The organism is Sphingomonas albertensis (assembly GCF_014358075.1).
GTDB lineage: Bacteria > Pseudomonadota > Alphaproteobacteria > Sphingomonadales > Sphingomonadaceae > Sphingomonas > Sphingomonas albertensis.
This window is the reverse complement of record NZ_JACONT010000006.1, coordinates 1-114875: the sequence shown is the minus strand read 5'-3', so window position 1 is coordinate 114875 and position 114875 is coordinate 1. Positions and strand designations below refer to the sequence as shown.

The window sequence follows — 114875 nt, the reverse complement described above, 5'->3', positions numbered from 1 at the left end:
ACGGGTTTGGCCGCATCGAGAAGAACGGAATTGGGATACATAGCGCGATCCTAATCCGGGCATGTGTTCGGTATGTTTCTGCGCCCGATGCCCGCCGGTGCCCGTAGGCAGCGATGCTATGCGTCCTGGGCGAGCGTGAAAAGCGCGAAGCAGCCATGGCCGGGCTTGGCGCGCATCGTCTTCACGAGGCGCGGGGCCGCGTCGCCGGGTTACCCGTCGAGCGTGGTCGTCGACGGATGATGCTTGTCGAGGTGGCGCTTGATGATCCGCAGGTTCCGCGTGTTCGAGCGAAAGAAGAAATCGGGCACCGCGCCGACGAACGGGATCATGCCCAGCGCCCAGTCGACGCCGACATTGCCGAACATCCGCGCCATCTGGAGCTTCGACATGCCGATGTTGCGCGCTTCCCAGACCATCCACCCGCCGACCGCCGCAGCAATCGTGCTGCCGGCGAACGGGATCAGGTCGAGCACGACGTCCATGCCGACCTTGCGATTGGTACCGGGGATGACGAACAGCCCCTCCATCACGCGCTCCATCGCCTCGACGCGGCGGCGGACGGACAGCGCGTCCTTGCCCATCGGCAGGGTTTCCAGGATCGAGCCGGGAGTGATGCGGGTGACGCGTGGGTTCATGGCCATTAGTTGGTATCGGCGCGCAGCCGGTTCAACGGGTGCCACGCGCGCGGGTTCGCCTGCCATTGCCGCAGCCGTGGCGACACCAGCGACCAGCGCAGCGGACGGGCGAGGGGGATGAAGGCGACGTCCTCGTTCAGCGCCGCATCCGCCGCGGCAATCCGCGCCCCGCGCTCGACCAGCGTGGGAGCCTCGCGCGCTGCTTCAAGGGCGGCCTGCGCCACGTCGCCGCACACCACGCACGCGGTCGCCAGATACCAGCGCGCGCTGTCATAGGGCGCGACCGCATCGACCAGCTTCAGGTCCGCGGCATCGCGCATGCCGACGCGTATCGGCGTGATCCCGACCGCGATCAGCGATGCAGCGACCTGCGCATAGAGGAGCGTGGCGCCGGGTCCCGCCGGCAGCGCAATCCGCAGCGCAATCGGTCCACCAGTCCAGGCCGCGACCCTTTGCCGGGCTGCGGCACGGCGTTCGTCCTGCGTCAGCAGCGTCCAGGCGGGCACCTGTGGCAGCGCGGCGGAATCGAGGATGTCGGGCAGGATCCTATCGGCAGGATCCCAAGCGGGCGCGATTGCCGCGGTCAGTGCCGTGCGATCGATCGCCTCGGCCACCGCGGCGCGGTTGGCAGGGTCGGCAAGGAACCCGTCGCGGCGGACGATCGCGAGTCCGAACAGGCCGACCGCGGGGTCGACGCGAACGTTGCCCGCGGCAATGTCTGTCGTCGCCAGCAGCGGCCAGTCGACGAAACTGCCACCACTGACCAGATCGGAATCGCGATTGGCAAACCGCGCGATCGCGCGCGCCGCACGTTCGCCGATCAGCCGGACGTCTTCCTCGGGCTTGGCCTCGCGCTGGTCGTCGGGGTCGGCCTGGTTCGGATCGAAGGCCGGACGCAACAACGGTGCACGGCCACGGCGCAGCACGCGAAACGGACCGCTCCCGCCCGAGGGGCGCAGGCGGAGCAATGCGAGCTCGGGTTGCGCGAACAGCTTCAGCAGGTCGGGACGGGGGCGGGACAGCCGGACCTCGATCACCTGCGGCGTCATCACGACGATCTCGTCGATCGCGGTCAGGAACGGTGCGAGCGGATTGCGCGAGTTCGGCGCGATCTGGCGCTCCAGCATCGCCACCACCTGTTCCGCGGTGACCGGCGTACCGTCGCCCCAGTCGCCCTCGCGCAGGCGGAAGATGTAGCTCATGCCGCCGTCGATCACGATCCAGCGCTCGGCAAGACCCGGCTCGATCTGCCCGGCGGCATCGAACCGCACGAGCCCTTGCGCGGTGGAGTCCATCATCAGCCGCGAGGGGGTGTCGAGCACGACGCGGCTGGCATCGGCGACGCGGGGCGGGGCTCCGATCGCGCTGGCGACGACCACCCCGGTATCGGGCCGGCGATCGCACCCGCTCAGCGCGGCGGCGGACACCGCGATTCCGCCAGCCAGCAGGACAGCCCGAATGGTGCGGACGGCGGGACTCGAACCCGCACTCCTAGGGAGGGAGATTTTAAGTCTCCTGCGTCTACCGGTTTCGCCACGTCCGCACACACCGCCAACAAGACGAGGTCGCTCGCCGGGTCAACCCATGTCGGGCATATTAACGCCCGTTGAGCATGATCCTCTGGCGTGATCGGGGGCCTCGAACACCGAAGCCCCTACGCCGCGCTCAGACGTTGAGGCGGGCGCGCATTTCCTTGCCGGGCTTGAAATACGGTACGCGCTTCGCCTCGACGTCGACGACTTCGCCGGTGCGAGGGTTGCGGCCGGTGCGGGCATCGCGTGCGCGCGTCGAGAAGGCGCCGAAACCGCGCAGTTCGACCCGGCCGTCGGCGGCCAGTCGCTTGGAAATCTCGTCGAAGAACGTGCTGACGATCAGCTCGACTTCGTTCGGTTGGAGGTCCGGATGCGCCTCGGCGATCTTCAGGACCAGTTCAGATCGGATCATTCGAGCCCCCGCCCATTCTAAGAGCTTGAAAGTTGATACAAGTCAATCTGCGAGTCATTAGCACCAATTGAGGGACAGTCAAAAACCAAAGTGGCCCAGACAAGAAAAAGCCCGGCATGTCGCGACATGCCGGGCCAAATCTTCGCTAAGCCGTTGAGCTTACTTCTTCTCGGCGTCCGTGCGGGCCTTGAGAGCCTCGCCCAGGATGTTGCCGAGGGTCGCGCCCGAGTCCGACGAACCATACTGAGCGACAGCCTGCTTCTCTTCCGAGATCTGCATGGCCTTGATCGAGAAGGTCGGCTTCTTCGAACGATCGAAGCCGGTGACCATCGCGTCGAACTTCTGGCCGACCTGGAAACGCTCCGGACGCTGCTCGTCGCGATCGCGACCCAGATCCGTGCGCTTGATGAAGCCGGTCGCGCCATCGTCGCCCTGCTGCACTTCGAGGCCCGCGTCGCGGACTTCGAGGACAGTCACGGTAACGATCGCGTTCTTGTTCAGCTTGTCGCCTGCTGCCGCGATGCCGCCAGCCGATGGCCCGCCACGCTCGAGCTGCTTCATGCCGAGCGAGATACGCTCCTTCTCGGCGTCGATGTCGAGCACGACGGCTTCGACGGTCTCACCCTTGCGATGCAGGTTGAGCGCGTCCTCGCCCGAAACACCCCATGCGATGTCGGACATGTGGACCATGCCGTCGACGTCGTTGTCGAGGCCGATGAACAGACCGAACTCGGTCGCGTTCTTGACTTCGCCTTCGACGGTCGAACCGATCGGATGAGCGGCAGCGAATGCCTCCCAGGGATTGGCCTGAGCCTGCTTGAGGCCGAGCGAGATGCGACGCTTCTCGGAATCGACTTCGAGGACCATGACGTCGACTTCCTGCGAGGTCGACACGATCTTACCCGGATGGACGTTCTTCTTGGTCCAGGACATTTCCGACACGTGGACGAGACCTTCGATGCCCGCTTCCAGTTCGACGAACGCACCATATTCGGTGATGTTCGTGACGCGGCCGGTGAGCTTCGCGCCGACCGGGTACTTGACCATCGCGCCATCCCAGGGATCGCTCTCCAGCTGCTTCATGCCGAGGCTGATGCGCTGGGTGTCCTTGTTGATGCGGATGATCTGCACCTTGACGGTGTCGCCGATGTTCAGGACTTCGCTCGGGTGACCGACGCGCTTGTAGCTGAGATCGGTGACGTGCAGCAGGCCATCGATGCCGCCGAGATCAACGAACGCACCGTAATCGGTGATGTTCTTGACGACGCCGTCGATGATCTGGCCCTCGGCCAGGCTGAGGATCAGACCCGAACGCTGCTCGGCGCGCGTCTCTTCGAGAACGGCGCGACGCGACACGACGATGTTGCCGCGCTTGCGGTCCATCTTCAGGATCTGGAACGGCTGGGGGATGTCCATCAGCGGGGTGACGTCGCGCACCGGGCGGATATCGACCTGCGAACCGGGCAGGAATGCGACGGCGCCGTTCAGGTCGACGGTGAAGCCACCCTTCACGCGGCCGAAGATGACGCCTTCGACGCGGGTCGTCTTCGAGAATTCGGTTTCCAGCTTGTCCCATGCGGCTTCGCGACGGGCGCGATCGCGGCTGAGCATCGCTTCGCCGTGGACGTTCTCGACGCGGTCGACATAGACTTCGACTTCGTCGCCGACCTTGAGGTCAGCCTTCTGGCCCGGCGCTGCGAATTCGCGAAGCGGCACGCGGCCTTCCGACTTCAGACCGACGTCGATGACGGCCATGTCGTTCTCGATGCCGGTCACGGTGCCATGCACCACGCGGCCCTCGAAGCTGTCGGCGTCGCCGAGCGTTTCGTTCAGCATCGCCGCGAAATCGTCGCGGGTCGGCATTACCTGGGTTGCCATAGAATTCAGTAATCCTAGTCTGTTTCCGGCCAAGCGGTTGGGTCCGCTGGTCTTGGCCTTCGTTGCCGCGACGACCGAACGCCGGCGCGGCATCCGGACGGCACGAGGCGCAGAGGACGTAGACGCTGAATGCGAAAACGGCGCGTGAGACTCGTGGGTCTCCGCGCCTTCCTCCACGAGGATCGCTCGCCGGACGTCGCTGTATAGCCGAAACCGCGTCTCGGAGCAAGTTCGGCCCGGCTTCGTTGGGGGCTGCTCACAACAGGAGCGAAGATTTGAACGAACGCGGCATTCTCGTGCTGGGCTGGGTCGCCACCGTGACGGCGATCGTGATGTACCTGTCGTACATTGACCAGATCATGCTGAACCTTGCCGGGCAGAAGGGATCGGTGGTCCAGCCGTTCACGACGATGGTGAATTGCGCGCTGTGGGTGGGGTATGGGTTTCTGAAGGACAAGCGGGACTGGCCGATCGTCGTGGCGAATTTTCCGGGGGTAGTGTTCGGGGCGGTTGCGCTGTTTACTGCGCTTTAGGGGAGGGCGGGTGGCGGCGCAGCAGGTGGCGGGGAATATAACGGGCGGCAGCACCTGCTTCCTTGTTCTCCCGCGAAGGCGGGAGCCCAGTCTGGGTCCCCGCCTTCGCGGGGAAACAATATTGGGTTGCGGTAGCTCCCCCCAACAGAGCAACCACCCCGTCGAAGGCCGGGGCCCAATTGGGGGACGTTGCTGAGGGAGGGCCGCGCTTCGTTACTGCGGACGTTCCAATTGGGCCCCGGCCTTCGCCGGGGTGGTCGGGAAGAGTAGGTGTGGCCTAAACCGAAACCTTCTTCGCCCGCTGCGCCTCCACCAACGCAACAGCCCGCTGCACCGAAGCCTCAATCGACAAAAAGCTAGTATCCAGCAAAGCAGCATCCGCCGCCATCACCAGCGGCGCAGTAGACCGCCCGCTATCCCGAGCATCCCGAGCCCGGATATCTGCCAGCACCCGATCCTTACTCGCCGTCCCCCCCCGAGCCTGCAACTCCGCATGCCGACGCTGCGCCCGAATATTCGGCGTAGCCTTCACGAACAGCTTCGCATCCGCATCCGGCGCGATCACGGTCCCGATGTCACGCCCGTCGAGGATCGCGCCACCCTCCTGCGCCGCAAACCGCTTCTGCCGGTGCAGCAACGCCGCCCGCACCAGCGGATGCGCCGACACCACCGACGCCAGCGCGCCGATCTCGTCGTCGCGCAACGCCGGATCGCTCAGCAGTGCATCGCTGAAATCGCAGGCCGCGACCGCGTCGGCTTCGGTTTCCGGATCGAGCCCCATCCGCGCCACACTCAACGCGACCGCTCGGTAGAGTAGCCCGGTATCGAGATACGGCAGGCCGTAATGCTTGGCCAAGGCGCGCGCGATCGTGCCCTTGCCCGATGCCGCCGGACCGTCGACTGCGATGATCATTCTTATTCCCCCCGTCCGGTCAGCGCATCGAGCGACCGGAAGAACACGGGATAGCTCGTCGCCACCGGCGATACATCATCGATCGTGACGGACTGAACGGCGCCAAGTCCAGCCACCACCATGCTCATTGCGATGCGGTGGTCGAGTTTCGAGGCCACCCGAGCGCCACCGCGAATCGCCGCGCCGCCAGACCCGGTGATCGCCATGCCGTCTTCGAACTCCTCGCAAACAACCCCGCAGGCTTCGAGCGCGATCCGCATCGTCGTGATGCGGTCCGATTCCTTCACCCGCAGCTCGTGAGCGCCGCGCGCGACGGTCGTCCCGGTCGCGAAGGCTGCGGCGACGAACAGCACCGGATATTCGTCGATCATGCTCGGCGCGAGATCGGCCGGGACCTCGATCGCGGTCAGCGGCGCATGACGGACCCGCAAATCTGCGACGGGCTCACCGCCGACGGTGCGCGGGTCGAGCTCGGTAATATCTGCGCCCATCATCCGCAGAGCCGTGACGATCCCGATCCGCGTCGGGTTCAGCCCGACATTGCGCACTACGATATCCGACCCCGGCACGATCGACGCCGCCACCAGCCAGAACGCCGATGACGACGGATCGCCCGGCACCACAATATCCTGCGGCTTCAACTCCGCTTCGCCGGTGATCGAGATGATCCGCCCGGCCTCGGTTTCCTCGACGGTCAGCTTCGCGCCAAACCCGGTCAGCATCCGTTCGCTATGATCGCGCGTCGCGACCGGCTCGATGACCCGCGTGATCCCCGGCGTGTTGAGCCCCGCCAGCAGGATCGCCGACTTCACCTGTGCCGACGCGACCGGCAGCGTGTATTCGATCGGCACCGCCGGGCAGATCCCGCGCACCATCAACGGAAGCCGCCCGCCCGGCGAGGACGTGATGTCCGCTCCCATCTGCGACAGCGGCTCGATCACCCGCCCCATCGGTCGCCCCGACAGCGACGCGTCGCCGGTAAAGGTGCAGGTGATCGGATGGCTCGACACCAGCCCCATCAGCAACCGCGTCGACGTCCCCGAATTGCCCATCTCCAGTGCGGTCTCGGGCTGGAGCAATCCGCCCACGCCGACACCGTCGACCGTCCAGATGCCGTCCTCGCCACGCTCGATCGTAGCCCCCATCGCCCGCATTGCCGCCGCGGTGGCGAGCACGTCCTCGCCCTCCAGCAGCCCTTCGATCCGGCTGGTGCCGACCGCGAGGCTCGCAAACATCAAGGCGCGGTGGCTGATCGACTTGTCGCCGGGGACCGCGATCGAACCGGTCAGAGGACCGCGTGCGACGACGTCCATCGAAGTGGGAAGGGGGTGTGCCATGGGGCCGGGCTTTTGACAGTGGCCTTGCGCTATGGCAAGGCGCGCCCACTTTGCGAGGGTATCCCCCCGCAATCCATTCATCCGAAAGGTTCTATCGGCATGATCAAGCCGGAATGGGGCACGAAGCGTTCGTGCCCGAAATGCGCGACGCGTTTCTACGACCTCGAAAAAGCCGACCCCGTGACCTGCATCGAATGTGGGTATGCGTGGGAGCCCGAGCCCATCCTGAAGTCGAAGCAGCCGCTGCCGTTCGAGGTCGCCAAGCCCGACACCAAGAAGCCGGACGCGGATCTCGAGGATGACGAGGAAGAGGACATCGCCTCGATCACCGGCGAGGACGAAGAGCCGTCGGCGGACGACGAAGTCGATCTCGGTGGCGACGACGACCTCGGCGTCGAGACGCCGCAGGACGAGCACGAGCGCTAATTAGAATAAATTTGGCAGGCGGCATTTACGCCGCTTGCCAACCCGGGCGGGTCCGGTTAGTGACCCGCCTCCCAACGGGAATGGGGCCGTAGCTCAGCTGGGAGAGCGTTCGCATGGCATGCGAAAGGTCAGGGGTTCGATCCCCCTCGGCTCCACCATTTCCGTTGATGACCGGCACGCCGGGACAGCTTTTCAGATAGTTTCAGATGATACCGTCGGCGCCGATATGCGCCGCGTGCAGGTCGCTGAAAGTCTCCTCGATCGCCGCAACCATGACGCTTCCTGCGATCCGCGAGGCGGAATCGTTCGCCACCAGCAGGCCGACGCGGCGCGTGGGGTCGAAGCCGGTCAGCGGGATCATCGCGATGCCCTCGCTCGCAAAGCTCAGCGGCATGACCGTCATCCCAAGCCCGGCGCGGACATAGGTCAGCGCGCGGTCGTCGCTGACGGTGCGGGCGGCCATGAACGGGCGCACGCCGCGGGCGGTAAAGAAGCGGCTGGTCTCGGCCAGTGCTTCGCAGTGGCGGCGGACGATCATCGTTTCCTCCGCGACGTCGGCGACCGCGAGCGTGGCGCGTCCTGCGAGGCGGTGGTCTTTCGCTACCGCGACCGCGAAACCCTCCTCGAACAGCACGCGTCCCCGCGCATCGTCACCGATCGCGCCGAGCATCACGTCGATCCGCCCGCGGTCGAGCAACGCGACGAGTTCGCTGCTGCGTCCTTCGACCACTTCGAGGCGTTCGGTGGTGGAGGCGCGTCGCGCTCGGCCCAGCGAGGCTGCGATCCAGGACGGCGGCAGCGTCGTCGCGATCCCGAGCCGCACCAGTTTGGTCGGAACACTGTCCTGCAAATCCCGCTCGGCGGCGGCGAATTCGGCTTCGATCCGGCGCGCATGCACCGCGAACCGCGTGCCCGAGGGGGTAAGTTCGATCCTCCGATTGGTCCGCAGGAACAGCGTCTGGCCGAGCGCAGCCTCCAGCTTGGCGATGCCGACCGACAGCGTCGGCTGCGAAATCCGGCACTGGGCGGCGGCACGCGTGAAATTGCCCTGGTCGACGACTGCCAGGAAATAGCGCAACACATACCGTTCGATCATGGACGTTCCATCATGGACGTTCGATCATAGCAGGGCGACCATAGACACGATCTATCGCATATGTTCGGTCGTATCAATTTCTCTTGGGGCCCGCGACCGCGTATCATGGTCGCAACACAAGGTCTGGAGAGGCTGCATGATACCCGATTTCGATTTCGCACTCGGCGAATCCGCGGACATGATCCGCGAGAGCACGCACCGCTTCGCCACCGACAAGATCGCGCCCTTGGCCGCGAAGATCGACGCCGACGACTGGTTCCCGCGCGAACTGTGGCCGGCGATGGGCGAACTCGGGCTGCACGGTATCACCGTCGAGGAGGAGTTTGGCGGCCTCGGCCTCGGCTATCTCGAACACGTCGTCGCGGTTGAGGAAGTCAGCCGCGCGTCCGCCTCGATCGGACTCAGCTACGGCGCGCATTCGAACCTGTGCGTCAACCAGATCCGCCGCTGGGGCAACCCCGAGCAGAAGGCGAAATACCTCCCCAAGCTCGTGTCGGGCGAGCATGTCGGCAGCCTCGCCATGTCCGAAGCCGGCGCGGGCTCCGACGTCGTCTCGATGAAGCTCAAGGCCGTCAAGACCGACGCCGGCTACGTCCTCAACGGCACGAAGTTCTGGATCACCAACGCGACCTACGCCGATACCCTGGTCGTCTATGCGAAGACCGGCGAGGGCTCGCGCGGGATCACCGCCTTCCTGATCGAGAAGGACATGCCGGGCTTCTCGATCGGTCAGAAGATCGACAAGATGGGGATGCGCGGGTCGCCTACGGCGGAACTCGTGTTCAGCGATTGCCTGGTTCCGGTCGAGAACGTCATGGGTCCTGAAAATGGCGGCGTCGGCGTGCTGATGTCGGGTCTCGACTATGAGCGCGCGGTGCTCGCCGGGATCCAGCTCGGCATCATGCAGGCGTGCCTCGACGTCGTGATCCCCTATGTGCGCGAGCGGAAGCAGTTCGGGACGGCGATCGGCCAGTTCCAGCTGATTCAGGCCAAGGTCGCCGACATGTACGTCGCGCTGAGTTCGGCGCGCGCGTACGTCTATGCGGTGGCGAAGTCGTGCGATGCGGGCAAGACGACGCGGTTCGACGCGGCGGGCGCGATCCTGCTGGCGAGCGAGAGCGCGGTGAAGGTGTCGCTCGAGTCGATCCAGGCGCTGGGTGGGGCAGGGTACACGAAGGACTGGCCGGTCGAGCGGTTCATGCGGGATGCGAAGTTGCTCGACATCGGCGCCGGGACGAACGAGATTCGCCGGATGCTGATCGGGCGTGAATTGATAGGTGCCGCCCCGAAGGTGGCGCAGTGATGCGCCTACTGCTCCCCTCCCGCTTGCGGGAGGGGTCGGGGGAGGGCCTGCCACAAGCGTCCTTCCTGGCCGCATTCCCTCCCCTAACCCCTCCCGTGAGCGGGAGGGGAATCAAGTGACCGCGCCCGTCCTGACCTCCGCGCTGTCCCCCGACAGCGAAACCTTCCGCGCGAATGCGACCCACAACCGCGCGCTTGCCGAAGTCCTCCGCGAAGACGTCGCCCGAACCGCGCTAGGCGGCAACGCCAAGTCCCGCGAGCGGCACACGTCCCGCGGCAAGCTCCTCCCCCGCGACCGCGTCGAACGCCTGCTCGACCCCGGCTCGCCCTTCCTCGAAATCGGCCAGCTCGTCGCGAACGGCCTCTACGATAACGAAGTCCCCGGCGCCGGCCTGATTGTCGGCATCGGCCGCGTGTCCGGTCGCCAGTGCATGATCGTCTGCAACGACGCGACGGTGAAGGGCGGCACCTACTACCCGCTCACCGTCAAGAAACACCTCCGCGCGCAGGAAATCGCGCAGGAGAACCGGCTCCCCTGCATCTACCTCGTCGACAGCGGTGGCGCCAACCTGCCGCATCAGGCTGAGGTCTTTCCCGACCGCGATCACTTCGGTCGCATCTTCTTCAACCAGGCGCAGATGTCCGCGCTCGGCATCCCGCAGATCGCCTGCGTCATGGGAAGCTGCACCGCCGGCGGCGCGTACGTCCCCGCAATGTCCGACGAGACGATCATCGTCCGCGGGCAGGGGACGATCTTTCTCGCCGGCCCACCTCTGGTGAAAGCCGCGACCGGCGAGGTCATTTCGGCCGAGGAACTGGGCGGTGCCGACACGCATGGCCGCCGCTCGGGCGTGGTCGATCACGTCGCCGAGAACGACGAACACGCGCTGACGATCGTCCGCGACATCGTCTCGACGCTGCAACCGCAGGCGCAGACCGCGGTGAACCTCCAGCAGCCCAGGCCGCCGAAGTTCGCGCCCGAAGAGCTGTACGGCATCGTCCCGAGCGACGTCCGCGCGCCCTACGACGTCCACGAAGTCATCGCGCGGCTGGTCGACGGCAGTGAGTTCCACGAGTTCAAGGCGCTCTACGGCACCTCGCTCGTCTGCGGGTTCGCGCATATCTGGGGCATCCCGGTCGCGATCCTCGCCAACAACGGCGTGCTCTTCAGCGAAAGCGCACAGAAGGGCGCGCATTTCATCGAACTCGCCTGCCAGCGGAAGATCCCGCTACTGTTCCTCCAGAACATCTCCGGCTTCATGGTCGGCGGCAAGTACGAGGCGGAGGGCATCGCCAAGCACGGCGCCAAGCTCGTCACGGCCGTCGCCACCGCGACCGTCCCGAAGATCACGGTGCTGATCGGCGGCAGCTTTGGCGCTGGCAATTACGGGATGTGCGGCCGCGCTTATTCCCCACGCTTCCTCTTCACCTGGCCCAACAGCCGGATCAGCGTGATGGGCGGCGAGCAGGCGGCCTCCGTCCTCGCCACCGTCCACCGCGACGCGGAAAGCTGGACGCCCGAACAGGCCGAAGCCTTCAAGGCGCCGGTCCGCCAGAAATACGAGGACGAGGGCAACCCCTGGTACGCGACCGCGCGGCTGTGGGACGACGGCATCATCGATCCCGCGCAGACCCGTGATGTGCTCGGCCTGGCCTTTGCCGCGACGCTCAACGCTCCCATCCCCGAACGCCCCGCGTTCGGCGTGTTCAGGATGTAACCCGATGATCCTGCTGTCACTTCTTCTCGCCGCCGGACAGATCACGCCGGTCCAGCCGATCGTCAAAGGCACCGGCCTGCCGCCCGCCGTCGCTACCGAAGAGGCCGGCGTCATGGTCCCGATCGACGCGCTCTTCGCTGCGCTGGCCGCGCGCGACGGGCAGGCCATCCTCGCCCAGGTCCGCGCCGACGGCGGCGCCACCGTCGCCGAGGAAAAGCCCGACGGCACGCGGAGCATCCGCCGCATGGCCTGGCCGGCGTTCGCCGCCATGATCAAGCCCGGCCCCGAACGCTACGCCGAACGCCTCACCGATCCCGCGGTCGACATCGACGGCGACATCGCGATGGTCTGGTCGCCCTACGTCTTCACGATCGACGGCAAGGTCGCGCATTGCGGCACCGATCATTTCGACATGGTGCGGGAGGCGGGCCGCTGGAAGATCGCCAACATCACTTGGTCTTCGCGGACCACTGGCTGCGCTGTGCAATGATCACATCCCTCCTGATCGCCAACCGCGGCGAGATCGCCTGCCGTATCATCCGCACCGCAAGGGCGCTCGGCATCCGCACGATCGCGGTCTATTCGGACGCCGACGCCAACGCGCTCCATCTCCGTCAAGCCGACGAAGCCGTGCACATCGGCGCGTCCCCAGCGCGCGAAAGCTACCTAGTCGGCGAGCGCATCATCGCCGCGGCGAAGCAGACCGGTGCCGAAGCGATCCACCCCGGCTACGGTTTCCTCTCGGAGAATGCCGACTTCGCCCAAGCCGTGCTCGACGCCGGGCTGATCTGGGTCGGCCCCAACCCCGACAGCATCCGCGCGATGGGCCTCAAGGACGCCGCGAAACAGCGCATGATCGCCGCCGACGTACCCGTCACGCCCGGCTATCTCGGCGAGGACCAGTCTCCCGAACGTCTGAAGGTGGAGGCCGACGCGATCGGCTACCCGGTCCTCATCAAAGCGGTCGCCGGCGGTGGCGGCAAGGGCATGCGCCGCGTCGATACCGCCGCCGACTTCGCCGACGCGCTTGTCTCGTGCCAGCGCGAGGCTGCCTCGTCGTTCGGCAATACCGACGTCCTGATCGAGAAATACATCCTCTCGCCGCGCCATATCGAGGTGCAGGTCTTCGGCGACAGCCACGGCAACGTCGTCCATTTGTTCGAGCGCGACTGCTCGCTCCAGCGCCGCCACCAGAAGGTGATCGAGGAAGCCCCCGCACCGGGCATGGACGCCGCCACCCGCGAAGCGATCTGTGCCGCCGCGGTTAAGGCCGCCAAGGCGGTCGACTACGTTGGCGCCGGTACGATCGAGTTCATCGCCGACGCCAGCGAAGGCCTCCGCGCCGACCGCATCTGGTTCATGGAAATGAACACGCGGCTCCAGGTCGAGCATCCGGTCACCGAAGAGATCACCGGGCAGGATCTGGTCGAATGGCAACTCCGCGTTGCGAGCGGCGAGCCTTTGCCGAAACGTCAGGATGAGCTGGCGATCGACGGCTGGGCGATGGAAGCACGGCTCTATGCCGAGGATCCCGCCAAGGGTTTCCTGCCCTCCATCGGCACGCTCGAACGCTTCGATCTCGGCACCACCGCCCGCGTCGATACCGGGGTCGAGCAGGGCGCGGAAATCTCGCCTTTCTACGACCCGATGATCGCCAAGGTGATCGCCTGGGGCGAGGACCGCGAGACCGCGCGCGAAGCCTTGGCGGACGCGCTCGACGGCGCAGTCGTCTGGCCGGTACGCTCTAACGCCGGGTTCCTCGTCGAGGCGCTCGACCATCCCGACTTCGTTACGGGCACGCTCGACACCGGCCTGATCGCCCGCGAAGGCGACGCGCTCATGCCGCCGACGCACCCGACCGAAGAGGCTCTCACCGAGGCCGCCGGCGCGCTGGTATCCGCCGATCCGATCGCGGGCTTCCGCCTCAACGCCGCCGCCCGCCGCAGCGCGACGTTCCTGCTCGACGGCGAACCAGTCGAGGTCGAACTCGACGGACACGCCGGGAAGATGCCCGCGTTCGAAGACGTGCTGATCTCCGAAGCCGGCCAGACCTGGCAGCTGAAGCCGTGGCGTGCATCGGGCGTGGCGGCGGGCGGGGCAGCGGACGGCGCGATCCTGTCGCCTATGCCCGGGCGCATCATCGCGGTCGACGTCGCGGCGGGCGATACGGTCACCAAGGGCCAGAAGCTCGTCACGCTGGAGGCGATGAAGATGGAGCACTCCCTCACCGCACCGTTCGACGGCATTGTTGCGGACCTCAACGCAATCGAGGGCGGGCAGGTGACCGAGGGCACCATGCTCGTCCGCATCGAAAAGGACGCCTGATGGCAGGCCGCTATTACGACGACTGGAGCATCGGCGACCGGATCGAGCACGAGATCCGCCGCACGGTGACCGAGACGGACAACCTCCTGTTCTCGACCATGACCCACAACCCGCAACCGCTCCACCTCGACATCGAGGCGGCGAAGGCGAGCGAGTTCGGCCAAATCCTCGTCAACGGCACCTTCACCTTCGCGCTGATGGTCGGTTTGTCGGTCGGCGAGACGACGCTTGGCACGCTCGTCGCCAATCTCGGCTACGACAAGCTGGTGCATCCGAAACCCGTGTTCATCGGCGACACGATGCGCTGCCAGACCGAGGTGACCGACCTCAAGCCCAGCAAGTCGCGCCCGAACGCAGGCATCGTCACCTTCACGCACCGGCTGATCAACCAGCGCGACGAGATCGTTTGCCAATGCCTGCGCACCGCCCTGATCGAGCGGCGCGCTGGCGTGCCTCAGTGATTGTCGCGCGGTAGGCCCATCGTCTGCGCGATCCGCTGATACTTCTCGGCGCCCTCCAGGATCGCACCCGTTTCCATCTGACCGACAGTCGCGCGCTGAATTTCCTGCCACGGCGTCTGCGAGCGCGGGAAGGCATAGCCACCGTCTGCGGTCAGCGCACGGCGGCGCTCGGCGAGCTCCTCGTCGGAGATCAGCACGTTGGCGCTGCCCTTGGCGAGATCGATGCGAACCCGGTCGCCGGTCCGGATCAGCGCAAGCCCACCCATCGCCGCCGCCTCAGGCGAGGCGTTGAGGATCGACGGCGACCCCGACGTCCCCGACTGACGACCGTCACCGATGCAGGGGAGAGCATGGACCCCCTCCCGGATCAGATACGCCGGCGGCCGCATATTCACGACCTCGGCCGCACCCGGATAGCCGATCGGGCCGGCGCCACGCATGAACAGCAACGTGTCGGTCGTGATCCCGAGCGAGGGATCGTCGATCCGATGGTGATAATCCTCCGGCCCGTCGAACACGACCGCGGGGCCCTCGAATGCCTCGAGATCGTCCGGGTTGCTCAAATACCGGTCACGGAACTCGGGCGAAATCACGCTGGTCTTCATGATCGCCGAGTCGAACAGATTGCCGCGCAGCACGATGAAGCCGGCATCCTCCAGCAACGGCGTCGCGAACGGGCGGATGACGCGCTCGTCCTCGATCGTCGCGGTCCGGCAATTGTCGCCGATCGACTTGCCGTTGGCGGTCATCGCGTCCTCGTGGATCAGGCCCTGCTTCATCAGCTCGGCAACCACCGCGGGGACGCCGCCGGCATGATAATAATCCTCGCCAAGATATTCGCCCGCTGGCTGAAGGTTGACCATCAGCGGCACCTTGTGGCCGTGCGTCTGCCAGTCGTCGATCGGCAGGTCGACGCCGATGTGACGCGCAATCGCGGCCAAGTGGATCGGTGCGTTGGTCGAGCCGCCGATCGCCGAATTGACGACGATCGCGTTGTGGAACGCCTCCTTGGTCAGGATGTCCGAAGGCTTCAGGTCCTCGGCGACCATGTCGACGATGCGCTTGCCGGTCTTGTACGCGACCTCCTGGCGGTCACGATACGGCGCGGGGATCGCGGCCGAGCCGGGCAGCTGCATGCCGAGCGCTTCGGCAAGGCTGTTCATCGTCGTCGCGGTGCCCATCGTGTTGCAATAGCCGGTCGAGGGCGCGGACGACGCGACGAGCTTGATGAAGCCCTCGTCGTCGATCGCGCCGGTCGCGAGCAGCTCGCGCGCCTTCCACACGATCGTCCCCGACCCGGTCCGCTCGCCCTTGTGCCAGCCGTTGAGCATCGGCCCCACCGACAACGCGATCGCCGGGATGTTGACGGTCGCCGCCGCCATCAGGCACGCGGGCGTGGTCTTGTCGCAGCCGATCGTCAGGACCACGCCGTCGAGCGGATAGCCGTAGAGCACCTCGACCAGTGCCAGATAGGCGAGGTTGCGGTCGAGCCCGGCGGTCGGGCGCTTGCCGGTTTCCTGGATCGGGTGGACGGGGAATTCGAGCGCGATCCCGCCGGCTTCACGGATGCCTTCGCGCAGGCGTTCGGCCAGCACGAGATGGTGGCGGTTGCACGGGCTCAGGTCGCTGCCGGTCTGCGCGATGCCGATGATCGGCTTGCCCGAGCGCAATTCCTCCAGGCTCAGCCCGAAGTTCAGATACCGCTCGAGATAGAGCGCGGTCATGTCGATATTCTCGGGGTTGTCGAACCACGCGCGGCTGCGGAGCTTGCTGGAAGCGGGGGGCATGTCGGTCATCGGGTCGGTCATCGGGAGGCTTTCTGGAAGATCGGGATCGGTAGGATCAACGCGCGACGGAGACGCGGTAGATCATGCGATGATGATAGGGCTTGCCGGGATCGACGCGCGCAGAGCCGAACGCGGGCTGGTTGGGCGTGTCCGGAAACTTCTGCGGTTCGAGCGCCAGGCCGTCGCCCATCCGGTAGACATGGCCCGACTTGCCGATCAACGACCCGTCGAGGAAATTGCCCGAATAGAACTGTACGCCGGGCTCGGTGGTCAGCACTTCGAGCACGCGGCCCGACGCTGGATCTTCCACGCGGGCGGCGAGGCCGGGCTCGGGCGTCGCGCCCTTGTCGAGCACGAAGTTGTGATCCCAGCCATGGCCGATCACGATCTGCGGATCGCGGCCGTCGCGAATGCCGTCGGACAGAGCGCGACCCTTGGTGAAGTCGAACACCGTGCCCGCAACGGGCTTCATCTCGCCGGTCGGAATCAGCGTGGCGTTCACTGGGGTGTAGCGCCGCGCCGGGATCGTCAGCCGCTGGCCGTAGATCCCGGTCGCCGAGCCTTCGCCGGCCAGATCGAACAGCGCGTGGTTGGTCATGTTGACGATCGTCGGCGCATCGGTGGTCGCGTCGAAATCGATCGTCAGCGCGCCCTTGTCGTCGAGCGAATAGGTGACCTTGGCCATCAACGTGCCGGGATAGCCCTGGTCGCCCGCCGGGCTGGTCATCGTCATCACGACCTTTGCCTGCGCGCCGTTGGTGACCGAGACGATTTTCCACACCAGCTTGTCGAACCCGACGGTGCCGCCGTGCAGCGTGTTGGTCTTGTCGTTGAGCGGCAATTGATACGCTTTGCCGTCGAGCGTGAAGCGGCCGCCGGCGATGCGGTTGGCATAGCGGCCGATCGTCTGGCCCCAGAAATTGGGCGCGCTGGCGTAGCTCGCGGCATCGTCATAGCCGAGCGTGATGTCCGCCACCTTGCCGTTGCGGTCGGGCGCGTTCAACGACTGGAGCGTCGCGCCGAGGGTCATGATTCGCGCGCTCACACCATTGGTGCCGGTCAGCGTGACGGCTTCGATTGCGGTGCCGTCGGGCAATTTGCCGAACGACTCGCGCTTGGCCGACGCGGCCGACGCAGCCTGCGTCGATACCGCCGTCAGCACGGCCGCCATGATGATCCCCGTTTTTCCGATTGCGCGCATTTCGGTTCCCGTCCTTAATCGCTCGACGCCGTTGACGCGCCTTGTGAGGCTATATAGTCGGACAATATATTTCTGAGCAAGCCATGCGGGAAAAGACTGTCGTTCAGTCGCCGACATGGCACGGAGGGTGAGCGATTATGGCGATGCCGATACAGATGCAACGACCCGTCGAGGGCGCAGCGACACAGGGTCCGCCGGGGGGCAGTCCCAGTTACCGCTCCGCGCTGACCCTGCTCGCCAGCCTGTTCTTCATGTGGGGCTTCATCACGGTCATCAACAACACCTTGCTGCCGCATCTGCGCAGCGTGTTCGACCTGAGTTACACGCAGACCACGCTGATCGAGAGCGTCTGGTTCATCGCCTATTTCTTCGCGTCGATCCCGTCCGCCAAGCTGATCGAGCGGGTCGGCTATCAGCGCGCGATGGTGTTCGGGCTCGGCCTGATGGCGGTCGGCGCGCTGATGATGGTGCCCGCCGCGCGACTGCCCAGCTACGGCGTCACGCTGGTCGCGCTGTTCGTGATCGCGAGCGGCATCACGCTGCTCCAGGTCGCGGCCAATCCGTACGTCGCCGTCGTCGGTCCGCCCGAGACCGCGTCGTCGCGATTGAACCTGGTCCAGGCGTTCAACTCGGCCGGCGCGACGCTGGCGCCGTTGTTCGGCGGCTATCTGATCCTCGGCCGCTCGACCTCGGGCACCGCCGTCGCCGGGTCGACCGCGGTGCTGACCCCGGCCGAGCGGCTTGCCGACGCACAGTCGGTGGTGCTGCCGTATCTGATCGTCGCGGGCGTGCTGGTGGTGCTCGCGATCGTCATCGCGCGCTTCCCGCTGCCGGCGATGGGCGCAGCCACTCAGCGCTCGGCCAAGGCGGATCGGAAGGGGCTGTCGCTCTGGTCGCACCGCAACCTGGTGCTCGGCATCCCGGCGATCTTCATTTATCTGATAGCCGAGATCGGTGTCGCCAATCTGTTTATCAACTTCGTCAGCCAGCCGCAGATCGGCAATCTGACGCACGAACAGGCCTCGCATTATCTGTTCATCCTGTGGGGCGGGATGATGGTCGGCCGGCTGGTCGGCAGCGTCGTGATGCGGACGATCCCCGCCGAGCGCGTGCTGGCGGTGGCGAGCATCGGCGCATTCGTCGTCATGCTGATCGCGACTTTCACCACCGGCCATGTCGCGATGTGGGCGCTGATCTCGGTCGGGCTGTTCCACTCGATCATGTTCCCGACGATCTTCACGCTCGGCATCCGCGGCCTCGGTCCGCTGACCGAGGAAGGGTCGGGGCTGCTGATCATGGCGATCGCGGGCGGTGCGCTGGTGATCGTTCAGGGTTGGCTCGCCGATACCTACGGGTTGCAGATCTCGTTCCTGCTGACCGCGGCGTGCGAACTCTACATCCTGTTCTACGCGGTCTGGGGCTCGCGCGTGACCGACGCGCTGCCAGATCCTGTCGCCGTTTCCTGAAGTGCGGCGCCCCTTGACCGGGGCGCCGATTTAGCGCTGATTTAGCGGGCAGCGACGAAACGGCGGTGGCGTGCGATCAGCGCGCCATCGCCAGTTTCGTATCCTCCAGCGCCAGGTCGACCAGCGTCCGCATCGCCGCGCTGGCGCCGTTCGCATCGCCCGCGGCGATCGCGTCATAGACCAGCATGTGATCGGGAATCGGATTGCGGGGCAGGGCACGGGCGCGCTGCTTGAACTGCGTCGTCCAGTTGACCGCCGCACCGATGCTCGCACTCAGCACGATCAGCGCATCGTTGCCCGTCGCGGTCAGCACCGCGTCGTGAAACTCGCGATCCGCGGCGCGCCCCGCTTCGGTAGCCAGCGTATGTCGCCGCATTGCCGCCAGCGCATCCTTCATGATCTTTAGGTCGGTTCGTTCGCGCCGTTCCGCGGCAAGCGCCGCCGCCGCCGGCTCGACGATCGCGCGCAATTCGAACAACCCCCGGACGAAGGTGATGTCGGGCTCGCCCGCAAACGCCCAGGCGAGCACGTCGGGATCGAGCAGGTTCCACCGACTGCGCGGCAGGACGCGCGTACCGATCTTCGGTCGACTTTCGACCAGTCCCTTGGCGGTCAGGACCTGGACCGCCTCGCGGTAGGCGCTGCGCGACACGTCGAGCGTTTTCGAGAACTCGACCTCGCCGGACAGCGTGTCGCCGGGTGCATACTCCCCCGACAATATCGCGGTGCCCAGCTTGTGCGCCACCGCACCGTGAAGGCGCCGACCCGTGCCGCGCGGAACGCGGGCGACCGGCGTTTCGTCTCCACTGCCAACCTCCACGGGATCCTCGATATGATCCCCGATATGATCCCCAATATGATCGGTGTCCGTCATAACGCTTGCTCCCTGAACACGGCGTAACAGTCCCTGCGCGATCAAGGAACGACAAAGATTGCCAAAGCCCGGCGCCGCTTATATGTCGGAGTATAGGGAGTGGATACTATGTCAGACACAAGCACGAGCCAGACCGAGCGTTCGGCGTTTCGATCCATCGATGCCGCCACCGGACTTGCGGTGGGTAATCCGATCGCGGTCCATGGTCCAGCCGACGTCGAGGCCGCCTGCGTTGCCGCCGACGCCGCCTTCGATGCGTATCGCGCGACCGGCAACGACGCGCGGGCCGATTTCCTCGAGCGGATTGGCGACGAGATCGTCGCGCTCGGTGACGACCTGATCGTCACCGCGATGCGCGAAAGCGGCCTGCCGCGCGCGCGGCTCGAGGGCGAGCGCGGTCGTACCGTCGGCCAGTTGAAGCTGTTCGCGGGCGTCGTCCGTCGCGGCGGCTGGATGGGGCTGCGGATCGAGCCCGCGCTCCCCGATCGCGCACCGCTGCCGCGTCCCGATCTGCGGCTGCGGATGATCCCGCTCGGCCCGGTCGCGGTGTTCGGCGCGAGCAATTTCCCGCTCGCCTTCTCGACCGCCGGCGGCGACACCGCGTCGGCGCTGGCGGCCGGTTGCCCGGTCGTCGTCAAGGGTCACCCGGCGCATCCCGCGACCGGCGCGATGGTCGCCGGCGCGATCGACGCCGCGGTTGCAGCCTGTGGTTTGCCGAAGGGCGTGTTCTCGCATCTGGTCGGCCCCGGCAACGATCTCGGTAGCGCGCTGGTGCAGGATCCGCGCATCGCCGCGGTCGGCTTCACCGGATCGCGTGCCGGCGGCCTGGCGCTCGTCAAGCTCGCGCAGGGTCGTGAGGTCCCCATTCCGGTCTATGCCGAGATGTCGAGCATCAACCCGGTCGTGCTGCTGCCCGAAGCCCTGAAGGCTCGCGGCGCGGCGCTCGGGACGGCGTTCGTCGGGTCGCTGACGATGGGGGCGGGGCAGTTCTGCACCAACCCCGGTCTCGTGCTCGCGGTCGAAGGCGATGGGCTCGACGCGTTCGTCTCCGCCGCGGCCACCGCGCTGCCCGAGGCGCCGGCTGCGACGATGCTCACCGGCGGTATCCATGCCGCGTATGAGCAGGGCATCGCCGCGCTTGCGAGCCATGCGGCGGTGAAGGAGATTTCGCGCGGCAAGGTCGGCGAAGGCGTCGCACAGGGGCAGGCGGCGTTCTTCGAGACGACCGCGGCGCAGTTCCTGAGCGACAAGGCGCTGGGTCATGAAGTGTTCGGTGCGTCGTCGCTGCTGGTCCGCTGCACGAGCGAGGACGAGCTCCACGCCGTGCTGCGCGCCGCCGAGGGCCAGCTGACCGCGACGATCCAGATGGACGCGGGCGATGCCGACATGGCGTCGCGGCTGATCCCGCTGCTCGAGCGCAAGGCCGGACGGATTCTCGCGAACGGCTGGCCGACCGGTGTCGAGGTCGCGCATGCGATGGTGCATGGCGGTCCGTTCCCGGCGACGTCGGACGGCCGCACGACCTCGGTCGGCAGCCTCGCGATCGATCGCTTCCTGCGGCCGGTGTCGTACCAGAATTTGCTGCCCGAACTGCTGCCGGAGGTGCTGCGTGACGGCACGACGGCGCCGCGGCTGATCGACGGCGTTCCTGCCAACTAATCGAAATATCGGGGGACGAACCGTAACAGCGGCGTCCCGACTAGGAGAGAGACTGATGACTTTGCGCCTGTTGCAGCATGTTGGCGTCGACGGCACGCGATCGGTGATCGCGGCCACTCATGAGGGGGCGGCGTTCGTTACCGGTGTCGACAGCGTCCGCGCGCTGGCCGAACGCGCGATCGCCGACGGCACCGATCTCGCCGCCGCGGTAGCGGCCTGCGGAACGGGCGACAGCGTCGATATCGCCGCCGAACTCGCCGCCGGTCGCCTGACTTCGCCGATCGATCATGTCGATCCCGCGCACCTGATCATGACCGGCACCGGCCTGACGCATCTCGGCTCGGCCGAGGGCCGCGACAAGATGCACCGCGCCGCCGCGGATGCCGAGAAGCAGACCGATTCGATGCGGATGTTCCTCGAAGGCGTCGAGGGCGGCAAGCCCGCCGCGGGGACGCGCGGGCAGCAGCCCGAATGGTTCTACAAGGGCGATGGCTCGGGACTCGTCGCACCCGGTGCTGCGCTGACGATGCCCGACTTCGCCGAGGATGGCGGCGAGGAGCCCGAGCTTGCCGGGATCTACCTGATCGGTCCCGACGGCACGCCGTTCCGCCTCGGCCTGTGCCTCGCCAACGAGTTCAGCGATCACATCACCGAGCGCCACAACTACCTGTGGCTCGCGCATTCGAAGCTGCGCCAGGCGTCGCTCGGCCCCGAATTGCTGGTCGGCACGCCGCCCCAGCATATCGAGGGGGCGAGCCGCATTCACCGCGACGGCGCCCTGCTGTGGGAAAAGCCGTTCCTGTCGGGCGAGGCGAACATGTCGCACAGCATCGCCAACCTCGAAGCGCATCATTTCAAGTACGACCTGTTCCGCCGTCCGGGCGACGTGCACGTCCATTTCTTCGGCACCGCGACGCTGTCGTTCGCCGATGGCGTGGCGACGCGCGAAGGTGATGTGTTCGAGATCGAGGCGGCGCCGTTCACATTGCCCTTGCGCAACACGCTGACCAAGGCCGCACCGCAGCCCGTCGTCGTGAAGGCGCTCTGAGAATGGCCGCCATCCGCGTCGCCGTCGTCGGCATGGGCAAGATCGCCCGCGACCAGCATCTCCCCTCGATCGCCGGTAATCCAGACTTCGATTTCGTGGCCAGCGTCAGTCCGCGCGATCCCGGCGTCGAAGGAGTCGCCAACTACACGTCGCTGGAGGCGTTGCTCGCCGACGGTCCGACGATCGACGCGATCGCGCTCTGCACCCCGCCGCAGGTGCGCTACGAGCTGGCGTCGATGGCGCTCGCCAAGCGCGTGCACGTGTTCCTCGAAAAGCCGCCTGGCGCGACGCTGGCCGAGGTCGATGCGCTCGAAGCCCAGGCAGCCGAGACCGGTACGACGCTGTTCGCCGGCTGGCATTCGCGGTTCGCGGCGGGGGTCGCGCCGGCCAAGGCGTGGCTCGCCGACCGGCAGATCCAGCGCGTGTCGATCGTCTGGCGCGAGGATGTCCGCGTCTGGCATCCGGGGCAGGCGTGGATCTGGGAGCCGGGTGGTCTCGGCGTGTTCGATCCCGGGATCAACGCGCTGTCGATCGCGACCGAGATCCTGCCGCAGCCCTTCTTCCTGACCGCCGCGACGCTGTCGACGCCCGCCAACCGCGCGGCGCCGATCGCTGCCGACCTGACCTTCCGCAGCGCCGCGGGCACGCCGATCAGCATGGATCTCGACTGGCGCCAGACCGGCCCGCAGAGCTGGGACATCACCGTCGAGACCGATGCCGGTACGCTCAGCCTCGCCAAGGGCGGCGCGGTGCTCACTTTGCCGAGCGGCACGGTGCATAACGACGACGAGGAATATCCCGGCCTCTACACCCGCTTCGCCGCGCTGATCCGCGGCGGCCAAAGCGAAGTCGACACGACCCCGTTCACACTCGTCGCCGACGCATTCCTGCGCGGCACCCGCAAAACCGTGGAGGCTTTCGATGATTGAGGCAAAAATGACCCGCACGCTGAAGGGCCTCGCCGCCGCACTGCTGCTCTCGACCGCCGGCATCGGCACCGCGCAGACCGACGCGCCCGCCTCCGCGCCCACTTCGACTGCGGCAACCGTGACGGTCCACGCCGACACGCCCGGCCCGACCTATGATCGCCGCATCTTCACGCAGTTCGCGGAACACCTCGGTACCGGCATCTATGGTGGCCTGTGGGTCGGCGAAAAGTCGAAGATCCCCAACGTCCGCGGCTTCCGCACCGACGTCGTCACCGCGCTGCGCGGGATCGGCGTGCCGGTCGTGCGCTGGCCCGGCGGCTGCTTCGCCGACGAATATCACTGGCGCGAGGGGATCGGTCCCAAGGCCAAGCGCCCGGTCAAGATCAACACGCATTGGGGCGGCGTGACCGAGCCCAACACGGTCGGCACGCACGAGTTCATGGATCTCGCCGGACAGCTCGGCGCCGAGGCCTATATCGCCGGCAACGTCGGCAACGGCACGCCGCAGGAAATGGCCGAGTGGGTCGAATACATGACCTCGCCCTCGGGAACGCTCGCCGACGAGCGCGCCAAGAACGGCCACAAGGCGCCGTGGGCCGTCCCGTATTTCGGCGTCGGCAACGAGCTGTGGGGCTGTGGCGGCAACATGCGCGCCGAATATGCCGCCGACGTGACGCGGCGCTACGCCACCTTCATCAAGGCGCCCAAGGACACGCGCGTGATGAAGATCGCGAGCGGCGCCAACGTCGACGACTATAACTGGACCGAGACGATGGCGCGCGAGCTGGTCGGCAAGGTCGATGCGCTGTCGCTGCATTACTACACCGTCCCCGGCGGCTGGCCGCCGCGTGCGTCGGCGACCGTGTTCGACGAGCGCGGCTGGGCCGAGACGCTGTCCGAGACGCTTCGGATGGACGAGCTGATCACCAAGCATGCGGCGATCATGGACAAGGTCGATCCGAAGAAGACGATGTGGCTCGCGGTCGACGAGTGGGGCACGTGGTATGCCGGCGATCCGGGCACCAACCCGGGCTTCCTCCGTCAGCAGAACACGCTCCGTGATGCGCTGGTCACGGCGATCAACCTCAACATCTTCGCCAAGCATGCCGACCGCGTGAAGATGACCGCGATCGCACAGATGGTGAACGTCTTGCAGGCGATGATCCTGACCGACGGCAGCAAGATGGTGCTGACGCCGACCTATCACGTGTTCGCGATGTACAAGCCGTACATGGACGGCACGGTCCTGCCGATCGACATCAAGTCGCCCTGGTACAACAAGGACCAGTGGACGATGCCGTCGGTCAGCGCCTCCGCCGTGCGCGGCAAGGACGGCGTGGTACGGATCGCGCTCTCGAACCTCGATCCGAACAAGCCGACCAGCGTCTCCGCGGCGCTGCCGGGCGTGACCGCGCAAACCGTCACCGGGCAGGTGCTGACCGCGCCGACGATGACTGCGCTCAACACCTTCGAGGCGCCCAATGCGGTCGCACCGACGGCGTTCAACGGCGCCAGCCTCAGCGGCGGCACCTTGTCGGTGACGCTGCCGCCGATGTCGGTGGTGATGCTCGAACTGAAATGACCGTGACGCCCGCCGGAGCAACCGGCGGGCGCACAGACCGGGAGAGAGACGATGGCCGCACCACGATGGGTGACCGGACTGATCGCGCTTACGCTCGCGACTGGCGTGACGGCGCAGACCGCGGAAGCACCGCCGACACGCGGGGCACTCAACGCCAGCCTGACGGGAGACATCGCGCCGGTCCACGACCCGGTGATGATCCGCGCGGGCAATACCTATTACGTCTACGGCACCGGGCTCGACGGCCAGATGCTGAGCGCACGCACCTCGCCCGATCTGGTCCACTGGACCGCGGGCACGCCGCCGCTGACGCGCCTGCCCGACTGGGCGACGAAGGCGGTGCCGGGCACCAAGGGGATGTGGGCGCCCGACATTTCGCGCGGCACCGATGGGCGCTACCGGCTCTATTACTCGGTCTCGACGTTCGGCTCGAACCGCTCGGCGATCGGCCTTGCGACCAGCCCGACGCTCGATCCCAAGGCGCCCGGCTATGGCTGGCGCGACGAGGGGCTGGTGGTGATGTCCACGGCCAAGGACGATTTCAACGCGATCGATCCCAACCACGTCGTCGATGCGCAGGGCCGCGAATGGCTGTCGCTCGGCAGCTTCTGGACCGGCATCAAGCTGTTCGCGCTGAACCCCACGACCGGCAAGCTGCTCGCCCCGAATGAGAAGCCCCACGCGATCGCCCGCCGTCCCGCACCCGCCGGCGGACCCGCTCCGGTCGAGGCGCCGTTCATCATCGGCCATGGCGGCTATTACTGGCTGCTCGCGAGCTACGACTATTGCTGCAAGGGCGTGAACAGCACCTATTACACCGTCGTCGGCCGATCGAAGGCGATCACCGGACCGTATCTCGGCAAGGACGGCAGTGCGATGATGCAGGGCGGGGGCACGATCTTCCTGCGTGCCGATCTCCAGGAGCAGCAACGCTTTCGCGGGCCCGGCCATCCCGGCGTCATGCACGACACCGACGGCAAGGATTACGTCGTCTACCACGCGTACGACCGGACCAAGAATGGCGCGCCGACGCTGCGGATCGCGCCGATCAACTGGGGCGCCGATGGCTGGCCCGTAGCGGAGTATTGACGATGACGGATCTGAACCGCCGCCTGTTCCTCGCCGGCGCCACTGCGGCATCGGCGAGCGGCGCGATCGCGCGACTGCCCGGCGGCACCCCCGCTGTGGCTCCGGTGCCGAACAACCCCGTCGTCCGCCAGCGCGCGGATGCGCAGGTGTTCCGCCACACCGACGGCTATTATTACCTGACCGGGTCGGTGCCCGAATACGACCGGCTGGTGCTGCGGCGTTCGCGCACGCTCGCCGGGCTGACCACCGCGCGCGAGCAGATCCTCTGGCGCCATCTCGCCAGCGGCCCGCTGTCGGGCTTCATCTGGGCGCCCGAGCTGCACCTGATCGACGGCCGCTGGATCATGTATTTCGCGGCCGGCCCGAGCGGCGGCGGCGAGGACGTGTTCCGCATCCGCACCTATGCGCTGGTCGCCGACGGTCCCGATCCGATGACCGCGCGCTGGTCGGTGCTGGGCCAGCTCAAGACGCCGTGGGACAGCTTCAATCTCGATTCGACCTCGTTCGTCCACCGCGGCACGCGTTATCTGTGCTGGGCGCAGCGCGAGCCGGGGATCGAGACCAACAGCAACCTGTATCTGGCGCCGCTCGCCACGCCGATCACGCTCGCCAAGCCGCCGATCCGGATCGCGGTACCGACGCTCGACTGGGAAATCCAGGGCTACAAGGTCGCCGAAGCGCCGTCGCTGCTGGCGCGCAACGGCAAGCTGTTCATCACCTATTCGGCGAGCGCGACCGACGCACGCTACTGCCTCGGGCTGATCACCGCAGACGCCAATGCGGACATCATGAAGGCGGATTCCTGGACGAAGTCACCCAAGCCGGTGTTCGTCTCGTCGTCGGTGACGGGCGTGTATGGCCCCGGCCACAACAGCTTCACGGTCGACGAACAGGGTCGCGACGTCCTGGTTTATCATGGCCGCGATTATGCCGCGATCAAGGGCGATCCGCTGTTGGATCCGAACCGTCACACGCGGATGCAGCGGCTGTATTACACCGCCGACGGCACACCCGATTTCGGCATCCCGGTCGGTAACGGACCGGTGCCCGACCGGTTCTCGCCGGCCAGCGACAGGACGACCTTCCTCCGTCACGACGGCGATAGGGTCTCGGTCGGGCGTGGCGACATTCCCTCCAGCCAGTTCCGGCAGATGCCGGGGCTCGCGGGCAGGGGGAGCGTCTCGCTCGTGCCGATCGATGCGCCCGATCGCTATCTCGTCGCGCAGGCCGACGGACGGATCGGTCTCGCCACGAAGGATGCGAGCCGCGCCTTTGCGGAACGTGCGAGCTTCCTGCCGCAGCCGGGTTTGAGCAACGCTAAAGGCGTGACCTTCGCCGCGCTCGGCAAGCCCGGCATGGTCCTGCGTCATACCGCGGGTGGCGTGGCGTTGGGGACCGCGACGCGCCCCGCCGACCGTGCCTCCGCCACGTTCCTGGTGAGCTGAGGATGACGCTGTCGCTCGACCGCCGCACGCTGCTCACCGGCACGTTGGCGGCCACCGCGATCGGCGCCGCAGGTCCGGCGCGCGCGAAGGACGCGCCGCGCCTGCTCGCGCCGACCCCGCCGATGGGCTGGAACAGCTGGAACAGTTTCGCGACGACGATCACCGAGGCGCAGGCGATCGAGACCGCGACGATCATGGCGGAAAAGCTGCTGCCGTCGGGCTATGATATCTTCACCGTCGATATCCAGTGGTACGAGCCGGGGGCAAGCAGCTACACCTACGCGACCAAGCCGAAGCCGGTGATGGACGATTATGGCCGGTTGCTGCCCGCGCCGAACCGGTTCCCGTCAAGCGCCGGCGGCAAGGGATTCCGTCCGCTCGCCGACCGCGTCCACGCGCTCGGCCTGCGGTTCGGCATCCACCTGATGCGCGGCATTCCGCGGCTCGCGGTGGAGCGCAACCTGCCGGTGTTCGGGACGAAATACCGCGCGCGCGACATCGCCGACACCGCCAGCATCTGTGCCTGGAACCCGGACATGTACGGCGTCGACATGCGCAAGCCCGGCGCGCAGGCCTATTACGACAGCGTGTTCGCGCTCTACGCATCTTGGGGCGTCGACCTGGTCAAGATGGACGACATGAGCCGTCCCTATGACGCGCATGCCCCCGAGATCGAGGGCGCGCATGCCGCGATCGTCGCGACCGGGCGCCCGATCATCCTCAGCCTCTCGCCCGGGGAAACGCCAGTCCCCCGCGCCGATCACGTCCGCCATTTCGCACAGATGTGGCGGATCAGCGACGATTTCTGGGACGAATGGCCGCTGCTCGAAGCGCAGTTCACCCGGCTGGAGAACTGGAACGCGCACCGCGTGCCGGGCGGCTGGCCCGACGCGGACATGCTGCCGCTCGGGCGCCTCGCGCTCGGTGCGCGCGATACCAAGTTCACGCCCGACGAACAGCGCACCCTGATGACCCTCTGGTCAATCGCGCGTTCGCCGCTGATCATGGGCGGCGACCTGCGTCATCTCGACCGCCCGACGCTCGACCTGCTGACCAATCCCGAGTTGATCGCGGTCAACCAGTCGAGCTACGACAACCAGCCGCACTTCGTCGCCGATGGCATTCGCGTCTGGTCGGCGCGCGTGCCGGGTTCGAAGGACCGCTATCTCGCACTCTTTAACACAGACAAAAGCGAGCGTTCCGTGCAGCTTCGCCTCGCCATGATCGCCCTCAACGGGCCGGTCGGCGTCCGTGATCTCTGGGCTCGGCGCGATCTGGAGCGGGCCTCTGGTACGCTGACGAAGAGCCTGCCGTCACATGGTGCAGCGCTGTATCGGCTTACCCCCGGCTGACCGTTCTGCGGGCTTTATCCGGCACATTGCCTGGCAAATTAACGCTTGCATCAATGCCCGCGTTCTCATAGCGAATGTCCGAGTAATACCGACTGCGGATAAGGTCGGATGGATATGTCAGGGAGAGGCCAAATGGCGATGAAATCGTTGATTCTGTGTTCCGCATCGATCGCAGCCCTGGTGCTGGCCGCGCCCGCCAACGCGCAGGCCGTGCCGACCACGCCGCAGGATCAGACCGACCTGCCAGCGACCGGCACGCCCGCGCGCGTCGATGGCGACACCGTCCAGACGCCGCCCGCACCCGGCCAGCCCGCCACCGACCAAGTAGCAACCGACCAGACCGACGAGGATATCGTCGTCACCGGCGTCCGCGCCTCGATCGTCGGCGCGCTGAACGTCCGCAAGGCCTCGACGCAGATCGTCGACTCGATCGTCTCGGAAGACGTCGGCAAGCTGCCCGACAACAACGTCGTCGAGGCGCTCCAGCGCGTCACCGGCGTCCAGGTGACCAACCGTACCGGTGGCGAAGCCGCGGCGATCTCGATCCGCGGTCTTCCCGATGCGCTGACCACGCTGAACGGCCGCAACATCTTCACCGCGGCGGGGCAGGCGTTCGCGTTGCAGGATATCTCCGCCAACCTCGTCAAGCAGGTCGACGTCTACAAGACGCGCGCCGCCGAGCAGATCGAGACGGGCCTCGCCGGCCAGATCGACGTCGCCACGCGCCGCCCGTTCGATTTCGACGGGTTCGCGATTTCCGGCCTCGCGCGCGGCATCTACAACGAGCAGGCGGACACCTATAATCCGAATGCCGCTCTGCTGGTCAGCAATCGGTGGGAGACGGGGATCGGCGACATCGGCGTCCTGGTGAACGGGAGTTACACGCGCACCAAGTACCGCGATCAGACGATTACCGCAGGCGCATTGGTGCCGTTTGCAACCGAGACACCGGCCGCGGGCTCCGGCCTCGTGCCGCTCCAGCGGATCTTCCCGGGCGACAACAACGCGAACTGGACGCCGGGGCTTGATCGCGGGCTGTCCACGGCGCCGGGTTCGACGCTCAACATCAATGGGGTCGATACCCCCTATTATCTGTCGCGCGATGCGATCTTCAGTTCCGATCTGTACGGCAAGCGCGAGCGGCCCTCGGCCAACATCGCGTTGCAATGGGCGCCGAACAGCAGCTCGGTCTACACCGCCGAAGTGTTCTACGCCGGCTTCCGCGGCGAGACGTTCAACAGCCTGCAATTCAGCTTCGTCGATCAGCCGACCAACCAGCCCGTCGGGCTTTACGACGGTACCAACATCGTCAAGACGCGCTCCTCGAGCAACGTCTACGGCTTCAACAGCGGCGACTATAACCGGTCGAAGACCGACGCCTTCGTCTATGCCCTGAACGGCAAATGGGACGTCGGCGAGCACGGCAAGATCATCGGCGACGTCGCCTATCAGACCAGCAAGGTCACCAGTTCGTTCACCGCGATGCGGACCGAACGTACGGCCAAACAGATCGATGTCGACTTCAACGCGGGCGGTGGCATCCCGTCCTATCATTTCGACAATGACGCACTCCTGACCGATCCGACGCAGTGGAACATCGGGCAGTTCTACGACAATGCCAACCGCGACAAGGGCAGCGCGCTGACCGGCACGCTCGACGGCTATTATGGCTGGGACGAGGGCTTCCTTCGCCAGATCAAGGCGGGCTTCCGCTATGACAACCGCAAGGCATCGACGTCGGTCCGGACACAGGATGCCGGCGTCCTGGGGCGCAACCTGTCGACGCTGCCGTCGGAAGCGCTGTTCACCAATTCCGACTTCTTCGACGGCAAGAGCGATTCCCCGAGCAGTTGGGTGCTGCCGAACGGCTATTGGCTGAACGCCAACGCCGACACCGTGCGCGGTCTCTACGGGCTGAAGACGTCCGACCAGCTGTCGCTGCAACGCGTGTTCGACATCGATGAGACGACGCTCGCCGCCTATATCCAGGCCGATGGCGAGGTCTCGATCTTCGGGCGGCCGCTGAAGCTTCAGGCCGGCGTGCGGCACATCACCGTCGATACCGACTATAATTTCTTCGATCGCTACAATAACGGCGCGCAGACCTTCGTGTCGACCGGGTCGGAGCGCTGGTTGCCGAGCTTCACGGCGCGGTACGAGCTGACCGACACGCTGCGCGTCCGGTTCAACTACGGCCAGACGCTGCGCCGGCCGAACTTCACCGACATCAACCCGAACTTCAACCTGGTCGGCGATCTGACCAATGTCGGCTATGGCAGCGGCACCGCCGGCACCGCGACGCTGAAGCCGACGCATTCGAAGAACTACGACGTCGCGGTCGAATGGTATTTCGACCGGAACAGCGCGATCTTCGTGACCGGGTTCCGCCGCGAGGTCGACGGGCTGGTCGTGCCGCTGACCATCCGCGAGACCATCCTGAACAACGGGATCGTCGCCGGCGCCACCAACTCGTTCGCGATCACGCGGCCCGTCAACGCCTCGAACGGCGTGCTCAAGGGCGTCGAGCTCGGCCTGACCTATTTCCCCGATTACCTGCCGGGGCCGCTCAAGGGCCTGGGCTTCCAGGGCAGCCTCACGGTGCTCGATTCGAAGCAGAATATCCCGCTGTCGGATGCCGCGGGCAACATCACGGGCCAGGCGTCGTCGCCGTTCTTTGGTGTGTCGGACCTGTCGTACAATGCGACGCTGGCCTATGATCGCGGTCCGGTCGGTGCGCGCCTGTCGTATATCTGGCGCAAGGCGTTCCTCGCCAACAACGAGGCACGGCTATTCGCCAATCCGATTGGCGTCTGGCGCAACCCGGAGAAGAGCCTCGATCTCCAACTCACCCTGAACGCGACCGACCGCCTCGGCTTCACCTTCGACGCGGTGAACCTCCTCAAGGCGAAGCAGCAGACCTATTACAAGTTCGAGGACGTCGGCGGTCCCGAGCAGTTCAATCTCGGAACGACGCTGCTCAGCCGTACCTTTGCGATCGGTGCGCGCTATACGTTCAAGTAATTCGGCCACATAAGTACGGTCAAAAGGAGAGGCGGAATGTTCGGACGTGTCATGAGGCCGATCCTTCGTCTCTCCCTGCTGCTCGGCGCGGCCGTCCCGGTCGTCGCCGCGCCGGCGGTGACCGCACCGCCGCTCGACACCCACCGCATCGCCCGCGACCGGTTCGGCAACGACGCGCCCTGGTACGAAAACCGTATCCCGTTCTTCGCATCCGCCGATCCCAAGCTCGACGCGGTCTATTATTACCGCTGGTCGCTGTTCCGCGCGCATCAGCGCGATCTCGGCGCCGACGGGTATATCTCGACCGAGTTCCTCGATGACGTCGGCTGGCAGCTCGAACCCTATGCCAGCCTGAACGACGCCACCGGCTTCCACCTCGGGGAGGGGCGCTGGCTGCGCGACCGGCGCTTCGCCGACGATTATATCGATTTCATGTACCGGCGCGGCAACGACCGCCACTTCACCGATTACATGGCGGACTCGGTCTATGGCCGTTTCCTCGTCGACGGCGACAAGGCAGGCGCGATCCGCCACCTGACGGCAATGCGGCGGCTGTACGCCGCGTGGAACGACCATTTCGACACGAGCAAGGGGCTGTACTGGGTCGAGCCGCTGCTCGACGCGACCGAATACACGATCTCCTCGATCGACGCGTCGGGCGGCAAGGACGGCTTCCGCGGCGGCGATTCCTTCCGCCCGTCGATCAACGCGTACATGTACGCCAACGCCCGCGCGATCGCCCGGCTGTCGACCCTGACCGGCGACACGGCCGGCGCCGCCGAATACGACGCGCGTGCCGCCGCGATAAAGGCGCGCGTCCAAGCCAGCTTGTGGAGCGAACCGCTCGGCCACTTCATCGATCGCTACAAGGTCGACAACGCGTTCGTGAAATACTGGGCGCCGATCCGCGGACGCGAACTCGTCGGGTATCTGCCCTGGACGTTCGACCTCGCCGACGACGATGCGAAGTTCGCGGCAGCCTGGACGCATCTGCTCGCCAGGGACGGGCTGGGCGGCCCCGCCGGCATGCGGACGGTCGAGCCGAGCTACGAACATTACATGCGGCAATATCGCTACGAAGGCACCGCGCCCGAATGCCAGTGGAACGGCCCGATCTGGCCGTTCCAGACCACGCAGGTGCTGGCCGGCATCGCCAACCTGCTCGATCATTATCACCAGTCGACCGTGACGCGCGGCGATTACATGCGGTTGCTGCGGCAATATGCGGCGCTGCATTACCAGGGCGACCGGCTCGACCTTGAGGAGGATTACCACCCCGACACCGGCCGTCCGATCGTCGGGCTGGCGCGCAGCCATCATTATTTCCACTCGGGGTTCGCCGACCTGATCCTGACCGGGCTGGTCGGGATACGCCCGCGCGCGGACGACATGCTCGAGGTCAATCCGCTGCTGCCCGGCGCTGCCGACCCGCAAGGGCTGGCGTGGTTCCGGATGCAGGACGTGCCCTATCACGGCCACAACATCGCGGTGACGTGGGATGTCGACGGCCGGCATTATGGCGGCACGCCGGGCCTGACGATTGAGATCGACGGCCGGCGCGTCGCGCACAGCCCCACGCTGTCGCGCCTCGTCGTGCCGGTTGCGCGCGCGGCCGTTCCCCGACGCGACCGACCGATCGACCGCCCCATCGACCGGGCGGTGCAGCTCGTCCGCGGTGCCTTCCCCAAGGGTAGCGCGTCGGGCGCCACCGACGCGGAAAACGTCCATGACGCGATCGACGGTCGTGTCTGGTTCTTCCCCGAACTCGCCAACGGATGGTCGTCCGCCAAGGTGCCAGCCGCATCTTCGTCCAAGCCGTCGCCCCAGTCGTCACCCAAGCCGTCGGCCCCGCAGTGGTATGCGGTCGACTTCGGCAAACCGGTCACGGTGTCGCGCGCGGAACTGGCGTTCTTCGCCGACGGCAAGGACTTCGTCGCCCCGCGCTCGCTCCGGATCCAGATCTGGGATGGCACGCGCTGGACGCCGCTCGGTGCGCCGGCCACGCCCGTCGCGAACGGCATTACGGCGGTCGGATGGACGCCCGTCTCGACCAGCAAGATCCGGGTCAGCTTCCCGCAGGCACCGGCGAAGCGCACCCGGTTGGTCGAATTCAAGGTCTTCTGACCGCCGCCATTCGCCGGACCGGCGGCGCGTGCGTGCGGCCCCGCTTCGTCAGCCGAACCGTATTCATCAGCCGAACCGTACCCGGTTCACGCACACCCGAGGTGTCCGGAGCGGTCCCGAAACCATGCCGCCGCCGGACATGCGGACCGGTACGACGATCCGCCCGAACGCGACACGCTGCGTGATCGATGCATAATCGGCGGCCTCCTGCCGAACCGCGCTCATTGAAACGTCGCCCCGGCCGCCATCGCTTTAGACGGGCTCAGACCCTGTTGTTCGAGGAACTGGTTGAGCCCGGCCACGAGTTCCTGCGCGGCGGCGCTGGTCAGCGCGATCCGGCCGACGACGACGCGGTCGACGCCCGGCGGTTGCCGCGTGTGATCGCAGCGTGCGCTCTCCAGCGTCAGCACGATCACGCCGTTCAAATTGGCGAGCCCGGTGAACCCGGTTGCGAAGATTTCCGGCGCGAACGGATTGTCGACGATCGGGGGCGACGCCGCGGGGCGGATGGGTTCCGGTGCCGAGACACCCTTGATGGCAACGCGCATACTGGACCTTTCACGAAGCGGACGAGGCTGCTGCCCGCGACGTCCCGCTAGGATCGGCGGGTGTCCCGCGAATGTCGCGCGCCGCATCGTGTGACATGATTGCGACATACCCGGACACGACCGGGCCGATCGCCGGGTGCGCGCAGCGGTTGGACGGGCCATGTTACAGGCTTGCCATCGCCCGACACGGCGGAACATTTTGGGGAAACATCCCCCCCATAGCGCCGCGGTTCACCCCCCGGAGACGCAGGCATGAAGTTCGATTTTGGCGCCGGTTCCCTGGCCTTGGTCATGGCAGGGACGCTGGGAACGCCCGCGCGTGCGCAGACGGCTCCCCCGACAACCCCTGCAGCTCCGGCGCCCCCTGCAAGCCCGTCGACGGCCAAGCCTGTTCCGGCACCCGCTGGCATCACGGTGTCGCCGACCATCAAGACCCTGCGCGTCGAGGGCTCGCAGCGAATCGAGCCCGAGACCGTCCTCAGCTACACCAAGCTGCGCGTCGGCAAGCCCTACACCACCGAGACGCTCGACCAGGCGCTGAAGGATCTTCAGGCCAGCGACCTGTTCGCCGATTACTCGATCGCCGGCGTCGCCGATGGCAATATCGTGCTGCGGGTGCGCGAGAACCCGATCGTCAACCGCATCGTGATCGAGGGTAACAAGGCGCTGAAAAGCGACAAGATCACCAAGGAGATCAAGCTCGCGCCGCGCCAGATCTTCACGCGCACCGCGGTCCGCCAGGATATCGCCCGGATCATCGAACTTTATCGCCGCCAGGGCCGGTTCGGAGCGGTCATCGACCCCAAGATGGTCAACCTCGACCAGAACCGCGTCGATGTCGTGTTTGAGATCAGCGAGGGCCCCAAGTCGAAGGTCCGCCAGATCAACATCCTCGGCAACACCGTCTTCTCGCAGGATCAGATCCGCGCGCAGATGGCGACCAAGCAGGCGCGCTTCAAACGTCTGCTCTCGTCGGCGACCAGCTACGACCAGGATCGCCTCAGCTACGACCAGCAGAAGCTCCGCCAGTTCTATCTGACGCAGGGCTATGCCGATTTTCGCGTGACCTCGGCCGTGGCGGAACTGACGCCCGACAAGAAGGACTTCATCATCACGTACGTGGTGGAGGAGGGGAAACGCTACAAATTCGGCGACGTCACCGTCGACAGCCAGATCCGCGACTTCGACAGCAAGAAACTCGCCGCCACGCTGCCGCTCAAGAAAGGCGACTGGTACAACGCCAAGCTCGTCGAGGATTCGGTCGATAACCTCAGCCAGACCGCAGGCCTGTTCGGCTACGCCTTCTCCGAAGTGAACCCGGAGTTCGCGAAGGACGCCGACACGCTGACGATGGGGATCAACTTCAACATCGCCGAGGCCAAGCGCACGTACGTCGAGCGCATCGAGATCAACGGCAACACACAGACCAAGGACAAGGTCGTCCGCCGCGAAATCCGCCTTGCGGAGGGCGACGCGTTCAACAGCTTCCAGGTCAAGCGCTCGGAGGACCGGATCAACTCGCTCGGCTATTTCCAGGACAAGATGACGATCAAGCAGCTGCCGGGCTCCGCGCCCGACCGCGTGATTCTGGAAACCAACCTCGAGGAGAAATCGAGCGGCGAGCTGCAACTCTCCGCCGGGTATTCGAGCCTCGAAAGCTTCATCGCCTCGGCCAGCATCACGCAGCGCAACTTCCGCGGCATGGGCCAGGAACTGCGCGCCAATGCCAGCCTGTCGAGCTATTCGAAATCGGTCAGCCTGGGCTTTACCGAACCGTATATGTTCGACACCAACGTGGCGCTCGGCGGCGACATCTTCCGCCGCGACTACAGCTCGTACAGCACGACCGGCGACAGCAACGACACCACCTACGAACAGGTCTCGACCGGCTTCCAGATCCGCGCGGCCGTTCCGCTCACCGAATATTGGTCCGCCACCGCGCGCTACGGGCTGTCCTACGATCAGGTCACGCTCGACGAGGACACCTATTACACCAACGGCGCGTGCGATCCGGCGATCGCCGGCGCGTATCTGTGCGACGCGGTCGGCAATCGCTGGACCTCGTCGGTCGGCTATTCGCTGGTGTTCGACAATACCAACAGCCGCGTCCGCCCGACAAAGGGCAGCAAGCTCAGCATCAGCCAGGATTTCGCGGGCCTCGGCGGCGATACCAAATATATCCGGAGTACCGCCAACTACACCAAGTACATGAACCTCGGATCGAGCTTCATCCTGTCGGCGCATGCCGAGGGCGGCTACATCAAGGGGCTGGGACAGGACGTCCGGCTTACCGACCGCTTCTATCTCGGCGATCCGCAGATGCGCGGCTTCGACATCCGCGGCGTCGGCCCCCGCGTGACGCGCACCTATTACGACACCTCGACCGTCCCCGCGACGCTGTCGACCAGCGACAGCTCGAACACCCAGACCGCGCTCGGCGGCACGACCTATTACCAGGCGCGCCTCGAACTCGAACTGCCGATGGGGTCGGGCGCGCGCGAGCTTGGCCTGCGTCCGTCGATCTACATGGACGTCGGCGCGGTGTTCGGCGGCAAGAAGCCCACGCTGACCGAAACCTGCGCCGCCGCCAACGCCGCCTCGGTCGCGTGCGTCGCGGGCACCCGCCAATATACCGATGGCTCGGGCAATCTCCTGTACCTCGACACCGCCGGCGCCAGCACCACCACCAACACCGGCACGCCGTACACCTATTCGCTCGGCACCTATAAGGAGACCTATTCGGGCAATACCGCCAGCCCGCGCCTGTCGGTCGGCGTCGGCGTCAACTGGACCTCGCCGTTCGGCCCGCTGCGCATCGATCTGGCGAAAGCACTGCTCAAGGCCCCCGGCGACGACGACAAGCTCATCACCTTCAACATCGGCGGCCAGTTCTAGACGGACGTGGTGCGGTTGATCCTGGAGCGGTGTGCGAAGGGATACCCGAATTGCCGGAGGATCGCCGCCAGTCATCCGTGAGATAGGACATAGTTGGGTAGGCCGATCACGCAGGCGAGTGTTATTTTCGTCCAATAGAGTCGTTGCTGATCTAAAACAGTTTGACCTCGGGCCGACGATACGTGTTCTGAACCTACTCGGTCTGGGGAGGCCGTGGGCGTGTCTTACACCGCAGTGCTAGGGTGAAACCCGGAGAGTAAGTGTCGAACTATGTCGACCACTCTCCGTGGCTTAGCAGGTGTCGACGCGGTATTTGGTTCAAGCGCTATCCGGGGGGATTACGTCAGTGAGAGCAGGGGTTTTGACCGTCTTCCATCGCATATGGGGGGCGCTTCGGGAGGCTTTGCGGGTGCCGCCGCTCGTTACGCTTGCCCGGACACAGTTTTCTGGCGGCGGTCGCTGTCATTCGTGCGGGGACGAAGTGGCGATTAGCGAAACCGAATGCACCGGTTGCTGGTCCGAACGCCACGTCTGACGACGCTGCTTTTTCGATAAAGAGAATTTGATCATGACAACTGCTGGTTCGCGGGGGCGAGGTCGTTCGACCTGGCTCTATCTCCTCGCGGTGGTGTTGGCGGCCTCCGCCGGATTCTGGGTTGCTGCGATCTCGTTTCAGTACAAGCTGAAGCCGTATTTCTATGCAGTGAAGATCATCAACAAGCTGTCGGCATTCGATCCGAACAAGGACTTCGTGTACCGGACCCTGTCGACGCTGTTCATCGAGCAGCCGTATCGAAAGGACGTCACGTTCCTGGGGGATTCGATCGTCGCGTTCGGCAAATGGGATGTGCTGCTGAAGGGGGTCGACGTCGACAACCACGGTATTCCGGGCGATACGACGCAGGGGCTCCTGCTGCGCCTGGGCCGGAACGAGGTCGTCGGGCGGACCGCGATCGTCATGCTGGGCGTCAACGACCTCAAGATGGAATTGCCGCGCGCGGAGACCGAGGCGAACCTTCGGGGCATCTTGCAGGCGCTTCGCGGCAAGCGCGTGATCCTGGTCGCGACGCTGAAGACCGGCATCCCCTCGACCAATGCGAAGCTCGCCCCGATCATCGAATTTGAGCGAAAACTCTGTATGGCCCCAACCTGCACCTACCTAAACCCCAATCGCGCTCTGGCGCCGATGGGGTATTTGAAGCCCGAATACACAGTGGACGGCGTGCATCTCAACTGGCGTGGTTATCGTACGCTCGCCAATCAGATAGCAGTCGCCGAGTTCTGATCGGCCCAACGCGCGCTAGGTGCGAACCACCTGCGAGAAGTCGGCTCGAGGCCCATCACTGCGACCCAATCCTCAGCGCGCCGAACTCCGTGGCGGGGGCTTGGGCCGAGGAATTGATGTCCAGCCAATTCCCATACAAAGCCCTTGAGCGCCTGTCTGCAAGCAATGCCGTTACGGACTAGGATTGCCTCTCGGCCAAAGTCGCCGGCGCTGGATCGAGAATTTCGAGAAACGGACGAAGTTTGGTGCACCCGACTGGTCTCCGTTAATCGCGCCAGCTCAATATGTTGGCTTGGCTAACCGGCAAGCCGCCGGCCACGGAATCCTGCGGCTCTCCGCCAAACTGGCTAACCGGGCGTGAGCACTCTCGCGCGCTCTTTCAGCGAGGTCACGACAGGCATCCGTGACCGCGCACGCTCGAACTCCCCTGTGCGCCGCAACAGCCACAATGCTGGCGGTTCCGAGGTGTCCCTATGGCGCACGCACAACACGTTTCCGAAAACCGAGCACAACGCGCGGATGCGTGCGGCCGAGGCGTTCGAGCATGAAACAAAGCTGCCGGGGAAGCGCAACGGTGCCCTCGGTTCGATCGGCCTCGACGTCCTGCGCTGCCTGCTGCGCCTGCGAGGGCGTAAGGACGGCCGGCTCGATCCGACCTATCAGTGGATCGCTGACAAGATACACAAGTCGCGTAGCGCCGTTGTCGAGGCCGTCGCACGCCTGAAGGCATGCGGCTTCCTCGACTGGATCCGGCGGTGCGTACCGATCGAGGACGCACTGCCCGATGAGCAGCAGAGCGAGCAAATCTCGAACGCGTTCATCCTGCTACAGCCGCCAACGGTGCGCGAGTGCGTTCGCCGTATGCTTCGTAAGCCTAGCGAGTTCGTCCGCGCGGTTGCTGAGAAGCTGGCACGACAGAAGAAGCTGGACACGGCCACAGTCGACGACGTGATCGCCGAAGTCCAGAGCCCCGAACTGCGCGCCATCCTCGCCCGGGTGCGCGCTTTTGTTGATAGTGCAAATCCGCCGAGCGGTCACACAGAGGCCCTGTAAGATCTAAATATAGGAGGAACGCCTTTGGCGTGCGCAGTTTGAAGCTCCACCAAGCCCCCGAGGCCCCGAACCCAACGGGTTCAGCATCCAGCGACGGCGGGTGAGCGTGCCGGCTTGCGCCGTCCCGTGCATCCTGGGGAGGATGGGCAAATTCGGTGCCATTTCAATCATTCACTTCGCTCTGCTGCCAAACCGTGTGCCCGATGGCTCAAACGAAAGGGAAGCGAAGCCCTCGCTTTCCAGCACTGGGAGGCAGAAACCTGTCGCTCCGTATGCATGGCCTTCTGTACGGTCTACACACAACGCGAAATTTATCGGTAACATCAGTTCGACGACAAAACGCGGACACTCAGGGACGACCTTGCAGTTCGCCCCTCGGCAGCCTTCCGCTCCCTTGCCTGAGGACGCACTTTACCGATTGTCCCGCGCCCTTCTTTCGCCGAAAGCTATCAACCTCTCATTCCGTCCAGCCTGATATTCTGCGGCTGTTATAGGCTCGCAATTTCGGTCGTTCATTGCGATAGTCGCGGCGCAGTGGGGCGATCCGCCCGTTAAGCCGAGGTAGACGGTCTAGGATGAGTAACGTGCCAGACGCAGACGAGTTAAATGTACGAATAATTCAGGGCGATGCTCTCGATGCGTTGGATACGGTTGTAGACGGTAGCGTTCAACTCGTTGTCACCTCTCCGCCCTATAATATCGGTAAGGCGTACGAGAGGGACAGTAAAATGTCGCTCGATGAATACTTTGAATGGTTGAATCCGATTATAGAAAAAATCTGTTCAAAGGTTTCAAGTACTGGCAGCATATGTTGGCAAACCGGAAATTTTGTACGAGGCGGCGAAATAGTGCCACTCGACGCTTTTTTTTATCACGTTTTTGTAAAGGCCGGATTTAAGCTTAGGAATCGGATAATATGGCGGTTCAATTTTGGATTACACGCAAATAAGCGGTTTTCTGGGCGATATGAGACGTTACTTTGGTTCACCAAAGGTGATAGCTACACATTCAACCTAGACCCCGTTAGGGTCCCGCAAATTTATCCCGGAAAGCGTCATTCTGCAGCGAAGGACGAGGGCCGGGCAGGTAAGCCAAGCGGGAATCCCAAAGGCAAAAACCCGGCAGATTTTTGGACTTTCTCAGCTTCTGACGCCTTTCATGACGACCCGGTCTGGGAGATCCCGAACGTCAAGGCTGCGCATCCGGAAAAGACCATCCATCCTTGTCAGTTTCCACATGAACTCGTCGAACGGTGCATTCTGGCCCTGTCCGCACCCGGTGACCTTGTCATGGATCCTTTCTTGGGGGCTGGTACCACGGCAATTGCCGCCGTTAAGTCTGACAGACGGGTAGTGGGCATCGACAAAAGTGAAGCTTATGTCGCGCTAACCATTGATCGACTAGCTAAGCTTCAAGTCGGCGATCTAAATCTGCGACCCTCGGCCAAAGCGATAAGAGTTCCCAGGGCGGGGGAGCGAGTTTCGAAAATACCAGACGAATGGGTTAAGGGGGCGGTATAATGGCGAAAGCACCGGTCGGGAAAAAGATTAAAAAGAAGGTTCTTTCAGCCAAAGAGAAAGCTGACGCAAAGCTGCAAGGCGACCACCGTAAATTTGTCAGGTCTGTGATCCAGGGGGTTGGTTTTAACCGCGCCACTGGTTTATCTGATAAAGAGTTTACGTTCGATAATCAGACGTCAGACTTTGATGATATATTTGTCTATGAGAATCTGATTCTTTTGGCAGAGTATACTACTTCGCAAAGTTCGGCTGTCGGTGGACACCTCAAAAATAAAAAGATCATTTATGATAAGATCATTGCTAACCCAGTTGGATTTATAGACTTTTTAAAGGAAAAATTTCCAAAATCAGTCGACCAATTTCCCAAAGGCTATCACAAGACAAAATTAGTCGTTAAGATTCTTTATTGTTCAAGATTCGATTTCGATGGGCATCATCGCGAAAACATCAACCAGATCAGCTATCTCAACTACTCAGAGCTTCGATACTTTGTATCGGTAGTAGCCGCTATAAAACGCTCTGCTAGGTTCGAGTTCATCCACTTCTTGGGACTTGATCTCAAGCAAATAGGCGAGAATGGTTCGCTTGATATAAGTTCTTCATCTAAGGATTACCACGGATCCATTCTGCCAGAAGCTCATTCGAATTTCGACGATGGATACAAGGTTGTATCTTTTTATGCAGACCCGGACGTACTTTTGCGAACGTCGTATGTTCTTCGAGCTGACGGCTGGCGAGATTCTTTGAACGTTTATCAAAGAATGATATCACGCGCAAAAGTTGAGGGAATTCGCGCCTATCTTAAAAAAGAAAAGCGCGTTTTCATCAACAATATTATTGTTACTCTTCCTTCGGACGTAAAGCCTTTGGATGTGGATAACAATACCATCGACGCTAAAGGTTTGATAGATACAGCGCCGGTAAAAATAAAGCTTCCGAGTAAGCCGAATTCCGTTGGGTTGATTGATGGACAGCACCGGGTTTTCGCATATTACGAGTCGGAAAAGGATGATGTTGAGATTGCTGCGCTTAGGAAGCAGCAGAATCTCCTTGTGACTGGAATTATCTATCCCGTTGGAATGCAGGCTATCGCTCGAGAGAAATTCGAGGCGAAGCTTTTTCTAGAAATCAACTCAAATCAAACAAGTGCTAATTCGACGTTGAAGCAGGCGATTGGAATGGTCCTAGATCCATTTTCTAACGAGTCTATCGCTGCGAGAACTCTAGCAGGGCTCGCGAGAACAGGGCCGCTCGCGGGGTATATCCAACAGTACTTTTATGACACTGACAAGCTGAAGACGACTTCGATCGTTAGTTACGGGCTAAGGCCACTGGTCAAAACAAAGGGTCAAGACTCTATCTTCAAAATATGGAGCCATGCTTCGAAAGAGGATGTCAGCAGCCAGTCCAATGATGAAGCATTGGAGGAGTATGTAAAGTATTGCGTTTCTGTAATTAATATCATGCTGGGTGCTGTTAAAAGTCGCGTGGGTTCCGCGCGATGGGTCACCGACAAAAAAGTCGACGGATACATACTAACGACCACATATATTAATAGCATCTTAATAGTGTTAAGAATGTTGATTGAAAATGACAAAGATATATCATTTGATGCATTGTCAAAAAATCTTGTAGGTCTAGAGAAGTTTGACTTTAGCCAGTATAGGTCAAGTCAGTACAATGCTATGGCGATAAAAATCGTCGAGACATACTTCAAATGAATATAATCAATATTGCGTGATTTCGTTTAAGTATTGTGAGGTTAATATTTAGCAGGCGCCACGGTTTGTTGTATCGGTTGCGGGGGCGTGAGACGAACTACGCCCCCGCTGAAACTGCACCTAAACGCAACGTGATAAGCTCCTCCCTGCGAGCGTGCCTATAGGAGCTAGGCGGGATGAGCCCGATTTCAAACGCACCTTTTCCGACACGATAAGAACCGCTGGCGAGGCGGGGGAATTACGTGTTTCGTGGGGTCGCGGATGGCAATAGGGAGCGGACGGTCGACGATGCAATATCCTTGCGACCAACTTTCTCTGATCGCCGGCATACGTGAATTCGGTGCAGCAGCTAAAACACACGTCTGCCTTTCTCATGCGATTTAGGTGCGGCAATCTGCATCCGACCGATGCGCTCGAAACCGCCCCTAAAGGCTAGGCTTTCGGCTCCTCTGCAGCACATCCGCAAACTGCATCCAAAGCCATCAAAAAAGCTCGCGGGCGAGGCGGGGGTTCTTGCGCGATATTTGGGGTCGGCGGGCTGAGGGCGGCGCCCCGTGCTGGTCACCGGCGTGCGATGGTGCCGCTTCGGTCCGTCCAATCGGGCCGCGTCGAGCGCGCGCGTGATCCGCATGCCGTGCAGCGAAAGCGCTGCGCCAGAGGCGGTATCGCCAGATGATCGGGCAGCTGATCCACGTTCACCGATGCGTGATGCCCGCACGCACAGTCTGCCTCGATCGCGCGAACGCCATTGCTCCGCATATTGGCGAGCGTCATCGGCCCTGGCGCTGTCACCCCCGTGCGATCCGGATCAGCCGCTTCCGCTCGCGATCGTCGGCACGCAGGAAGTCGATGACTGGCACACCCTTCGGTACTGGCGGGTCGATGACAACCGCGACGCGGGCACCCTTCCTCCCACACCGGCAGAGCAGCACGGAAGAGAGATGACTGATCTCCATGTAACCTCGTACCTTTGGGTGTCCGGGCGGCGGTTGAATGAACTCGCCGGGCAGCTTCCAAACCTGACGTCCGCACCCGCATGTGATCTGGAGTATGGCCCCGTGTTTCCGGCAATCGAAAAGGGTACGGAGGCTCTTATAGCCCACAGCCGGGCAATCAGGGATCGCGCGTCATCAGGCGCACAACCAATCAAGTTCAGCGTCGTCGACCGCGTCGAACATATCGCCGTCCGCCTGCATCGCTGTGAGATGCTTTCGAACCGCCTCCGGATCGCCGGTCCTCGGGAATCGTCGATCAGCTTGCGCACCTGTCGCCAACTGCCCCACCAGGCCGGTTCTGTCTTTCTGGGTCATCAGCCATTGACCAAACGGCGTTTCGGGCATGGTCGCATCCTCGCATCGAATCGATGCGATAGGCTTTAGTCCGTTCCGTTTATGTTCTCAATCGATGTTCGTGGCCTTCGCATTTTTGCGCGTCGGGAAGACCGGTCCGCGCACTGACAACTGATCCGCCGGGTAGGGCCGCTGAAGCGCAACGACGTCCTCGTAGCTCCCATTCAACCACCGCGCGTGATCGGCTGTGCCCAGCACGGTGATCATGGCCTTCGGATGTATCGGTGCGACCAGTTCATTCGGATCGCACGTGACCATCGCGAAGTATCGCTCTCCACCGATCTGCCGCCAAAACCCGGCGACTGCGAACACGTCCTGGTCGAGGACGTCGAACCACATCTCGCCTTTGATCGGCTTCGTCCCGTCGCCTTGGTCGATCGGCTTGGGCGTCCATTCGCAAAACTCGGTCAGCGGCACCAGGCAGCGGTTCTCCGGCTTCGCGGCGAGGGCCTTCCACTGCGGCAGTCCAAGGTTGCGCACGTTCGTCATTGGCCATGGCGCCTGGCCGGCCGTGACGTCCCAATGCATTACGTCGAGGCCGCGAGTGCCGTCCTGCTCGCGAACGACATATGCCCGGCTCTTGGGATAAAGCTCCTTCGGGTTGAAGCGGTTATCCATCGGCTTCGGCGTCAGCCATTCCCCACCGAGTCGCTCGACGATTGTGTCGGGTTCGCCGCTGAACCTCGCACGATTGCACATCAAATGAACTCCGCGACTGAGGCGACGATAAACGCGATCGTGAGTATCACGAGGCCGGTCACCTCAAAAGCCAACCACGCAGAGTTTTTGCCAATTCGTGAAGGACGCCGTGCTCAATCCGGATCCGAAGCGAGGTTGACAACGGATTGTAAGAAAGTTCTCCTGCATGAACCACGAATCGGGAGACAGTTATGCTCAAGAAAATGTTGTCGTCCATCGCACTCGCATCATTCTTTGCAGTCGGGGTAACCGCTCCCGTTCAAGCGCAAGGCAAGAAGCAGGAATATGTGATTGTCTGGTATACGGATGAATCCCAAACAGCGATCTCCGGACAGCGCATCGGCTTCTGTGATGGCACGACTTTCAGAAGTGGCGTGCCAACCTTGTTCGAAGAAGAGACCTACTACGGCTGCTAAAACACGGGCTCAGGTGCGCCCTCCAGAGAATAGCGAGGGGAGGCCAGCTCGGGCCTCCCCACATTGTGACGCAGCCAGCTTTACTGGCGGCGGAGGATACTGCGAAAGGCGAGCGAACCCATTCGGCGTGATGCGCGCGTAGCTAATGATCGTTTCCGATCCTTACGCCCGGTGAACGGTCGTCGTCTTGTGCTCTGCAGAAACTCGGGGCGTATGCCAAACGTGAAAGCTATTTGGCGGGCGCTATCGCGCGCGGCGTGAACCGGACGGCTTCGAAACCGACGCGATCGTTGATCTCCATGAACGCCATCTGCAGCGGCAGGATCTCTAGCTCGAAGAACATGTCGACGGCTTCGCTGATCTTGCCGAGCTGCGAGCCCTGCGCCGGCACGATCCCCAGCACGGACGGCGGGGTGCGGTGTGCCGCCAGCACGTCGTCCCGCGTCGCGTTCTTGATCCCGAGGAACTCGTCCTTGGCACCCACCTCGGCGATCGGCAGGATCTTGATGCTACCCTCCTTGCCGCCGGGCGCGTGGACGAACAGGTTCTTGAAGTTGCCCGGGCCCTTCGAGTTCTTCAGCGCGTCGCGCAGCTCGTCGGTGTCGTTCTCGTCGATGTCGCCGGTAGCGTAGAGGATATACCCGGCGTGGCTGCCGTTCAGGTAGTAGCGACGCCGGAACAGCGTCGCCGCCTCGTTCAACAGCGCCGACTGCAGGGCGCTGAGATATTCGGGCACCCCGTAGATCTCCTGATTGATGTCGGGTTGCATGATCTGGATGACGCTGCCCGGCTTGAACGCGGTCGCTGCGGCAAGCCCCGGCGACCAGAAGAACTCGCCGTCCACGATCCCGCGGCGCGTATATTTAGCGAGGCTATGATCGAGTCGAAGGACCCCACCGATCACGTTGTCGCGCCGCTCGACATAGGCGTTACCGAACACGAGATAGTCCTGCACTGCGCGACCAAACGCCGATCGCGACAGGACCGGCACCGTCGACGCGCCGCGCGTCACCGGATCGAACGACGCGACCAGCAGGTTGCGCTTGAGCATGATCGCCGAGCTGTGATGCGGCGATACGCGGAAAGCGCGCGCGAGGCCGTCCAGCGACAAGGGCGGCTCGTACCAGCGGTCGGTCTTGTAGCATTCGACCATGTCCATGATCTCGCGGCGGTTCAGTACCGGCTCGGGATCGCCGAACGAGAACGCGGTTGTCTGACTGGTTCGCGCAGGGATGTTCGCGCCGAAGGCGGGCAGCTGGTCCATTAAAATAGCTCCATTCGCGTCTTCGGCCGCACCTGACCGTCGAGGGGTTCGTTGATGAAAATGTGCATCGCCGCCCAGGCGAGATCGCCGTGGCCGACCGCCTCGGTGCGGCTCGTTCTGAAGGTGACGCTCTTGCCGCTCTGGGTGAGGGCCTTCTTGATCGACAGGAATGCCGACTGCAGGTCGATCCACCCGGCGTCGTATTCGACGCGCTGGCGGGCGAAGGTGTGCTGTGCCTTCATGACCAGGCCGGTCTTCACCTCGAGCGAATATTCGATCGCGACGACGCCGCGGACCTTGGCGTCGCGCAGGATCTGATAGACCGCCGCGCCGATGCCCTTCTTGTCGATGCCGAGATAGGTGCAATTGTAGCGCGCCAGGCGTGCACGAACGAACTCGGCCTGCGCCTGAAAGTCGCCCTTGATCTGATGGCGTTCGAGCAGCTTGAACTTCCCGCCGGGGCCGTCGGGCGGCAGCGCGATCACCAGCGCGGCGTTGTCACCGTCCTCGCTCTCTTGCGGATCGTAGCCGGCCCAGACCTCGCGGTTGCCGACCGGCCGTTTCGCCAGCATGTCGACGTCGGTCCAGTCGACCATGGCATCGACCGCGCACCGCTGCAGCTCGTTGAACTTGAACGCCGACAGGCTGTCGTCGACGAACTGGCACATGAGCAGGTTGGCAAATTCGTCGGGCGCATATTCGATGCGCAACTCGTCGAGGTTGAACAGGTCGCAGCCGCGCGCCGCGGCGTCCTCGATCGTGACGATCTGTCGCCAGACCTGATCCTCGCACAACACGCCCGCCTGTAGCCGGGCGTGCGAAACGTCGATCTCGATCCGGTCGGCTTTCTTGACCCGCCGGTTGCGCCGCTCGCCCGTCCAGTACGGATGGCCCTGATGCGCGATCGTCGAAGGCGTCGAAAAGTAGGTGCGGCGCCAGCGCTTATGCATCGCCATCGCGCTGGCGACCTTGTTGAGTTCCTCGAACCCGTAGGTCCAGAAGAACTCGTCGAAGTAGAAATTGCCGTGATAGCCCTGCGCGGTGCGGGCGTTCGTGCCGAGGAAGATCAGCTCAGCCGCGGGCTCGCCTTCGGGGATCGTGTCGGCGGTCAGCACGATCGGGTCGCCCTGCAGCTTCACGCCGACGCGGGCCGCGAACTGGACGATGTAGTTGCGGAAAATGTGCGCCTGGTTCTTCGACGCCGACAGGAAGATCTGGTTGCCGCCTCCGCGTAGCGCGTCGAGCAGCGCCTCGCGGGCGAAATACCACGTCGCGCCGATCTGGCGTGACTTCAGGATCATGCGGGAGCGCTGATCCTTCGCGCCCCACCAATCCTCCTGATACCCGAACAGCTCGTCATGGAAGATCTGCTCGAGCTGCTCGACCTGCTCGGTCGTGAAGTGGTTCTTCGGCTTGCCCGCCTTGCGCTCGCCGGCATTGCGGTTGGCGACCTTCTCGTTGAGATCGCCCTCGTGACCGCCGGGCGCTTCGAACCGGCGGACGCGCGCGGCGCTGACGACGCCGCGCATGAGCAGGTCGATCTCTTTCAGATCGCCCCCGGTCTTCCTGTCCTTCGCGATCAACCCGCAAAGCCGCGCCTCCAGGTGGTCCTCGATCTTGGCGATGCAGGGCGCATCGTCCCATCTGTCGCGATCTTTCCAGCTTTGGACCGTCTTCGGATTGAGGTGCAGTTCCTCGGCGATCTGCGGGATACCCCAGCGCTGCCAATACAGGCTGCGCGCCTGTCGACGCACGTCCACGGGAATCGGGAACGTCGAGGACGGCAACGGCATGCCGGTATCTGCGGGGAGCTTGTCCATGTCGCGGCGGACCTTGCCGCGCGATTGGCGGCATCTGCACCGTGTCTAGGGTGTGGAATGCGATCCCACACCTGCGCACGCTTGAGAGACGCGGCACTTTCGGTCCCTTTGCGGCCTCCAGATGCCGCCTGACGCGGCCCACCGATTTCGAACCCCGAGGGACCGACCGCCATGGGCACCAAGAGCAAGTTCTTCCGCGCATTCGTCGCCGGCCAGACGATCAGCGACGGGCGCGTCATCACCGACGAGATGATCGACGAGGTCTTCTCGACGTTCAACGCCGAGACCTACAGCCCGCGCATCAATATCGAGCATCTGTCGGGCTACAGCCCCGAACCCCCGTTCAACGGTTACGGCGATGTCGTCGCCGTGAAGGTGCAGAACGATGAGTTCACGATCGGCGGGAAGGTCGAGACGCGCAAGGCGCTCTACTGCCAGGTCGATGCCAACGATCAGCTCGTCGCCCTCGTCAACGCCGACCAGAAACCATACCCCTCGGTCGAGCTGACGCCGAGCTATGCTGGCACCGACAAGATCGGCTTGATCGGTCTCGCCTTCACCGACACGCCCGCGTCGATCGGCACGCAGCGTCTACAATTCTCGCGCACCGCACCCGGCACCGTGTTCGCCGCATCGCCTGATGCAGTCACGCTGGAGTTCGAAGCCAAGCCGGTCGAGCCGACCGGTATCGCCGACGCGATCAAGGCTGGCTTTGCCGGTGTCGCCGCCATGTTCAAGGCCAGCGAGCCTGAGAAGCCGAAGACCGAGCCGAAGCAGAAGCCGGCGAACGACAACGATCTCGCCACCTTTGCGGTCGCCATGGGCGACACGATGGCAACCACGCTCGCCGCTGCGCTCAAGCCGATCACGGACGCGCAGACGTCGCTGCAGGGCGAGTTCGCGACGCTGCAGGCCAAGCTCGAAGCCACGCCCGAACAGGGTTTCAGCCGCCCGCCCGCCAATGGCGGCACCGGCGAGCCCGCCACGGACTGCTGACGCCGCCACCCCTTCGACCCGACCGACATTCGCCCAGGAGCCGCCCCCATGCGCAACGAAACCCGTCTCAAGTACAACGCCTTCACGCTGCAGATTGGCAAGCTGAACGGCATCGAGGATCCCAGCCGCTCGTTCACGGTCGCGCCCGCCGTCGCCCAGACGCTGCGCGGCAAGATCCAGCAGTCGAGCGCGTTCCTGACGAGCATCAACATCATTCCGGTCGTCGCGCAGGAAGGCGACAAGGTCGGCGTCGGTGTGAAGGGCACGATCGCCAGCCGCACCGATACCCGGATCCACGACCGCCAGCCGCGCTATCCCGGCGATCTCGACGAGACGAACTACCGTTGTGAGAAGACCGACTTCGATACGCTCGTTCGGTACGAGACGCTCGACGCCTGGGCACATCAGCCAAACTTCCAGATCCTGCTGCGCGATGCGATCGTCAAGGCGAAGGCGCTCGACATCATCACGATCGGCTTCAACGGCACGCACGTCGCGGTCGAGACGAACCCGACCACGTATCCGCTGCTGCAGGACGTCAACATCGGCTGGCTCCAGCACATTCGCCTCGATGCGCCTGCCCGCGTGCTGGCCGAGGGCGAACTGAAGCCTGCCACCCGCGTGAACAACGTCGTGACGGTTGCCGGCGCGATTTATGTCGGCGCGGGCGAGGTCGGCAAGGACGTGGACTACGTCAACATCGACGCGCTGATCTATGACGCGATCGAGCTGCTCGACGAGAACTACCGCGACGATACCGACCTGGTCGTGATCGTCGGCCGTGACCTCGTTCACGACAAGTATTTCTCGATCGTCAACGCAGCCGGCGACAAGGCGACCGAAACGCTGGCGCGCGACGTCCTGCTCTCCGACAAGAAGCTGGGCGGCCTGCAGGCGGTCCGGGTGCCGAAGTTCCCCAAGAACGCGCTGCTGATCACCACGCTCGCGAACCTGTCGGTCTACGAGCAGATCGGCACCGAGCGTCGCAAGATCGAGGACAACGCCAAGCGCGACCAGATCGAAAACTACGAGAGCGTCAATCAGGCTTTCGTCGTCGAGGACATGGGCAAGGTCGCGCTCGTCGAGAACATCGTCATGGGCAAGAAGCCGGCCTGATCAGGCTGCCCTGCCCCTACCAGTTAGCCCGCTCTCCACAGGACATGCCATGAGCCTTGCTCGCAAACATCGGGATCGAATCCTTGCATCCCAGATGGCATCTGCTCCCGTCATGGAGAGCGGGTTATCCCAACCTGCGTCGGCGCCAGCGTCCGACGCGGGCACTCCCGCCGAACGCGCAGCCGCATCGATCGCGATGCGGCTGCAGCACGATCTGCGCCGGCTGAAAGAGATCCACTCGATCCAGCGCAAGATTGAAACCAAGCGCGAGCTGTTGCCAGCTTATGCCGACTGGGTTGCCGGGCTGCTCGAGGGCGGGCGGAATGCCGGCATCGGCGTTGCCGAGGACGTCCTGCCGACGATCATGGTCTGGCTGATCGACACCGGCGATTACGTGCGCGCGCTCGAACTCGCTGAACATGTCGTCGCCTATGACGTGCCGCTGCCATCGCGTTACGAACGATCCGCGCCGACGCTGATCGTCGAGGAAATCGCCGACGCCGCCATTCGCGCGCAGACCGCCAAGCAGCCGTTCCCGCTCGACGTGCTGGAGCATGTCGAAGAACTGACAGCCGACGCGGACATGCACGATCAGGTTCGCGCCAAACTGCACAAGGCGATCGGCACGGAACTGGCGCGCGCGGCCGACGCGATGGATCCGACTAAACCGGAATTCGCCGAAGTTGCGCACCGTGCGCTTGCTCCTCTGCGTCGCGCCGTTGCGCTGCACGACCGGGTCGGCGTTGCCGGACAAATCAAACGGCTCGAGCGCGCGCTTGCGCCGCCAAAGCCCACCACGAAATCCGCCGGCACGTCGCCGGCCAAATAAGCTCGCCCCCGGCGCTCGGGGGCGGATCACGCGGGATGGGAGGGCGCTTCGGCGCTGAGGGCCATCGACCGATCCTGATCCCCACCCCCGAAAACACGAAGGATCGCGCCCAATGCTCGTCACAATCGCCATCGTCGCATGAGTGGGTTCGGCTGCGCGCCCCTCATCGTCATCCCGCCGGAGCTGGCCGAAATGCCGGTCACGAACGACGGATGGTTTCCCGACATCGACGCCACGCGGATCCGCGACGAATGGCGCGTGCGCGATGTCGTGACGCCGGACCGACTGAAGCGCGCGATCGTCGGCGCGATCATGACCATCGGCAACCAGCTTGCCGCCTGGCAGGTCGCCCACGTCCTCGCCGGGCACGCGTCGCTTGCCGCTGTTCCATCGCCGAAGATCGACGGCACGAGCCGCCTCGTCCTGCTCTACGCGCGCGCGATCGGCGCCAGCGCCAAGGCCGAGCTGGTCGAAACGTACCGCGATATGGATCTGACCGGCGCGGGGCAGCGGCAGGTTGACGACATGGAACCGTCGATCGTCGAGCTGCGCCGCGATGCGCTCCACGCGGTGCGCGACATGCTCGGCCGGACGCGCCTGCGCGTCGAGCTGATCTGATGGCCGACGTCCTCACCGCGAAACAGGGCGACACGCTCGACGAACTCATCTGGCGCGAACGCGGCCTGGGCGCGGCCGACATTGGCCGCGTGCTCGATCTCAACCGCGGCATTGCCGACGCCGGCGCCGTGCTGCCGCTCGGCGCACAGATCGCGATGCCCACCAGCATGGCGCCCGCCGCGCGCACCCTCCCGCTCATCCAGCTTTGGGACTGACCGTATGAAGGATCTTCTCCACGAATTCGGCGTGTCGCTGCTGGCATTCGCGTTCGGACTGACGCCGGCCGCGCTCGGTGCTGCGGTCAGCCTCGCCTACGAAACCGGCCTGACCTGGTCGCGCCGCTTTCTGCAAATGTCGGTCGGCATCGTCGTCAGCTATTTCGCGACCGGCGTCATCCGCGTGCTGTGGCCGTGGGGCCAGCCCGACCCGTTCGTCATCCAGGCGGTCGGGTTCGTCGTCGGCATGATCGCTTTCAAGGCGACGCCCAAGTTCATCGCCGGCCTCAGCGAGCGTGTCACCGATATCCCCGCGGCCTTTTTCGACCGCTTCTTTCCGCGAAAGGATCGCCTGTGACCGTTGCCCCGCCTGCGCCGAAGCTCGCGCCCCAGCCTGCCAAATCGCCGAATACCAAGGTCCCGGCAAAGACCCTCGCTGGTGTTCTCGGCAGCGTCGGTGCAGCGCTCGCGCTGTTCGTGATGACCCCGGCCGAAGAGAGCGGCCGCAAGGTCACCGCGACCGTCGCGCCGAGCGGCGCGATCACCATCAAGCACGTCTCGGGAAAGCAATATCTGAAGGCGTATCTCGACGCGGTCGGCGTCGCGACCGCCTGCGACGGTATCGCGACGAAGGATATCCGGCTCGGCCAGACCTACACCGAGGCGCAGTGCGCGACGATGCTCGAGCGCGAGCTGATCGTGCACGCTGAGGGCGTCATCAAGTGCATCCCAGGCGTCTACGGGCGCACCAACCAGGCCATCGCGATCGTGTCGCTCGCCTACAATGTCGGCGTTTCGATGGTCTGCAAATCGAGCATCGCCCGGTTCTGGAACGCCGGCCAGTGGCGCGCCGGCTGCGATTTCTTCCCGCGCTACAAGTTTGCCGGCGGACGCGTCCTGCCCGGCCTGGTCGCCCGCCGCGCACGCGAGCGCGCCATCTGCCTGAAGGAGCTTCCGCGATGATCCGCACCCTGTTCACCAAGCTGCGCGGCGACTTCGCGTTCGTCGTCCTCGTAATCGTCGCCGCGGTCGGCGCCTGGCAATATGTCGAGGCTCGCCAGGCGCGCGCCGATCGCGACGATCTCCAGCACGCGGCACAGGTCATATGTGCCGGATCCGGCACCGACTTTGCCGCGGCCGGCAAGACGCCGCGCGGGGAAGCCTGCGCCGCCACGGTCGCCGGCCTCGTCCGGTTCAAGGCCAGCAGCGACCAGCTCGCCGCGGCGACGCTCGCGCAGGCGATGGCCGACCATGACGCCCGACAGAATGAAGACACCCGCGCCGCGCGTGCTGCTGCCGAGGCAGCAAGCTCGGCTGCTCAACGAATGGAGATGGCAGATGCGAAAGCTGAACGGACGAACCTTGTCGATAGCGATTGGTTTCGCGCTGTTAACGGCGTTGCCGGCCTGCGCCCGGCACGCTGACGTACCGCCCGCGGTCGTCTCAACGCCGATCGTCGTGAAAGTGAAGGCCACGCCCCCCGCCGAGCTGCTGCACTGCGCCGATCGCCCCGCGGGGCTCCCTGAGGATCCCGCGCTGATCGCGCAGATCCCGACCGCCATCCGCGCCGGCATCATCCGCCTCGCGCGCGCCTTCGCCGGCAACGCCGATCGCGGCGACCGCCTCGTCAACTGGAATGCGCCGGGCTCGTGCCCGGTCGCCAACGCAAAGTGAAAGGAGCCGCGGTGAAACTCCGTCTACTCGCCCTGCTGGCAGGGCCTGCGCTGCTGGCATCCGTCAGCGCGCACGGCCAGGCCAAGCCGATCTACAACGACCAGAGCATCACCGTGCTGCAGGGCCTCGCCTTCGGCCCGCTGCGTAGCGAAGCGATCCCCGTCGACGACGCACACGGTTTGCCCGTCCGCTGCATGTCGGGCTGTAGCGCCAGTGGCGGCGATGGCACGCCGACCGGCGTGGCCGGCACGCCGAACGCTAAGGTCGTGACGATTCAGGGCATCCCCGGCGCGGCCGCCATTCCCGTTTCCGGCACGCTGAACCCGGTCACCCTCGCGGCGACGTCGACGGCCATTGCCGGCACGTCGTCGGTCGCACAGGTCGTCGGCCCGTTCGTGCCCCAGCTCGGCCGCGCGATCACCGTCGCCCTGTCCGCTGCGGCATGGCCGGGCGGCACGGCGCAGCTGCTGCGCTCGACCGATGGCGGCACGACCAGGCTACCGCTGATGCCGGCCGGCGTCGTTCTAGGCACGTACACCCGCCAGGGCGTCGACCAGCCGTGGCTGGAGACGGAAGCCGGCGCGACCTTCTACCTGTCCCTCCCGAACGCCGGCATCGGCTACCGGGTATCGCAGTGATGCGCGCGATGATGGCGCGCCTGATCGCGTTCTTCCTGCTGCTGACGTTCGCGGCCTCGCCGATCGCCGCGCAGATCGACCCGTCGGCGCGCGGCCTGGCGGTGCAGGCACAGGCTCTGGCCATTGGTCGCGATGCGCGCATCGCTACGGTGATCGCCGATAGCCGCGGTGACGCGGTCTATATCGATCCCGCGCAATACGCGCTGAACATGCGCAGCGCTCTGGTATGGGCAAAGCAGCTGTCCGGGGGGCGGTTCTCGATCGGCCCGACCTTCGGAAAGTCGGGCGATCGTACCGACCAGATGATGGCTCGCATGCCGCAGGCGCTCGCGACGCGCGCAGGCCTCCTTTACATCATCGCCGGGGTGAACGACCTCGCACAGAACTATCCGACCGCGACGACCAGCGGCGCGACCGCAGCGGGGAACATCATCGCGATGGCGGAGATGGGGCGGCTTGCCGGGATCAAGGTCATCCTCGAGGCGGAAGTCGGCGCGAACGGTTTGACCGCCGCGCAGGTCAGCCAGATGAACGAACTCAACATCCGGCTCGCCGACTATGTCGAGGGCACCCCGAACGTCTATCTGAACGATGCGCGATCGGCGGTGATGAACCCGACCGCGGGCGCGACGACCGTGACGTTCAAACCCGGCTTCTCGCTCGACGGGACGCACGAGGTAAGCCGCGGCTCGTATTACCATGCCCTCACGCTGCTGCCGCTGATCAACCAGATCGTTCCGCCCCGCAGCGTCCTGACCCGTACCGGTACCGAACTTCCCGGCAATGGCCGCTGGCAGCTCCTCGCGAACCCGATCTTCGCGACCGCGACGGGCGGCACGCTGAGCGGCACGGCAACCGGAACCGTCCCCTCTGGTTGGACCGCGTTCGGCTCGGCGGGCACGACAGCGACGTTCGGCACGCAGGCCGATCCCGAAGGCGTCGGCAACAACGTCACCGTGACGTGCCAGTGGGTCGCGGCCGGCGATAGCTGCCGGTTGTTTCAGACCGTGGGGTCGGCGAACTGGCTGCCGGGCGACATCGTCCAGGCGGTGACGCAGATTCAGATCACCGCGGCATCGCCATGCCTTGCGGCAACCCGCCTCGAGCTGGTCACGGTCGGGACGCTGAACGGGTCGGCGACGGGCTTCAACTACATGGACGGCTACACCGCCACCACGACCGGCAGTTTGGGCGCTGATCAGCCCTATACGGCCACGTTGATGACGCGGCCCTTCACCGTCCCGGCCTACACCGCGAAGAGCTATATGGCGGCGTACGTCCACCTTGAAGGGTCGTGCGCGGGCACCGCCAGCTTCGTGATCCGGCAGATGCCGATCCGTCGCCGGCTGTCGGCGCCGAACGGCTGAACCTGTCAACGGTAGCGGCCCTCATTCGGCCGCTACCGCCCCCGCATTTCCGCAGGATCCTGAAATGAAAAAGCCCGAAACCCTTCGATCGCTGCTGCTCGCCGCGGTGCCGGGCTTGAAGACCAAGCCCGAGAATTTGGCGATGTTCGTCGACAAGGGGCGGATCGCCGCGCGCGCCGGGGGCACGCTGTCGCTCGAATACCGCTACACGCTCAACATCGTCGTGCAGGATTACGCCGGCGCCGTGAACGATATTATGATCCCGATCCTCGCATGGATCGCCGACCAGCAGCCGGACCTGTTGCAGGGGAATGATCCCGAGCCGTTCGGTTTCGAGTCCGAGCTGCTCGACGCCGACACCGCCGACGTCTCGATCACGATCGAACTGAGCGAGGCGGTCCGCGTCACGGCGAAGGATGGCGGCGGCTATGACGCGACGCACCTTGCCGAACTCCACGACGGCGGCGGGTTCGATGGCGTGTGCTGCGTGAACCTGTGGCAACTGTTCCTGCGCGATGACCTGGTCGCGCAGACCAGCGATCCTGCATTCGTGTCAACGGCATGACCGACGATCTTGCCCAGATCGAGCAGCTTGCGGGCGCGCTTCTTCGCAAGGTCGATGCGGGCGAGCGCCGGAAGGTCCTCCACCTCATGGTGCGCTCGCTACAGCGCAGCCAAGCGGCCCGTATCGCACGCCAGCAGGATCCGGACGGCCAGCCTTATGCCGCTCGAAAACCCCAACCCGCAGGGCGGCTGCGGCGTAAGGGGACGATCAAGCGACAGGCGATGTTCCGCAAGCTGCGCAACGCGTCGAACCTCAAGGCAGGCGCGACCGACACCGAGGCATGGGTCGGCTTCAGCGGCCGAGCTGCGCAGATCGCGCGCGTTCACCAGGAGGGACTTAATGATGTTCCCTCGAAGGGGCGAAAGCCTGTACGCTATGCGCGCCGTGTATTGCTTGGGGACACCGAACCGGAACGGCAGGCGCTACTCGACATCGCGCTCGACCATTTCAATGTGCCAGGATTTTGACGCCAACACCGGATGGCGGACGTTGATAAAGCGAGGTAATTAACGCCAACGTATTGAGCGAACCGATGGCCCGCCGAACTAGAACGCTAGAATGTGGGGCGTGGACGCACCTCCGGGAATGCGACCTCTGCAGCGAATATGCCGGTTCGCGCTGCCCGCAAGCTTCTACGTTACCGAACGCACGCTCTTTTCCGCAGTGCGCTGATCATCATGCTGGCCATGCAACGTGATTTGCGAGTTTATCACCGCTGACATCGCCGCGTTCATTTCGTCAACGCCTTGCGCAGATAAAGAGGGCGTTGGATTGTCAGCCGTCTCATCATTGATCGAAACAGTTCCGGCGTATTCGAGCACCTTGAGCCAGCGAAGAGCTACCGATCGCGAAACGTTGGTGCGTTCCGATAACTGACTAAGAGATAGATACTGATCGCCTGAACTCGCAACAAAGAGCTGCAGCAGAATTCCCAATGCAGGATCGTGTAATATTTCGGATGGTAAGGGACCGTGTAGCGCGTTACGTGCTGCTATCATGCTTACTGCACAAGATAATCGCTCAGCGTCGCCGATCGCATCGGGAGCCGTCCAAATTTTTGCTACGCCTTGACCCATCGCCGGGGTTCCTCGTTATGCAAGCCGTTCTATGAACCCGACTTTATAGAATCGATGACTATGCTGCTTTTATGGACAGTCTTTTATGTTAGCGCTAGTGCTGGCAGAAATTGTAAAAATCTGACGGCCAATGGCCTGGTGGGCATTGGTTAAAACGGTTGCGTCTGCCATTGGATGTATACTGGATATATTGATCTCGAGCTAGGCTGGCTGATGCGTAATGACCCCGACCCGATCGCCAAGCTGACGTACATCGCCGGAATGGTGCAACAGGCGCTGGCCCTTGCTGACGAACAAGGGGAGTTCATGATTGCCGCGAAGCTAGACGAGAGCCTGCACTGCGTTCGGGAACGGATCGACGCTATAAAGGGCAAGAAGCCTTGAAGGGATTTTGAGCGTGGCGTCGCGGCACTGCAATTCCGCGACGCTAGGATGAGTCAAAGCGGAGGGCGAACAGCCGTCCTCCGCCAATGTGAGGTATGAGGGTGAAACGCGATCTCACTCGCTAATGTGAAGATACCTCGCGTTGAATCCAGCCTCGTCTTTAAGGCGATTCCAATTCGGAAGCCCAATCCCTCGTTTATTCATGGTAATAAGACCATCCTGAGCCAATGACTTTAAAGTGCGACTCACATGGACAGCCGAGAGGCCGACCGCATCACCAATCTGCTCTTGAGTCATAGGTAGGTCGTAAGACTGGCCGGGACCAATACCCAAGGTATCAAGTTTGACTGCAAATTCACATAGTAAATGAGAAACGCGTCCACGAGCGTCCCGTCTTCCAAGATTTAGCATCCACTCCCTGTATGAGGATGCCTCTACTAAACTAATTGTAAAAAATGCCGCACTAATCGCGGAATTATCTATCAACAATTCCTGCAAATCTTTAACCGGTATCGTTACCGCAGTGCAACTTGTGACTGCCTGTACATTGTAGTCCGATAGGCCAATGTGGATATTATTAAGATTAATTATATCGCCCGGCATGTGGATTGAAACGATTTGGCGACCACCATGCCTAGTTATTTTATGCCTAAAGGCAAAACCCGAAATTAGAACTATGCAACGAACCGCGATGTCGCCATCACGAATGATGTAACTTCCGGGGTCATAAGATGCTATAGAATGTGGCAATGAAATTAGGGCAGCGCGATCACCGTCAAGTAACGAAGATCGCATTGCTAGCTTTTCTATCATTTTCTCGAGCGGAGCAGCGGCATTATACGGCAACTCATTTCTCCTGCAAAAAAATGCAGAGCAAAATTGCGCGCACTTTACGCGACGCTGAAATATAAGCCGCAGTTCGGATATAGTGCTTAAAATACTATAAACAAATGCGATGTTTAAAATTGAATTATAATCCAATCATAATAGACACTTGTGCAGAATGGCGGGATTAATTTATCGATTTACGGCGATCTCAAGATAATATCCTGTACGCATTAGGAATGCGGTTTCCGTTTCTGGCTTCTTTTCAAACTACGGTTGTTGGCGTCCATCTCGAAGCCGCTGTTCCGCGGCGCCGAAGGCGCGACACAAACGCGAGTGTGAAAAGCTATCTCACACCCCAGCATGATGGCGCTGCCCTGACCTAACCGACGACATGGCCCGATGGCCGAGCCGTCCACCTTCACCGCTGTCGATCTGTCCCGCCTGCCGGCGCCGACGATCGTCGAGACCCTCGATTTCGACACGATCTACGGTCAGATGCTGGCGCAACTCGTCGCGCTGCTCCCCGACTTCGATGCTACCGTCGAATCCGATCCCGCCGTCAAACTGCTGCAGGTCGCAGCTTACCGTGAGATGCTGCTGCGCGCCCGCGTGAACGACGCCGCCCGCGCCGTCATGCCTGCCTATGCGATTGGCGCGGATCTCGACAACCTTGCCGCCCTCATGGGCGTGGTTCGCCTGGTCATCACGCCGGCTGATGCACAGACCGGCGCCGCTGCGGTCCTCGAAAGCGACGAGGACTTCCGGCGACGCCTGGTCCTCGCACCAGAGGGCTATTCGGTTGCCGGCCCCGAGGGCGCGTACATCTTCCACGCACTGTCGGCATCGCCGGACGTTCTCGACGCCAGCGCGACCAGCCCGACGACCGGCGAGGTCCGCGTCACCGTCCTCGCGCGCGCCGGCACTGGCGTCGCATCGGCAGCGCTGCTCGCCGCCGTTCTCGCTTATGTCTCGGCCGAAACCCGCCGCCCGCTGACAGACTACGTGACGATCCAGTCGGCGCAGATCGTGCCATACGCGGTCGCCGCCTCGATCACGACGTTCGCCGGTCCTGATGGCTCGATCGTCATCGCGGAGGCGCGTGCGCGTCTCTCCGCCTACATTGCCAACTCACACCGCCTCGGCCGCGACATCACCCGGTCGGGGATCTTCGCCGCGCTCCACGTCGAGGGCGTGCAGAATGTCGTCCTCACCAGTCCCGCGTCGGACGTCGTTCTCGATCGCACGCAGGCCGGCTGGTGCACCGCGTCCAACGTCGTCCACGCCGGGCTCGGCGAGTGACGCTGCTCCCGCCCAACGCTACCGCGCTCGAGCGCGCGGTCGAGGCCAGCATGGCGCGCCTCGCGGACGTGCCAGTGCCGCTGCGCTCGCTCTGGAACCCCGATACGTGCCCGGTCGACCTGTTGCCCTACCTCGCATGGGCGCTGTCGCTGGACAGCTGGTCGAGCGCTTGGCCGGAAACGATCAAGCGCGCACGCGTGCGCCAGGCGCTGGCGATCCAGCGCCGCAAGGGCACGGCATCGTCCGTCCGCGACGTCGTCGCCTCGTTCGGTGGATCGGTTGCTCTGCGCGAATGGTGGCAGATGGCGCCGCCCGGTGATCCGCACACCTTCAACCTCCTGCTGAACATCACCGACGACGCCGGCGCGCCCGTCGATGCCGCGTTCGTCGATGCCGTCATCGCCGAGGTCTACCGCACCAAGCCGGTCCGCTCGCACTTCACCTTCAGCCAGGCGCTCAACGCCACCGCCGGCTTCGTGCCGGTCGGCGCCGCGCGCCCCGCTGTTTTTACCCGCCTCACCATGACCGCCCCCGCGGCCTGACCCGGAGAGACCATGTCGCTCGTCTTACGCATCACCGACGCCGGCCGCGCCGCCCTCGTCAACGCCGCCCGCGACGGCACCAACGCCGTCCGGATCGCGAGCGTCGGCGTATCCCCGACCGCGATCGTCGCTGCGGCGAATACCGCTGCGCTGCCCGGCGAGGTAAAGCGCATCGCGACGATCTCGGGCGCAGGTGTCGCGGCCGACGTCATCCACCTGGTCGTGCGCGACGAGACCGCCGACACCTACACGGTCCGCAGCCTTGCGCTCTACCTGACCGATGGCACGCTGTTCGGCGCCTATGGGCAGGCCGCGCCGATCATCGAGAAGTCGGCCGGCGCGCTGCTGCTGCTCGCGATCGACGCCACGCTGCTCGACGTCGCCGCCAGCCAGATCACGTTCGGCAACGCCAACTTCCTCAATCCACCTGCCACTACGGCGACCCCCGGCGTGGTCGAGCTGGCGACCGATGCCGAAGCCACCGCGCTGGCCGACGCGGTCCGCGCGCTCACCCCGAAGAACATGGCGGCGATCTTCACCGCGGCGAACGTCCTGTCGCGCCTGCTCTCGGTCGATGGCGCAGGTTCGGGCCTCGACGCGGATCTGCTCGATGGCCGCCAGGGCGCGGAGTTCGCCCTGTGGTCCGGTGGCAACTTTACGGGGCCGGTCGGCATCCGTCATGCCGGACTGGCCGCGGGCCTGCGCATATCGGACGGCACGAACGGTTACGGCTTCCTGCAGTTCGGCGAAGCGTCCGATGCCAACGTATCGCTCAACTGGTACATGGGTTCGTCCGCCGACAACGCGCTGAGCATCTACCAGGGCCAGTTCGGTGCGGGCGCGCTGCGCCTCCGCATCACGCAGACGACGGTCGCGTTTAACGGATCGCTGATGTGGAACGCCGCGAACGATGGCGCGGGATCCGGCCTCGACGCGGATCTGCTCGATGGCCAGCAAGGTGCCTGGTACACCGACATCGTTGCCCGGCTGGGATACACGCCGGTCAACGTCACAACCTTTACCGGCGCCAACATCATATCGCGGCTCTTGACGGTCGATGGCGCCGGGTCAGGGCTCGATGCCGATCTGCTCGACGGTCGCCAGGGTGCCGAGTTCGCGCTGCTCGCAGGCGCGGCTTTCACCGGGGCGGTTTCGGCACCTACGGGGACGATCGGCAGCGTCACCGGTGACGCCAACGCCAATCTGCTTGTCGGCGTCACCACCGGCAGCGCGCATATCCTCGCCAAGGGCGGTGCGGAGAACGCGCAACATACGGGCTTCCTCGGACCGAACGGCTATGTCGCGACCTTCAACATCGCGAATGCATCGGGGCAGAGTTCGGCTGCGTCGGCCTTCTACCTGTCGAAGAACAGCAGCACGGGACGGTCGATCAACGCGGCCGGTACGATCAACGCCAGCGGCGCCGACTATGCCGAGTATATGCAGAAGGCAGACGGCTGCGGCCCGATCGCGGCCGGCGACGTGTGCGGCGTCGATATCAACGGCGAGCTGGTGACGCGCTGGGCGGATGCCCGGAGCTTCGTCGTGAAGTCGGACCAGCCGGGGTTCGTCGGCAACGACACCTACGGGGCGCACCTGGGCGAACGACCGATCGAGCCTACCGACGAAACCGCTGACGATTGGGACACCGCGCACGCCGCGTACGTGGCGGATCTAGCGACGTTTGAAGACGCCCTCGAGGCGGCCCGCGCCAATGTCGACCGGATCGCCTTTTGCGGCCAGGTCCCGGTGGCGGTCAGCGGCGCGTTCGCTGTCGGAGATTACATCGTCGCCGCCCCGGACGGCGACGGAATCACGGCGGTCGCCATCGATGCCGCGACGATCGGCTTCGACCAGTACCGGGCGCGCATCGGCAAGGTCTGGGCGGTGCGCGACGGCCGCGCATGGGTCGACGTCCAGCACGGCTGACGCCCGCATTCACATCCACCAACCGGAAGGACCATACGCAATGAAGATCACCATCGGCGACCACGATCCGACGACGCGCACCGTCGCCGCCACCTTCACCAGCGGCGACGTCGTGCACGAGCGCAGCGTCAACGCCTGCTACGACGCGAGCGGCGACTACGATGCAATCGCCACCGCGGAACGTGTCGAAGAAGTCGGCCGCGGCGTCGCGGTGAAGATCGGCCTCGGCGTGATCGCCAACGCTCCCGACCCCGAGCCGAACCCCGCCTGATCCCTTCGGGTGTGGGATCGCATTCCACACCCGCACGACCGCGCACGAGCCGGATCGCCGCGCCAATGTCCCGCGTCATGAACGCGCTCCCTGATCCTCGCCGCATTATCGGCAACATCGTCCGCATCGGCACGATCGAATCCGTCGATCTTGCCGATGCGACGTGCCGCGTACGCGTCGGCGAGATCGTGACCGGTGACGTCTGCTGGATCGTCCAGCGCGCCGGCAACACGCGGATCTGGTCGCCGCCCACGATCGGCGAGCAATGCCTCCTGATCTGCCCCGAAGGCGATACCGATGGCGGCGTCGCGATCCTCGGCCTGTTCTCCGATGCGATGCCCGCCCCGTCGAGCGACGACATCGACCTGATCCGCTTCGGCGACGGCGCGATCCTCTCCTATGACGCGACCGCGCACCTGCTCGTCGCGCAGCTCCCCGCGGGCGGCAAGGTGCAGATCGATGCGCCGGGCGGCGTTACCATCACCGGTCCGGTTTCGATCACCGGTGCCGTCACGATCACCGGCGACGTCGATATCGCGGGCAAGGCGACCGCCAGCGACGACGTCGTCGGCGGGGGCAAGAGTCTCAAGAGCCACAAGCATCTCGGCGTCACCGCCGGTGGCGGCGTGTCGGGGTTGCCGCAGTGAACGGCATGAACGCCAGAACCGGCGCGCCGCTCGATGGCGTCGACCATCTCACCCAGTCGATCGCCGATATCCTGTCGACGCCGATCGGCTCGCGCATCGCTCGGCGTGATTACGGCTCGCTGCTGCCCGACCTTATCGATCAGGCGATGAACCCCGCCGGCCGCATGCGCCTGCTCGCCGCGACCGCGCTCGCGCTGCTGCGCTGGGAACCGCGCATCACGCTGACCAACGTCGCGCTGGGGCAGATCGGCCCAGCCAGCTTCGCGCTCATCCTCGACGGCAAGCGCACCGATGTCCCGGCGCTCGCCGCCCGCACCCGTCTCTCCATCCCGCTTGCCGGCGCGCTGCCCGCATAGTCCTGAAAGGATCTGTTTCGATGGCCTACCAGCACGGAATCACCGTCACCGAAGTTACCGCGGGCGCCCGCACGCTCGTCGACGTCGCCACCGCCGTCATCGGCCTGGTCGCAACCGCGACCGCGCCCGCGGGTGCCGCGACCGCCGCGCTCGATGCGGCGTTCCCGCTCAACCGGCCGGCGCTGGTGACCGACATTGCGGCCGCGATCGGCGTCGCCGGCACGACCGGCACGCTGCGTCTCGCGCTGCAGGCGATCGCCGACCAGGCGCGCGCACCCGTCGTCGTCGTTCGCGTCGCTGCAGGGGCAGATGCTGCCGCCACCAACACCGCCGTGATCGGCGGGACGGTCAACGGGCTAAAGACCGGCATGCAGGCGCTGCTCGCAGCCGAAGCGCAGCTCGGGATCAAACCGCGGATCCTCGGCTGCCCTGGCCTGGACACGCAGGCGGTCACTACCGCACTCGTCGTCGTCGCGCAGAAGCTGCGCGGCATGGCCTATGCTTCCGCGATCGGCGCCGACATCGCTGCCGCGACGGCCTACCGGGGAAGCTTCAGCGCACGCGAGCTGATGCTGATCTGCCCCGACTTCATCGCCTTCGACACCGTCGCGAGCGCCAACGCCACCAGCTTTGCGGTTGCCCGCGCACTCGGCATGCGCGCCCGCATCGATTCCGACGAGGGCTGGCACAAGACGCTGTCGAATGTCCCCGTCGTCGGCGTCGTCGGCCTGACCAAGGACATCCAGTTCGACGTGCAGGATCCGAACTGCGAGGCGAACCTGCTCAACGCGCAGCAGGTAACGGCGCTGATCCGCAGCGGCGGGGGCTTTCGGTTCTGGGGCTCGCGCACGACGATCGACCCGACCTCGCCGTTCACTTTCGAGTCCGCGACCCGCACCGCGCAGGTCCTCATGGATACGATCGCGGGCGGCATGACGTGGGCGATCGACAAGCCGCTGCGCCCAAGTCTGGTGAAGGACATCGTCGAGACGATCAACGGCACGCTGCGCGGGATGAAGACCTCCGGCCAGATCATCGACGGCAACGCGTGGTTCGACGCGGCCAAGAACACCGCGGCGACGCTCAAGACCGGCAAGGTGACGATCGATTACGATTACACGCCGGTCCCGCCGCTCGAAAACCTGATGCTCAACCAGCGCATCACCGACAGCTATCTCGCCGACTTCTCCGTCGCCTGATCGCCCCCGCTCACCCGACCCGAAATCTAGGAGCCGATCATGGCATTGCCGCGCAAACTGAAGAACATGAACCTGTTCAACGAAGGCCAGAGCTATCTGGCCGAGGTCCCCTCGGTCACGCTGCCCAAGCTCACCCGCAAGCTCGAGGAGTATCGCGGCGGGGGCATGGACGGCACTGTCAAGCTCGACATGGGCGCCGAAGCCATGGAGCTGGAATTCACCGCCGGCGGTCCGCTGCGCGACGTCCTGCTGCAGGCCACCGCGCCGACGATCGGCGGGATCTTCCTGCGCTTCGCCGGTCAGTATCAGAACGATTCGGCCGGCACGTCCGATGCTGTCGAGGTGACCGTGCGCGGCCGTCACGAAGAGATCGACATGGGCGAGCAGAAGGTCGGCGAGGGCGGCGAGTTCAAGGTCAAGATGGCGCTCGTCTACTACCGCCTCGAGTGGAACGGCGCCGTCCTGATCGAGATCGACGTCCTCAACATGGTCCACATCGTCGGTGGCGTCGATCGGCTCGCGGACATGCGCGACATCATCCTGTGAGGACGCCCCGGCGCCAGCGCCGGCTCCATGACCATCCCCGCCTCGATCCAAGGAATTTCGCATGACCGACACCAAGACCGAACTCGCCACCGTCAAGCTCGACTTCCCGTTCGCCCGCGGCGACCAGACCATCGAGAAGGTTCAGGTCCGCCGCCCGCGCTCGGGCGAGCTGCGCGGCCTCAACATCGCCGACCTGGTGCAGATGAATGTTGCCGCGACCGCCAAGCTGCTGCCGCGCATCACCATGCCGCCCCTGACCGATGCCGAGATCAACAATCTCGATCCCGCCGACCTGACGCAGTTCGGTATGGAAATTCAGGATTTTTTGTTGCCGAAAGCAGCGAAGGAACAGGACTCCCAGGGCTAGTCGACGACGCGATGGCGGATCTCGCGATCGTCTTCCATTGGCCCCCCGCCGCCATGGACGAGATGACGATCGCCGACCTGATGCGCTGGCGCATGCGTGCAGCCGAGCGACACAACCCGGAAAGCTGACGCCATGGACCGCAACCTCCGGATCCGCATGCTGCTCGAGGCGAGCGACAAGGTCACCAAGCCCTTGCGCGATATCGTCGGCGGATCCGCGAAGGCGGCAGCGGCGCTGAAGGTCACCCGGCAGGGGCTCAAGGATCTGAGCGCGCAGGCACGCGCGATCGGCGAATTTCGGATCGGCCAGGCCAAGGGCGGGGAGATGTTCGGGAAGATCGACGATGCCCGTCGCCGCATTCGGGCCTTGCGCGACGATATCGCCCGCACGGATGCGCCAACCAAACGCATGACCAACGCCCTCGCGTCGGCGGAGGCGGCGGAACGTAAGCTCGTTCACGCCAGCGAGGAGCATAGCGCGGAGCTGACGCGCATGCGGTCGGCGCTGACGTCGGCGGGCGTCGATGTCCGCAACCTCGGCGCCCATGAGCAGCGGCTGCGCGACAACATCGCCGCGACGACCGCCACGATGGGTCAGCAGCGCGCGGAGTTCGACCGCCTCGACGAGCGCCAGACTCGTTTTGCGAGGGCGCGCGCGGGGTTCGCGCGGACGCAGAACATGGCGACCGGCATTGCCGCAGGCGGCGCGGCCGGCATCGCGACGGGCCGGACGCTCGCACGTCCGATCCTCGGAGCGGTCGAGGACGCGCAGGCATATCAGTCGGTCATGACCGACATCGCCCAGAAGGCGGATCTCGGCCGCGATCGTGCTGACCGCATGGGGCGCAACCTTCTCGCGGCTGCGCGCGCCGCAAACCAGATGCCCGACGAACTGCAAAAGGGCGTCGACACGCTGGCGGGGTTCGGCCTCGATCCGACCAAGGCGGTCGCGATGATGAAGCCGATCGGGCGCGCGGCGACTGCGTACAAGGCGGAGATCGCCGACCTGTCCGCCGCGGCGTTTGCCGCCAACGACAATCTGAAGGTGCCGATCGAGCAGACCGGGCGCGTCATCGATATCATGGCGCAGGCCGGCAAAAGCGGTGCGTTCGAGATCAAGGACATGGCGGGCGCGTTCCCGGCGCTGACCGCCGGCTATCAGGCGCTTGGCCAGACCGGTACCGGCGCGGTCGCGGATCTCGCCGCAGCGCTGCAGATCGCACGCAAGGGTGCCGGCGACTCCTCGACCGCGGCGTCGAATGTCGCGAACATCATTCAGAAGATCGCCTCGCCGGCCACGATCAAGGCGTTCTCGAAGTTCGGCATCGATCTGCCGAACGCGCTGAAGAAGGCCTACGCGGACGGCAAGACGCCGCTCGAGGCGATTGCCGAACTAACGAAGAAGGCGACGGGCGGTGATCTCGGCAAGATCGGCTTCCTGTTCGAGGACGCCCAGGTGCAGCAGGGTCTGCGTCCGCTGATTCAGAATATGGAGGAATATCGGCGCATCCGCGCGACCGCGGCCGGCGCGAAGGGCACGACCGACACCGATTTCGCCGAGCGCATGAAGGACTCGGCCGAGCAGACCAAGCAGTTGAAGATCAACGCGCAGGTGCTATCGGTGTCGCTGGGCTCCATGCTCTTGCCGGCGGTCAACGCGATCACGAAACGTGCCTCGGCTCTTGCCAGCGGTCTCGCGCGATGGACCGAACGCCATCCAGTGCTGGCGAAGGCGATCGCGATCAGCGCAGCGGTGCTCGCCCTGCTTTTCATCGTCCTCGGGGGTGCGGCGATCGTCATCGCCGCGATCATGGGGCCGATCGCCATCCTCAACGCCGGCCTGATCGCCATGGGCGTCGCGGGCGGCACCGCGTCTATTGGGCTGCTGCCGATCCTCGGCACCGTTCTCGCGATCGTCGCGGTGATCGCGCTACTCGCGGGCGCGGTGTACCTGATCTACGCGAACTGGGGTCCGATCACCGCGTGGTTCGGCTCGCTGTGGCAGGGGATCGTCGGCGTCGTCACCGGCGTCCTCGGCTGGTTCGGCGCTCTCCCGGCGCGCTTCGGTGAGTTCGGCCGCAACATGATCAGCGGAATGATCAACGGCATCACCGGCATGCTGGGAGCGCTGAAGGCGACGATCGTCGGGGCGGCGTCGTCGGCCGCGAACTGGTTCAAGCAGAAACTCGGCATCCGCTCGCCGTCGCGGGTGTTCGCGGGCTTTGGCGGGTTCATGATGCAGGGCCTCAGCAACGGCATCGCTGGCGGCGCGCGCGAACCGGTACGTCGGATCGACCGCCTGTCGCGCAACCTGACCGGTGCCATGTCCGCCGCCTCGCTACGTCCGCCCGGTATGATGACCGACGAGGATGCGCCGGTGCGCCGGGTTGATAGCCTGTCGCGCCGTCTCACCGCCGCGCTTGCGATCGGCTCGGCGCTGCCGGCGCTGACGCCCGCAACCGCGGCCACGCCTGGCGGATCCGCAGCCTATGGTCGCCCGGCCCCCGCGCCGGCACCGATCACGATGAACATTTACGGGGCGCCAGGCCAAAGCGAGCAGGCTCTTGCCGAGAAGATCGAGCGTGCACTGGAACGCCTACTGAACCGCCAGCGCGCCATGTCGCGATCGTCCTTTTCTGACACGCCTGATGGAGCCGACCTGTGAACATGATGGCCCTCGGCATGTTCGTCTTCTCGCTGCCGACGCTGGCATATCAGGAGATGCAGCGCAAAAGCGCCTGGCGGCACGCGAGGAGCGGCCGGATCGGCGCGATCGACGCGACGCAGTTCGTCGGCCGCGAGAACGATACGATTGGCTTGTCGGGCACGGCCTATGCCGAACTCATGGCGGGGCGCGCTTCGCTTGACGATCTGCGCGACATGGCGGCCAAGGGCGAGGCGTGGCCGCTGATCGACGGCACCGGGCGGGTCTACGGCGCCTTTGTCATCACCGGCATCGACGAAGGCATGAAGGAGTTCTTTGCGGACGGCACGCCGCGGAAGGTCGACTTCACCGTCGAGCTGCTCGAGATCGCCGATAGCGCGGCGGGTGCGGCATGACGGCGGTCAACAACGTCCCCGACTTCAAGGTCACGCTCGATGGCACCGATCTGACCGATCGCATTCGTCCGCGCCTGATCTCGCTGCGCTTGAGCGAGAAACGAGGCGGCGACGCCGACCAGCTCGAGATCACGATCGACGATTCGGATGGCAAGCTCGCGGTGCCGCGTGCTGGCGCGACGCTGACGGTACAGCTCGGCTGGTCCGCCGGCGCCGACGTGACGGTCGGCCTGGTCGACAAGGGCAAATTTACCGTCGACGAGATCGAGCATAGCGGCCCGCCCGACCAGATCACGATCCGCGCACGCGCGGCGGACTTCACCAGCGCCATCGCCATCCGGCGCGAGAAGAGCTGGCACGACACGACGCTGGGCGCGATCGTCAGGGAGATCGCCGGCCGTAACAAGCTGACGCCCCGCTGCGCGCCCGCACTGGCGTCGATTGCAGTCAAGGCGATGGCACAGACCCGGGAAAGCGACATTGCGCTCCTGCGCCGGCTGGGGCGGGAGAACGACGCCACGGCGACGGTGAAGGCCGGCGTGCTGATCCTCGCGCCCACCGGCGCCGCCACGACCGCGACCGGCGCGGCGATCCCCGCGCTCACTATCCGGCGCGGCGATGGCGATCGTCATAGCTTTCGGATCAAGAAGCGCGACGAGGCCGGCAGCGTCTCGGCCGACTGGCACGACCGCAAGGGTGCGAAGAAGAAAACGGTAACGGTCGGCAGCGGTACCGGCGAGACTAAGCGGCTCACGCGCACCTACTCGTCCGAGGATGCCGCCCGCCGCGCCGCGACTGCCGAGCAGGGCCGTGCCGCACGCGAGCCGCGCACGCTGGATCTGGGGCTCGCCCTCGGCCGGTTGGAAATTTACCCTGACCGCCCGGTGACGGTTGCGGGGTTCAAGGCTGAGATTGATGCGGTGAAGTGGCTGGTTTCCGATGTCTCTCACGAACTGATCGCCGATCGCGGTTTCACGACGGCCCTAACGCTGGAGAGCGCAGCGTAGCCGACATTGATTTAATGACGGCTTTCGCCCACATTCGGACGCCCCTGTGGGTAATCCCTAATTCCGAAAGCGGACATCCGCTCAGCAAAATGATCTCCGATGCTCGAGTTTAGAGAGGGAATTTCGAGAAAGCGGCAAAGCTGACGGCTGTCAGCCCCATCGGGCAAAACCGCTGTCCCGCCCGACGATCGTTGCGAGAATTCTAATCTGCCGCGAGCGGCTAAACCTATACCTGAACCGTAGCTCGAAACCCTGCTATCACGAGACGGTGTTAACATGGCACTATCCCAGTCAAGCAACGGTGCATCGGAAGCGACCGTATTCAAACGCCTAACTTGGATGAATCATACACAGCGAATTAGCGGGAGATGGGGCGGGCGCTTGTATCAGAATAAGGATCATGTACGGTTACGCCGTGCGGGCATGATGCGACATTCGTCGCATCAGCTCTTACGGGCTATTCTTATCGACCAAGGGAAACCTTAGCTCGTGCTGCCTTCGAAAGAGGGCGTAGTTGCTTTCATTTACTTATGCCCGCACACCCGGAGTCGCGATGAGTGATAGTAATGAACTAGCTCCCTTATGGCTTACCGCTAAGGCTAGAATAAATTCAGAGCGACGATTGAGAGCGTATGCGCTAATAAGTCACCTTTTGCTAACGTGGTATGCTTTCTGGTCTATCGTTTTTAGTGTTTATCAGTCTAAAATTGGTGGTGCCATCGGCGACGTTGATGCTGCTAATCTCGGTATTATTTTATCGGTGCTGACGTTCGGCTTGTCGCTCGTTATTTCAGGGTTCAAGTTTGAGGAGCGAGCGAGTACGTACCGCGAATGTTACCTAAAATTACAATCGTTGTATCGGAATAAGGACGCAGCAAACCGATTGTCTACTTACCATGATTTGTTAGATCACTATCCGAATCATTCGACTAGCGATAACGATCGCGTTATTTTCGATGGATGGCTACGAAATCAGCGCGTGAGCAATTCCAACGGTTTGATACCCGTTACCGTCCTCCTCGTTGCGACGCAGATCGCTAGAAGACTGGCGGCCTGGATCATTACCGCTGCGCTTTTCTTAGCGCCACCCGTAGCGTTTATGTGCACCTAACGGCTGTGGATCAGCGTATATTTTTTACCGCCGATGCGCTCAAGGCAACATTCGATGGGCATGTTACGAAATCACGCGCGGTTGGACTGGACGGCGTAAGGCTTAATCACTTTAGTAAATCAATAGATGCAGAAGTATCCATCATCGAGCAGAAGGTTTTCTCATCGCTATATGGTTTTACTGGATACCGAGAGAAGCTTATCTCACGGGGTGCATCAAAACTGCCACGGCAGCTTTCGATTCCTACGGTACGCGATCGACTAACCCTAAGATCAATTTGTAACTGTTTGTCAGTGCTTGCTCCTCATGCGCACGCCATGCCGCCTCATGCGCATGTGAAGGCTATTGCAAAACATGTCAGGGGATCGGACGAGCCACTATCATTTTTACGCATGGATGTTCGAGACTTTTTCCCGACTATAAATCACGAACTGCTTACCAATGCCCTTGTAAAAGCGGGCGCTGAACCATTTTTGGTCACGTTGATATTATCTGCGATCCGAAATCCTACGGCTATACGGCGATCCGGTAAAATTAATACGATTGGCGTGCCGCAGGGCCTTAGTATCTCGAATATTCTATCCGCAATATATTTGTCCGAGTTCGATGCCGAACAACGTAAGCAAGGTATCTACCATCGATATGTCGACGACATATTAGTCGTCGCCCCTTCGCAAGAAATAAATAAACGCTATATAAGCCTGTTTACGCAATTAAATGCTCTTTTGCTTAAGCCACATCCATTAGGTGTGCCTGGTAAGACCGAAGAGAAACGAATATCGGAAGGCGTTGATTATCTCGGTTACCGAATAAGCAAGGATGACATTGGAATACGGGCGTCTTCCTATAAAAAGATGTTTGGCAACCTATTGAAGGTTCTAACATCTTTTCGATTTTCTAAATCTATGGAAAAGACGCTATTCAAACTTAACCTTAGGATAACCGGCTGCTTCATTGATGGGCGCAGGCGTGGATGGCTAATGTTTTTCTCCCAGACAGAGAATTTAGGGCAACTAGCCCGGTTGGATAAGTTTGTTGTACAACAGATGACTCGGTTGAAGCTCAGATCTGTATTAGGTGGTCAAGCTACCTTCCTAAGAAGTTATCATGAAATTCGCTATTTCGGAGAGGCCTCGCGCTATATTCCTAACTTCGACACCTACACCCGGTCGGAAAAGGCGCAAACGATCGCATTGCTAACCGATAAGACTCTAGCGGAAGTCGAAGCAAGGAATGCGGAATTTATCGACGAACAGTTCGATAAGCTCATCGCCCGAGAGGTGTCAGACCTTGAGGCAGACGTGTTGGCTGCGCTGTCTTGAGCTGCGACCGACGATAAGCAAGGAACTCTCCCGACAGCTAAAACCGGTGCCGTGCGCTGCGAGCGGAGACGGAGGTAGCCGTTGGAAAAAAGGACAACCTCGCAGTGTCGGTTATTGTCCTCCGCATTCCCGAAAGCCGCCGTTCCGCTTTCCTTCCCATCCCGGCCATTCCGCTAATGCCCGCTAGTATCCCATCGCCTCATCCCACGGCATCACCCGATGGACAGACGACACCTGCTCATTCGGGACTTCGAACTCTGCGGCAGGGTTGAACTGTCGAAGAATCACAACGGTTGGGCGCCGCCGCACCAACTGCTTAATTAGGACGTGACGGATCTCTTCGCCGTCAAATGTTGGACCGCGCAACTGCACCACCACGTCATCACCAACGCCGGGCGACCGCTTAGGATCGACGAGAACACGGCTTCCCGCATCAAATCGCGGCTCCATCGAGTGCCCCGATACCGAGACGACGTAGAGGTCGGGCCTGCCGGTGACGCCGATCGGCCGAGTCATAAAATCAAGGGGTGCGGACATATGCACCTCTGTTTGCTCGACAGTTACTACGATCCCGTTGCAACCGTCGAATTCCAGGTCGGCACCGAGCGCTGTGCCATAGATGGGCAACGTCTTGGGAAGCCGTCGAAGCGCTTCTAGAGTTGTATGGCCGTCCGCCGGGATCGTGCGTTCAATACCCTGATCGCGTCCGAGCAGCCAATCGGAAGTTGTGTCGAGGATATCTGCAATCGCATCGAGCCGGTCGAGCCCCGGCATATGGCCAGCCAGGATCGCGCGAATAGCGTCTGGCTTGTTCAAGGCCGCAATCGACACCTCACGAGCTGACATATTCTTCTCGGCAATCTTCGCCGAGAGTCGCTCTTTCAACACGTCAGGTACGTTCTTTCTCATGCTGCACTCATGACGCATGAAGTGACGCATGGCATGCGGAATATTTACGTTGACGGGTGCCGCAAATGTGACGTAAATATGCGTCATGAGCGCTGCATACCAGAACGCATTGCGAACGATCGCCGACTCGTACGATGCCGAAGTCGCCCGCTGGGGTGGCAAATCGCTGTCGCGAGTTGCAACGATTGTCGTGAGCAGCGGCGCATTTTTCACCCGGTTGCGCGACGGAAAGACCTTCTCCGTCACCAATCTGGAAAAGTTCGCTTCGTGGTTTCGGGTACCTGCGAATTGGCCTGATCATACAATACCCCGTGACGCGGTTGCCGCATTAATCAGCATCGGTCGCCCACCTCTCCCTGCTAACGCCATGCCGCATCTATACGGCGCGACTCACGCATCCGTCGCTTTCGATCGATTGCCGGTTTTGAAGCGGGCAGGAGCATGACGATCGCGCGCCCGCCTAAAACGTTCGCGCAGGCAACGACGACGATCGCTGGTTTGCTGAGCTGGGAGGCCATGAGGAAGATCGTCAAGCGGTCGACGCGTACGATCCGGTACTGGAGCCAGCCGAACTGCAAGACGACGCCGATGCTGCACCAAGCGGCTGCGCTCGATGCCGCGTATCTCGCAGCCGGCGGTGAATATGCACCCTATGCCCAGGCACTCGCGTTCGCGGTCGACGTCGAATATTCCAGCGAGATTGCCTGTTACCGGGCGCTCGCTGCCGACACCGCCAAGTTCGTTCGCGAAGCCGGCGAACTCAGTGCAGCCCTTATTGAAGCCGGTCAACCCGGTGCCTCCCCGCACGCCCATAGTCGTGCGCTGGTCGAGGCGCAGGACGTTGAGACGGCACTTGGCGCGCTCATGCGACGCCTACCCAAATTCTTCCGGTTCGGCGCGGGGTCGCACTCGGGGAACACCGGGGGGACCCAATGACTATTTCGAAGCCTACCAAGCACAGAATTCCCGGGCTTTCCTGTCCGCATTGCGACGGTCCGGCTGGCATCCGTAACAGCGCAGCACTGACTACGACGGTTCGTCACATTCGCTATCGCTGTGAGAATGACGAGTGCGGTCATGTGTTCGTCGCCGAGCTGCAGGTCATCCGCACGATCGTGCCGAGCGCCCGTCCGAACCCGGAGGTCCGCCTCCCTTTTTCGAACCCGAACGTCGGTCGGACCCGACCGGTACCGGCGAATGACGACACCCGCACACCGGCCAACGACGACGTCGCGACGTCGCCGGCCGTGATCGGACCCGCGCCCAGCTGAACCCGCGGGGTACGCCGCGCCCGTCATCCCCGCTGACTGAACACCCGGCCGCAAGCTCCCCGCTTTCGGCGACGCCACACCTTTGCCTGAAGAGGATTGAACCATGCTTCATGTATCATCGTCGACCCACCGCTGTTTGGCGCTCAAGACTGCGCCGATCGCGCCGGTCACCCCGGCAGGGTACCTTCGTCTCCGCCGAAACGCCGCTGGCGTTTCGGTAGCAGACGCCGCCAAAGTCATCGCACCGAATAATCGGGCTAAAGGCGCTGCGTTAATCCGCCTGCTTGAAACCGACGGTGCCGCTGCCCGGTATGTCGAAACGATCCACGCACTCCGCGACGCATACCCTGTCGACGCCGATGTCTACCTCCAGCTGCGCGACGGCCCAGCCGCTACGCATCCGCGAATTTGCGCCGGTTGCGGATGCAGTCATTGGGATCCGTGCGTCGCGCCCGATGACGTCGGCACTTGCACGTTCGCGGACGAAAAGACCTGCACGCGCTGCAGCGGTGCGGCCTTTCCGCTCACGGTGTACCAGTGAACGTCGCCACCGCTTCGACGGCGCCGCGCCAGGTCGAACGTTGCATGCGTCGCCGCCGCACCGCAAAGGTGGTCCTGCTGATTGCGTTCGCTTTCGTGTGGATCCCGGTCGCCATCATGATGGTCGTCGCGGGCATGCCGGATCGGCGCGCGTAATGTCGGTTGCTCTGTTTCACGACATCGGTGTCGGACTGTTCGTCGCCTCCGGTGCGACCGCGGCTGGCGCCATTGCCAACAGCCTAATTCCGCAGTGGCCGCGCATCGTCAGGCTTGCCCTCGGTGAGATCGAACTGCCGCTGCAAGTGTCGGACGGCATTTCACACCCTTCGACGAATGGCAGTCGTCATCAACGCATCCAAAAGCAGGGTCATTCATGATGATCAGCGCTTCGCACAATGATGCTCGCGAGGCCCCGGTGTTTTCACAGTCAATCAACTGTTCCCCAATGCGGGAACAGCGGGGCTATCCGATCGAGATATGGCGGATGGTGGGCATGCAAACCGCGTTCGAAATCCTCGGCGGTAAGGGCAGGCTGGCGAGCGCTCTAGGCATCACCGTTCGCTCGCTGAACTACAAGTTAAACGCTGAGCGTGGCGTGTCAAACTTGGACCTGACGTTGGCGGCAAGCACGCTCGAAACACGCGGCAAGAAGATGCTCGATCATGCCCGCAAGCTACGTGATGGGATCGAACCTCAAGCCAAATGCATGGGAACTGCTGAATGAGCGCGCGCGCCCTGATCCGACAAGCTGATCTTGCGCGTGTTCTTCGCGCTGCGGAGAAAGTCGGCATCCCCGTTCGGGTTGAGATCGAGCCCGGCCGGATCGTTGTCACGACGGGCAGGGATATCGTGCCCGCAGGCGCCAACAGCTTAGACGAGATGTTTGCATGAAGCGGCGTTGGCTACCGAAGCATGTCAGCACGTTTCGTGATCGGCACGGTAAGGCTCATTACCGGTATCGTCGCACCGGCTTCGTCACCTACTATTTCAAGAACGAGCCCGGGACCGAGGCGTTTCTCGCAGAGCTGCGTGCGTGCAACGACGGCGTTAGCGCCCCGGAGATCGAAGTCGGCGCCAACCGTGCTGCCGTCGGGACGTTCGACGACCTGCTTTCCCGCTATTATCGCTCGCCGGATTTCCTCGATCCAGGCGAGCGTACGCGCGTTGTCTATCGGGGAACGCTCGAGCGCTGGCGTTCGCGGACGCGCAAGGGGCGGCGTTACGGCGAGATCATGGTGCGTGAGCTGCAGCCGCGTCATGTCGAGGCGATGCTTGCGGAACTCCTGCCGCACCGGACGTCTGCGAACATGCTCCGCAAACGGCTCTCTGCGCTGATGAAGTTCGCCATGCGCATCGGCATGGCCGGCACGAACCCGGTCATCGTCACGCGTCCCTTCAAGGTTAGCGGCGGAGGGTTCCACAGTTGGACCGAGGAAGAGATCGCGGCTTACGAACGGCGCCATCCGATCGGTACGGTCGCGCGCCTTGCGTTCGACCTGATGATCTGGACGGGCCAGCGCGGCGGTGACGCTCGCAAGATGGGTCCGGCCAGCGTCCATGACACCCGGCTCGAACTGACTCAGGAAAAGACGAAAGTCTTCGTGTCGCTGCCGATCATGCCCGGCTTGGCGGAATCGATCCTCGCAACGCCGACGGTAGGCGCGTTCTTTGTCGTCACCGAATTCGGCAAGCAATTCTCGGTAAAGGGTTTCGGCAACAAATTTCGCCAATGGTGTGACGAGGCCGGCTTGCCGAACTGCTCGGCTCACGGCCTTCGCAAGGCCGCCGCGCGGCGATTCGCCGAGGCAGGTTGCTCGAACCAAGAGATCAAGGCCTGGACCGGTCACACGACCGACAGCGAGGTCGCGCGCTACACCGCAGCAGCCGACCAGCGCACGCTTTCAGACACCGCCGCCGACAAGCTTCTGGCTAACCTTGCGGAAAGGTTAGCCAAAGATGCCGCTAAGGCGTTGAAATTAGGGGAAAATAAGTGAAGTTTGGTGCACCCGACTGGATTCGAACCAGTGGCCTCTGCCTTCGGAGGGCAGCGCTCTATCCAGCTGAGCTACGGGTGCCGGATGGCTCGCCTAGCAAAGCGAAACGGGGTGCGCCAGACGTTTTCGTGTTCAGGGCTCCCCGGGTGTCGGATCGGCGAGCGCTTCCGGTGATACAGGCGTCGCCGATTTGCTCTTCGGTGGCGGCGTCTTCGGCTTGTACGCGCAGAGATCGCTGACGATGCAGCGCCAGCATTCGGGCGTCCGCGCCTTGCAGACATAGCGGCCGTGCAGGATCAGCCAGTGATGCGCGTGCAGGCGGAACGGTTGCGGCGTGGCCTTGTCGAGTTTCAGTTCGACCGCGAGCGGAGTCTTGCCGCGGGCGAGGCCGGTGCGGTTGCCGACGCGGAAGATGTGCGTGTCGACCGCGAAGGTCTCCGCGCCGAACGCGACGTTCAGTACCACGTTCGCGGTCTTGCGTCCGACGCCGGGCAGGCGCTCCAAGGCGGCGCGGTCGTTCGGGACTTCGCCGCCGTAATCGTCGATCAGCATCTGCGAGAGCGCGATGACGTTCTTCGCCTTGGTGTTGAACAGCCCGATCGTCTTGATGTGGCGCTTCAGCTCGTCGAGCCCGAGCGCGACCATCTTCTTGGGCGTGTCGACCTCGCGGAACAGCGCGCGCGTCGCCTTGTTGACGCCGATGTCGGTGGCTTGTGCAGACAAGGCCACCGCGACGACGAGCGTGTACGGATTGACGAATTCGAGTTCGGTCTCGGGGTGCGGGTCGGCTTCGGCCAGGCGCGCGTAGAACTCGATGACGTCGGCCCTCTTCACTGCCTTACAGTCCGAGCACGTCGCCCATCCGGTAGCGGCCGGCAGGTTGTCCCGCGAGCCAGATCGCCGCACGGACCGCGCCGCGTGCGAAGATCGAGCGATCGTCGCCGCGGTGGTTGAGTTCGATCCGCTCGCCTTCGCCTGCGAAGATCACGCTATGGTCGCCGATCACCGATCCGCCGCGCAAGCTGGCGAAGCCGATCGTGCCTTCGGTGCGTGCGCCGACCAGGCCGGCGCGGCTGTCGACCCGGAGTTCGGCGAGCGACGAGCCGCGGCCCTTGGCTGCGGCGTCGCCCAGCAGCAGCGCGGTGCCCGACGGCGCATCGACCTTGTGCTTGTGATGCATCTCGACGATCTCGACGTCCCAGTCGGCGCCAAGCCGCGCGGCGGCCTCGCGGACCAGGATGCCGAGCAGGGTCACGCCGAGCGAGGTGTTGCCGGTCTGGAGGATCGCGATGTCGGCGGCGGCGGCGTCGATCATCGACTGGTGCTGCGGCGACAGGCCGGTCGTGCCGATCACGATAGCGGTACCAGCGGCGCGCGCGGCGGCGAGATGTGCTTCGACCGCGGAGGGGGTCGAGAAATCGACCAGCACGTTGGCGGTCCGTGCGAGCGGGGCGGGGTCTTCGCCGGCATCGACGCCGCCGGCGAGCGACGCGCCCGCCGCTTCGATCGCATCGACGATCGCGCGGCCCATGCGTCCGGCGCTGCCGTAGATGCCGATCGCGGGCGAACTGGTGGCGGTCGGGGCGGGGTGGGGCGCGAGCGTCTGCATGCGTCGCGCTTTGCACCAAGCGGCGGTTCGGGGACAGGGGGGAGCGGTAGCCTGAGGTAATTTCTCCGCGAAAGATGACGTGGTCGGTGGTGCGGTACCGGCCGTGCGCTGTCGGCCTCAGGGGCGGGCGATCAGGTCTCGCACGAGGTCAAGGTCGGCTGGCTTGTCGACATCGACCGCCGCGAGGCCGAACGGGGTCGCCACCGCGGCGGCATGGAGACCGGCGAGACGTCCGAGATGCGCGAGTGCGGCGACCAGCGTCAGGCGACCGGACATGTACCGGACCAGCGTGCCGATCCCGAGCCGGCGGACGATCCGCCATGGCCGCTTTCGATCCGCCTCGACCTGCGCCCACAGATCGAGTGCGGCGACCGACCGGGGCGTGGCGAAGTGGAACAGGTTGCAGCCCGACCACGCGCCATCGGCGAAGCGGAGATAGGTGCGGCGCGTGCCGGGCGCGGCGGCCTCGATCACGTCCTGGCGGGCGAGCAGCGCGGCGACGTCGGCGTGCGCGGGTGCATCGGCAAGGAAGCGCGTGATCCATTCGGGTCGGAGCAGCGCGTGATCCGCAGTGGTGACGAGCAGCGGCGTGCCGAGTGTCTCGATGCCGTCGCGGACGCTGCAGCTGGGGCCGGATGCGGCGGTCAGGACGGTGAGGTCTAGCGCGGTGGCGGCAGCGCGGACGGTGTCGTCGGATACCGAGACTGCGATCTGCGTTGCACCGGCCTCGCGCAACGCCTTGGCGACGCGGGCGAGCAGGGTCTGGCCGTCGAGTTCGATCAGCGCCTTGTGCGAGACGCCGGCATAGGCCGCGACGGGGTCGACGCCGCCGCGCGATCCGGCGAGGATCAGCGCGCTGAAACCTTGGCCAGCAGAGGCGCTCATACCGCTTTGGGGCCGGTACGCGCGCGCCAGACCCGCCAGAACACGCCGGGCGCCGCGAGGATCGGATGTTTCTCGCGCCACGGGGTCAGCGGCACGGCGACGCCGGTGTGGCGTTCGACCTTCCAGATGCCGTAGCGGGCGGCGCCCTCGAAGGTGAAGGCGGCGCGTACCAGGCGGGCGACGTTGATCGGTTTGCCGGCGCGGCGGCGGTGGGCCCAGGCCTGGAGCAGTGCGCGACGTCGTGCCGGCGCCAGGTCGGGCTTCAACACGCCGGCCTCGTCGCGGAAGGCGATGCCGTCGGCGGTCCAGGCGAGCGGGAGGAGTTCGGCATAGCGCGCGGGGTCGAAGCCGAGGATCTGCCCCTCACGGCCCTTGCGTTCGACGCGGAGTTCGGCGGCGTAGGTCTGGCGGAACAGAGCGCGCCAATACTCGTCGGCGGTGCCCGTCTCGGGGCCGAGCGCGGCGGCAAAGCGCGCGGCGGACTTGGCCGCGTCGGCGATGGCCTCGGCAACCTGCGTCGCGGTCTCCGGATCGCGCACCCAGACGAGCGCGGAGGGTTGCACGAAGCGGGTCCAGATCGTCGTGTCGAGCGTCCGCGCCGCCGCCGCCTTGGCAAAGGTCGCGAGGCGCATGGTCGCGATCTTGGCGCGCAACGTCTCGCCGCGCAGGTCGAATTCGCGGTAGCTGACGGTCGGCCACATGCCGCGCTCGGGGGGGCCTGCGGTCAGCACGTAGAAATCGAGCACGCCCTCGGTCGCGCCGGTGCGCAGGTTCGAGCCGTAGAACAGCACCGCCACGGTCCCGGGCGCGCTCTCGGCGAGTATCGCAGAGACGTCGCGGACCGCGGGGATGGTGGGGACGTGCAACTGGCGGCGGACGACGTCGCCGAGCGTGATCACGGGACGACGAAACTGAGCGCGCGCGCTTCGCGGACGGTCAGGTCGCCGCCGGGATAGACTTCGCCGTCGAGGATGAAGCCCGAGTCGATCGACAGGTCGAAGCTCGGTGTATCGATCCGGTGATAGCCCGCGCGATCGAGCCAGGCGGCGGGCGAGCCGGCGACGATCAGCGGCGTCGCGGCGGCAAGCCAGCGCGGCGGCGCATCGACCACCAGCGTCTTCAGCCCGGCGCGTGGTACGCCGAATGGACGGATACCGATCGGCATGCGCTTCAGCGTCGAGGCGAGCAGGATGTAGCGCGCGCGATCGGTGTCGGCATGCTTGCCCGCGGCGTGCGCGCCCTCGTCGCCGCGCGACTGGAAGCGGATCCGCATCCGGTTGCCGGCGCGCCATGCGCTGTTGGCGCCGCCGAACAGCGTCTGCAGGATCGCCCAGCACAGCGCGAGCCCGACCGCGACGCCGTTGAAGGCGCCAGCGCGGTGGGTGCGCTGCGCGAGCGCGGTGGCATCGACGAACGCGCCTGCGCCGAACAGGAAGCCGCACAGTTTCGCGCCGCTGTCCTTGCGGATCACCTCGACCGGGCTGCGCAGCTTGACGCGACCATGCCGCGCCGCGGTCAGCGCCTGATCGAGCGTCCAGGTATCGGGGATGCCGAGATCGAGTGCGAGCGCGTTGGTCTTGCCCGAGGGAACGATCGCGACGCGCGGTGCGGCACCGGTCCAGATGCGCGCGGCGGCGGTCATCACGTCGCGGATCGTGCCGTCGCCACCGTCGATCACGAGCAGTTCGATGCCGTGGCGCGCGAAATCGGTCAGCACCTCGGCCAGTTCGGCCTGGGTGCGCGGCGTGACGGCCAGCACCGTGCCCGACAGGAACGGCTTGGTCGCCTCGACGCTGCTGCGGTTGCGATGGCTCTTCGGGTTGCAGATGATGCCGGTGCGAATCTTCGCGGCTGCCTCGCGCGGGTTCACGCTGGCGCGTTCGGACGCAGCCGAATCGAACATCCCCTCAGGCAGCCACGCGGGTGCGACTGGAGGGGAGAGCGATTGCCTGCCAAAGGCGTCGAAGTTCGAAACAGCATCAGCCACGATATAGAGATACCCGTCACGGTACAGAACCGCTACAAATTTGTGTCAGCAAGATTTCCGTTCCGCGTCAGCCGCAGTCCGGACGCATATTATCGGCGATACCGCATCTTCATCCGTACGACGGTGCCGGAGGCGGGCAGGGCCGTACGAGCCGATTCGAAGGACGGCAGCCCGATCGAGGTCGGGGCGTCGTTGGAGAAGCCGAAGCCCTCCTTCGGCATGAACAGCGTCCGGTTGAAATCATGATCGCTGTTCTCGTCGTGATATTGCGCGATCGCGTAATAGCCGGGCTTGAGCCAGAAACAGGCGCGCGGGTTCGCCGCCGAAACGCGCGCGCGCGCCAGCTTCGCGCCCTTTGCCAGGAACCGCTTCTTGTCGTCCGGATAGATCGTGAAGGCGACTTCACCGACGGTGTTGTGCATCGTCGTCGCCTCGAGGATCAGCTTGGCGTTGCCATTGCCCGGCGTGCCCTCGCAGGTCTCGACGGCATGCGCCTGGACCGGCGCGAGCACGGCGGCCGCACCCAGCGCCATAAGAATTACATGGTTCATCGGCAGACTAAGACCCGAAAATAGTGGCGATAGAGCGGCGCGCAGATGACATTTGCGACGTGAACGAGGCGTTTATCGCCAACGCCCGGAGCTTGCCGGGGGCTCTATGCGGGCTGCGCTTCGTCCGGCGTGCGGGTCATCCGGGCCGCTGCGAACCCCAGCAGGATCGCCACCGCGACCGATCCGGTGGCGACCGCCGCGGCGATACCCGCCGATCCATAAGCGGGCATCAGCACGAATGCCGCGACGAACAGCAGGCCGACACCGACCGCACGGATCGCGAACACCGTGCCGGCGCGGTGCAGCGCGGTCATCACCGTGTCGAGGCTGACCGTGGCGAGGTCGAAACAGCCGGCGGCAGCGAGCCACAACAGCACCGGATACGCGCCGACGAACGACTTGCCGCCGACCAGTTTCAGGATCGGTTCGCCGACCAGCGCGACGATCGCGAGGATCACGAGCGCGGCCGCCGTGCTCGCAAGCATCGTTCGCACGAGGATGCGGCGCAGGCGCGAGGGCTCGGCGGTACGGACCGCGCGGACGATCTCCGGGAAGGCGGCGCGCGACAGCATCTGCGACAGTTTCGCCAGCGCCTGTGCCAGCTGAGTCGCCAGCCGAAACGCACCCGCCGCCGCCGGACCGATCGACGCGCCGACCAGCAGCAGCGGGATCTGCTTGCTCGACAGGCCGAGCGTCGCGCTGGCGTTGGTGCTCAGCGAGAAGCGGACGATGCCGGGGTTCTCGTCGCGGACCTGCTGCCAGCTGCCCCGGCCGCTCGCGAGCAGGCGCAGGTCGCCACTGCGCGCGACCATGATCCAATAGGTTGCGGCTGTGACGATCTCGGCGATCGCCCAGGCGAGCATGAAGCCGCGGATCGTCGGTTCGAAGATCATCGCCGCGCCCGCGCCGACGAAGCGCATGATCGGCGTCATGCTGTCCGCCACCGCCGACAACGAGAATTTGTCGCGCAGCCGCAGGATGCCGAGCGGCGTCGAGCGGATCGTAATCAGCTGCACCACCGCGAACATCAGCGTGTCGCGCATCAGGTCGGGCGGGATGCCGAACCCATCGCTCCACGCGAACAGGATCGCCACGGTCAGCACGGCGCCGACCAGCGCGCTGCAGATGTCGAGGATCGCCGACAGTCGGAGCAGGCGCGCGAGCCGCGGCGTATCGCCCTGCTGGATCGGCTCGACGCCGTATTGGACGATGATCTGCCACGTCTGGAAGCCGACGAAGGTCGCCAGCGCCTGCGCCGCCCCCGAGATCAGCGCGAACCGGCCGAAATCGACCACGCCCAGCGTGCGCGTCGCAAAGCCGAGATAGAAGAGCGACAGGATCGCCAGCACGCTGCGACTGGCGAGCAGCCAGCCGAGGTTGCGCGCCGCCGCCCGGAAAATCCCGGTCGTGCCGGCACGTGCCGGCGCATCCGCCGGGGCCGGAGAAGGAGCGGGGTCCTGAACCATCTGCGACCGGCTCCTAGAGCGCGACGGCGGGTGCGGCAAGGTTTCGGGGGCCGTGAGGTGTGAAGAAGGGGCCGGGGCGCCCAAAGGTGACAAAGCGCCGGCCGGCTCCTAGACCGCGCGCGTTCGGGCGGCGGTGCCGCCGTCATGCGAGGGATCGTTCGTCATCTGCGGAATTGCCGGCCTTTACGCGCGAGGTGGCGCTGCGGTCTCGCCCCGCCTCGTGACCGCGCCTCTCATTACTGCGCAGTGCGACGCGATCCTCCACCGCGGGCCCGACGATCAGGGCGTGATGACCGATGGCGATTTCGGCTTCGGGATGCGCCGGCTGAGCATCATCGACATCGAGGGCGGGCATCAGCCGTTCCATTCGCCCGACGGCCGCTATGCACTCGTCTTCAACGGCGAAATCTACAATTTCCGCGAGTTGCGGCGCGAGTTGCAGGCGTTGGGGCGCATCTTCGAGAGCGCGGGCGATACCGAGGTCATCCTGGCGGGCTACGAACGCTGGGGCGACGACGTCTGGGCGCGGCTCGACGGGATGTTCGCGGTCGCGGTGTGGGATATTCGCGAACGACGCCTGACGCTGGCGCGCGATCCGGTGGGTATCAAGCCACTCTATTACACCGACCAGGCCGCCGGGTTCGCGTTCGGCTCCGAACTGAAGACGCTCACACTGTTGCCCGGGATGGCGTTCGCCGTCGATCGCCGTGCGCTCCACGATTATTTCAGCTTCGGCCATATTCGCACCCCGCGCTCGATCTATGCGCAGGTCCGCACGCTGCCGCCGGGCCATGTGATGACGATCGAGGCGAGCGGTCCGCCGACGATGCGCGCCTATTGGACGCCGGCCTATCATCCCTCTGAAACCAGGTCCGAGGCGGCATGGATCGAGCGCTTCCGCGACGAGTGGCTGGACACGATCGGCAAGCAGATGGTCGCGGATGTCGATGTCGGCGCATTCCTGTCCGGCGGTGTCGACTCGTCCGCGGTGGTCGCGGCGATGGCGCAGGTCTCGGATCGGCCGGTACGCACCTTCACGATCGGCTTCCCCGACCCCCGCTTCGACGAATCGCCGCATGCCGAGGCGATCGCGCGGCATCTCGGCTGCCACCACGTCACGCGCACGCTGGAGTTGGCGGATGCGCAGGCGATGCTGCCCGAGGTCCAGCATTGCTATGACGAGCCGTTCGCCGATCCCTCCGCGGTGCCGACCTGGTACGTCAGCCAGATCGCCGCGCAGGAGGTCAAGGTTGCGCTGTCGGGTGACGGCGGCGACGAACTGTTTTTCGGGTATAAACGCCACGCGACGGAGCGGCGGATCAGTTCGCTGCCGGCGCCGTTGCGCCGCCTCGCCCGCGCGCTCGACGCGGTGCCGACGCTGCCATCACGCCATGCGAACGCGGTGTTGCAACGCTGGCGCAAGACGACCGGCAGCGCCGCGCTTCCGAACGGCGTCGCGCGGTTCTTCGCCAAGACGCAGATCACGAACGAAGCCTTCCGTCGCGAGATATTCTCGGCCGAGTTCATCGCCGAGGAGGAAGGCGGGATCGCCGCGCTGGTCGCGGAATATTTCCCCGATCCCGACGCGATCTCGACCGACACGCTTGAGCAGTTCGGGCTCGCCGACTTGGCGCTCAACCTGCCGGGCGCGATGCTGACCAAGGTCGACCGCGCGAGCATGGCGCATTCGCTCGAAGTGCGCGTCCCGATGCTGGGGCAGGGGATGGTCGACCTCGCGCTGTCGATGCCCGCCGACATGAAGCTGCACGGCAAGGTCGGCAAATACGTCATCCGCCAAGCCATCGCGCCGTGGTTGCCGGAGGGAATTCTCGACCGGCGGAAACAGGGCTTCCAGATGCCGCTGGCGGCGTGGTTCGCGGGCGATTTCGGGGCGTATGCCGAACAGCTGTGGCGCGACAGCGGCGTGCGGGAGCAGGGGATGTGGCGTACGGGCGCGGTCGACAAGGTGTTCGCCGATCACCGCGCGGGGAAACGCGATTATAGCCGCTTCCTGTACGCGCTGGCGATCTACTGTCTGTGGTGGATCGGCCGGCCGAAAACGCTGGTCGAGGGATAGGGCTCGCCGCATCCCCCTTTTCCGTTCGTGCTGAGTAGAGACCGAGTAGCTCCGTCAGGAGCGTATCGAGGGCGCGTATCGAAGCATGGGTTCCGCGCGGCAACCTGTCCTTCGATACGCCCTCTCGATACGCTGCAAGAGCAGCTACTCGATGGCTACTCAGGACGAACGGAAGGGAGGGAGGTCGGCGTTAGCAGGTAGCGACTCCGCGAAGCCTCAAGCCAGCCAACTCACCAACGTCTCGCCCCGGGCCTTGCGCGCCATCGCCTGGACCAGGCGCACAAGATGCACCACCAACGAGATCGCGGTCCACGCTGCCACCCCGATGATCCCCCAGTCCGGCCGCGTCACCAGCAACCCCGCGAACAAGATCACCATGTTCGGGTTACGCCGCGCGGTGATCAGCCGGAACCAGCTGTCGAACCGCTCCCACACATGGATATGCATACCGAATCGGACGATGAACGCCCCCTCGATCAGGCGCTGCGCAACATAGCCGAACAGCATCGTCCCGATCACCGCCCAGAACACGCCGTCCTCGAGCGGCCGTCCGTACGGCGCGCAACCGGCCGCCCAGGCCCACCACCAGAACGGCGGATGCACCAGGTCGACGCCGTGATCCCACGCGTTGCCCAGCTTCGACGAGGTAATCGTGCACCGCGCGAGCTTCCCGTCGACGGTATCGAGCACCATGAAGAACAGCCCCGTGGCGAGCCCCGTCCAGAACCAGCCATACCAGAACGCCACGGTCGCGACGATGCACAGCACCGAGCCGAGCGCGGTCACCTGGTTCGGCGTGATCCCGGCACGTGCGCAGACCCGCGTGATCGCCAGCGCCCATTCGGGCCACAGATATTTGGTCAGCAGGTCGGTGACGCCCTTGTACGCGCCGACATAGCTCGCGCGCTCGATCGCCGGCACCGCAGCGGGGGTCAGCAGTTCGGCGAACGGCCGCTCGCGTTTCCGGAGCGCTTCGTTGAGGATGCCTTCCTCGGCCTCGGCGGCGATCACCGTCAGCCCGGTCACCAGCGGCGCCTCGCCGAGCATCGCTGCGGTCATCCGCTCGCGTTCGCCTGCGTCGCGGACATGCGCCAGCACGGGAACGCCGGTGCGCGTGACGACGGTCCCGGGGCGCGACTTCAGATGCCCGATCCAGACCGGATCGAAGGCGTAGGCGAGGTTGGCGAGGATGACGGGGCCGGTGCTGTCGTCGGTATCCGGGGCCAACCCCTGCGCGACGCCGATCCGCCGGATCCGCTCGGCATTGGTCATGCCCCAGAGCAGCGTGTCGTTCGCCCGGACGGTCCGGAGCGCTGGCGTAGGGGCTGTCGAATCTACCATCCCGCACCCGTTACCCGATCTGGTCGTGAAAGCGAGGGGGGAGGAGTTAGGTGGCGGGGTGAAGTGTGCGCATTCCCGTCCACGTGCACCTCCCCGGCGGAGGCCGGGGCCCAGTTGGGGAACGTTGCTAACCCAGGGACCGCGTGATGCCATTATGGTCATGCCACCTGGGCCCCGGCCTCCGCCGGGGTGCTAGCGGGTTGTGGAACGCATTACGCGTCGATCAGCTTGACGATTTCCCCCGCCGCCCTGGCCGCACCCCCTTCGACCGACCCCAGCGACCGCGCGGCGAAGTTCGCCTGCACCGCGGCATACTCCCCATGCGACAGCGCGGCGCGATTGACCGCCGCCACTACATCCGCAACGTCCTCGACCACCTCACCGCAAACCCACATCGCGTAGTTCGGATCGCCCTCCCAGGCGACACCCCCCGCATTGAGAAACACGCAGGGCCGCGGGCGCATCAGGAACTCGATCACCTGGCTCGACGTATCGCCGAGATACACGTCCGCCACGCCGGTATAACTCCCGTCGACCATCGCGAACCCGTCGATGTCGCAGTGCACATGCGGCAAATCGCCGACCTCACGCATCAAGTCCGCGACTTCCGGAGCTTTCTCGATTAGCCGCTGATGCGGCGCGAAGATCAGGTTGTAGCGCCCGTCCGCGACGATCCGCCGCACCACCTCCGCGCCCCAGCGCCACCAAGACGAGCGATGCTGCTGCCAATGCGGCGCGTACAGCACCACCGGCCGCGTATCCGCGAACGGCGGCGCGGCATGCGTCCGGTGCGCGAAATCGGCCTTCACATAGCCGGTCGCGACGAACTTATCGGGAGCGAACCCGCGGTCGAGATACGTCCGCCGCTCAAGCTCGCTCGGCACTAGCGTCAACGCCGCCGCACGCCGCCGCGGATCGTCACGCGCGCTCATCGACCCAACGCCGTGCGAGGTCTTCAAGAACTTCGCGCGCATCGGAAACAGCCGCGGGAGCCACAAGCTTGTCTGCTCGGCACACACCACGATGCTTGCGCTGCGCAGATAAGGGAGCAGGCGGAGGAGCATCGGGATCTTGGCGGGCAGCACGGGGTTGCGCCCGCTGCCATCGTCGGCAACCGCGCGAAACCCCGGCGCGCGGCGGATACGAACGGTCGGGAAGGGCGCGGTCCAGCGCGCCAGCAACGCCTCGTGCACCGACGTGCTCACCCAGAGCTCGATCGGCACGTCGGACGTCGCGGCCAGCGCCTCGACGATCGGATAGAGATGCGGGATCAGCAGCGTCTCGCCGAGAAACAGGAACGCGACCTTCCGCGTCATGCGCCCGACCCATCTCCGGCGAGCGCATCATGGTCGTGCTGCCACAGCGCGATGTCCTCCGGGCGGTCGATCTCCTGCCAGCGGACATCGCCCGCGATCCGCACCGCGCGGACACCGACGGTTTCCGCGGCGCGGCGGACGACGGCGTGGTGATAGGCATGGATGCCGTCCTCCTCGCCGATCACCGCGCGCAGTGCGTCGGCGTAAGTCGTCCCGCCGGTGGATACGATCAGTCCGAGCGAGCGCGCGGTCGCCTCGTGCCCGACCAGATGCTTGCCGACCGCGACGATCCGGTCGCCGTCCGCCTCGACCAGCATGTCGTCGAGACCGGGTTCGGCGAGCGGCTCGATCACCAGCTTTACGCCCGCGACCGGATCGGACACTGCAGCGCGCAGGATCGGTGCATCGAACACCGTGTCGCCGTTCATCAGCGCGAACGGCGCGTCGAGATACGCGCGCGCCGCCCAGACGCTGCCGATGCTGTTCGCGATTCCCCAGAACGGGTTGAAGACGAGCTCGGTCGGCAGACCACCGTCGCGCGCGCTCAGATGCGCGGCGATCTGGTCGATCCGGTAGCCGCCAACCACCACCGCACCCTCGAACCCCGCCGCGGCGACCGCGTCGAGCTGGTGATCGAGGATCGCGCGACCGCCGACTTCGACCAGGCATTTCGGCGTGGTGAGCGTCAACGGCAGCAACCGCGATCCGTGACCCGCGGCAAGGATGATGGCCTTCATGGAGTGCGGCTGTACGGGCGAAGTGTGGCAGGAAAATGCATCGATGGGGTGAGGGCATAAGCCATTTCCAGTTCTCCCGCGGAGGCGGGAGCCCAGGACCACGAACGCAGCGCTGCTTGATCCTGGGCCCCCGCCTTCGCGGGGGAACACTATCGCTGCACCACTTCGGCATCAGCACGAGACCAGCCCCCGCCCATCGCCTGGTACAGCGTCACATACGCCGTCAGCCGATCCGCGCGCGCCTGCACCAGCGACAGCTCCGCGGTCAGCAACCCGCGTTGCGCATCGAGCTGGTCGATATACGCCGAATACCCCGCGCGGTACCGGTTCGAGGCATTGCGCAACGCCCCCGCCAGCGCATCGCGTTGGCCGGCGAGCGCGACCGCCTGCTGGCCAGAGCGCTGCACTCCCGCCAGGCTGTCGTCGACCTCGCGGAACGCCTGCAACGCGGTCCGGCGATACGCGAACGCCGCCTGATCGCGCCGCGCGGTCGCGGCATCGGCCTGTGCGCCGAGCCGCCCGCCGTCGAAGATCGGGCTGAGCACGCTCGCGCCGATCGAGAATACCGCGATCGGGTTTGCCAGAGCCGTCGACAGCACCACCCCCGCCGAGCCGGTCAGGGCAAGGTTCGGCAGCATCGCCGCACGCGCGCTGTCGAGCGAGCGGTCGGTCGCGACGAGTGTCTGCTCGGCCTGATAGAGATCGGGTCGGCGGCGGAGCAGGTCGGCGGGCAGGCCGTCGGGGATCGCGGGGGCCGCCAACTGGTCGAGGGTGCGTCCGCGCGGGATCGGACCCGGGTTGTCGCCGAGCAGCAGGCTCAGCGCATTCTCCTGCCGGCTGATCGCGAGCTGGGCGGCGGGGACGAGCTGTTCGGTGGCGTGGAATTCCGCCTCCGACTGCCGCAGTTCGAGGTTCGAGGTGTAGCCGGCCTCGGCGCGTCGCCGCGCGATACGCAGGCCTTCCGCGCGGGCCGCCAGCGTCTGGCGCGCGACGGCGAGACGCTGGTCGAGCGCGCGGAGCGTGATGTAGCCGGTCGCGACGCTGCTCGCGATGCCGAGCCTTACCGTGTCGCGCGCCGCCTCGCTTGCGAGCAACTGCGCACGGGCGGCTTGGCTTGCGAGGCGGAGGCGGCCGAACAGGTCGAGGTCGTAGCTGATCGACACCGCCGGCTGCGCGCCGATCGCGTCGGAGGGTGTTCCGAACGGGCTGACGGTCTGGCCGGTAGTGCCGGGAGCCGCGCCGCTGACGAGGGGCGTCTGTTGCGCGCGGGCGAGGCGCGCCGCGGCGCGCGCTTCGTCGATGCGCGCGGCGGCTGAGCCGAGGTCCGGGCTGTTGGCGAGTGCCCGCGCGACGAGGCCGGTGAGCACCGGATCGCCGAACGCGCTCCACCAGTCGGCCCGGATTGGCGCGCCGGTGCCGAGCGCCGTGCGCCAGGCCGGGGGCGGGGCGACGGCGGTTGTCGCGGGGGGCTCGGGGCGGGGGCCGATACAAGCTGTGGCGAGGAGGGCGAGGGTGAGGGCACCTACGCTTTTACTGCGCCGCCATCTTGGTGCGCGATGCCACACTGCAACGCTACGCCACCCCGGCGAAGGCCGGGGCCCAGTTGGAGAGGTCGAGGTAATAGCGGACTGCGCTTCGTTACAGCCGTCCCCCAACTGGGCCCCGGCCTTCGCCGGGGTGGTGGCCTTTGTTGGCGTGGTGACATGCGTCAGGGTGCCGGCTCTCACCACCAGAATAGTGTGCGGTATCGTCACCGCGTCTCCCATCCCTGAAAGGGAGGGGTTTGGGGTGGGTAGGCCTGGGGCAGGAGACGGCGTTCCCTCGAGAGCGACCCACCCCCAACCCCTCCCTTCCAGGCAGGGGGGAAGTCCGCGGTGACGGTGGCCCATCACCGCACCCCCGGCCCGCCGGCCGTGTCCACCCGCGCCTGCACCGACATCCCCGGCCGCAGTCGTGCGCTGAGCGGCTGCCCCGCATCCACCCGAATCCGCACCGCGATACGCTGCGGCACCTTGGTGAAGTTGCCCGTCGCATTATCCGCCTTCAGCACCGCGAATTCGGACCCAGCCGCCGGCGAGATACGCTCGACCCGCCCGGTCAGCCGCGCGTTCGCCAACCCATCGACGGTGAACGACGCAGGCTGGCCGACCACCATCCGCGCGGTCTGCGCTTCCTTGAAGTTCGCGATCACCCATGTCTCCGGCGGCACCAGGAACATCAGCTGCGACCCCGCCGTCACATATTGGCCCAGTCGTACGCCGACCTCGCTCAACCGTCCCGTCTCCGGCGCGCGGATCACGGTGTTGGCGAGATCGATCTGTGCGAGCCGACGCGCCGCCTCCGCGCCCGAGACGCCCGCCTTCTGACCGCCACGCCCGACTTCGACCGTGCGGATATCCTGCCGCGCAATCTCCCGCGCGGCCTTCGCCTGCTGGACCTGCGCCTGCGCCTGCCGCAACGCCGCCAGCGTCTGGTCGCGTTCGCGCAGCGACACCGAGCCGTCCGTCACCAAGTCGTTGACGCGCGCCATGTCCGCCTGCGCGCGCATCAACTGCGCCGAGGCATTCGCGACCGCGGCGTCCTGTGCCGCGAACGTCGCCTCGCGGCTGGCCGCCGTCTGCCGGCTGTTGGCGAGCGTCGCAGCCTGCGCATCGACCTGCGCCTGCGCCTGATCGACGCGCTGGCGATAGATGCGGTCGTCGATCTTCACCAGCGGATCGCCCTGCTTCACATCGGCGAAATCGCGCACGAGCACCTGCGTCACATAGCCGCTGACCTGCGGGCTGATCACCGTCGTCCGCCCGCGCACATAGGCGTTGTCGGTCGACTGATAGCTCGTCGCGAACGGGGGCAGGCGCCACGCCGCCAGCACCGCGCACACGCCGGCGACCGCGAGCAGCACGATGACGATGATGACGGTGCGGCTCGGCGGTTGTGGACGCCAGCCAGACCCGACGGGCGTGACCGGGGCGGCCGGTGCAGCCGCCTCTGCCTGCTTTTCTTCGGTCGCCGGCCCCTCGGCCACCGGGCTGCGTGCGTCGCTCATGTCGTCCCCTTAACCGGGCCCTCAAGCCGCGCCCGTCGTTCGCGTCGCGCGCGTCTCGCCAGCAGGAACAGCAGATACCCGAACGTTCCGCCGGCGAGGACCGCGATCAACCGGAAGACGTCGTCATACGCAAGCACGTTCGCCTCCCGCGTCGTGGTTTGCGACAGGATCGCGGCGCCCTCGGCATTGCGCAGCGTCGGGTCGACGATCACTCGCCCGACTGCGGCACCGCCGGCGGCGATACGCTGCGTCACGATCGGGTCGGTCGGCGAGATCTGCTGGACGAGCGCCGCGCTGTTCGCCTTCTCGCGGATCACCTGATAGCTGCCGAGCAACGCCGTGCCGCCGAGCCCGCCGAGCGAGTTGATGATCCCGAACAGCGCGATGAAGCTGATGATGTGGCCCGCGCCTTCCTTCAACGCGCGGGTCATCCCGAACAGCAGTGCCGGCCCAAGGAAGAACGTCGCGGAGAAGCCGATGATCGCCTGCGTCACGTACATCTGCGGCGCGCGCGTCAGGCTGGTCGCGTAGGAATCGAACCATGCCGCCACCGCGACCAGACCGATCGCCAGCATGATCGGATGGCCGAGCCGCTCGACGTCCAAGGTCACCGCGCTCGCGATCACGCCCGCTACCGACGCGACGAAGATGATCAGGAAGAACGGCACGAGCTGGTCGTTGTTCTGGCCCAGCACGGTCAGCAGCCCGACCGAGGCATAGGTCTGCTCCGAAAGCACGATCCGCGCCATGACGATGACGATCGTGAACCGGACGATGTCGGCGCTGCCCAGCCAGCGTGTGTTGAGCAGCGGGTTGGCGCGGTGATGCTCGACGACGATCGCGGCGGCGAACATCGGGATCGCCACTATGAGCGCCCAGCCGATCCACGGCGCGTTGGTCCACCACACGATCCGGCCGAGGCCGAGCACCGCGGCGAACAGCGCGGTCGATCCGGCGAACAGTACGAAGGTCAGGAAGTCGAGCGGCTCGAACGCCTTGCTCCGCGTCGTCGGCGGAAGGCGAAGGGCGGCGACCGCGGCGAGCGACAGCAGCGCGAGCCCGAGTTCGAACAGGTACAAAGTCCGCCACTGCGACATCGCCAGCAGGTCGGGCGAGAACAGCCGCGCAAGCGGCGTCGCGCATTGCGGTATGCCGATGCCGAGCACGACCGCCTTCAACCGCCATTTTGCGGGGAGCGACTGCATCACGTAATAGAGGCACAGGCTGCTCAGCGCGGCGCCCGCCATCCCGCTGATCGCGCGGACGGCGATCGCGGTCGCGAACCCGTGGACGAACAGATGCGCGAGCGTGATCAGCACGTAGAGGATCAGGAAGATCATCGCGAACGGCCGCAGCCCGAACTGCGCACGGAACTTGATCATCAGCAGGTTTATGCTGACGTTGGTCATGACGTACACCGTCGGCAGCCACGCGATCTCCGCCGGATCGAGCCCGAGCGCGCCCTGGAGCGTGTAGGTATTGGCGCTGATCAATGCGTTGCCGAATCCTACCGTCAGCCCGAGCAATATGCCGATCAGCGCATAGGCGATCTGGCGGTGTCTGGGGTGGAGCGGCGAGCCTGGGGAGCCGGGGAGTACGGGGCGTTCGTGTTCGGCGAACTGCCAGTCCTCTTCGCTCAGGAAGTGTCTGATTCTCTGGGCGATCATGGTCGGGTGGTTCTGGCATGATCGGGGCGGTGCGTCATTGGGTATCGTTTGGGGCGGTGCGTGATTTACTCCCGGGGGAAGCGCTGCGCCGTCAACGATTACCACCCCGGCGAAGGCCGGGGTCCAATTGGAAAGATCGCAGTAATGGCGGACGGCGCATCGTTACAGCCGTCCCCCAATTGGGCCCCGGCCTTCGCCGGGGTGGTTGTCGCCGGGTGTGGCCTTCCGGGAATCGATCCTAGATTCAACCGTAACCAAAATGCTGCACTGCAGCGGAACATCCCGCTACCCCCAACCGTTGCGCTAAAATGCGCATGTTCAGATCGCTCCACATACCCCCCGAATGGGTCTGGCTGGAGAGCGTCGCCGTCGTCTCCGCGGCCGTCCTCGTCGCGCTGGTCGCGCATTGGCTGACGATGCGGATCGGCGGCCATGCGCAGCGGCGTTCGACCGCCAAGACCGACGGCCTCGTCCTCGCTCGCGTCCGCCGCCCGCTGCGCGCGGTGTTCGTCTCGGTGTCGGTCGCATTCGTCGCGCGGATCCTGCCGATGGACAACGACATCGAGGATCTGTGGAAGCAACTGCTCGGCTTCCTCGTCCCTGCGCTGCTTGGCTGGCTCGCGGTCGCGGCCCTTCGTGCGTTCCAGGACGTCATCGAGATCCGCGCCGACATCTCGGTCGAGGACAATCTCCGCGCCCGCCGCAAGCGCACGCGCGCCGCGATCCTGGGACGCATCGGGACGTTCTTCATCATCTTCATCAGCGTCTGCCTGATGCTGCTGAGCGTTCCCGGCATCCGCTCGATCGGCGTCACGTTGATGGCGTCGGCGGGTATCGCCGGCCTGGTCGTCGGTGCCGCCGCGCAGCCCGCGCTGAAGAACCTGATCGCCGGCGTGCAGATGGCCTTCACCGAGCCGATCAGGATCGACGACGTGTTGATCGTCGACGGCGAATGGGGGCGTGTCGAGCAGATCAACCTGACGTTCGTGGTCATTAAGATCTGGGACGAACGCCGCCTTGTCGTGCCGGTGTCGAAGTTTCTCGAGCAGAGTTTCCAGAACTGGACGCGCGAGACCAGCCAGCTGATGGGGTCGGTGTTCTGGTATCTCGATCCGTCCGCGGACGTGCCACGGCTGCGCGAGAAACTGGGGGAGATCGTCACGTCCAACCCGCGCTGGGACAAGCGGTTCTACAACCTTCAGGTCACCGACGTTAAGACGGACTGCATCGAATTGCGTGGGCTGATGACCGCCAAGGACGCGGCGATCGCGTTCGACCTGCGCTGTGATGTCCGTGAGGCGTTGCTGAAGTATATCCGCGAGGAAATGCCGGAAGCGATCCCGCGCAACCGCCTGCTGATGGCGCCGGACCCGGTGGGTCGAGCCTAACTTCCCCCCTCCCAGGAAGGGAGGGGCCGGGGGTGGGTCGGCTTCCGCATAGTCCCAGGCGTATGGGGTAAAACTGGCAGACCCACCCCCAACCCCTCCCTTTCAGGGAGGGGGGCAAGAAATTAGGCCCCCTCCTGTTCAGAGGGCCAAGAAATCAGGCCTCGACGTGCTCCGGCACCGCCTCGAGCGCCGTGATGAACAGCTCGCACCACCACATCACGTCCTCCTTGCGGACGTTGTCGATGAGCTTCTCCCACCGCGCCTTCCGCTCGGCGAGCGGCATCTTCAGCGCCCGGTCGATCGCGTCGGACATTTCCTCGGGGCTGTACGGATTGACCAGCACCGCGTCCTTCAACTGCGTCGCCGCACCCGCGAAGTGCGACAGCACCAGTACGCCCGGATCCTCGGGATCCTGCGCCGCGACATATTCCTTCGCGACTAGGTTCATCCCGTCGCGCAAAGGCGTCACCAACCCGACGCGAGCCGCGCGATAAATCCCCGCCAACACGTCGCGCGGGAAGCCCTGGTTGACGTACCGGATCGGCGTCCAGTCGATGTCCGAATATTCGCCGTTGATCCGCCCCGACATCGAATCGAGGTTCGCGCGAATCTCCTGGTACGTATCGACTTTCTCGCGCGAGGGCGGCGCGATCTGAAGCATGTAGACCAGCCCGCGCCGATCCGGATGCGACCCGAGAAAGCGCTCATAGCCCGCGAACCGCTCGGCCAGACCCTTCGAATAATCGAGCCGGTCTACGCCCACGATCAGGCTGCGACCGGTCGCGGACATATACATGCGCTCCTTCGAATGCCGTGCCGCGTCGCTGTTCGCCGACTTCTCGAAGTCCGCGGTTTCGATCCCGATCGGCGTGGTGATCGCCTTGATCGTGCGGTCGCCGACCGTTACCCAGCCATCCTCGCCGACCACGCCGTCGAGCTGGCTCGTGACATAATGCAGGAAGCTGTCGAGCCAGTCCTGCGTCTGGAACCCGACCACGTCGTACGCGAACATCGATTCGACCAGCGCACGGTGGCTGGGCAGCGACAGCAGCATCGCCATCGGCGGCCACGGGATGTGGAGGAAGAAGCCGATCTTGTTCTCGACGCCCAGCTTGCGCAGTTCGCGACCGAGCGGGACGTGGTGGTAATCATGCACCCACACCAGATCGTCGGGCTCGATCAGCGGCAGCACCGTCTCCGCGAACCGCTTGTTCACGCGAGCATAGCCGCTGGAGAAATCGCGCTCGAACTCGGTCAGGTCGATCCGGTAATGGAACAGCGGCCACAAGGTCCGGTTCGCATAGCCGTTATAATATTCGTCGAAGTCCTGCTCTTCGAGGTCGATCGTTGCGGTGGTGACGCCCTTGCCCTGCTGGAAATTGATGTGCCCGGTGAAGGTCTCGGTGGTCTCGCCCGACCAGCCGAACCACACCCCGCCCTTTTCGCGCAATGCGGCAAGCAGCGCGACGGCAAGGCCGCCCTGGTTGCCCGAAGGCGCATCGACCGACTGGACGCGGTTCGAGATGACGACGAGGCGGCTCATCGGACGGCACTCCACGGCTTGCTAAGCAAGACCGCGCAATTGATCAGCCCGACCAGCGAATAGGTCTGTGGATAATTGCCCCACAGCTCGCCGGTGTTCGGATCGATATCCTCCGACAGCAGCCCGGCCGGCGTACGTCGCGCGACCATCTCGTCGAACAACTCGCGCGCATCGGCGGTCCGGCCGGTCGCGTGCAGCGCCTCGATGAGCCAGAAGGTGCATACGTTGAACGCGGTGTGCGGCAGGCCGAAATCGTCCTCGGTCGCATAGCGCAGCATATGACTGCCGCGACGCAGCCCTTCCTCGACCGCCTTCAGCGTCGACTGGAACCGCGGATCGTCGGGCGCGAAGAAGCGCAGGTCGAGCAGCTGGATCAGGCTTGCGTCGAGGTCGTCACCACCGAATGTCGCCGAGATACGCTGCGTGTCCTCACGCCACGCCGACGTCTCGATCGTGGTACGGATCGTGTCCGCGCGTGCGTTCCAAAAGGTGCGGCGATCCTCGAGCCCGAGAACTCCGGCGGCATTGGCCAACCGATCGCACGCCGCCCAGCACATGGCGGCGGAATAGGTATGGACGTGCGCCTTGGTGCGCAGCTCCCAAAGCCCGGCGTCGGGTTTGTCGTACGTCTCCCAAGCACGGTCACCGACCAATTCGAGGCTCTTGAAATCCTCTTCGCTCGACATCCGGAACAGCCGCTTGTCGAAGAACGCCTGGACGTCGGACAGGATGATCTGGCCGTACGCGTCGTGCTGGATCTGCTCGTACGCCTGGTTGCCGACACGCACCGGACCCATCCCGCGATAGCCCGGCAGGTCGCTCTCGATCCGCTCGATCAAGATGGCTTCGCCGCCAACACCGTAGAGCGGCTGGACATGGCCGCCCTTCGATGCATCGACGATGTTGCGCAGATATTCGAGATAGCCCTCCAGCACGTCGAGCGCGCCCAGCCGGTTCAGCGCCTGCACCGTATAATAGGCGTCGCGAATCCAGCAGTAGCGATAGTCCCAGTTGCGCTCAGAACCCTCATGCTCGGGGATCGACGTTGTGAGCGCAGCGACGATCGCGCCGGTTTCCTCGTGCTGGCACAGCTTCAGCGTGATAGCGGCGCGGATGACGACGTCCTGCCACTCGACCGGCGTCGCGAGCCCGCGCACCCAGTGGCGCCACTCGTCCTTGGTCCGCGACAGCATCGCCTCCGCCGCCTCGTGCAGCACACCCGCGAAACTCTCGTCGGGGCCGAGGAACAGGTGCATCTGGCGTTCGAGCCGGAACCAGTTCTCGCCGACGATATGCCCGACCGGCGCATCCGTCGTCAGCCGCAAGGTCTGGTCGTCCATCAGAAAACGGATGTGGTTCGACCCCTGCGTATGCTCGGTGGGCTTGCCCCAGTTGGTCGCGACGCGCATCCGGATGCGGATCCGCGGCGAGCCGGCGACCGGCTTGACGATCCGCACGAAGCTGGTTGGGCGATAGGTGCGGCCTTCGCGGACGAAGCGCGGGCAGAAATCGATCACCTCGACCGCGTTGCCAGCCTCGTCCTCGTGACGCGTCACCAGGATCGGCGTGTTGCGGATATAGGCCTGCGTGGTCTTCGCGCCGCCTTCGAGTTCGATCGCCCAGAACCCGGTCTTGGGCGCATCGCCCCCGAGCAGGGCGCAGAATGCCGGGTCGCCATCGACGCGCGGTACGCAGCCCCAGACGAACGTGCCGGTCTTGTCGATCAGCGCGGAGACCTGACAATTGCCGATCGGCCAAAGGTTCATGTCGGCTTTTTGGGTAGGTGCGGTCATCGTGTTTCCAATATGGCGGCAATCCAGTCACGGAGCGCGGCAACGTCGTTCAGGCGGTAGGCGGCTGCGGTCGGGCGCGGCTCGCCGATGAGAATGCCCGCACCACCAAGGGCACGCGCGGCCTCGAAGCCGTCTTCGTCGGTGACATCGTCGCCAAAGAAGTACGGCATGCTTCCTGCCATTGTCGGCGCTGCGATCAATGCGCGCAAGGCCGCACCCTTGTCGCCGGGGGTCCGCAGCTCGACCATCATCTTGCCGCGCTGGAGCGTGAGGCCGTGGGTGGCGGCGAGATCCTCGGCGAGGCGGACGGCGTCGGGTTCGAACGCGGGCGACATCCGGTAATGCAGCCCGGCGCCGAGGCTCTTGGCTTCGTAGACGAGCCCGTTGGCATCGGCGAAGGCGCGCAACACCGCGGCGGCGGCCTCGAGCGAGGCGGGGCGTTCGGCTGCGATATGGCCGTCTTCGGGAGTGCGACGTTCCGCGCCGTGGCTGCCCGCAACCGCGAACAGCTGCGCGTGGCGACCGAGCATCGCATCGAGCTGCGTGATCGAGCGCCCGCTGATGATCGCGACGCGTCCGGGGAAGCGCTCGGCGAGCGTATCGAGCCGGTCGAGCAGGCGCTGGTCGACCAGGACGGCATCGGGGGTCGGCGCGAGATCGACGAGCGTCCCGTCGAAATCGAAGAACAGACTGACATTGTCGAGGGCCAAAGGTGGCGGATCGAGCACGGCAAGCGGCGGCGCGAGGACATCAGTCGCGGGCTGGCGTTCGGCTAGCATGATCCCCCAACCCGCAGAGGTGCCGCTACGTTCCGCTGCACTGCAAAATTGGAACGGAGCCGGTTCGATTATTTTTCGGTGCGGTTTTGGGGAGGGGGAAGGGGCGTGGCTCGCACCTCTACCGTTCTCCCGCCAAAGCGGGAGCCCAGGATCAAGCAGCGATACGCTCGTAACCCTGGGCTCCCGCTTTCGCGGGAGAACGGCGTAGGGGATCAACGGCATGATAACCCCACTGAGATTCCGCGGACCTCACCAACCCCGCTGGCACCACCCCGGCGAAGGCCGGGGCCCAGTTGGGGGACGGTGATGATACGCGCTGCGCTCCATGACCTCCGACGTTCCAATTGGACCCCGGTCTCCGCCGGGGTGGCTGTAGCCGGGATGACTGGGGCGGAGCGACATCCGGCGCCGGCCCACCTTCGGGAATCTTCTCCCCTCCCTGGAAGGGAGGGGTAGGGGGTGGGTCGGCTTCCGCATCACGCGACGCCAGTGGCACGAGCGGACCGACCCACCCCCAGCCCCTCCCTTCCAGGGAGGGGAGAAAGACAGGCCTCGTCTTCCCCCGATCCCGTCTTCCAACCCCAGAGATAGGATAGTAACCGACGACGCCGACGCATCGCTTGGCGTCCCACACCCCCTCCAATCCACCCCGCCTGCGACACCTCGCGACACAAAACCGCTGGACTAGCAAACGCCCGTTGGTCATGCCTGCCGCCCATGTCCCGCGTCAGCGCCTTCCTTCTCGCACCCGTCCTATCGGCAGGCGTCCTGCTCGCCGGCTGCACCGTCGGGCCGGACTATCGCCCAAAGGCGGCGGCCGAACTCGGCGTCCCCGACGCATACTCGGTCACCCCCGAAACCAAGCCCGAAGACCTGACCCGCTGGTGGCAGAAGTTCGACGACCCCGTCCTCGGCCAGCTCGTCGAGCAGGCCGCCGGCGCCAATCTCGACATCGCACAGTCGGTATCCCGCCTCCGCCAGGCCCGCGAAAGCCTGCTCCAGAACCGCGCTTCGCTGCTCCCCACGGTCAACGGCTCGGCCGGCTACCAGCGCAACGAGAATGTCCGCGGCGGCGGGCGCTCGTTCACGCTGCCCGACGGCACCGTCGTCGACACCGGCGGCGGCGGCGCGAACAGCTTCACGCTCGGCGCCAGCGCCAGCTACCAGGTCGGCGTCTTCGGCGAGATCCGCCGCACCGTCGAGGCCAGCCGCGCCGAATACGCCGCGTCCGGCTACGACTACGCCACCGTCCTGATCTCGGTCGAAAGCGAGGTCGCGCGCAACTACGTACTCGCACGGCTGTATCAACAGCAGCTCGCCAACGCCCGCGCCTCGCTCGCGATCCAGGACGACAATCTCGAAATCGCCGGCTTCCGCGTCCAGGCCGGCCTAGTCTCCAGCGTCGACGCCGAACAGGCGCGTGCCCAGCGAGCCCAGACCGCCGCGACGATCCCCAGCCTCGATCAGCAATACGCCGCCGCCGTCGCGCGCATCGGCGTGCTGACCGGCCAAGCCCCCGGCACGCTCCGCACGATGATGGCACCCGCCAAGGCGATCCCGACCGGCCCCGCCGCGGTCGGCGTCGGCATCCCCGGCGACACGCTGCGCCAGCGCCCCGACATCCGATCCGCCGAACGCGCGCTTGCCGCCGCCACCGCGCGGATTGGCGTCGCCAAGGCACAGCTCTATCCCGCGCTCGCGATCACCGGCAATCTGAATACCAACGCGACGTCGATCGGCAACATCGGCGACGCGATCACCGGCAGCCTGTTCGCCGGCCTGACGCAGGCGATCTTCAACGGCGGGCGTCTGCGAAGCCAGGTCCGCACCAGCGAAGCCGCCGCCGACGGTGCGCTGGCGCTTTACAAGTCGACGGTGCTGACCGCGCTGGAGGACGTCGAGAACGCCGTCGTCGCGCTCCAGACTGCGCAGGAACGCGAGCGCCAATTCGCGATCGCGCTCGATGCGTCGAACAATTCCGCGATCCTCAGCCGCAGCCAATACCGCACCGGCCTCACCGATTTCACCACGCTCAACCAGCAGGAAACCGCGCTCCTGTCCGCACGCAACGGCGCGACGCAAGCGCGCGCCGATGCCGCGACCGCGTTGATCGCACTCTATGCCGCACTCGGCGGCGGCTGGGACTCCACCGTGATCCCTGAAGCGCCCCAATCCAATCCAGAGGCACGCTGATGGCCGACGCATCGATCGACGACTTCCTCGGCGTAAAACCGCAGGCCCCCTGGAAACGCTACATAAAGTGGGTGGTGATCGCGGTCGGCGTGATCCTGCTCTGCCTGCTGCTCGCCAAGTGCTTCGGCGCGAAGGAGCAGACGCAATATTCGACGCAGGCCGCCCAGCGCGGCAACCTGACGGTCACGGTCTCGGCCACCGGCAAGCTCGCGCCGACGACGCAGGTCACGGTCGGTTCGCAGCTGTCAGGCCTCGTCACCAAGGTCGTCGTCGACGTCAACGATCGTGTCGTCGCCGGCCAGCCGCTCGCGTTGATCGATCCAGAGCAGCTCGACGACCAGATCCGCCAGACCAGCGCTCAGCTCGCCGCGAATCAGGCGCAGGTCGCCCAGGCGCAGGCCACCGTCGCCGAAGCCCGCGCGCAGTTGAACCGCCTCGAAGAAGTCTCGCGCCTGTCGGGTGGCCGCGTTCCGTCGAAGACCGAGCTCCAGACCGGTCGCGCCGACTACGCGCGCGCCGTCGCGGCGCAAAAGGTCGCCGAAGCGAACGTCGCCGCCAGCCGCGCGCTCCTCGCGCAGAACCAGACGCAGCGTGCGCGCGCGATCATCCGTTCGCCGGTTACCGGCGTGGTGCTCGCGCGCCAGATCGACCCTGGCCAGACGGTCGCCTCGTCGTTCAACACGCCGACTTTGTTCGTGATCGCCGAGGATCTCACCAAGATGAAGCTCGAGGTTGCGATCGACGAGGCGGACGTCGGCGAGGTCAAGATCGGCCAAAAGGCCAGCTTCACGGTCGACGCGTTCCCCGGCCAGACCTTCCCCGCGACGATCAGCCGCGTCGATCTCGGCTCGAACCTGACGGTCAGCTCGGCGACCTCGTCGAGCACCACGACCACGACGTCGACCACCGGCCAGGTCGTGTCCTACGCGGCCGACCTCACCGTCGCGAACCCGTCGCTGACGCTGCGTCCCGGCATGACGGCGACCGCGGACATCGTCACCTCGGACAAGCGCAACGTGATGCTCGTCCCCAACGCCGCGCTGCGCTTCAAGCCGACCGCGGCGACGGGCGATGCAGGTGGCGGCATCGCCGGCTCGCTGACCTTCCGGCCGCGTCGTGGCGGCGGCGGGGCCGAGCGGACCGCGACGCTCGGCCGCGGCGCGCAGCAGACGATCTACGTCAAGGGTGCGGACGGCACGCCGCAAGCCGTGCAGATCACTACCGGCGACACCAACGGCACGATGACCGAAGTCCTGTCGGGTAATCTTCAGCCCGGCGCGCAGGTCATCACCGGACAGTTGGCCAGTGGGTCGGATGACACCAAGCGCAGCGGCGGCGGCGCCCGTCGCTCGGGCGGCGCGAGCAAGGGTGGGGGCGGTGGCCAGTAATCCGCCCTCGCTGATCAGTCTGCGCGGCGTCACCAAGACGTACGGGCAGGGCGCGACGATGTTCCAGGCGCTCAAGGGCGTCGACCTCGATATCGCGGCGGGCGATTTCGTCGCGGTGATGGGGCCGTCGGGATCGGGCAAGTCGACGACGATGAACATCCTCGGCTGCCTCGACGTGCCGACCGACGGGACCTTCCTGTTCCGCGGGTATCATGTGGAAACGCTAGACCGCGACCAGCGCGCGCTGCTCCGTCGGAAGTATCTCGGCTTCGTGTTCCAGGGCTTCAACCTCCTCTCGCGCACCTCCGCGCTGGAGAATGTCGAATTGCCGCTGCTCTACCGCGGCGACGAGAAGCGAACGCGACGGGACGCGGCGATGGCGAGCCTCGAGACGGTCGGCCTCGCGGACTGGTGGGACCACACCCCGGCGGAACTGTCCGGCGGCCAGCAACAGCGCGTCGCGATCGCCCGCGCGCTGGTGACCAGCCCCGACGTGCTGCTCGCCGACGAGCCGACCGGCAACCTCGACAGCGAACGCTCGGTCGAGATCATGCAGTTGCTGACGCGCCTCAACGCGGAGAAGAACATCACCGTGCTGATGGTCACCCACGAACCTGACATGGCGGCGTTCGCGCGTACCGTTGTCCACTTCAAGGACGGCTTGGTAGAACGAATCGAAAGCCAGCACCGCCAAGGCGAAAGCGTAGAATCGTGAGCGGCACCACTTCTTCTCCCCTCCCGCAAGCGGGAGGGGCCGGGGGTGGGCATGCGCTCACGCCGAACGCGACGGCAGCGATGGTGGTCCCGCGCACTTCGACCGTTGCGCTTGCCGTTAACGCGAGCCCACCCCCCAACCCCCTCCCGCAAGCGGGCGGGGGAGCAGAAGCCTCGCGCGGGGAACCAGTCTAATGTTCGGCACCACCCTATCCCTCGCACTCCGCTCGATCCGCCGCCACCTCCTGCGGTCGTTCCTGACCATCCTCGGCATCGTCATCGGCGTCGGTGCGGTCGTGACGATGGTCACGCTCGGCAAGGCGACGACGGCGGCGGTCCAGCAGTCGATCTCCGCACTCGGCACCAACATCCTCCAGATCCGCCCCGGCCAAGGCTTCGGCCGCGGCGGCGGCGGGCCACGTCCGCCGGACTTCAAGCCCGAGGACGTTGACGCGATCGCCAAGCAGACCGCCGGCGTCACCGCGGTCGCGCCGCAAGCGCAGGCCACCGCCACCGCGATCTACGAGGGCGCGAACTGGTCGACCACGATCAACGGCACCACCTCCGCCTATTTCCAGGTCCAGCCCTGGCCGCTCGCCGCAGGGCGCATCTTCTCGCCCGTCGAGGAAGCCGCGGGCAAGGCCGTCTGCATCATCGGCAACACGGTCCGCACCAACCTCTTCCGCGGCGGCGACGCAGTCGGCCTGCGTATGAGGATCGGCGCGATCAGCTGCGACGTGGTCGGCGTATTGTCAGCCCGCGGCCAGGCCGGGTTCGGCGGCGATCAGGACGATGTCGTCATCATGCCTATCAAGGCGGTCCAAAGGCGCTTCACCGGCAGCCGCGATATCCGCCTGATGCTGGTCGGCGTCGATCAGAAATTCTCGACCGCGACCGTCCAGGCCTCGATCACCGACCTGCTCCGCGAACGCCGCACGATCACCGCGGGCAAGGAAGACGACTTCAACATCTTCGACACGAAGCAGATTTCGGACACGCTGACCGGCACCACGACGTTGCTCACTGGCATCGTCGCCGCGGTCGCCGGGATCAGCCTGGTGGTCGGCGGGATCGGAATCATGAACATCATGCTGGTGTCGGTGACCGAGCGCACGCGCGAGATCGGCATCCGTTTAGCTATCGGCGCGGTCGCGCGCGAGGTGCTGATGCAGTTCCTCGTCGAGGCGATCGCGCTGTCGTGCCTCGGCGGCGTCATCGGCCTCGTCATCGCGCAGCTGGCGATCGCGATCATCGCACCGTTGATCAAGGTCCAGTGGATCTTCGTGCCCGAGATCAATATATTCGCGTTCGTCATCTCGGCGGTGATTGGCGTGGTGTTCGGCTATTTCCCGGCCCGGCGCGCGGCGGCGATGAACCCTATCGACGCGTTAAGGCACGAGTGATCGCCGCCTTGGGATCGTGGACCAGCGCCTGCAGCCGGTCGAGATCCTCGGGCGTATCGATATCGATCAGCTCGGCGGGCGCGGTCACGACGTGCCGCCCCGCCTTCACCAGGTCGCGCGCACCCGCATCGCCGTCCAGCGTCAGCAGGAAATCGAACCGATCGCGCCCGAACAGGGCGGGGGGGCTCGGCTTCTCGCCATCGCTCGACGCGACAACGGCGTCCGCGCTGTCGGCGGCATCAAGCATCCGGTAGATATGCGCCGCGGTCACGCGCGGCATGTCGGCGAGCGCGATCAGCACCGCCTCCGCGCCTTCGTCCTTGGCGCACTGCACGCCGAGCTTCACCGACTGCGACATGCCCGACGACGGATCGTCGTTATGCACGACTTCGAAATGATGGCTGATGAAGTCGAGCTTGCAGCCGTCGGTGACGACTAGCCGGCGCTTGAACGGAATGTTCTCGAACGCGGTGACGACATGCATCCCGAGCGGCTTGTTGAGGAACGGCACCTCGAGCTTGTTGGGGATGCCGAACCGCTCCGAGCGGCCCGCGGCGAGGAGTATGAGGAAGACGTTTTCAGCGGCGATCATTGAACGCTCCTATCATCGCCGCCGCGACCGACAGCGCGATTTCCGATGGTCCGATCGCGCCGATGTCGAGCCCGACCGGCGCATCGATCCGGTCGATGTTCTCCGCCGTAACGCCTTCCGAGGCAAGCCGCTCGCGCCGCGCCGCATGGCTCTTGCGGCTGCCGAGCGCACCGACATACGCGGCATCGGACGCGAGCGCCGCGATCAGCGCGGGGTCGTCGATCTTGATGTCGTGACTGAGCGTCACGACCGCGGTCGAGGGGCCGGGACGGAGCGCGGCGATCGCCTCGTCGGGCCAGCGATCGTCGAGCGTCACGCCCGGAAACCGCTCCTCGGTCAGGAAGCGCGCACGCGGATCGATCACCACCGTCTCGATCCCGAGTTCGCGCGCGAGCCCGGCCAGAGCCTGCGCGATCTGCACCGCGCCAACGATCAGCAGCCGGCGCGGCGGATCGTAGCGGTTTACGAACACCTCGCCCGTTTCCAACGGCCGCGCGTCACTGTGCCCGGTCGCGAGGTCGGTCGTCACCGTCAGCGCATCGCCCTGGTCGCGCGCATCGGCGATCCGGTCGAACAGCTCTGGATCGAACCCTTCGGCCGACACCGGCTGCACCATCACCGCGATCTCGCCGCCGCACGGCAACCCGACTTCCCACGCCGCCGCATCCGCAACGCCGTAGTTGCGCACCTGGAACGGCGCGCCCGCGATCACCTCGGCAGCGGTGGCCAGGATATCGCTCTCGACGCACCCGCCGGAGACCGATCCCTCGAACCGCCCATCGGCATGGACGAGCATATGGCTCCCCTTGGGTCGCGGCGCCGAGCCCCAGGTCGAGACGACCGTGGCGATCGCCATCCTCTCGCCCTTCCAGGTCTTTGCAGCAGCGAGCACGCTATCGTTTTCGGCCATGTCTCGTTCTCTTTCTATTCCTCCCCGCACACGGGGAGGGGGACCAGCGCAGCTGGTGGAGGGGGCCAGCCGCAGACGTTACGCTTGGGGTCGCCCCCCTCCACCACGCCAAGAGGCGCGGTCCCCCTCCATGTGCCGGGGAGGATCAGATGGCGGGCAACCCCTCGAGAAGCTTGTCGAGCGTCACCGGAAAGTCGCGAACCCGCACCCCCGTCGCGTTATAGATGCCATTCGCCACCGCAGCCCCCGCGCCGGAAATCCCGAGCTCCCCAACGCCCTTCGCCCCAACCGGGTTCGCGGAGTCGTCGATCTCCTCGATGAAATGCACCTCCAGCTGCGGAATGTCGGCATTCACCGCGACATGATATTCGCCGAAATCGGGGTTCACGAACGCCCCCGTCCGCGTATCGACGATGCCCTCTTCGCTCAGCGCATAGGCGATCCCCCACGCCATCCCGCCGGTGATCTGGCTCGTCGCGGTCTTGCGATTGAGGACCCGCCCGACGTCGAACACGCCGAGCATCCGCCGCACGCGCGTCTCGCCCGTCACCGCGTTCACCGCGACCTCGACGAAATGCGCGCCGTGGCTCGCCTGGCTCGTCCGCTTGCTCTCGGCACCCGGCCCGGTCTTGCCCATCGCCACGATCGGTTCGCCGCGCACCAGATCGGCAAGCTTCACCGATCGCCCGCCAGCACTCACGCAGCCGTTGTGCAAGCTCAGATCCTCGGGCGCGGCATTCATCCGCAACGCCAATTCGCCAAGGATATCCTCGCACGCCAGCACCACCGCCGAACACGCGCTGCCAGCGCCGAACGACCCGCCCGACCCCGCGCTCGGCGGGAAGTCGGTATCGCCCAGTCGCACATTGACCTCGGCCACCGGCAGCCCGAGCATCTCGCCCGCGGTCTGCGCAAGGATGGTGTACGTCCCCGTGCCGATATCGGTCATGTCGCACTCGACCGTCGCGCGGCCATCCGCCTCCAGCCGTACGCGCGCCTGCGCCTCGACGGTGAAGTTGCCGCGCAGGCTCGCCGCCATGCCGATCCCGACCAGCCACTCGCCGTCGCGCACCGATCCCGGCGCCGGCACCTTCGCCGGCCAGCCGAACCGCTCGGCGCCTTGCGTATAGCAATCGAGCATCCGCCGCGTGGAGAACGGCTTGCCGCTCACCGGATCGGTCTCGGGCTCGTTGCGCCGCCGCAGTTCGATCGGGTCGATCCCGAGCTGCTCGGCCAGTTCGTCCATCGCGCACTCGACGCCGAACGTCCCAACCGCCTCGCCCGGCGCCCGCACCGCGCCGCTCGCAGGCAGGTCGACACGCACGAGGTCGGTCTTGAACCGCCGCGCGTCGCCCCGGTACAGCGGCAGCGTCCCGAACGGCACCGGCTCGAGAAACTCGCCATCGTCGTTCTGCGCGACGACACTTTCATGCCCCATGCCGAGGATCACGCCGTGCTCGTCGGCGGCGATCCGGATCCGCTGCGTCGTGTGCGAACGATGATGCACCATGTATGCAGTCTGGCGACGGGGCAGGGCGACCTTGACCGGCCGCCCGACGACCTCCGCCGCGATCGCTGCGAGGATCGCCTCTGGTCCGACCCCGGTCTTGCCCCCGAACCCGCCGCCGACATACGGGGCTAGGACACGCACCTTGTCCGCATCGATCTTCAGCGCTTTCGCGATAGTCTTCCGCGCGCCGCCGATCACCTGGTTGCTCGATCGCACGGTAAGCTTGTCGCCCTCCCACCACGCGGTGGTCGCATGCGGCTCTAGCGCGGCGGGGAAATGGACGGGCGTCGTGTAGGTCCGGTCGAACGTCACCGCCGCGTCCGCCATCACCGCGTCGAGATCACCATTGTCGATCGGCGGCAGGAAGCCGATCTTCGGCGCGGTGTCGATCGGCTGCGCCTCGACGTCGAACCGGTTCTCGCCCGCCTCGGTACGGACCACGACCAGCGCCGCGGCATCGCGCGCGATCGCCTGGTCCTCCGCTACGACGATCGCGACCGGCTGGCCGAGGTGAAGGATGACATCGGTATCGAACTTCGGCATCGCCCGCGAATTGGCTTCGCCCGCTGGCATGCGAGCGTCGTTATGGATGATGGCGATGACGCCGGGCAATGCCTCGGCGGCACTCACGTCGATACCGAGGATGCGCCCGCTGCCTACGGGCGTACCGACGATCGCCGCATAGGCAATGCCCTCGGGCGTGCCTTCATACGCATAGTCCGCCACGCCGGTGACTTTCGCCGGCCCCTCGATCCGGTCGAGCCCGAGCCCGAGAACGCCCTGCTTCGCGCGGTCGAGACCACCCGGCCGAAACGCCGCATCCATTACGTGTTCGTTCATTCTGCGGTCCTCGGGTGGAGGGATGGATATGGGTGTCAGAGGAGGATTTGCTAACCACCCTCCGTCACCCCGGACTAGTTCCGGGGTCCACCGTTCCGCGAACTCGCCGTTGATGAGTGTGCGGAACGGTGGATGCCGGAACGAGCCCGGCATGACGGAAGAGGGGATAATCGGCCTCGCCCCAACGTTTCCCCGCGAAGGCGGGGATCCAGGGTTACGGGCGATACCGCTTTTGGCTCCTGGGCCCCCGCTTTCGCGGGGGAACTAGAAGGAGGCAGGGTACTTTCCCCTCAAACAGCCGGCAACTGATCCAGCAGCTTGTCGAGCGTAATCGGGAATTCCCGCACCCTAATCCCCGTCGCATTATACACTGCGTTCGCCACCGCAGCACCAGCACCCGAGATGCCCAACTCGCCGATCCCCTTCGCGTGGATCGGGTTCGCATGCACATCGCGCTCGTCGACGAAGTGGACGTCCATCTGCGGCACGTCCGCATTGGCCGGCACGTGGTATTCGCCGAGATCGTGGTTCACCAGCTTGCCGGTCCGTGTGTCATGCACGAGGTCCTCGGTCAGCGCCGTGCCGATCCCGAACGTCATCCCGCCCAGGCACTGCGACCGGGCGGTTTTCGCGTTGAGCACGCGCCCCGCCGCGAATGACCCGAGCATCCGCCGCACCCGCGTCTCGCCGGTGATCACGTTGACCGCGACCTCGGCGAAATGCGCACCGAACCCGGCCTGCGACGTCTCCTTCTCCTGCTTGCCCGGCTTGATGTGCCCGGTAGCCTCGAGACCCTTGCCGACCAGCTCGCCGATCGGCGTCGAGCGATTGTCGCCGATCGCCTTGCCGTCCTTGAGCGTCAGGCCGTCCTCGTCGACTCCCGCCGCCTTGGCCAGCTTCCCGCGCAGCATCTCGCACGCCAGATACACGGCAGTACCCGAAGACGCCGCACCCCACGAACCGCCCGAACCAGCGGCCGGAGGATCGTTGGTATCGCCCAGCGACATCGTGATGTTCTCGACCGGAATCCCGAGGATCTCCGACGCGATCTGCGCCAGGATCGTGTAGCTGCCGGTGCCGATATCGGTCATCGCCGACGACACGGTAGCCGAGCCATCCGGATGGATCTCGACCTTGGCGGACGATTCCATCATCATGTTGCCGCGCACCGCCGAGGCGACGCCCATGCCGATCAGCCACTCGCCCTCACGGCGCGTGCCGGCCTTCTGGCGCTTGTCCCACCCGAACTTCTTCGCACCCTCGTCGAGCGCACGCGTCAGGTTGCGCGACGAATACGGCACCTCCTTCTCAGGATCGATCTTCGGATCGTTGCGCTTGCGCAGCTCGATCGGATCCATCTGGAGCTTCTCGGCCAGCTCGTCCATCGCGCCTTCCAGCGCGAGCATCCCGACCGCCTCGCCCGGCGCACGCATCGAGCCCGACAGCACGAAGTTCACATCGACCACCTCATGCGTGATCAGCCTGTTCTCACCGCCGTACAGCAGGTGCGTGCCGATGCCCGCCGGCTCGAAATAATCCTCGGTCGGCTGGTTCGACGTCAGCGTCTCGTGACCGATCGCCAGCAACTTGCCATCGGCATCCGCCGCGAGCCGCACATGCTGCTCGGTATTCGACCGCCGCACCGTCGCCTCGAACACCTGCGGCCGCGACATCACCGCCTTGACCGGACGGCCAAGCTGCTTCGCCGCGATCGCCGCCGCGACGCTCTCGGGTGCGATGCCGAGCTTCGACCCGAACCCGCCGCCGATATAGCGCGCGATGATCCGTACCTTCTTCTCCGACAGCCCCAGCGACTTCGCCAGCTGCTGCGCATCCGACGTCGGCATCTGGTAGGCGCCGTACAGCGACAGCGAGCCGTCCTCTTCCCACACCGCGGTCGAGGCATGCGGCTCCATCGCCGCCGAATTCTGGCTCGGCGTGGCAAAGGTCGAATCGATCGTCACCGCGGCCTCGGACATCGCCTTGTCGACGTCGCCCTGCTTGAAATGCGCGGGCGTCGCGTCGTCCGGCGGCGTCCGCGTCTCATCGCGGTGCGCGGCGAAGTCGTACTGTCCCTCGGCCTGGTCATATTCGATCGGCAGGCGCGCCGCCGCATCGCGCGCGACCTCGAAGCTCTCGGCGAGCACGATCGCAACGATCTGGCCGAAGAACGCGATGTCCTTCACGCCCTGCGTCGGTGCATCGGTCGCGCCGCCCTGCGCCGAGACGCGGATGAACTGGTCGAAATCGGTGACGACGTCGATCACGCCGGGGATCGCCTTGACCGCATCGACGTCGATCGAAACGACCTTGCCCGCCGAGATCTTCGTCCCAACCAGCACGCCATACGCCATGTTCGCGAACTGGTATTCCGCGGCATAGGTCGCCGTGCCCGTGACCTTCAGCGGACCGTCGATCCGGTCGAGCGGCTTGCCGATGACGCCCTGGACGCCCGTATCCAGAAGACTGTCCGGATGCGGCTTGTCCATCGTCAGGCTATTCGTGGTGCCAAGACCAAACATGCTTATGCTCCCGTGACGTTGCGCAGCGTCGCGATCAGCGTGCGACGGGCGAGGGGGATCTTGAAGTCGTTCGAGCCATAGCCCTTGGCATCGGCCAGCAACGCGGTCGCCGCCGCCTCGAATACGGCATCGGACGGCGCCTTGCCGACCAGCGCCGCCTCGACCGCCGGGTTGCGCCACGGCATCGGCCCGAGCCCGCCGAACGCGAGCGAGGCCGATGCGATCACGCCGTCCTGCACGTCGACGATCGCCGCCACCGAGACGAGCGCGAACGCATACGATGCACGGTCGCGCACCTTGCGATATTCCTGCTTGCCCTTGACCGGCGCCGGCAGCTCGATGTGCGTGATCAGCTCACCCGCTTCGAGCGCGTTCTCGATATGCGGCGTATCGCCCGGCAGGCGATAGAAATCGTGGATCGAGATCCGCCGACGATCGCCATCCGCCTTCAGCGTCACGATCGTCGCGTCGAGCGCGCGCATCGCCACCGCCATGTCGCTCGGGTGCGTCGCGATGCAGTGCTCGCTCGTCCCCAGCACGGCGAGGATGCGGTTGAAGCCGCCGATCGCCGAACAGCCGCTGCCCGGCTCGCGCTTGTTGCACGCCGCCGCAGTGTCGTAGAAGTAATAGCACCGCGTCCGCTGGAGCAGATTGCCCCCGGTCGACGCCTTGTTGCGCAACTGCCCCGAGGCGCCCGCCAGCAACGCGCGGCTCAGCACCTCGTACTTGGCGACGACACGACGGTCGGCAGCAAGATCGCTGTTCGGCACCAATGCACCGATCGTCAGCCCGCCATCCTCACGCTCCTCGATCTTCGCGAGATCGAGCCGCGAGATGTCGACCAGCTTGTCCGGCGTCTCGACCTGCAACTTCATCAGGTCGAGCAGGTTGGTACCGCCCGCGATGAACTTTGCGCCGCTCGTGTCGATATCCTTGACCGCAGCCTCGGGCGTCGCGGGCTTCTCGTACGTGAAGGTCTTCATGCCACCAGCTCCCCGCGCGCGTTGGCTTCCATCGCGGCGTCCTTCTCGTCTGCGGTCCGGCCTGCGGGCTCGGCACCACCGACTTCGCGGATCGCATCGACGATGTTCGGGTAGGCGGCGCAACGGCACAGATTGCCGCTCATCCGCTCGGAAATCTCGGCATCGTCGAACTTCGGATCGGTCAGGTCGCCCGATGCATGGCTGGCCCAGCCCTTCTTGACCTCGTCGAGCATGCCGACCGCCGAACAGATCTGCCCCGGCGTGCAATATCCGCACTGATAGCCGTCGTGCCGCACGAATGCGTCCTGCAGCGCGTGCAGGTTGCCCGGCTGGCCGATCCCCTCGATCGTCGTGATCTCGTCGTCCTGGTGCATCACCGCGAGCGTCAGGCAGGAATTGACGCGGCGCCCGTTGATCAGCACGGTGCACGCGCCGCACTGGCCATGGTCGCAGCCCTTCTTCGAGCCCGTCAGCCCGAGATGCTCGCGGCAAAGGTCGAGCACCGACGTGCGAATATCGGGCTCGGCGTCATATGATTGACCATTGATCGTGAAATGCATGGCGGTGCCCCTGGTTGAATGTGCCGGGAATGTACGGATTTCGAGGACTTAACGCCGATGCGCCCGATCGTTTCCTATTGCGACAAGCTCTCACATATCGGTGCGCTGGCGCTCGTCGCGGCAAGCGGGCAAGCTGCCGCGATGATGCCAGTTTCCATGCCTTTGTCGCCCCCAGCCCCCTCCGCTATAATCGTGATCGCGCACCGCGGTGCGAGCGGGCTCCGGCCCGAGCACACGCTGGCGGCGTACTCGCTGGCGATCGACCAGGGCGCGGACTTCATCGAGCCCGATCTGGTGCCGACCAAGGACGACGTCCTCGTCGCGCGCCACGAGAACGACATCGCCGAGACGACCAACGTCGCCGACCATCCCGAGTTCGCCAGCCGGAAAACCACCAAGACGATCGACGGCGAGACCATGACCGGCTGGTTCGTTGAGGATTTCACGCTCGCCGAACTGAAGACGCTGCGTGCGAAGGAACGCCTGCCCAAGCTGCGCCCCGCGAACACCGCCTATGACGGCCAATTCGCAATCCCGACGCTCGCTGAGATCATCGCGCTCGCCAAGCGCCGCACGGCCGATACGGGCCGGACGATCGGCATCTATCCCGAGACCAAGCATCCGACCTATTTCGCGAAGATCGGCCACCCGACCGACGCGAAACTGGTCGCCGAACTGCGCGAGGCCGGCTGGGACTCGGCCAAAGCGCCGGTGTTCATCCAGTCGTTCGAGGTCGCCAACCTCCAGCGCCTCCACAAGATGACGAAAGTCCGCCTGATCCAGCTTATGGACGGGGAGGGCGGTCCTGCCGACGGCGCACAGCCGAGCTACAAGGCGATGATCACGCCCGAAGGCCTGAAAGCTGTCGCCAGCTACGCCTACGGAATCGGCCCGAACAAGAGCATGCTCTGGACCGACGCGACGCCGACCACGCTGGTCGCCGACGCGCACGCCGCGGGGCTACGCGTCCACCCCTGGACCTACCGCGCCGAAAACTACTTCGAACCGACCCGCTTCCGCCGCGGCACCGACCCCGCAGCCCACGGCGACATCGCCGCGGAGATCGACGCCGGCCTTGCACAAGGTATCGACGGTTTCTTCACCGACTTTCCGCTATACGGGGCTCAGGCGCGCGACCGGGCGCGTGCAGGAGTAAAGTAAATGCGTAAGGTTCTTCCCGTACTCGCGGTGCTGCCGTTCCTCGTAAGTGGCTGCATCAGCACCGCAACCTCGATCGTGAAGGCACCATTCCAGGTCGCCGGCAAGGCGGTCGACTGGACGACGACCAGCCAGGAAGAATCGGACCGCAACTACGGCAAGAAGATGCGCAAGCAGGAAGCCGAAGAGGGCAAGCAGCGCAAGGAACTGGCGAAGCGCTGCAATAAGGACCCGCAGCGTTCGGAGTGCGGCCAGTACCAAGGCTACCGCGCCGGGAATTAATCCCGACCCCAACCCCCAAACACCACCCCGGCGAAGGCCGGGGCCCAATTGGGGGACGTTGCTGACGACGGACTGCGCACTGTTACCGCTGCTTCCCAATTGGGCCCCGGCCTCCGCCGGGGTGGTGGCGTGGGGATTTGGGATACCGCATCCTGCCCCCAACTTGTTCTCCCGCGAAGGCGGGAGCCCAGTCAGGGTCCCCGCCTTCGCGGGGGCAAAACAAACAAAACACCCCCCACACCGAA

At 65.0% G+C, this 114875-nt stretch carries 110 protein-coding genes and 3 tRNA genes (1 of these 113 running past the window's edge); 68 read left to right on the top strand and 45 right to left on the bottom strand.

Going from position 1 to position 114875, the window contains the following annotated elements:
- The 6 genes from H8S47_RS04795 to rpsA form a co-directional block, all read right to left on the bottom strand.
- A protein-coding gene (locus tag H8S47_RS04795) for a response regulator (RefSeq protein WP_187502772.1) crosses the window boundary here: on the bottom strand, window positions 1–41 show its 5' end (the start). The gene continues 685 nt to the left of window position 1, outside the view; the window shows 41 of its 726 coding nt (coding positions 1–41); its start codon is at window positions 39–41; its stop codon lies beyond the left edge, outside the window.
- 168 nt (window positions 42–209) lie between these two features.
- Window positions 210–635: a DUF4112 domain-containing protein gene (locus tag H8S47_RS04790; RefSeq protein ID WP_187502771.1), complete on the bottom strand. Its 426-nt coding sequence runs from the start codon at window positions 633–635 to the stop codon at window positions 210–212.
- Between the two features lie 5 nt (window positions 636–640).
- Window positions 641–2062 (bottom strand): ABC transporter substrate-binding protein, encoded by a 1422-nt coding sequence (locus H8S47_RS04785; RefSeq protein ID WP_328805425.1) that lies wholly within the window; start codon window positions 2060–2062, stop codon window positions 641–643.
- 32 nt (window positions 2063–2094) lie between these two features.
- Window positions 2095–2178 (bottom strand) — tRNA-Leu (locus tag H8S47_RS04780).
- 122 nt (window positions 2179–2300) lie between these two features.
- Complete coding sequence (locus H8S47_RS04775; RefSeq protein ID WP_187502770.1) at window positions 2301–2579, bottom strand: integration host factor subunit beta; 279 nt, start codon at window positions 2577–2579, stop codon at window positions 2301–2303.
- A gap of 159 nt (window positions 2580–2738) precedes the next feature.
- Window positions 2739–4457: a 30S ribosomal protein S1 gene (gene rpsA / locus H8S47_RS04770; RefSeq protein ID WP_056060414.1), complete on the bottom strand. Its 1719-nt coding sequence runs from the start codon at window positions 4455–4457 to the stop codon at window positions 2739–2741.
- A gap of 275 nt (window positions 4458–4732) precedes the next feature.
- On the opposite strand from rpsA, the gene H8S47_RS04765 reads away from it, so the two are divergent.
- Window positions 4733–4990 carry a SemiSWEET family transporter gene (locus H8S47_RS04765; protein WP_187502769.1) on the top strand — a complete coding sequence of 86 codons (258 nt, stop codon included), beginning with the start codon at window positions 4733–4735 and terminating at the stop codon, window positions 4988–4990.
- A gap of 277 nt (window positions 4991–5267) precedes the next feature.
- Here the strand turns inward: H8S47_RS04765 and cmk are convergent, their stop codons facing one another.
- Together cmk and aroA are read right to left on the bottom strand one after the other, a co-directional pair.
- Window positions 5268–5903 (bottom strand): (d)CMP kinase, encoded by a 636-nt coding sequence (gene cmk, locus H8S47_RS04760; protein WP_187502768.1) that lies wholly within the window; start codon window positions 5901–5903, stop codon window positions 5268–5270.
- A 2-nt stretch (window positions 5904–5905) separates the two neighbouring features.
- Entirely contained in the window at window positions 5906–7240 is a 1335-nt protein-coding gene (gene aroA / locus H8S47_RS04755) for a 3-phosphoshikimate 1-carboxyvinyltransferase (protein ID WP_187502767.1), read from the bottom strand.
- A gap of 99 nt (window positions 7241–7339) precedes the next feature.
- Here aroA and H8S47_RS04750 point away from each other — a divergent pair, with 99 nt between their 5' ends.
- Window positions 7340–7666, top strand: coding sequence for a TIGR02300 family protein (locus H8S47_RS04750; RefSeq protein WP_128454229.1), 327 nt, complete (start codon window positions 7340–7342; stop codon window positions 7664–7666).
- Window positions 7667–7748: 82 nt separating this feature from the next.
- Window positions 7749–7824 (top strand) — tRNA-Ala (locus H8S47_RS04745).
- Window positions 7825–7868: 44 nt separating this feature from the next.
- Here the strand turns inward: H8S47_RS04745 and H8S47_RS04740 are convergent.
- Window positions 7869–8762 (bottom strand): LysR family transcriptional regulator, encoded by an 894-nt coding sequence (locus tag H8S47_RS04740; RefSeq protein WP_187502766.1) that lies wholly within the window; start codon window positions 8760–8762, stop codon window positions 7869–7871.
- A gap of 136 nt (window positions 8763–8898) precedes the next feature.
- Here H8S47_RS04740 and H8S47_RS04735 point away from each other — a divergent pair, with 136 nt between their 5' ends.
- From H8S47_RS04735 to H8S47_RS04715, 5 genes are all read left to right on the top strand, one after another.
- Window positions 8899–10065 carry an isovaleryl-CoA dehydrogenase gene (locus H8S47_RS04735; protein WP_187502765.1) on the top strand — a complete coding sequence of 389 codons (1167 nt, stop codon included), beginning with the start codon at window positions 8899–8901 and terminating at the stop codon, window positions 10063–10065.
- Between the two features lie 115 nt (window positions 10066–10180).
- Window positions 10181–11782 (top strand): carboxyl transferase domain-containing protein, encoded by a 1602-nt coding sequence (locus H8S47_RS04730; protein ID WP_187502764.1) that lies wholly within the window; start codon window positions 10181–10183, stop codon window positions 11780–11782.
- Window positions 11783–11786: 4 nt separating this feature from the next.
- Window positions 11787–12272, top strand: coding sequence for a nuclear transport factor 2 family protein (locus tag H8S47_RS04725; RefSeq protein ID WP_187502763.1), 486 nt, complete (start codon window positions 11787–11789; stop codon window positions 12270–12272).
- Window positions 12269–14107 carry an acetyl/propionyl/methylcrotonyl-CoA carboxylase subunit alpha gene (locus H8S47_RS04720; protein WP_187502762.1) on the top strand — a complete coding sequence of 613 codons (1839 nt, stop codon included), beginning with the start codon at window positions 12269–12271 and terminating at the stop codon, window positions 14105–14107. Before H8S47_RS04725 ends, H8S47_RS04720 begins: the two co-directional genes overlap by 4 nt.
- A complete protein-coding gene (locus tag H8S47_RS04715; RefSeq protein WP_187502761.1) occupies window positions 14107–14568 on the top strand; it encodes a MaoC family dehydratase in 462 nt (153 codons plus the stop codon). The genes H8S47_RS04720 and H8S47_RS04715 overlap by 1 nt, the downstream gene beginning before the upstream one ends.
- Here H8S47_RS04715 and H8S47_RS04710 read toward each other — a convergent pair.
- Window positions 14562–16364, bottom strand: a complete 1803-nt coding sequence (locus H8S47_RS04710) for an IlvD/Edd family dehydratase (protein WP_187502797.1) — start codon at window positions 16362–16364, stop codon at window positions 14562–14564. The genes H8S47_RS04715 and H8S47_RS04710 overlap by 7 nt on opposite strands.
- Before the next feature lie 46 nt (window positions 16365–16410).
- Window positions 16411–17556: an aldose epimerase family protein gene (locus H8S47_RS04705; RefSeq protein WP_187502760.1), complete on the bottom strand. Its 1146-nt coding sequence runs from the start codon at window positions 17554–17556 to the stop codon at window positions 16411–16413.
- Window positions 17557–17711: 155 nt separating this feature from the next.
- Between H8S47_RS04705 and H8S47_RS04700 the strand changes: the two genes are divergently transcribed.
- Window positions 17712–19022, top strand: a complete 1311-nt coding sequence (locus H8S47_RS04700) for a sugar MFS transporter (RefSeq protein WP_398457771.1) — start codon at window positions 17712–17714, stop codon at window positions 19020–19022.
- A 76-nt stretch (window positions 19023–19098) separates the two neighbouring features.
- Here the strand turns inward: H8S47_RS04700 and H8S47_RS04695 are convergent, their stop codons facing one another.
- A complete protein-coding gene (locus H8S47_RS04695) occupies window positions 19099–19896 on the bottom strand; it encodes a FadR/GntR family transcriptional regulator (RefSeq protein WP_187502758.1) in 798 nt (265 codons plus the stop codon).
- Window positions 19897–20004: 108 nt separating this feature from the next.
- On the opposite strand from H8S47_RS04695, the gene H8S47_RS04690 reads away from it, so the two are divergent.
- The 9 genes from H8S47_RS04690 (at window position 20005) to H8S47_RS04650 (ending at window position 34145) form a co-directional block, all read left to right on the top strand.
- Entirely contained in the window at window positions 20005–21555 is a 1551-nt protein-coding gene (locus H8S47_RS04690) for an aldehyde dehydrogenase (NADP(+)) (RefSeq protein WP_187502757.1), read from the top strand.
- A 55-nt stretch (window positions 21556–21610) separates the two neighbouring features.
- A complete protein-coding gene (araD1, locus tag H8S47_RS04685) occupies window positions 21611–22603 on the top strand; it encodes an AraD1 family protein (protein WP_187502756.1) in 993 nt (330 codons plus the stop codon).
- A gap of 2 nt (window positions 22604–22605) precedes the next feature.
- Complete coding sequence (locus H8S47_RS04680; protein ID WP_187502755.1) at window positions 22606–23532, top strand: Gfo/Idh/MocA family protein; 927 nt, start codon at window positions 22606–22608, stop codon at window positions 23530–23532.
- Window positions 23533–23539: 7 nt separating this feature from the next.
- A complete protein-coding gene (locus tag H8S47_RS04675) occupies window positions 23540–25114 on the top strand; it encodes an alpha-N-arabinofuranosidase (RefSeq protein ID WP_187502796.1) in 1575 nt (524 codons plus the stop codon).
- A gap of 51 nt (window positions 25115–25165) precedes the next feature.
- A complete protein-coding gene (locus H8S47_RS04670; protein ID WP_187502754.1) occupies window positions 25166–26203 on the top strand; it encodes an arabinan endo-1,5-alpha-L-arabinosidase in 1038 nt (345 codons plus the stop codon).
- A 2-nt stretch (window positions 26204–26205) separates the two neighbouring features.
- Window positions 26206–27648, top strand: coding sequence for a family 43 glycosylhydrolase (locus tag H8S47_RS04665; protein WP_187502753.1), 1443 nt, complete (start codon window positions 26206–26208; stop codon window positions 27646–27648).
- 2 nt (window positions 27649–27650) lie between these two features.
- Complete coding sequence (locus H8S47_RS04660) at window positions 27651–29000, top strand: glycoside hydrolase family 27 protein (RefSeq protein ID WP_187502752.1); 1350 nt, start codon at window positions 27651–27653, stop codon at window positions 28998–29000.
- Window positions 29001–29132: 132 nt separating this feature from the next.
- On the top strand, window positions 29133–32021 hold the full coding sequence (locus tag H8S47_RS04655; protein WP_398456358.1) for a TonB-dependent receptor: 2889 nt from the start codon (window positions 29133–29135) through the stop codon (window positions 32019–32021).
- Window positions 32022–32057: 36 nt separating this feature from the next.
- Complete coding sequence (locus H8S47_RS04650; RefSeq protein WP_235982601.1) at window positions 32058–34145, top strand: MGH1-like glycoside hydrolase domain-containing protein; 2088 nt, start codon at window positions 32058–32060, stop codon at window positions 34143–34145.
- Between the two features lie 66 nt (window positions 34146–34211).
- On the opposite strand, the gene H8S47_RS04645 is transcribed toward H8S47_RS04650, so the two are convergent.
- Together H8S47_RS04645 and H8S47_RS04640 are read right to left on the bottom strand one after the other, a co-directional pair.
- On the bottom strand, window positions 34212–34370 hold the full coding sequence (locus tag H8S47_RS04645; protein WP_187502751.1) for a hypothetical protein: 159 nt from the start codon (window positions 34368–34370) through the stop codon (window positions 34212–34214).
- Window positions 34367–34693, bottom strand: coding sequence for a hypothetical protein (locus H8S47_RS04640; protein WP_187502750.1), 327 nt, complete (start codon window positions 34691–34693; stop codon window positions 34367–34369). Before H8S47_RS04640 ends, H8S47_RS04645 begins: the two co-directional genes overlap by 4 nt.
- Window positions 34694–34945: 252 nt before the next feature.
- On the opposite strand from H8S47_RS04640, the gene bamA reads away from it, so the two are divergent.
- The 5 genes from bamA (at window position 34946) to H8S47_RS04615 (ending at window position 43167) form a co-directional block, all read left to right on the top strand.
- On the top strand, window positions 34946–37588 hold the full coding sequence (bamA, locus tag H8S47_RS04635; RefSeq protein WP_187502749.1) for an outer membrane protein assembly factor BamA: 2643 nt from the start codon (window positions 34946–34948) through the stop codon (window positions 37586–37588).
- 568 nt (window positions 37589–38156) lie between these two features.
- Window positions 38157–38873: a GDSL-type esterase/lipase family protein gene (locus H8S47_RS04630; protein ID WP_187502748.1), complete on the top strand. Its 717-nt coding sequence runs from the start codon at window positions 38157–38159 to the stop codon at window positions 38871–38873.
- A 357-nt stretch (window positions 38874–39230) separates the two neighbouring features.
- On the top strand, window positions 39231–39926 hold the full coding sequence (locus H8S47_RS04625; protein WP_187502747.1) for a hypothetical protein: 696 nt from the start codon (window positions 39231–39233) through the stop codon (window positions 39924–39926).
- Window positions 39927–40501: 575 nt separating this feature from the next.
- On the top strand, window positions 40502–41446 hold the full coding sequence (locus H8S47_RS04620; RefSeq protein WP_187502746.1) for a DNA-methyltransferase: 945 nt from the start codon (window positions 40502–40504) through the stop codon (window positions 41444–41446).
- Entirely contained in the window at window positions 41446–43167 is a 1722-nt protein-coding gene (locus H8S47_RS04615; RefSeq protein WP_187502745.1) for a DGQHR domain-containing protein, read from the top strand. Before H8S47_RS04620 ends, H8S47_RS04615 begins: the two co-directional genes overlap by 1 nt.
- Window positions 43168–44297: 1130 nt before the next feature.
- Here H8S47_RS04615 and H8S47_RS04610 read toward each other — a convergent pair.
- Together H8S47_RS04610 and H8S47_RS04605 are read right to left on the bottom strand one after the other, a co-directional pair.
- Window positions 44298–44507 carry a YozE family protein gene (locus tag H8S47_RS04610; protein ID WP_187502744.1) on the bottom strand — a complete coding sequence of 70 codons (210 nt, stop codon included), beginning with the start codon at window positions 44505–44507 and terminating at the stop codon, window positions 44298–44300.
- A 57-nt stretch (window positions 44508–44564) separates the two neighbouring features.
- Complete coding sequence (locus tag H8S47_RS04605; protein WP_187502743.1) at window positions 44565–45215, bottom strand: SOS response-associated peptidase family protein; 651 nt, start codon at window positions 45213–45215, stop codon at window positions 44565–44567.
- 191 nt (window positions 45216–45406) lie between these two features.
- Here H8S47_RS04605 and H8S47_RS04600 point away from each other — a divergent pair, with 191 nt between their 5' ends.
- Entirely contained in the window at window positions 45407–45631 is a 225-nt protein-coding gene (locus tag H8S47_RS04600) for a hypothetical protein (protein WP_187502742.1), read from the top strand.
- Window positions 45632–45860: 229 nt separating this feature from the next.
- Here the strand turns inward: H8S47_RS04600 and H8S47_RS04595 are convergent, their stop codons facing one another.
- Together H8S47_RS04595 and H8S47_RS04590 are read right to left on the bottom strand one after the other, a co-directional pair.
- Window positions 45861–46895, bottom strand: coding sequence for a phage portal protein (locus H8S47_RS04595; protein WP_187502741.1), 1035 nt, complete (start codon window positions 46893–46895; stop codon window positions 45861–45863).
- On the bottom strand, window positions 46895–48715 hold the full coding sequence (locus tag H8S47_RS04590) for a terminase large subunit domain-containing protein (RefSeq protein WP_187502740.1): 1821 nt from the start codon (window positions 48713–48715) through the stop codon (window positions 46895–46897). Before H8S47_RS04590 ends, H8S47_RS04595 begins: the two co-directional genes overlap by 1 nt.
- Before the next feature lie 171 nt (window positions 48716–48886).
- Here H8S47_RS04590 and H8S47_RS04585 point away from each other — a divergent pair, with 171 nt between their 5' ends.
- The 13 genes from H8S47_RS04585 to H8S47_RS04525 all read left to right on the top strand — a co-directional run bounded on the left by H8S47_RS04585 (window position 48887) and on the right by H8S47_RS04525 (window position 57200).
- Window positions 48887–49711, top strand: a complete 825-nt coding sequence (locus H8S47_RS04585; protein WP_187502739.1) for a GPO family capsid scaffolding protein — start codon at window positions 48887–48889, stop codon at window positions 49709–49711.
- 48 nt (window positions 49712–49759) lie between these two features.
- Window positions 49760–50827 (top strand): phage major capsid protein, P2 family, encoded by a 1068-nt coding sequence (locus H8S47_RS04580; RefSeq protein ID WP_187502738.1) that lies wholly within the window; start codon window positions 49760–49762, stop codon window positions 50825–50827.
- A 94-nt stretch (window positions 50828–50921) separates the two neighbouring features.
- Window positions 50922–51656, top strand: a complete 735-nt coding sequence (gene gpM, locus H8S47_RS04575; RefSeq protein WP_235982600.1) for a phage terminase small subunit — start codon at window positions 50922–50924, stop codon at window positions 51654–51656.
- Between the two features lie 138 nt (window positions 51657–51794).
- Complete coding sequence (locus H8S47_RS04570; RefSeq protein WP_187502736.1) at window positions 51795–52274, top strand: head completion/stabilization protein; 480 nt, start codon at window positions 51795–51797, stop codon at window positions 52272–52274.
- Entirely contained in the window at window positions 52274–52489 is a 216-nt protein-coding gene (locus H8S47_RS04565) for a tail protein X (RefSeq protein ID WP_187502735.1), read from the top strand. Before H8S47_RS04570 ends, H8S47_RS04565 begins: the two co-directional genes overlap by 1 nt.
- A 4-nt stretch (window positions 52490–52493) precedes the next feature.
- Entirely contained in the window at window positions 52494–52847 is a 354-nt protein-coding gene (locus H8S47_RS04560) for a hypothetical protein (protein ID WP_187502734.1), read from the top strand.
- Entirely contained in the window at window positions 52844–53452 is a 609-nt protein-coding gene (locus H8S47_RS04555; RefSeq protein WP_214654933.1) for a lysozyme, read from the top strand. The genes H8S47_RS04560 and H8S47_RS04555 overlap by 4 nt, the downstream gene beginning before the upstream one ends.
- Window positions 53449–53913, top strand: coding sequence for a hypothetical protein (locus H8S47_RS04550; protein ID WP_187502733.1), 465 nt, complete (start codon window positions 53449–53451; stop codon window positions 53911–53913). The genes H8S47_RS04555 and H8S47_RS04550 overlap by 4 nt, the downstream gene beginning before the upstream one ends.
- A gap of 40 nt (window positions 53914–53953) precedes the next feature.
- Entirely contained in the window at window positions 53954–54163 is a 210-nt protein-coding gene (locus H8S47_RS04545) for a hypothetical protein (protein WP_328805423.1), read from the top strand.
- Between the two features lie 11 nt (window positions 54164–54174).
- Entirely contained in the window at window positions 54175–54801 is a 627-nt protein-coding gene (locus H8S47_RS04540; protein WP_187502731.1) for a hypothetical protein, read from the top strand.
- A complete protein-coding gene (locus H8S47_RS04535; protein ID WP_187502730.1) occupies window positions 54801–56168 on the top strand; it encodes an SGNH/GDSL hydrolase family protein in 1368 nt (455 codons plus the stop codon). Before H8S47_RS04540 ends, H8S47_RS04535 begins: the two co-directional genes overlap by 1 nt.
- A 64-nt stretch (window positions 56169–56232) precedes the next feature.
- The gene (locus H8S47_RS04530; protein ID WP_187502729.1) at window positions 56233–56733 is read left to right on the top strand and encodes a phage tail protein; all 501 of its coding nucleotides are present in this window, start codon (window positions 56233–56235) and stop codon (window positions 56731–56733) included.
- A complete protein-coding gene (locus H8S47_RS04525) occupies window positions 56730–57200 on the top strand; it encodes a phage virion morphogenesis protein (protein WP_187502728.1) in 471 nt (156 codons plus the stop codon). The genes H8S47_RS04530 and H8S47_RS04525 overlap by 4 nt, the downstream gene beginning before the upstream one ends.
- 165 nt (window positions 57201–57365) lie before the next feature.
- On the opposite strand, the gene H8S47_RS04520 is transcribed toward H8S47_RS04525, so the two are convergent.
- Entirely contained in the window at window positions 57366–57731 is a 366-nt protein-coding gene (locus H8S47_RS04520; protein WP_187502727.1) for a helix-turn-helix domain-containing protein, read from the bottom strand.
- A gap of 291 nt (window positions 57732–58022) precedes the next feature.
- Here H8S47_RS04520 and H8S47_RS04515 point away from each other — a divergent pair, with 291 nt between their 5' ends.
- A complete protein-coding gene (locus tag H8S47_RS04515; RefSeq protein ID WP_187502726.1) occupies window positions 58023–58193 on the top strand; it encodes a hypothetical protein in 171 nt (56 codons plus the stop codon).
- A gap of 114 nt (window positions 58194–58307) precedes the next feature.
- Here the strand turns inward: H8S47_RS04515 and H8S47_RS04510 are convergent, their stop codons facing one another.
- Window positions 58308–59039 (bottom strand): Crp/Fnr family transcriptional regulator, encoded by a 732-nt coding sequence (locus H8S47_RS04510; protein WP_187502725.1) that lies wholly within the window; start codon window positions 59037–59039, stop codon window positions 58308–58310.
- 381 nt (window positions 59040–59420) lie between these two features.
- Between H8S47_RS04510 and H8S47_RS04505 the strand changes: the two genes are divergently transcribed.
- The 15 genes from H8S47_RS04505 to H8S47_RS04435 all read left to right on the top strand — a co-directional run bounded on the left by H8S47_RS04505 (window position 59421) and on the right by H8S47_RS04435 (window position 72676).
- Window positions 59421–60320 carry a baseplate assembly protein gene (locus tag H8S47_RS04505; protein ID WP_187502724.1) on the top strand — a complete coding sequence of 300 codons (900 nt, stop codon included), beginning with the start codon at window positions 59421–59423 and terminating at the stop codon, window positions 60318–60320.
- Window positions 60317–60862: a phage tail protein I gene (locus tag H8S47_RS04500; protein WP_328805422.1), complete on the top strand. Its 546-nt coding sequence runs from the start codon at window positions 60317–60319 to the stop codon at window positions 60860–60862. The genes H8S47_RS04505 and H8S47_RS04500 overlap by 4 nt, the downstream gene beginning before the upstream one ends.
- Window positions 60863–60874: 12 nt before the next feature.
- The gene (locus H8S47_RS04495) at window positions 60875–62791 is read left to right on the top strand and encodes a hypothetical protein (RefSeq protein ID WP_187502723.1); all 1917 of its coding nucleotides are present in this window, start codon (window positions 60875–60877) and stop codon (window positions 62789–62791) included.
- Window positions 62792–62831: 40 nt separating this feature from the next.
- A complete protein-coding gene (locus H8S47_RS04490; protein WP_187502722.1) occupies window positions 62832–63062 on the top strand; it encodes a hypothetical protein in 231 nt (76 codons plus the stop codon).
- A 77-nt stretch (window positions 63063–63139) separates the two neighbouring features.
- Entirely contained in the window at window positions 63140–63709 is a 570-nt protein-coding gene (locus H8S47_RS04485; protein WP_187502721.1) for a phage baseplate assembly protein V, read from the top strand.
- 5 nt (window positions 63710–63714) lie between these two features.
- On the top strand, window positions 63715–64065 hold the full coding sequence (locus H8S47_RS04480) for a GPW/gp25 family protein (RefSeq protein ID WP_214654932.1): 351 nt from the start codon (window positions 63715–63717) through the stop codon (window positions 64063–64065).
- A gap of 20 nt (window positions 64066–64085) precedes the next feature.
- A complete protein-coding gene (locus H8S47_RS04475) occupies window positions 64086–65264 on the top strand; it encodes a phage tail sheath subtilisin-like domain-containing protein (RefSeq protein WP_187502719.1) in 1179 nt (392 codons plus the stop codon).
- A 39-nt stretch (window positions 65265–65303) separates the two neighbouring features.
- Window positions 65304–65810 (top strand): phage major tail tube protein, encoded by a 507-nt coding sequence (locus H8S47_RS04470; protein ID WP_187502718.1) that lies wholly within the window; start codon window positions 65304–65306, stop codon window positions 65808–65810.
- A 61-nt stretch (window positions 65811–65871) separates the two neighbouring features.
- On the top strand, window positions 65872–66177 hold the full coding sequence (locus H8S47_RS04465) for a phage tail assembly protein (protein ID WP_187502717.1): 306 nt from the start codon (window positions 65872–65874) through the stop codon (window positions 66175–66177).
- Between the two features lie 11 nt (window positions 66178–66188).
- Window positions 66189–66305, top strand: a complete 117-nt coding sequence (locus H8S47_RS04460; RefSeq protein ID WP_187502716.1) for a GpE family phage tail protein — start codon at window positions 66189–66191, stop codon at window positions 66303–66305.
- A 4-nt stretch (window positions 66306–66309) separates the two neighbouring features.
- Window positions 66310–68841 (top strand): phage tail tape measure protein, encoded by a 2532-nt coding sequence (locus tag H8S47_RS04455; protein ID WP_187502715.1) that lies wholly within the window; start codon window positions 66310–66312, stop codon window positions 68839–68841.
- A 2-nt stretch (window positions 68842–68843) separates the two neighbouring features.
- Entirely contained in the window at window positions 68844–69236 is a 393-nt protein-coding gene (locus tag H8S47_RS04450) for a phage tail protein (RefSeq protein ID WP_328805427.1), read from the top strand.
- Entirely contained in the window at window positions 69233–70243 is a 1011-nt protein-coding gene (locus H8S47_RS04445; RefSeq protein WP_187502714.1) for a contractile injection system protein, VgrG/Pvc8 family, read from the top strand. Before H8S47_RS04450 ends, H8S47_RS04445 begins: the two co-directional genes overlap by 4 nt.
- A gap of 553 nt (window positions 70244–70796) precedes the next feature.
- Entirely contained in the window at window positions 70797–71354 is a 558-nt protein-coding gene (locus H8S47_RS19185; protein WP_187502713.1) for an SLATT domain-containing protein, read from the top strand.
- A 5-nt stretch (window positions 71355–71359) separates the two neighbouring features.
- Complete coding sequence (locus tag H8S47_RS04435; protein ID WP_187502712.1) at window positions 71360–72676, top strand: reverse transcriptase domain-containing protein; 1317 nt, start codon at window positions 71360–71362, stop codon at window positions 72674–72676.
- 183 nt (window positions 72677–72859) lie between these two features.
- Here H8S47_RS04435 and H8S47_RS19115 read toward each other — a convergent pair whose 3' ends face one another.
- Window positions 72860–73831 carry a S24 family peptidase gene (locus tag H8S47_RS19115; protein ID WP_187502711.1) on the bottom strand — a complete coding sequence of 324 codons (972 nt, stop codon included), beginning with the start codon at window positions 73829–73831 and terminating at the stop codon, window positions 72860–72862.
- 270 nt (window positions 73832–74101) lie between these two features.
- Between H8S47_RS19115 and H8S47_RS04425 the strand changes: the two genes are divergently transcribed.
- Both H8S47_RS04425 and H8S47_RS04420 read left to right on the top strand, forming a co-directional pair.
- Window positions 74102–74521, top strand: coding sequence for a hypothetical protein (locus H8S47_RS04425; RefSeq protein ID WP_187502710.1), 420 nt, complete (start codon window positions 74102–74104; stop codon window positions 74519–74521).
- Entirely contained in the window at window positions 74518–74856 is a 339-nt protein-coding gene (locus tag H8S47_RS04420; RefSeq protein WP_187502709.1) for an Ogr/Delta-like zinc finger protein, read from the top strand. The genes H8S47_RS04425 and H8S47_RS04420 overlap by 4 nt, the downstream gene beginning before the upstream one ends.
- A 271-nt stretch (window positions 74857–75127) precedes the next feature.
- Here H8S47_RS04420 and H8S47_RS04415 read toward each other — a convergent pair whose 3' ends face one another.
- Entirely contained in the window at window positions 75128–75289 is a 162-nt protein-coding gene (locus H8S47_RS04415) for a hypothetical protein (protein ID WP_187502708.1), read from the bottom strand.
- A 104-nt stretch (window positions 75290–75393) separates the two neighbouring features.
- On the opposite strand from H8S47_RS04415, the gene H8S47_RS04410 reads away from it, so the two are divergent.
- The 5 genes from H8S47_RS04410 to H8S47_RS04390 are packed head-to-tail and all read left to right on the top strand — an operon-like array spanning window position 75394 to window position 77390.
- Entirely contained in the window at window positions 75394–75552 is a 159-nt protein-coding gene (locus tag H8S47_RS04410) for a hypothetical protein (RefSeq protein WP_187502707.1), read from the top strand.
- Window positions 75552–75773 carry a hypothetical protein gene (locus H8S47_RS04405; protein WP_187502706.1) on the top strand — a complete coding sequence of 74 codons (222 nt, stop codon included), beginning with the start codon at window positions 75552–75554 and terminating at the stop codon, window positions 75771–75773. The genes H8S47_RS04410 and H8S47_RS04405 overlap by 1 nt, the downstream gene beginning before the upstream one ends.
- Window positions 75770–76120 (top strand): hypothetical protein, encoded by a 351-nt coding sequence (locus H8S47_RS04400; RefSeq protein WP_187502705.1) that lies wholly within the window; start codon window positions 75770–75772, stop codon window positions 76118–76120. The genes H8S47_RS04405 and H8S47_RS04400 overlap by 4 nt, the downstream gene beginning before the upstream one ends.
- Window positions 76117–76287, top strand: coding sequence for a hypothetical protein (locus H8S47_RS04395; protein ID WP_187502704.1), 171 nt, complete (start codon window positions 76117–76119; stop codon window positions 76285–76287). Before H8S47_RS04400 ends, H8S47_RS04395 begins: the two co-directional genes overlap by 4 nt.
- Window positions 76284–77390, top strand: coding sequence for a site-specific integrase (locus H8S47_RS04390; RefSeq protein WP_187502703.1), 1107 nt, complete (start codon window positions 76284–76286; stop codon window positions 77388–77390). The genes H8S47_RS04395 and H8S47_RS04390 overlap by 4 nt, the downstream gene beginning before the upstream one ends.
- Before the next feature lie 4 nt (window positions 77391–77394).
- Here H8S47_RS04390 and H8S47_RS04385 read toward each other — a convergent pair.
- From H8S47_RS04385 to H8S47_RS04350, 8 genes are all read right to left on the bottom strand, one after another.
- A tRNA-Arg gene (locus tag H8S47_RS04385) sits at window positions 77395–77471 on the bottom strand.
- 51 nt (window positions 77472–77522) lie between these two features.
- Complete coding sequence (gene nth, locus H8S47_RS04380) at window positions 77523–78224, bottom strand: endonuclease III (protein ID WP_187502702.1); 702 nt, start codon at window positions 78222–78224, stop codon at window positions 77523–77525.
- 4 nt (window positions 78225–78228) lie between these two features.
- On the bottom strand, window positions 78229–78999 hold the full coding sequence (gene dapB, locus H8S47_RS04375) for a 4-hydroxy-tetrahydrodipicolinate reductase (RefSeq protein WP_187502701.1): 771 nt from the start codon (window positions 78997–78999) through the stop codon (window positions 78229–78231).
- A gap of 117 nt (window positions 79000–79116) precedes the next feature.
- Window positions 79117–79884 carry a nucleotidyltransferase family protein gene (locus H8S47_RS04370; protein ID WP_187502700.1) on the bottom strand — a complete coding sequence of 256 codons (768 nt, stop codon included), beginning with the start codon at window positions 79882–79884 and terminating at the stop codon, window positions 79117–79119.
- Window positions 79881–80783, bottom strand: coding sequence for a hypothetical protein (locus H8S47_RS04365; RefSeq protein WP_187502699.1), 903 nt, complete (start codon window positions 80781–80783; stop codon window positions 79881–79883). The genes H8S47_RS04370 and H8S47_RS04365 overlap by 4 nt, the downstream gene beginning before the upstream one ends.
- Complete coding sequence (locus H8S47_RS04360) at window positions 80780–81787, bottom strand: diacylglycerol/lipid kinase family protein (RefSeq protein ID WP_187502698.1); 1008 nt, start codon at window positions 81785–81787, stop codon at window positions 80780–80782. The genes H8S47_RS04365 and H8S47_RS04360 overlap by 4 nt, the downstream gene beginning before the upstream one ends.
- Window positions 81788–81960: 173 nt before the next feature.
- Entirely contained in the window at window positions 81961–82422 is a 462-nt protein-coding gene (locus H8S47_RS04355) for a DUF2141 domain-containing protein (RefSeq protein ID WP_235982599.1), read from the bottom strand.
- A 104-nt stretch (window positions 82423–82526) separates the two neighbouring features.
- Window positions 82527–83888, bottom strand: coding sequence for a lipopolysaccharide biosynthesis protein (locus H8S47_RS04350; protein WP_187502697.1), 1362 nt, complete (start codon window positions 83886–83888; stop codon window positions 82527–82529).
- Between the two features lie 133 nt (window positions 83889–84021).
- Between H8S47_RS04350 and asnB the strand changes: the two genes are divergently transcribed.
- Window positions 84022–85965, top strand: a complete 1944-nt coding sequence (gene asnB, locus H8S47_RS04345) for an asparagine synthase (glutamine-hydrolyzing) (protein WP_328805421.1) — start codon at window positions 84022–84024, stop codon at window positions 85963–85965.
- A gap of 216 nt (window positions 85966–86181) precedes the next feature.
- On the opposite strand, the gene H8S47_RS04340 is transcribed toward asnB, so the two are convergent.
- The 6 genes from H8S47_RS04340 to H8S47_RS04315 all read right to left on the bottom strand — a co-directional run bounded on the left by H8S47_RS04340 (window position 86182) and on the right by H8S47_RS04315 (window position 94072).
- Window positions 86182–87306: a CDP-alcohol phosphatidyltransferase family protein gene (locus H8S47_RS04340; RefSeq protein ID WP_187502696.1), complete on the bottom strand. Its 1125-nt coding sequence runs from the start codon at window positions 87304–87306 to the stop codon at window positions 86182–86184.
- A 212-nt stretch (window positions 87307–87518) separates the two neighbouring features.
- A complete protein-coding gene (locus H8S47_RS04335) occupies window positions 87519–88622 on the bottom strand; it encodes a hypothetical protein (protein ID WP_187502695.1) in 1104 nt (367 codons plus the stop codon).
- Window positions 88619–89359, bottom strand: a complete 741-nt coding sequence (locus H8S47_RS04330) for a phosphocholine cytidylyltransferase family protein (protein WP_187502694.1) — start codon at window positions 89357–89359, stop codon at window positions 88619–88621. The genes H8S47_RS04335 and H8S47_RS04330 overlap by 4 nt, the downstream gene beginning before the upstream one ends.
- A 149-nt stretch (window positions 89360–89508) precedes the next feature.
- The gene (locus H8S47_RS04325; RefSeq protein WP_187502693.1) at window positions 89509–90924 is read right to left on the bottom strand and encodes an efflux transporter outer membrane subunit; all 1416 of its coding nucleotides are present in this window, start codon (window positions 90922–90924) and stop codon (window positions 89509–89511) included.
- 323 nt (window positions 90925–91247) lie between these two features.
- Window positions 91248–92405 carry an HlyD family secretion protein gene (locus H8S47_RS04320; protein ID WP_187502692.1) on the bottom strand — a complete coding sequence of 386 codons (1158 nt, stop codon included), beginning with the start codon at window positions 92403–92405 and terminating at the stop codon, window positions 91248–91250.
- Entirely contained in the window at window positions 92402–94072 is a 1671-nt protein-coding gene (locus H8S47_RS04315; RefSeq protein WP_187502691.1) for an MFS transporter, read from the bottom strand. Before H8S47_RS04315 ends, H8S47_RS04320 begins: the two co-directional genes overlap by 4 nt.
- Window positions 94073–94386: 314 nt before the next feature.
- Between H8S47_RS04315 and H8S47_RS04310 the strand changes: the two genes are divergently transcribed.
- Window positions 94387–95460 (top strand): mechanosensitive ion channel family protein, encoded by a 1074-nt coding sequence (locus tag H8S47_RS04310; RefSeq protein WP_187502690.1) that lies wholly within the window; start codon window positions 94387–94389, stop codon window positions 95458–95460.
- A 154-nt stretch (window positions 95461–95614) separates the two neighbouring features.
- Here the strand turns inward: H8S47_RS04310 and H8S47_RS04305 are convergent, their stop codons facing one another.
- The 3 genes from H8S47_RS04305 to otsB are packed head-to-tail and all read right to left on the bottom strand — an operon-like array spanning window position 95615 to window position 99575.
- Window positions 95615–97003 (bottom strand): alpha,alpha-trehalose-phosphate synthase (UDP-forming), encoded by a 1389-nt coding sequence (locus H8S47_RS04305; protein WP_187502689.1) that lies wholly within the window; start codon window positions 97001–97003, stop codon window positions 95615–95617.
- A complete protein-coding gene (locus H8S47_RS04300; protein WP_187502688.1) occupies window positions 97000–98796 on the bottom strand; it encodes a glycoside hydrolase family 15 protein in 1797 nt (598 codons plus the stop codon). The genes H8S47_RS04305 and H8S47_RS04300 overlap by 4 nt, the downstream gene beginning before the upstream one ends.
- Entirely contained in the window at window positions 98793–99575 is a 783-nt protein-coding gene (otsB, locus tag H8S47_RS04295) for a trehalose-phosphatase (RefSeq protein ID WP_187502687.1), read from the bottom strand. The genes H8S47_RS04300 and otsB overlap by 4 nt, the downstream gene beginning before the upstream one ends.
- A 717-nt stretch (window positions 99576–100292) precedes the next feature.
- On the opposite strand from otsB, the gene H8S47_RS04290 reads away from it, so the two are divergent.
- The 4 genes from H8S47_RS04290 (at window position 100293) to H8S47_RS04275 (ending at window position 105273) form a co-directional block, all read left to right on the top strand.
- Window positions 100293–101768: an efflux transporter outer membrane subunit gene (locus tag H8S47_RS04290; RefSeq protein ID WP_187502686.1), complete on the top strand. Its 1476-nt coding sequence runs from the start codon at window positions 100293–100295 to the stop codon at window positions 101766–101768.
- Window positions 101768–103156 (top strand): efflux RND transporter periplasmic adaptor subunit, encoded by a 1389-nt coding sequence (locus tag H8S47_RS04285; RefSeq protein WP_187502685.1) that lies wholly within the window; start codon window positions 101768–101770, stop codon window positions 103154–103156. The genes H8S47_RS04290 and H8S47_RS04285 overlap by 1 nt, the downstream gene beginning before the upstream one ends.
- A gap of 58 nt (window positions 103157–103214) precedes the next feature.
- Window positions 103215–103871: an ABC transporter ATP-binding protein gene (locus H8S47_RS04280; RefSeq protein WP_398457776.1), complete on the top strand. Its 657-nt coding sequence runs from the start codon at window positions 103215–103217 to the stop codon at window positions 103869–103871.
- A 193-nt stretch (window positions 103872–104064) separates the two neighbouring features.
- Window positions 104065–105273 (top strand): ABC transporter permease, encoded by a 1209-nt coding sequence (locus H8S47_RS04275; RefSeq protein ID WP_187502683.1) that lies wholly within the window; start codon window positions 104065–104067, stop codon window positions 105271–105273.
- Here H8S47_RS04275 and H8S47_RS04270 read toward each other — a convergent pair.
- The 6 genes from H8S47_RS04270 to H8S47_RS04245 all read right to left on the bottom strand — a co-directional run bounded on the left by H8S47_RS04270 (window position 105248) and on the right by H8S47_RS04245 (window position 113190).
- The gene (locus H8S47_RS04270; RefSeq protein ID WP_107952042.1) at window positions 105248–105865 is read right to left on the bottom strand and encodes a nucleotidyltransferase family protein; all 618 of its coding nucleotides are present in this window, start codon (window positions 105863–105865) and stop codon (window positions 105248–105250) included. The two genes, H8S47_RS04275 and H8S47_RS04270, sit on opposite strands and share 26 nt — an antisense overlap.
- The gene (locus H8S47_RS04265) at window positions 105852–106775 is read right to left on the bottom strand and encodes an XdhC family protein (protein WP_187502682.1); all 924 of its coding nucleotides are present in this window, start codon (window positions 106773–106775) and stop codon (window positions 105852–105854) included. Before H8S47_RS04265 ends, H8S47_RS04270 begins: the two co-directional genes overlap by 14 nt.
- A gap of 145 nt (window positions 106776–106920) precedes the next feature.
- Window positions 106921–109125: a xanthine dehydrogenase family protein molybdopterin-binding subunit gene (locus H8S47_RS04260; protein ID WP_187502681.1), complete on the bottom strand. Its 2205-nt coding sequence runs from the start codon at window positions 109123–109125 to the stop codon at window positions 106921–106923.
- A 290-nt stretch (window positions 109126–109415) separates the two neighbouring features.
- Window positions 109416–111647, bottom strand: a complete 2232-nt coding sequence (locus H8S47_RS04255) for a xanthine dehydrogenase family protein molybdopterin-binding subunit (protein ID WP_187502680.1) — start codon at window positions 111645–111647, stop codon at window positions 109416–109418.
- 2 nt (window positions 111648–111649) lie between these two features.
- Window positions 111650–112630 (bottom strand): FAD binding domain-containing protein, encoded by a 981-nt coding sequence (locus H8S47_RS04250; protein WP_187502679.1) that lies wholly within the window; start codon window positions 112628–112630, stop codon window positions 111650–111652.
- Window positions 112627–113190 carry a 2Fe-2S iron-sulfur cluster-binding protein gene (locus H8S47_RS04245; RefSeq protein ID WP_082441359.1) on the bottom strand — a complete coding sequence of 188 codons (564 nt, stop codon included), beginning with the start codon at window positions 113188–113190 and terminating at the stop codon, window positions 112627–112629. The genes H8S47_RS04250 and H8S47_RS04245 overlap by 4 nt, the downstream gene beginning before the upstream one ends.
- 144 nt (window positions 113191–113334) lie before the next feature.
- Here H8S47_RS04245 and H8S47_RS04240 point away from each other — a divergent pair, with 144 nt between their 5' ends.
- Both H8S47_RS04240 and H8S47_RS04235 read left to right on the top strand, forming a co-directional pair.
- The gene (locus H8S47_RS04240; protein WP_187502788.1) at window positions 113335–114351 is read left to right on the top strand and encodes a glycerophosphodiester phosphodiesterase; all 1017 of its coding nucleotides are present in this window, start codon (window positions 113335–113337) and stop codon (window positions 114349–114351) included.
- Entirely contained in the window at window positions 114352–114630 is a 279-nt protein-coding gene (locus H8S47_RS04235) for a hypothetical protein (RefSeq protein ID WP_132740250.1), read from the top strand.
- Window positions 114631–114875: the final 245 nt, after the last annotated feature.

Bases quoted from the DNA above. Each gene is read 5' to 3' on its own strand.
- H8S47_RS04790 (WP_187502771.1), bottom strand. From the start codon at position 635: ATGAACCCACGCGTCACCCGCATCACTCCCGGCTCGATCCTGGAAACC.
- H8S47_RS04775 (WP_187502770.1), bottom strand. From the start codon at position 2,579: ATGATCCGATCTGAACTGGTCCTGAAGATCGCCGAGGCGCATCCGGAC.
- rpsA (WP_056060414.1), bottom strand. From the start codon at position 4,457: ATGGCAACCCAGGTAATGCCGACCCGCGACGATTTCGCGGCGATGCTG.
- cmk (WP_187502768.1), bottom strand. From the start codon at position 5,903: ATGATCATCGCAGTCGACGGTCCGGCGGCATCGGGCAAGGGCACGATC.
- aroA (WP_187502767.1), bottom strand. From the start codon at position 7,240: ATGGCACACCCCCTTCCCACTTCGATGGACGTCGTCGCACGCGGTCCT.
- H8S47_RS04750 (WP_128454229.1), top strand. From the start codon at position 7,340: ATGATCAAGCCGGAATGGGGCACGAAGCGTTCGTGCCCGAAATGCGCG.
- H8S47_RS04740 (WP_187502766.1), bottom strand. From the start codon at position 8,762: ATGATCGAACGGTATGTGTTGCGCTATTTCCTGGCAGTCGTCGACCAG.
- H8S47_RS04735 (WP_187502765.1), top strand. From the start codon at position 8,899: ATGATACCCGATTTCGATTTCGCACTCGGCGAATCCGCGGACATGATC.
- H8S47_RS04725 (WP_187502763.1), top strand. From the start codon at position 11,787: ATGATCCTGCTGTCACTTCTTCTCGCCGCCGGACAGATCACGCCGGTC.
- H8S47_RS04720 (WP_187502762.1), top strand. From the start codon at position 12,269: ATGATCACATCCCTCCTGATCGCCAACCGCGGCGAGATCGCCTGCCGT.
- H8S47_RS04715 (WP_187502761.1), top strand. From the start codon at position 14,107: ATGGCAGGCCGCTATTACGACGACTGGAGCATCGGCGACCGGATCGAG.
- H8S47_RS04710 (WP_187502797.1), bottom strand. From the start codon at position 16,364: ATGACCGACATGCCCCCCGCTTCCAGCAAGCTCCGCAGCCGCGCGTGG.
- H8S47_RS04705 (WP_187502760.1), bottom strand. From the start codon at position 17,556: ATGCGCGCAATCGGAAAAACGGGGATCATCATGGCGGCCGTGCTGACG.
- H8S47_RS04700 (WP_398457771.1), top strand. From the start codon at position 17,712: ATGCAACGACCCGTCGAGGGCGCAGCGACACAGGGTCCGCCGGGGGGC.
- H8S47_RS04695 (WP_187502758.1), bottom strand. From the start codon at position 19,896: ATGACGGACACCGATCATATTGGGGATCATATCGGGGATCATATCGAG.
- H8S47_RS04690 (WP_187502757.1), top strand. From the start codon at position 20,005: ATGTCAGACACAAGCACGAGCCAGACCGAGCGTTCGGCGTTTCGATCC.
- araD1 (WP_187502756.1), top strand. From the start codon at position 21,611: ATGACTTTGCGCCTGTTGCAGCATGTTGGCGTCGACGGCACGCGATCG.
- H8S47_RS04680 (WP_187502755.1), top strand. From the start codon at position 22,606: ATGGCCGCCATCCGCGTCGCCGTCGTCGGCATGGGCAAGATCGCCCGC.
- H8S47_RS04675 (WP_187502796.1), top strand. From the start codon at position 23,540: ATGACCCGCACGCTGAAGGGCCTCGCCGCCGCACTGCTGCTCTCGACC.
- H8S47_RS04670 (WP_187502754.1), top strand. From the start codon at position 25,166: ATGGCCGCACCACGATGGGTGACCGGACTGATCGCGCTTACGCTCGCG.
- H8S47_RS04665 (WP_187502753.1), top strand. From the start codon at position 26,206: ATGACGGATCTGAACCGCCGCCTGTTCCTCGCCGGCGCCACTGCGGCA.
- H8S47_RS04660 (WP_187502752.1), top strand. From the start codon at position 27,651: ATGACGCTGTCGCTCGACCGCCGCACGCTGCTCACCGGCACGTTGGCG.
- H8S47_RS04655 (WP_398456358.1), top strand. From the start codon at position 29,133: ATGGCGATGAAATCGTTGATTCTGTGTTCCGCATCGATCGCAGCCCTG.
- H8S47_RS04650 (WP_235982601.1), top strand. From the start codon at position 32,058: ATGTTCGGACGTGTCATGAGGCCGATCCTTCGTCTCTCCCTGCTGCTC.
- H8S47_RS04645 (WP_187502751.1), bottom strand. From the start codon at position 34,370: ATGAGCGCGGTTCGGCAGGAGGCCGCCGATTATGCATCGATCACGCAG.
- H8S47_RS04640 (WP_187502750.1), bottom strand. From the start codon at position 34,693: ATGCGCGTTGCCATCAAGGGTGTCTCGGCACCGGAACCCATCCGCCCC.
- bamA (WP_187502749.1), top strand. From the start codon at position 34,946: ATGAAGTTCGATTTTGGCGCCGGTTCCCTGGCCTTGGTCATGGCAGGG.
- H8S47_RS04630 (WP_187502748.1), top strand. From the start codon at position 38,157: ATGACAACTGCTGGTTCGCGGGGGCGAGGTCGTTCGACCTGGCTCTAT.
- H8S47_RS04620 (WP_187502746.1), top strand. From the start codon at position 40,502: ATGAGTAACGTGCCAGACGCAGACGAGTTAAATGTACGAATAATTCAG.
- H8S47_RS04615 (WP_187502745.1), top strand. From the start codon at position 41,446: ATGGCGAAAGCACCGGTCGGGAAAAAGATTAAAAAGAAGGTTCTTTCA.
- H8S47_RS04610 (WP_187502744.1), bottom strand. From the start codon at position 44,507: ATGCCCGAAACGCCGTTTGGTCAATGGCTGATGACCCAGAAAGACAGA.
- H8S47_RS04605 (WP_187502743.1), bottom strand. From the start codon at position 45,215: ATGTGCAATCGTGCGAGGTTCAGCGGCGAACCCGACACAATCGTCGAG.
- H8S47_RS04600 (WP_187502742.1), top strand. From the start codon at position 45,407: ATGCTCAAGAAAATGTTGTCGTCCATCGCACTCGCATCATTCTTTGCA.
- H8S47_RS04595 (WP_187502741.1), bottom strand. From the start codon at position 46,895: ATGGACCAGCTGCCCGCCTTCGGCGCGAACATCCCTGCGCGAACCAGT.
- H8S47_RS04590 (WP_187502740.1), bottom strand. From the start codon at position 48,715: ATGGACAAGCTCCCCGCAGATACCGGCATGCCGTTGCCGTCCTCGACG.
- H8S47_RS04585 (WP_187502739.1), top strand. From the start codon at position 48,887: ATGGGCACCAAGAGCAAGTTCTTCCGCGCATTCGTCGCCGGCCAGACG.
- H8S47_RS04580 (WP_187502738.1), top strand. From the start codon at position 49,760: ATGCGCAACGAAACCCGTCTCAAGTACAACGCCTTCACGCTGCAGATT.
- gpM (WP_235982600.1), top strand. From the start codon at position 50,922: ATGGCATCTGCTCCCGTCATGGAGAGCGGGTTATCCCAACCTGCGTCG.
- H8S47_RS04570 (WP_187502736.1), top strand. From the start codon at position 51,795: ATGAGTGGGTTCGGCTGCGCGCCCCTCATCGTCATCCCGCCGGAGCTG.
- H8S47_RS04565 (WP_187502735.1), top strand. From the start codon at position 52,274: ATGGCCGACGTCCTCACCGCGAAACAGGGCGACACGCTCGACGAACTC.
- H8S47_RS04560 (WP_187502734.1), top strand. From the start codon at position 52,494: ATGAAGGATCTTCTCCACGAATTCGGCGTGTCGCTGCTGGCATTCGCG.
- H8S47_RS04550 (WP_187502733.1), top strand. From the start codon at position 53,449: ATGATCCGCACCCTGTTCACCAAGCTGCGCGGCGACTTCGCGTTCGTC.
- H8S47_RS04535 (WP_187502730.1), top strand. From the start codon at position 54,801: ATGCGCGCGATGATGGCGCGCCTGATCGCGTTCTTCCTGCTGCTGACG.
- H8S47_RS04530 (WP_187502729.1), top strand. From the start codon at position 56,233: ATGAAAAAGCCCGAAACCCTTCGATCGCTGCTGCTCGCCGCGGTGCCG.
- H8S47_RS04525 (WP_187502728.1), top strand. From the start codon at position 56,730: ATGACCGACGATCTTGCCCAGATCGAGCAGCTTGCGGGCGCGCTTCTT.
- H8S47_RS04520 (WP_187502727.1), bottom strand. From the start codon at position 57,731: ATGATAGCAGCACGTAACGCGCTACACGGTCCCTTACCATCCGAAATA.
- H8S47_RS04515 (WP_187502726.1), top strand. From the start codon at position 58,023: ATGCGTAATGACCCCGACCCGATCGCCAAGCTGACGTACATCGCCGGA.
- H8S47_RS04505 (WP_187502724.1), top strand. From the start codon at position 59,421: ATGGCCGAGCCGTCCACCTTCACCGCTGTCGATCTGTCCCGCCTGCCG.
- H8S47_RS04495 (WP_187502723.1), top strand. From the start codon at position 60,875: ATGTCGCTCGTCTTACGCATCACCGACGCCGGCCGCGCCGCCCTCGTC.
- H8S47_RS04490 (WP_187502722.1), top strand. From the start codon at position 62,832: ATGAAGATCACCATCGGCGACCACGATCCGACGACGCGCACCGTCGCC.
- H8S47_RS04485 (WP_187502721.1), top strand. From the start codon at position 63,140: ATGAACGCGCTCCCTGATCCTCGCCGCATTATCGGCAACATCGTCCGC.
- H8S47_RS04480 (WP_214654932.1), top strand. From the start codon at position 63,715: ATGAACGCCAGAACCGGCGCGCCGCTCGATGGCGTCGACCATCTCACC.
- H8S47_RS04475 (WP_187502719.1), top strand. From the start codon at position 64,086: ATGGCCTACCAGCACGGAATCACCGTCACCGAAGTTACCGCGGGCGCC.
- H8S47_RS04470 (WP_187502718.1), top strand. From the start codon at position 65,304: ATGGCATTGCCGCGCAAACTGAAGAACATGAACCTGTTCAACGAAGGC.
- H8S47_RS04465 (WP_187502717.1), top strand. From the start codon at position 65,872: ATGACCGACACCAAGACCGAACTCGCCACCGTCAAGCTCGACTTCCCG.
- H8S47_RS04460 (WP_187502716.1), top strand. From the start codon at position 66,189: ATGGCGGATCTCGCGATCGTCTTCCATTGGCCCCCCGCCGCCATGGAC.
- H8S47_RS04455 (WP_187502715.1), top strand. From the start codon at position 66,310: ATGGACCGCAACCTCCGGATCCGCATGCTGCTCGAGGCGAGCGACAAG.
- H8S47_RS04450 (WP_328805427.1), top strand. From the start codon at position 68,844: ATGATGGCCCTCGGCATGTTCGTCTTCTCGCTGCCGACGCTGGCATAT.
- H8S47_RS04445 (WP_187502714.1), top strand. From the start codon at position 69,233: ATGACGGCGGTCAACAACGTCCCCGACTTCAAGGTCACGCTCGATGGC.
- H8S47_RS19185 (WP_187502713.1), top strand. From the start codon at position 70,797: ATGAGTGATAGTAATGAACTAGCTCCCTTATGGCTTACCGCTAAGGCT.
- H8S47_RS04425 (WP_187502710.1), top strand. From the start codon at position 74,102: ATGAGGAAGATCGTCAAGCGGTCGACGCGTACGATCCGGTACTGGAGC.
- H8S47_RS04420 (WP_187502709.1), top strand. From the start codon at position 74,518: ATGACTATTTCGAAGCCTACCAAGCACAGAATTCCCGGGCTTTCCTGT.
- H8S47_RS04415 (WP_187502708.1), bottom strand. From the start codon at position 75,289: ATGACTGCATCCGCAACCGGCGCAAATTCGCGGATGCGTAGCGGCTGG.
- H8S47_RS04405 (WP_187502706.1), top strand. From the start codon at position 75,552: ATGTCGGTTGCTCTGTTTCACGACATCGGTGTCGGACTGTTCGTCGCC.
- H8S47_RS04400 (WP_187502705.1), top strand. From the start codon at position 75,770: ATGATGATCAGCGCTTCGCACAATGATGCTCGCGAGGCCCCGGTGTTT.
- H8S47_RS04395 (WP_187502704.1), top strand. From the start codon at position 76,117: ATGAGCGCGCGCGCCCTGATCCGACAAGCTGATCTTGCGCGTGTTCTT.
- H8S47_RS04390 (WP_187502703.1), top strand. From the start codon at position 76,284: ATGAAGCGGCGTTGGCTACCGAAGCATGTCAGCACGTTTCGTGATCGG.
- dapB (WP_187502701.1), bottom strand. From the start codon at position 78,999: ATGCAGACGCTCGCGCCCCACCCCGCCCCGACCGCCACCAGTTCGCCC.
- H8S47_RS04370 (WP_187502700.1), bottom strand. From the start codon at position 79,884: ATGAGCGCCTCTGCTGGCCAAGGTTTCAGCGCGCTGATCCTCGCCGGA.
- H8S47_RS04360 (WP_187502698.1), bottom strand. From the start codon at position 81,787: ATGTTCGATTCGGCTGCGTCCGAACGCGCCAGCGTGAACCCGCGCGAG.
- H8S47_RS04355 (WP_235982599.1), bottom strand. From the start codon at position 82,422: ATGAACCATGTAATTCTTATGGCGCTGGGTGCGGCCGCCGTGCTCGCG.
- H8S47_RS04350 (WP_187502697.1), bottom strand. From the start codon at position 83,888: ATGGTTCAGGACCCCGCTCCTTCTCCGGCCCCGGCGGATGCGCCGGCA.
- H8S47_RS04340 (WP_187502696.1), bottom strand. From the start codon at position 87,306: ATGGTAGATTCGACAGCCCCTACGCCAGCGCTCCGGACCGTCCGGGCG.
- H8S47_RS04335 (WP_187502695.1), bottom strand. From the start codon at position 88,622: ATGACGCGGAAGGTCGCGTTCCTGTTTCTCGGCGAGACGCTGCTGATC.
- H8S47_RS04330 (WP_187502694.1), bottom strand. From the start codon at position 89,359: ATGAAGGCCATCATCCTTGCCGCGGGTCACGGATCGCGGTTGCTGCCG.
- H8S47_RS04320 (WP_187502692.1), bottom strand. From the start codon at position 92,405: ATGAGCGACGCACGCAGCCCGGTGGCCGAGGGGCCGGCGACCGAAGAA.
- H8S47_RS04315 (WP_187502691.1), bottom strand. From the start codon at position 94,072: ATGATCGCCCAGAGAATCAGACACTTCCTGAGCGAAGAGGACTGGCAG.
- H8S47_RS04310 (WP_187502690.1), top strand. From the start codon at position 94,387: ATGTTCAGATCGCTCCACATACCCCCCGAATGGGTCTGGCTGGAGAGC.
- H8S47_RS04305 (WP_187502689.1), bottom strand. From the start codon at position 97,003: ATGAGCCGCCTCGTCGTCATCTCGAACCGCGTCCAGTCGGTCGATGCG.
- H8S47_RS04300 (WP_187502688.1), bottom strand. From the start codon at position 98,796: ATGACCGCACCTACCCAAAAAGCCGACATGAACCTTTGGCCGATCGGC.
- otsB (WP_187502687.1), bottom strand. From the start codon at position 99,575: ATGCTAGCCGAACGCCAGCCCGCGACTGATGTCCTCGCGCCGCCGCTT.
- H8S47_RS04290 (WP_187502686.1), top strand. From the start codon at position 100,293: ATGTCCCGCGTCAGCGCCTTCCTTCTCGCACCCGTCCTATCGGCAGGC.
- H8S47_RS04285 (WP_187502685.1), top strand. From the start codon at position 101,768: ATGGCCGACGCATCGATCGACGACTTCCTCGGCGTAAAACCGCAGGCC.
- H8S47_RS04280 (WP_398457776.1), top strand. From the start codon at position 103,215: ATGTTCCAGGCGCTCAAGGGCGTCGACCTCGATATCGCGGCGGGCGAT.
- H8S47_RS04275 (WP_187502683.1), top strand. From the start codon at position 104,065: ATGTTCGGCACCACCCTATCCCTCGCACTCCGCTCGATCCGCCGCCAC.
- H8S47_RS04270 (WP_107952042.1), bottom strand. From the start codon at position 105,865: ATGATCGCCGCTGAAAACGTCTTCCTCATACTCCTCGCCGCGGGCCGC.
- H8S47_RS04265 (WP_187502682.1), bottom strand. From the start codon at position 106,775: ATGGCCGAAAACGATAGCGTGCTCGCTGCTGCAAAGACCTGGAAGGGC.
- H8S47_RS04260 (WP_187502681.1), bottom strand. From the start codon at position 109,125: ATGAACGAACACGTAATGGATGCGGCGTTTCGGCCGGGTGGTCTCGAC.
- H8S47_RS04255 (WP_187502680.1), bottom strand. From the start codon at position 111,647: ATGTTTGGTCTTGGCACCACGAATAGCCTGACGATGGACAAGCCGCAT.
- H8S47_RS04250 (WP_187502679.1), bottom strand. From the start codon at position 112,630: ATGAAGACCTTCACGTACGAGAAGCCCGCGACGCCCGAGGCTGCGGTC.
- H8S47_RS04245 (WP_082441359.1), bottom strand. From the start codon at position 113,190: ATGCATTTCACGATCAATGGTCAATCATATGACGCCGAGCCCGATATT.
- H8S47_RS04240 (WP_187502788.1), top strand. From the start codon at position 113,335: ATGCCAGTTTCCATGCCTTTGTCGCCCCCAGCCCCCTCCGCTATAATC.
- H8S47_RS04235 (WP_132740250.1), top strand. From the start codon at position 114,352: ATGCGTAAGGTTCTTCCCGTACTCGCGGTGCTGCCGTTCCTCGTAAGT.